Here is a 115,343-nt window from a genome sequence, read left to right as displayed (position 1 = left end):
CTAATATTTTTGCTACGCCACAGTCGATAGGCTCTGCTAGCAGAGATGCTATTCTTTTGTCAAGAAGAGATTTTCAAACGCAGTTTAATGGGATTGTGAATTATAACAAATCACTAAAACTGCATAATTTTGGGGCGATGGTTGGTGCGGAAACTTTCCAGATTAAAACACTAAACTCACAATTGTATGGTCAGAATGCACCTACAGATGAGATTCCTACGATCAATGCTTCTACAGTGTTCCCTGCAACGCTAAATGGTGCAAAAGCAAATTTTAGCGAAAAATCGGAATACCGTATCAATTCACTTTTCGGAAGATTTACTTATGATTTCGATCAAAAATATCTATTTACCGCAGTGTTTCGTGCTGATGGTGCTTCCAACTTACCAGACCAACATAAATGGGGTTATTTCCCGGGGGTATCTGCAGGATGGAATCTTCAAAAAGAGAATTTCTATGTGAACTCGGGTCTTAATAAATATGTTTCGACCATAAAACCTAGATTAAGCTATGGTGTTAATGGTAACATCGCAGGTTTGGGCAGATATGTAGTTCAAGGTGTATATTCATCTCCTGCAAATAATTACGATGGTGCTGGTGGTTTCTTCCATGATAAACTGGCAAATCAGGATTTAAGATGGGAACGTAGCAAAACTTTCGGTGCTGGTTTAGATTTAGGTTTATTACAAGACAGAATTACTTTGTTATTTGATTATTATGACCGCAGAACTTCTGATTTGTTAACAGATCTGCCCTTACCGGATTATATCGGATATCCTCCAATCACAACCAACTCAGGTACATTGCAGAATAAAGGATATGAGTTTGCAGTTAATGCAAAAGTATTGAGCACTGATGGTGGTTTTACTTTAAACCTGGGTGCAAATGCGAGTTTTGTGAAAAACAAAGTGTTGAAACTTCCTTTCAATGGTAATGAGAACAACAGACAAGGTGGAATACAGGTGTTTGATGCTGCATCTGGCCAGTTAAAATGGGTAGGTGGCTATCAGGAAGGCCAGACCATCGGTGATATTTATGGCTTCAAACAGGTGTCAATTTTTAAGGATGCTGCCGAAGTACTGAGAATTGCAGGCAATAGAAGAGATGCGATCGCCAATGTAACCGGACCAAATTTACCTAAAGGTACTGCACCGGGACCAGGAGCAGATGCTGGTAGAATCACCCCTGGTGATGTGAACTGGTTAGATGTAAATGGCGACGATATTATTGATTCAAGAGATCAGGTGTATCTGGGTAATATGGCTCCAAAATGGACTGGTGGTTTTAATGCCAATGCAAATTACAAGGGCTTCAATTTATATACCAGATTTGAGTTTGCTTTAGGTCATACGGTTTACAATGATTTATTGGCGCGTACCCTTGGAAACTATCAGGGAACGTTCAACTATACTGATTTGATGCTTAAATCCTGGACTCCGGGAAACACGGTTACTGATATTCCAAAAGTATATTTTGCGGATCAGGTACAAGGTTCTAAGCAAAATTATACCAGAGCGAATAATGCCGCAACTGTAGTGAATGGAAACAATTCAAATCTTTATGAAAAAGGGGATTACCTGGCCTTAAGAGAGGTAACACTTTCTTATACTTTGCCTAAATCATTAATGGCTAAAACCAAATTCTTATCTAACTCAAGAATCTACGCCACAGGAAGTAACCTGTTCTATATCACAAAGTTTAGCGGCTCTTCTCCGGAAGCACCTTTAGATGCTAACAACAGGCTTACCGGTGTGTATTTAGGTGCGTACCCTAGTGCAAGATCCTTTATTTTTGGTTTAGAAGTTTCCTTTTAATCACTTATAAGATTAAACATCATGAAAAATAATTATAAAAATATAATCGCAGCAGCCTTAATGGTATTGAGCCTTGGCGCCTGCAAAAAAAATCTGGAATTACAACCTATCAGTAACCTGAGTGATGATAATTTCTGGAAAACAAATGATCAATATGATGCTTTTGTCGCTGCAATTCATAATAAATTCCGTGGCCATAATAATAATTTTATGTTCCTTGGGGAGTTGAGATCTGATATTTACGGAAATGATCCCGGGACAACCGCTTCTTTTACAGGTGAAGCTTCTCAGGGATTGGAGCGTATGTGGTTGCAAACGATGACTTTAGATGCCGCAGGTGTAAATTCTTTTGGTACTTTTTATAGTAATATAAACCAGTTGAATTTATTAATCTATAAACTCAATACCGGGAATGTGGTTACTGAGGCTACTAAAAAGTATGAATTGGGGATAGCTTATGGAATGCGTGCATTTTATTACTACCAATTGTACCGCAGTTGGGGAAATGTAGTGATCATCACCGATTTTATCGATGCCGGTAACCTGGATCTGTTTAACCTTTCTAAAGCGGCTTCCCCAGCAGCAGATGTGCTGAAACTGGTTAGAGCGGATGTTGAATTGTCTCTGGAGAATTTTGGTACTGATTATTCCATTAAACGCAATAAAGGGTATTGGTCTAAATCTGCAACTTTAATGCTAAAAGCAGATACTTACTTGTGGACTGCCCATAGAACTGGTGGTCCGGCAGATGCGACAATAGCTAAAAATGCTTTAACAGATATTCAAACCAATGTTCCTGCATTGGGCTTATTAACAACCTCAGCTAATGCATTAAACACCCCTTTTGCGGATCTTTTCTCGACTACAAGCAGGGGAAATAAAGAGATCATTCTGGCAAGTAGAAACGGATTAAATGAAGCAGAAATGTCATTTATACCGGGCTCATTTACACCTCAAACAGGCTTAATCGCAAATTATTTCGACTCTTTGGCAAACAGACAATTTAATGTAACCACTGATAATTACGCTGGTTTGTTACGTGCTCCTGTGAAAATTGCTACCTACAGAAAGTTTGATGCAATGGATACCCGAAGAGAAGGCTCCATTCAGGCTGGTTATAGAAGGCCAACTCCCGGAACTTATGTAATTGCAGGTGCTTTCCTGAAAAAATATCAGGGACAACAAGATGCCGCAACAAGAAAATACACCAACGATTTTCCAATTTACCGTTATGCTGACCTCTTATTACTACTTGCAGAAGCTAAAGAAGTATTAGGAGAAAGTCCAGCTGCCGAAATTAACGCAGTAAGGGCAAGGGCATATGGTGTAAACTATAACCCTGCAGTTCAGGGTTTCCCAAATATGCCAGGTGACGGAGATATCAAGCAAGCAATTTTAAAGGAACGCTTGTTTGAGTTTGTCGGAGAAGGAAAGCGTTGGTATGATCTAAGACGCATGGGAGACAGTTACGTCTATGCCAATACGACTTTATCTGCTGCCGAAGGTTATAAATTATTCTGGCCAATTGACCGTACTTCTTTAACTAATAACAGAGCTCTGGTTCAAACCACAGGATATCCACAATTTTAAAATTTTGGTGTAGGAGTGGAGGCCTTTATGGCCGACACTCCTACCTTTTATTCGCACGTTTAAAAACATATATAAAATGACTATTCAACATTTACAAGGCCTGATTGCTGCGCCGTTTACACCAATGGATGAAAATGGAAAGCTAAATGTAGCCTTGATTCCAAGCTACTACCAGTTTTTAAAATCTAACAAAGTTACGGGCGCATTCATTTGCGGATCTACCGGAGAAGGAGTTTCCTTAACCAATGCCGAGAAAAAAGAAGTGGCACAAGCCTGGGCAGATTGCACACGCGGCGACCATGATTTTAAGGTAATGATGTTCCTTGGTGGAACGAGTATTGCCGATTGTAAAGACCTGGCTTTGTTCTCTAAACAAATCGGCCTTTATGCCATTTCATTTACAGCTCCCTTTTATTTTAAACCTGCAAACGTAGAGGTACTGGCCACAATATGTGCTGAAATTGCTGCCGTTGCACCAGATATGCCCTTCTATTATTACCATATTCCAGTGTTGACAGGGGTAGGTTTTGCGATGTATGACCTGTTACAGGCCATTGACGGCAAGATTCCTAATTTCGCAGGGGTAAAATATACGCATGAAGATTTCATGGATTTCCTATCTTGTATCCATTTCCAGAATGGTAAATATGATATGCTTTGGGGACGTGATGAAAATATGCTTTCGGCATTGGTTTTAGGAACTAAAGGCGCTGTAGGAAGTACTTTCAATTATGCCGCTCCTTTATACTATGATATGATTGCCGCTTTTGAAGCAAATGACTTGAAAAAAGCACAGCTTTTACAACAACAATCAATTGATATGATCAGATTATTAGGTAAATACGGTGGTATTGCTACTGGAAAGGCCTATTTAAAATTGGTTGGCGTAGATTGCGGTGAATTTAGATTGCCTGTGAAAAATATGAGTGCAGCACAATTCGAAAGTTTTAAACAAGATGTAGCGGCTGTTGGTTTCCATAATTTTAAATCAAAAGCAGCTCATTAGCCTTAATAATGAATGCGATGAGTAAGTACCTGTTTTATCTTTCAGTCCCCCTTATGTTGACAACAACAACGACAGCGGTTTTCGCACAGAAAACGCCTGCTGAACAGATCGAATGGTCTGTTGCAGCTCAATTACAAACGCCAGATGGGCAAACTTCGATTGGTTTTGCCGGTGCGATGAATGCGGTGCTTCAAAACCGACTTATCGTGGCTGGTGGCGCCAATTTCCCGGATAAAAAACCATGGGAAGGTGGTAAAAAACATTATTCAAATGCGATCCATATTTTAGAGAAAAAAGGAAATGGATTTTCCTGGAGTAAAGAAAAGGCCTTTCTGCCAGAGGCGATTGCCTATTGCGGAAATACCAGTACGAAATTCGGAATTGTGTATGCAGGCGGAGAAAATGAAAAGGGATTGTCAAATCAGGTTTTCCTGTTGACCTGGAACGAACTGAACCAGAATGTACAGGCGAAACCTTTGGCCAGCTTACCCATCGCATTGACAAATGTTGCCTTAACCAATATTGGGAACCTGGTATATGCCATTGGTGGCGATCAGGAAAAATCAACATCCAACGCTGTTTTTAGTCTGGATCTGAGTTTGCCTGCGGCCACATGGAAGGTATTGCCAGCACTCCCTGTTCCTTTAGCGAACTCGGTTGTAGTGGTACAAAGTCCGGCAAAGCAGCCTTTGATTTATGTAATCGGTGGCCGTACCAAAACGCCTGAAGGCATTAGCGATTTACATGCTACCGTATTCATTTATCATCCGGAAAAACAGGAATGGAAAGCTGGCGCTGCAATCAGCGATGGTAAAGCAGTGACAAATTTCTCTGCCGGAACAGGCCTTGCTATTGGTAAAAACGAGATTCTAATCTTTGGTGGCGACAATGGGAAGACTTTTCACCAGATAGAAACGTATATCTCCAGGATTGCTAAAACGGAAGATCCGGTGGAAAAAGCCAGATTAACAGCCGAGAAGAATCAATTGAGTATTCATCATAAAGGTTTTTATAAGGGCCTTTTGCGTTACGATGTTGGAACTAATACCTGGTCAAAAATAGGCGAATTGCCTTTCCTTACACAAGTTACGGCTATGGCTACAAAATGGAACAATGATATCATCATTTCCAGCGGTGAAGTGCAACCTGGCGTCAGGACACCAAACATTATGCTGGGAAAAATAAAAGACTAGAAATGAAAAACACAAACAGATATGCCTGGGTGGTGGTTGGATTATTGTGGGTGGTGGCACTATTAAATTATATGGACCGACAAATGTTGTCGACCATGAAGCCGGCAATGCAAATCGATATTCACGAATTGCAGTCGGCCACAAACTTCGGTTACCTGATGGCTATTTTCTTGTGGATCTATGGGTTTATGAGTCCGGTTTCCGGAATTATTGCCGATAAATTTAACCGGAAATGGCTGATCGTAGGCAGTTTGTTCGTTTGGTCTCTGGTGACTTATTTAATGGGATACGCAACCACTTTTAACCAGATTTACTGGCTGAGGGCATTGATGGGCGTAAGTGAAGCCCTATATATCCCTGCGGGATTGTCGCTGATTGCCGATTTTCACTCTTCAAAAACCAGATCACTGGCCATTGGAATCCACATGACCGGCCTTTATATGGGCCAGGCTTTAGGTGGTTTCGGTGCAACAATTGCCGATAAATTCTCCTGGCAGGCGACTTTCCATTCCTTTGGAATTGTAGGGGTCATCTATGCTCTGGTTTTGGTCTTCTTCCTTCGCGAGAAAAAACCTTCGGAAGGAGTAGAAATGGATGATGAGATTAAAATGAAAGTAAAACCTTCCATCTTTAAGGGCTTCGCCATTCTGTTTACCAATATTTCTTTCTGGATTATCCTGTTTTATTTTGCCATTCCAAGCTTACCAGGTTGGGCTGCAAAAAACTGGTTGCCAACATTATTTGCTCAGAACCTGAACATCCCAATGGCTACAGCTGGTCCTTTATCTACCATTACCATCGCTTTCTCTTCTTTTGTAGGGGTAATTTTTGGCGGTATTCTTTCGGATAGGTGGGTGCAGAAAAATATTAAAGGAAGGATTTATACCAGCGCTATCGGCCTGGCATTAACCATCCCTTCTTTACTGTTACTAGGTTTCGGGCATTCTCTGTTCCATGTGATGGGAGCCGCCTTATGCTTTGGCCTCGGATTCGGAATGTTTGACGCCAATAATATGCCGATACTTTGTCAGTTTGTTTCCTCAAAATACAGGGCAACAGCCTATGGTTTGATGAACATGACAGGGGTGTTTTTTGGTGCATTTATTACCGACTTACTGGGGAAATCTTCAGATGCCGGTCACCTGGGACAAGATTTTGCCATGCTGGCGGGAATTGTCTGCCTGGCGCTGTTCGTTCAGCTTTACTTCCTTAAACCAGTCGTAAACGATTTTGCTGATGCTTAATATCTAATACTAATTTTTAATTCTGATGCTAATTGTTCATTGCTGATTATTTCAATATTTACTTGCCGATACCTATTAATTCACGAAAAAACTAAACATGATGATTTCACAAAACTATAAATATGCCGCGCTCTCTCTCTTTTTGTTGGCCTCCGGATTTACCGCCAGTAGCCAAACCGTTCCATCTAATGCTGCTGGTTTAACCATCAGTGCTAAACAAACCGTAAATCCGATTCTGAAAAGAAAAGCGGTGAATCCGGTATGGAGATTAGAGATTGAAGTGCCGGCAGAAGGATTGGAGTTTAAAGCCCTATCAGGTACGCTAAATAAAGCGGGATTAAAAGACCTTAAATCTTTAGAAGCTTATTTGAGTACGGAGAATAGGGAGAAAGAACTAGAGCTGGATCCAAAGAAAAAGATCGGTGCTGTGGAGGTATCCGGAAAAAACTTCCTGATCCCTTTATCTGCTAAATTAAGTCCAGGTAAACACCTGATTTGGATCAGTGCTACGGTTAAACCGGAAGCGAATATCGACGACCGTATAGAATTGAAGGTTTCAGATTTAACGGATGCCGCTGCAAGAAAGCATAAAATCAATATTCAAGGACCAGTGGCCTCAACTAAATTGGGAATTGCCTTGAGAAATCCTAACGACGATGAGGTGAATTCTTACCGTATTCCAGGGATTGTAGACACAGATAAAGGGACGTTAATCTCCGTTTATGATGTCCGCTATAAGAATAGTGGTGATTTACCTGGTAATATTGATGTTGGTATGAACAGAAGTACCGACGGGGGTAAAACCTGGGAACCGATGAAAATCATCATGGATATGGGTGCTCCCCATGAAAATAATGGTGTTGGTGATCCTTCCATCTTATTCGATCCGGCTACAAAAACCATTTGGGTAGCGGCATTATGGAGCAAAGGAAACCGTTCTATTGCGGGTTCAGGTCCTGGGCTTTCTGAAGAAGAAACCGGACAGTTTGCATTAGTAAGTAGTACTGATGATGGCTTAACCTGGTCGAAACCTTACAGCATCACTGCTCAGGTTAAAAATCCAATATGGAGATTGTTTTTCCCTGGCCCTGGAAATGGAATCGCCATGGCTGATGGTAAAATTGTATTTCCTGCACAATATTGGGATGAGAAAAAAATGCCGCATTCTACCTTGATCTATAGTGATGATCATGGAAAGACCTGGAAAGCAGGAGTAGGGGCTAAATCTAATACCACAGAAAGTCAACTGGTAGAAACTACGCCAGGAAAACTGATGTTAAATATGCGTGATAACCGTGGGAAATTCAGAAGTGTAGCCACCACTACAGATATGGGGCAGAGCTGGGAAACACATCCTACTTCCTATAAAACACTAATCGACCCGGTTTGTATGGCCAGTTTGATTAAAGCCCGCGTTAAAGTGAAGGGAAAAATGAAAGATGTTTTGTTTTTCAGTAATCCTAACTCTTCAAAAGACAGAAAAGACCTGACCATTAAAGTAAGTCTTGATCTTGGAGAAACCTGGCAAGAGACAAATTTATTGGTAGATGAAAGAGATTCTTTTGGCTATTCTTCGCTTACAAAAATTGATGACCAAACTTTAGGTTTATTATATGAAGGCGTACGTGATTTATATTTTGTACGTATTCCGGTAAAAGACTTAATTAAATAATCATTTGAAAAGGAATCCTTGTGGCTGAAAACATCAGTTACAGGTTTTTTTTTTAGAATTTTACTGCCTTGGCTAAAGATTTAAAATACTAAACTATGCTGTTGAATCAGCTTAATAAAATCAACAAAACGGAATGAGAACCACAAAAAAAATCATCCTGATCGTTTGGTTGTTGTCGCTTTCTTTGCAGGTAAGCCTGTTTGCACAAAGTAAAAAGATCAAAGTAGCCTGCATCGGAAATTCCGTTACCGCAGGTTTTCTGCTTAAAGATCCGGCGCATGAATCCTATCCATCAGTACTCAAGGGGCTGTTGGGTGATCGTTATGAAGTAGGAAATTTTGGCCTGAGCGGTGCAACGCTATTGAAAAAAGGACACAGACCTTATTTTAAAACCAAAGAATTTACAAATGCACTGAACTTTCAGGCAGATATTGCGATTGTTCACCTGGGACTAAATGATACAGATCCAAGAAACTGGCCGGAACTTCGTGATGAATTTCAGCAGGATTATGCCTGGTTATTGGATACTTTAAAGAAGAACAACCCTAAAATCAAATTATACATTTGCCGCTTAACACCAATTTTTAGCGAACATCCCAGGTTTAAATCCGGGACCCGTGAATGGTACTGGCAGATTCAAAAAGAAATTCCTTTGATCGCTAAAGACAATCAGGCTACACTGATTGATTTAAATAGCGCTCTGAATAGTCGCACAGACTTGTTTGCGGATAACCTTCATCCTGATAAGGAAGGTGCAGCAATTATTGCGCGGACCATCTATGAAAACCTAACAGGTAATTTTGGCGGATTAAAACTGCCGGTGTTATTTACAGATCATATGGTTTTACAACGTGATCAGGCTATCCCTGTTTACGGAACTGCAAATGCTGGTCAGGAGGTTGCCGTGTCTTTTAACAATCAGAAGAAAATAGCAGTCACTGGAAAAGATGGTAAATGGAAAGTGATCTTTCCGGCTATGGCAGCTGGTGGCCCTTATCAACTGATCGTTAATGATGGAAAAGAAAAACTTATTTTAAATGACCTCTTAATGGGGGATGTCTGGCTTTGTTCCGGACAGTCGAATATGTATTTTCAATTGAAACAATCGGCTACAGGCGCGGCAGAGTTAAAGCAATTTCCTGTACAGCCCAAACTAAGGTTGATGAAGTTTAACCCACTTGCAGAAACTGACGCGGTATCCTGGGACAGTACCACTTTAGCCAAAATTAACCAACTGGATTATTTTTCTGGAAACTGGGCTCCGGCGACAGCTGCCACTGCCGCAGGTTTTTCCGCGATTGGGTATTATTTCGGTCAGCAGTTGGTACAGGAAGCAGGGGTGCCTATCGGATTGATCGAAATGGCCGTTGGTGGTTCTACACTGGAATCCTGGATCGACCGTTACACCATGGAACATGATCCTCAATTGGTAGATGTACTGAGCAATTGGCGCAAGTCGGATTTTGTACAGGAATGGGCCCGTGGACGTGCAAACTTAAACCTTAAAAATTCAGGCAATGCAAGACAACGCCATCCTTATGAGCCTGCTTATAATTATGAAGCGGGAATTACACAACTGATCGGATCTCCGATAAAAGGGGTAATCTGGTATCAGGGAGAAAGTAATACGCAGAATCCGGAACTTTATGCACATAGCTTTCCAGTGCTAATTAAAAGCTGGCGGGAGAAATGGGGCATTGATTTTCCATTTTACTATGTGCAACTTTCCGGAATTAATCGTCCGTCATGGCCTTATTTCAGGGATATGCAGCGTAAAGTACAATATGAAGTGCCCAAAACTTATATGGCTGTTAGCTCAGACCTTGGCGATTCACTGGATGTGCATCCAAATAGAAAGAAGGAAATTGGGCAGCGTTTGGCTTTACAGGCGCTAAAACACAGCTATCATAAAGCTGTTGTTGCCGATGGACCAGTCGCAAAAAGTGTATTGATCAAGGGCAATATCCTGGAGATTTCTTTTGTACAGGGGAATTCTCTGGCTGTAAAAGATGCCGGATCATTAAAAGGATTTGAATTGGTTTTAGAAAAAGGAATCATTTTACCCGTATCCGCTGCTGTGTTAAACAACAAGGTTCAGCTCCGGATTCCCTCCCAAATAAAGACAGAAAAAATTAGAACAGTAAGGTATAGTTATGCGCCTTTTAGTCGCGCAAACCTGGTTAATCAGCATGGATTGCCAGCCTCAACCTTCAGTTTACCCATAAATTAAAATATTAAAGACATGAATTACACGCAAGAAGACCTGAGCGGATTACAGCAATTTTATAATGATCAACTCTTAAATGATACAGTTCCTTTTTGGTTTCCAAGATCAGTAGATACCGAATTTGGTGGGTATCTTTTGATGAGAGACCAGGACGGTACACTAATAGATGATGATAAGGCGGTTTGGATACAGGGGAGGGCTGCATGGTTGCTTTCTACCTTATACAGTACGATTGAACCTAAAGAAGAATGGTTGTCAGCAGCAAAATCAGGGATAGATTTCCTGAATAAATATTGCTTTGACGATGATGGACAGATGTTTTTTCATGTGACACGAGACGGTCAGCCTATCAGAAAACGCAGGTATTATTTCTCAGAAACCTTTGCCGTAATTGCCAATGCGGCCTATGCAAAAGCAAGTGGTGATCCTGCAGCTGCAGAAATGGCCAGGTACCTGTTTGGGAAGTGTATCGAGTACTCCACCACGCCAGGTTTATTAGCGCCTAAATTTACCGGAACCAGACCTACAAAAGGAATCGGGGTGCCGATGATTATGATGAATACCGCACAGCAACTCCGGGAAACTATCGGTGATCCGCGTTGTGATGAATGGATTGATAAATGGATTCTGGAAATTGAGACCTATTTCGTGAAGGACGATATCAAATGTGTGATGGAACAAGTGGCCCCGGATGGTAGTATTGTGGATCATATTGATGGCAGAACTTTAAATCCAGGTCATGCCATAGAAGGTGCATGGTTTATTCTTCACGAAGCCAAATACAGAAATAATGATCCGAAACTGATTGCACTGGGTTGTAAAATGTTAGATTATATGTGGGAACGCGGATGGGATAAAGAACATGGCGGAATTATGTACTTCAAAGATGTATATAATAAACCTGTACAGGAATATTGGCAGGATATGAAGTTCTGGTGGCCGCATAATGAGGTGATTATAGCCACTTTATTGGCATATACAATCACTGGAGATGAAAAGTATGCAAAATGGCATAAAATGGTTCACGATTATGCTTATGGCCATTTTCATGATAAAAAGAATGGAGAATGGTTTGGATACTTACATAGAGACGGAACGTTGGCGCAAACCGCAAAAGGAAATATGTTTAAAGGACCATTTCATTTACCACGACAAGAATGGTACTGCGCAGCTTTGTTGACAGAACATCTAAAGAAATAAATTTTATTATTCCTGAATTATTACTATGTTTAACCGTAACCTTTTAATACTTATCATTTTGCTGCTCTCCATCGATATGTTATATGCTCAGGTCCCAACTCTGAAAGAGGACCAACGGGCAGTGCCTGCTTTAATGCCACTTCCTCAACGGTTAGAGAAGAGAACAGGTGTCTTTGATTTTAAACATTGCCAGTTAATTGTAGTAGACCATGATGACTTCATTCCTGAAGCCAAACTGCTGCAAAAAGCACTTAAAAATCAAGGTATAGAGGTTAAAATAGGAAAACTACCAGCAGAAGGAACTTCATACCTTATCCTGGCTAAGGATGAAATGCTGGATGCAGAGTTTAAACAGGAGGCTTATCGCCTTTCTGTAAGCCCGGGTAAAATATCAATTAAAGGCCTTCATAAGAAAGGAGTTTTTTATGGTATCCAAACCTTAAAGCAGTTGATTTCCTCTGATAAAAAGGTGGTTTCCTGCGATATTGTAGATTGGCCGGCGTTTTCATGGAGAGCATATATGGTAGATGTAGGGCGTAATTTTCAGTCTGTCGCGCTATTGAAACAACAAATAGACGTGATGGCTGCTTATAAGCTGAACATTTTTCATTTTCATGCCACAGAAGATATTGCCTGGAGATTGGAAAGTAAACTTTATCCGCAGTTAACCGCTCCGGAGACCATGTTGCGGAATAAAGGTGATTTCTATTCCGTAGCCCAAATGAAAGACCTGATTGCTTATTGTAAAGAACGTCACATTACTTTGGTGCCGGAAATTGATATGCCCGGACATAGCGATGCTTTCAAAAGGGCTATGAAAACGGAGATGCAAAGTGATACCGGCCTTAATATTGTTAAAAACCTCCTTAGAGAATTTATAAAGACTTACAACCTTCCTTATCTACATATTGGTGCCGATGAAGTTAAAATCACCAATGTAAACTTCCTTCCGGAAGTGACGCAACTGATCGAACAGCTCGGTAAAAAAGTAATCGGATGGGAGCCTGGAGGAAACTTTACAGAGAGTACCATCCGACAATTGTGGATGGAGGGTGCAACTAAAGTGAGTAAGAACAAAAACATACAATACATAGACTCCAGACACCTTTACCTGAACCATATGGACCCACTCGAAAGTGTGGTGACTATTTTTAACAGGAAGATCTCAAATCTGGATAAGGGAAATTCAAGTGCTTTAGGTGGTACAATTTGTAATTGGCCGGACCGTAACATCTCAAAGCCCGAAGATGCCTTGACCCAAAATCCGGTTTATCCTTCCATGCTTGCTTTCTCAGAACGCAGTTGGAGAGGGGGAGGAATACCTGGTTGGATGGCCAAAATTGGTAAACCTGAATCTGCGGAAGCCCTGGGTTTTGCAGCTTTTGAAAATCGCTTGATGCAACATAAACAACGCTACTTTTCCCGTTTGCCTTTTCCCTATGTGGCACAGTCGGACATAACCTGGAGGTTAATTGGTCCTTTTGCTAACGGAGGAGATTTGACCGCATCATTTGATCCCGAATCGGTTGCTGTAAATATAGACAGTCTGCCGGTAGCCATGAAAGTAGTCGGCGGCACAATTGTGCTCAGACATTGGTGGACGCCAGAGGTGACCGGTGTATTGGAAAAGCCACAGGAAAACACCACCTGGTATGCTTACCGAAAAATATGGAGTGACGACAATGAAACCAAAGATTTTTGGATTGGCTTTAATAATATATCCAGATCTTATGCTTCCAGCTCTCCGGAAAAAGGAACCTGGGATAACCGAAAAAGTAATGTTCATGTAAATGGAGTCCTGATTGATCCACCAGCATGGAAACAGGCCGGTTTGTCCGGGAACATGGAAATTCCTTTGATTGATGAAGGTTATGAGTTTAGAGCACCTACACAAATAACCTTAAAACAAGGTTGGAATGAGGTGTTGATCAAATTGCCTATTGCCAGCTTTAAAGGAGCAGACTGGAAAAATCCGCAGAAGTGGATGTTTACTTTCGTACCCGTAGATTAATCGTTATAAAATGGGTTTTAATTTCTCCCATACATTTTTTGCCAGGATCTTTTGTCCGGCAGCAGTAGGGTGAATCCCGTCTTTCTGATTCAGCTTTAGTACTCCACCAACGCCCTGAAGTAAGAAAGGAACCAATATCATATCGTTTTTCCTGGCTAGTTCCGGGAAAAGCGATTTGAATTCATTAGCATATTTTGCCCCCATACTCGGTGGAATCTGCATCCCCGCCAATACAATCTTTACCTCCGGATATTTCTTTCTTACTTTATCCGTGATCTGTTGTAGGTTGTTTCTTGTATCCGATAAGGGGATTCCTCTTAATCCATCGTTCGCGCCTAATTCCAGTACTAATATGTCGATAGGTTGCTTTAATAACCAGTCTATTCTAGTGTTGCCAGCAGCTGTGGTCTCGCCGCTTAACCCTGCATTGATCACTTTGTAGTGGAGTTTTGCTTCCTTTATCTTTTCTTGTATTAAAGCCGGATAGGCTTCATTTATCTGTAAGCCATAACCCGCAGTAAGGCTGGTGCCAAAGAACAATATGGTTTTCTCCTTCGTCTTGCTGTTTTCGGTGGTCCGGGCTTTTTCTTTTTCAGTGGGTTTGTTGGAGTCCTGTTTAGGGTTTTCTGTTGTAGCAACTGTTCCCTGTTTTCCGGTGCAGGAAGTCAATATGGCCATTGCAGAAAACATAAACATTAAAACAAAGGAACCTTTAAAATTGAGCTGTAACATAGTATAATTATCAAAATATTTGAAAGCCTGGGAAAACCAGTAGTATAATACAAATGTAGCTTTCCTGGCTAAAGTCTGCTAAGGTATTTAAATTGTGTTCTTGCTTTATGGAAGCAGGGTGTTTGTTAAGCACCTCTTTTGTCCATTAAATAGCGCTATAAAACACTTAAAACTCAGTATATTTAGCCTTACCATCTGGGAAATGCTATTTTACCTGAACGCAATATTGAATTTGCATTCATTATTTTAAAAGAAGACCCTAATCTCAAAGCTTTGGAAGATATCCTTAACATTCAAAATGTAAGTAAAATTTACGAAAATGCAGGTCATAAACTGACCGTACTCGACAAGATCAACTTCTCCGTTCAAACCGGCACTACGATAGCTATTACCGGCCCATCAGGCAGTGGAAAAACTACGTTACTGGGTTTATGTGCAGGACTGGATCGTTCAAGTTCAGGAACGGTTTCCCTAAATGGTATCGATTTGGATCATTTAACGGAAGATGAAAGGGCGGCAGTCAGGAACCGCTACGTAGGTTTTATTTTTCAGAATTTCCAACTGTTGCCTACGCTTACCGCATTGGAAAACGTAATGGTGCCCTTAGAACTGAGAGGGGAAAAGAATATAAAGAAACACGCGCTGGAATTGTTGGACAAGGTTGGACTTGCCGACCGGTCCGGGCATTATCCGGTACAGCTTTCCGGTGGGGAGCAGCAACGGGTATCCCTGGCCAGGGCATTTTCTAATCAGCCAGCGATATTGTTTGCGGATGAGCCAACAGGAAACCTGGATGCTGAAACCAGCGATAAAGTGATCAAGTTGATGTTCGACCTGAACAAAGAAGCAGGAACGACATTGGTTATTGTGACCCATGACCTGGATCTCGCTGCAAAAACCAATAGGATGATCAAATTAAAAGGAGGTGTGGTGATTGCTGATTTAGAATTGAACCATGCCTGATCCTAATTTCAACATTAAAAGAACCATTAATTACGCCTGGTTACTAAAAATGGCCTGGCGGGATTCCAGAAAGAACCGCTCCAGGCTCTTGCTATTTATGTCTTCCATTATTTTGGGAATTGCGGCGCTCGTGGCTGTTTATTCTTTCAAAGCCAATTTACGAAGAGATATTGATGAACAAGCAAAGACACTGACCGGGGCCGATTTGATTATTGAAAGCCGGAGGCCATTGAGCCCTGCCGTTACCGCCTTGCTGGATACCTTGGGAGCAGTCCGCGCTAAAGAAAGAAACTTTGTCTCCATGGTTTATTTCCTGAAAGGGGAAGGCTCCCGTCTGGTTCAAGTGAGAGCCTTAACAGGAGATTATCCATTTTATGGCAACATAGAAACACAGCCATCCCTGGCTGCGAAGACTTTTAAAAACGGAAGAAAAGCTTTAGTAGACCGAACCTTGATGCTACAGTATCAAGCAAAACCAGGCGATTCAATCAAAATCGGGAACCTGAGTTTCGCCATTGAAGGTAGCCTGGAAAGTGTGCCCGGACAAACGGGTATTGCAAGCACCGTGACTCCTGTGGTGTATATTCCTTTAGAATACCTGGAGCAAACCGGCTTAACTCAACTGGGTAGCAGGATTCAATCCCGTTATTTTTATCAATATAAAGATGTAGCTACGGTCAACAGAGATTTAAAGCGTCATCAGCAATTGCTGGATAAAGAACAGTTGGGCCATGAAACGGTTGCGACGAAAAAAGAAAGTACCGGCAGGGCATTTAAAAACCTGAATGAATTTCTGGCCTTATCCGGATTTATCGCTTTATTATTAGGGTGTATCGGGGTAGGAACGTCGATACAGGTTTACATCAAAGAAAAGCTGGGCGCCATTGCTACTTTAAGGTGTCTGGGACTAAATGCCAAAGAAGCTTTCCTGATTTACCTGATTCAGGTGGGGGCAATCGGTCTGTTGGGTGCCATTACCGGTGCTTTTCTGGGGACGGTCTTGCAGTTTATGCTTCCCTTAGTCCTGAAAGACTTTATACCTGTCGAATTGTCAATGGGAATCTCCTGGTCGGCAATTGGACAAGGACTCGCTACAGGGTTGATCATTTCTGTTTTATTTGCATTGCCATCCCTGATTTCTGTTAGGAGTATTTCGCCTTTAAATGCCATTAGAGCTTCTTTTGAGGAGGTAAAACAGGTAAGGGATCCATTAAAATGGTTGATTTATATGTTGATCATTGCTTTCGTTTATGGGTTTACCTATTTGCAGATGAGCGATTGGATAAAGGCGCTGGCTTTCGTCATAGGGATTTTACTGGCCTTTTTACTGCTGATTGGCCAGGCTAAACTTCTGATGTTAGTTCTCAGAAAAATGATTCCTGAACGCATGGCCTATGTTTGGCGTCAGGGCTTTGCAAATCTTTATCGTCCGAACAATCAAACCATGATTCTAAGTGTCGCCATAGGCTTATCTACGCTGTTTATTGTCACTCTATATTTAGTTCAGGGTGTGCTTTTAAACAAAGTGGCTGTGTCTGGTAGCGGTGCAAAATCTAATATGGTACTTTTTGATATTCAACCTGCACAAAAAGAACCGCTCGCACAGCTGTTGAAAGCAGCGCATTTGCCTGTTTTAGGGGAGGTACCTATCGTGACCATGAGGATTATAGAAATCAACGGCAAGACTGCGGAACAGTATGGAGATACAACCAGTAAAAAAGGTAAAAACGGAGTTGCCAGAGCTTTTAGTGGAGAAATCCGGGCAACCTATCAGTCGCAATTGAGATCTACAGAAGTACTTAATGAGGGTAAGTGGACTGGAATCACCGCAGAAGGTAGTACTGTTTTTATCTCCCTGGAAAAAGCTTATGCAGAAAGAATTAAAGTACGCATCGGTGATTCAATTGTTTTTGATGTTCAAGGCTTGCCGGTTAAAACCAAAGTAGGTAGTCTCAGAACTGTCGACTGGAATACAGTGCAGCCTAATTTCAGAGTGGTTTTTCCAACAGGCGTGTTGGAACAAGCACCTCAATTTTATGTGTTTATGACGCGTGTTGCTGCTGCTGAACGTTCCGCTGAGTTACAGGCAAAAGTCTTAAAAGCTTTCCCAAACGTCTCTATTGTTAATTTAGATATGATTCTTAAGACTATTGATAACCTGTTAGATAAGGTTAATTTTGTGATTCGTTTTATGGCTGGATTTAGCATGGCCACAGGATGGATTGTCTTGTTGTCCTCAGTAATGAGTAGTAAGGGGCAGCGGTTGAAAGAAAGTGTTTTGCTAAGAACTATGGGGGCAAGCAGGAAACAGATTCTGACGATTACCGGTCTGGAATATCTCTTCCTTGGGTTCATTGCAACCGCTGCCGGGATTATCCTGGCTATATTGGGAAGCTGGGCGCTCGCTGTATTTGCGCTTAAAAGTAATTATGCCCCTGAGATCTTACCCTTACTGGCATTTCTGGTGGCTATACCTTTATTGGTGATGATAACAGGCCTTTACAACAGCAGGAGTGTATTGAATCGTCCACCATTAGAAATTTTAAGAAAAGAATCTTAAATAATAGAAACCTATTAATGAGTTTAATTGCCCTTGACTACTTTTACACCCTGATCCATTTATTGATAATTGGATTTAACCTCTTTGGATGGGCATTTCCAGCCACGAGGCGACTACATCTCTACGGTGTAGCCCTTACCTTGGGCTGTTGGTTGATTTTAGGAATCTGGTACGGAATTGGATATTGCCCGGTCACAGATTGGCAATGGCAGGTTAAAGAGCAACTGGGAGAACAGAATCTGCCTGGTTCTTTTGTTAAATATTATGCGGATCGCTTAACTGGTTCAGATATCAATCCTGACCTTATTGATGGGCTAACACTTGGTTTATTCCTGATTTCCATCGCTATTTCTGTATATCTTAACTTTCTCAGAAAAAAAACAAGCTAAAAAGATACGTGTAAATGACTACTGTAACAGCTCTGTTACTCTGTGGTTTATACAGGTAATACTCTTCGGTTCAGTAGGTTGTTCCAGTATGCAGGCAGTATTATTCGATAATATTTAACCCTAAATCCATACTTTTAGGGAATTTAGAAGTAAAAATCACGTTTGATTATTTAGCTGTTAATGCAAGAATCTATGAATAAATACCTGATAGTCCCCCTGTTTTTTGCTGCCGCGACCTGGAGTTCCTGCTCCTCAGTATATATGCCTAACGTTCCAAATACGCCAATGTTAAGCCAAAAAGGGGAGTTGAGTGCGGGGGCGCATATCTCGCCAAAAGGAAATGCAAGTATCAACGGTGCTTATGCCGTATCAAATCATTTCGGGGTCTTATTTAGCGGGTCTTATATGAAGAATGAGAGAACCAGTAAAGATTTTCGTCATAAATTGGTGGAGTTCGGCGGAGGGTACATCGATACTTTCGGACCAGATAATAACCAGATCATTGAAATTTATGCCGGATATGGTGGAGGAAGAGCAGATCGTAATTTCAGAGAATACGACGATAAGCTATTGATCAGTAGTACTAAAGAGGAAGTTACCTTTACAAAAACATTCATCCAGGTCAATTACAGCTCTAAAAAGAATAAATACCTCAATCTATTCGGAAACCGCTATGCTTTAAATTATGGAACTGCGATCAGGATTAGTCATGTAGGCATGAATACCTTTTTAAGTAACAATATCGGACAGCCCAAAGAAGACAATATGTTTATTGAGCCTGTTTTCTTTACGCGTATGAGACTGAGTGACGCTGTACAGCTTCAATACACCTCCAGTGGCAACTTTGGCCTAAAAGACCGTAAATTCATGACCGCTGGAAATTCCATCTTCACTATTGGTGCTGTGTTTAATCTAGGAGGAAAGAAACCGATTGTAAAATAGATAGGGCCAGGGGAAGTAGCTTAAATAGACAGCATGGCTTTCAGGCTCCTCAGTTTGGTGGTTAAATTGCTTCCCTTTTTCAAGAAAGCCGGATAACCTTTTAAGGTTTTAATCGCTTTAACCGCCTCATATCCTAAGGCGATACTTCTGATTTTGTTCAACAGAAAAGTATCATCCTTAAATAAATCTGCTTCCTGTAAAAAGCCATTTTTCAGGAAATCCCGGATTAATACCGACATCTGCTCATTGGCATAGAGGTGAAGGGGAAGCTGGAATACTTCTTTCTTTAAACGTTCATAAAGTGTATTGATCCAATCTACCTGTTCCGCCTTAGTGACCACGATACGACCTTGTTGTATCCTAAGGTGCTCCAGGAACAATATGGCTGCCGGTCTGTTGATTAATCCGGCATGAAGAGAATCCCGAAGGGTATAATCCAGTCTGTCGGCACAAAGGTCTGGTAAAGGTTGCTCCAGAAGTGGGAAATCCCCATCTAATAACTGGTCCAGGTGATAACCATGCTTTCTGAGCAGCTCCGGAACATCTGAGTTCATCAGTACTTCCGCAAACATTTCCTCATGATAATTCTCCTCCTTGTTTTTAAATACATAATCGCCGACATGTGAAAAGGCGGTATGAGAAATGTCGTGAAGTAAACCGGCAATCTGTTCCAATTCTGTGCCCCCAAGCTTTCTGATCAGTAACATCACACCAATAGAATGTTCCAGGCGGGTATGGCTAATCTCCGGATTAACGAGGAATATCGCGCCACTTTGATGAACTCCACCCAACCTTTTTAAAGCCGGACTAGCCAGCAGATCCGCAAAAACTTCCGGAAGTTCTACGTTTCCATACAGCAAATCATTTACAATTACCATGTCTTTTTGATTTAGATTACAGTTAACAACCAATAGATAAGGATGCAATTATACTAAATATTTTAGTTATTGAGGTTGTTTTTGCTAATTAAAACAGAATCTCAGGATGTTTTTTTATAAGGGCTCTCTAAGGGCTTGCTTAGGGGAGATTTAGCTTAACGAACTACATTTACGATGCATTCTTCCGCATCAATTACAAACAAACAAAGCAGTAAAACAGTTTTTCTCCTATCTTTGGGCCTTCATTCATCCTTTTTCAATGCAAAATTCTTCCGGTTCTATTTATACCTTTCAATTTGGTCTGGTCTGCTTAAGCTCTTTTCTTTTTTCTGCCAGCTTCAATATGCTGATTCCGGAATTACCCGCCTATTTAACGGCTATGGGTGGCGCGGAATACAAAGGCTTCATCATAGCCTTGTTTACGCTTACCGCAGGGATTTCCAGACCATTTAGCGGTAAACTAACGGATACTATAGGAAGAGTTCCGGTAATGGCGGTAGGCTCCCTGGTATGCTTTCTGTGCGGATTCCTTTATCCGATGCTAACCACCGTTGCAGGTTTCCTTTTCCTGAGACTAATTCATGGCTTTTCTACCGGATTTAAACCTACAGCTACCGCAGCTTATGTTGCAGATTTGGTGCCGGTTAACCGATGGGGAGAAGCGATGGGGGTACACGGTGTTTGTTTTAGTACCGGACTAGCCATTGGCCCTGCAATTGGAAGTTTAATTACCGATCATTTCGATATCAATATCCTTTTTTACTGTTCTTCTCTTTTCGCGTTATTGTCTATTGTGATCCTGGCGAATATGAAAGAAACGCTGCCAAACAAAGAGAAATTCAAGTTTAGTCACTTAAAGATCAACAGGAAAGATATTATTGAATGGAGAGTAATACCTTCAGTAATTATCATTTTCATGACTTACATCAGTTATGGTGCTATCCTAACCGTAATTTCCGACTGGAGTAAGGCGTTGGGAACCAGCAATAAAGGAATGTTCTTTATGGTGTTTACTTTAACTTCTCTATTGATACGATTTGTGGCCGGTAAGGCCTCTGATAAATACGGCAGACCAGTGATCTTAAAGTTCTCGTTAGTACTCCTTGCGGCCTCTACCTTATGGATTGCTTTGGCAGATACCTCATTGATGCTTATGTCGGCTTCTGCATTATACGGTGTGGCCACAGGAATGTTATCTCCAACAGCCACGGCATGGACGGTAGACCTGAGTGATCCGCATCACCGCGGAAAGGCAATGGCCACCATGTATATCGCACTGGAAGCCGGAATTGGTTTGGGCGCGCTGTTAGCCGGATGGTTGTTTATTGATGACCTTGCCATGATTCCCGTTACTTTTTATGCCTGCACAGGAATTACACTAATCGCCCTGGTTTACCTGCAATTTATCTATAAACCAGCAGGTTTAAACATAGAGCCGCACATTAGTTAAGTGTTCCCGTAACTTTTCCTTTAATTAATTTACATTTTCTGAAAAGTTATGGGAAATAAATTTATATTTTAGCCAGCTAATCAACATTTAAACCACAATGAGCGGACTTCACAAATACGATTATATCGTATTTTTTATTTACTTCATTATCGTATCTTCTTACGGTTTCTGGATTTACTACAAAAAGAAAACTGCAGCAGCAGATTCCAAAGACTACTTCTTAGCAGAAGGCTCTTTAACCTGGTGGGCCATTGGAGCTTCACTGATCGCCTCAAATATCTCGGCAGAACAAATGATTGGAATGAGTGGTTCCGGGTTTAAACTCGGACTGGCTATTTCCGCATACGAATGGATGGCTTCTGCAACCTTAATCATTGTGGCAGTGTTCTTTATGCCAGTTTATCTAAAGAATAAGATCTTTACCATGCCCCAGTTTTTAAGTCAGCGTTACAATGAAAAAGTAGCGATGATTATGGCGGTATTCTGGTTGATGTTATATATTGTAGTCAACCTGATGTCCATTCTTTACCTTGGGGCCCTGGCCATCAGCGGTATATCCGGACTCGACCTGACGGCCTGTATCCTTGCCTTAGCAATCTTCGCGATTTTCATCACCCTTGGTGGTATGAAAGTAATCGGATATACTGATGTAATCCAGGTATTCTTCTTAATTCTAGGTGGTTTAGTAGCTACTTATCTTGCTTTAAACCTGATTTCAGGCGGTGAGGGGATTACGAAAGGCTTTGGTATTCTAAGAACAGGGGCCTCGGAACATTTCCACCTGATTTTCAAGAAAGACAACCCTAATTACATGGACCTTCCTGGTTTAAGTGTATTAATTGGCGGTATGTGGATTGCGAACTTAAGTTACTGGGGATGTAATCAATATATCACGCAAAGAGCGCTGGGTGCTTCTTTACCAGTTGCAAGAGCGGGACTTTTATTCGCAGCATTCCTTAAAATGCTAATGCCGGTGATCGTTGTGATTCCAGGTATCGCAGTATATTTTATTGTTAAAGAAAACATGGGTGGCATCAAAGCAGCAGATTTATTGACTGCTTCGGGTGTAGAAGACCCAAATAAGGCTTATCCTGCTTTATTAGGACTGTTGCCTGTTGGTTTAAAAGGATTGTCTTTTGCAGCTTTAACCGCAGCAATTGTAGCTTCCCTTGCCGGAAAAGCCAACAGTATTGCAACCATCTTTACCCTTGATATCTATAAGAAAGCATTTAAACCGGACGCAAGTGAGCGTAACATGGTTAACATAGGTAAAATCACGGTTGTGGTTTCTATGTTAATGGCTGTAGTACTTTCGCTGATTGTAGGTGACGCCCTAATGGGAGAAGGAAAACAAGGTTTCCAATACATTCAGGAGTATACCGGATTCGTATCTCCAGGTATCTTTGCGATGTTTATCCTTGGATTCTTCTGGAAGAAAACAACTTCAAATGCGGCAATGTTCGCTACTGTAGGTGGTTTTGTCGTTTCAGTGCTCCTTAAATTCTTACCAGGATGGGTAGACCTTTCTCCTTTACATGAATACGGATGGGCAATTGCCAATTCAAGTGGTGTATTTGAGATTCCATTCATGGACAGAATGTTGATCGTTTTCGCGATTTGTATTTTGGGAATGTATCTGATTAGTATTTATGAAGGTAAAAAAGGCGTTGTAACCAATGGATTGGAGATTGATGCTAAAATGTTTAAAGTTTCTACCTCATTTGCTATAGGTGCTTTAATCATCTTCGCGATGTTAGTCGCTTTGTATTCTGCCTTTTGGTAGTACCTATTAAATATCTATACGAAAAGCGGCTTATTTATATAAATAAGCCGCTTTTTTGTTTAATTACCCCATTACGGATTACTCTTCAATAATCTATTTAACTCCTGTAACGTTTATCTATACGACACCTATTATCTCTTATTGTAATTTATTTGATGATTACGTCAGATATGTACAATTATGTAATTGATACTTATTTAAGTTGAAAATATTTGTTTATTAGAAATTTGTTTAACTAATGATTACTGTTTAGCTTAGTGATACGTCTTTATGCAATGGACGTCTGAAACCATAATAGGATTCCATGAGCAAATGGCTTTTTTTAGTAGGAGTGTTGCTGAGTTTCACTTTGCTGTGCCATGCGCAGCAAAGACCTCAGTACACACAATATGTATTTAATAACTACATTTTAAATCCTGCAATTTCAGGGATTGAGAATTATACGGATGTTAAGTTTGGGTATAGAAATCAGTGGACTGGGGTTGATCAGGCGCCGGTGACGGCTTATTTTTCGGTCCACTTTCCTCTGGGGAAGAACTACCTCTATGGCAATTCAAATTCTTTCTCCGAAAACGGGGATAACCCGATGAAACGCAACATTATGCACACCTATATGGCTTCAGAGCCACACCATGGTGCTGGTGTTTATGGAGTGGTAGACAAAATAGGCCCCATTACCAGTTCTGATTTTAAATTCACCTATGCCTATCACCTTGGACTCAGTCCCAAAATCAACCTCAGTCTCGGTGTTGCCGCTGGAATATCCAGACTCATGCTGGATGTTTCAAAAATCTCTTTAGAGAACATCTTGGATCCGGCCATTGCCGACAATGCCAACAACCGGATACAACCAGATTTAGGGTTGGGATTATGGTTGTATGGTGCTGATTTCTTTGCCGGAGTCTCCGCACAACAACTCCTCAACAGACCCGTTACATTTACCAATGAAGCGGGCTATAACCAGGGGAAACAGGTGCCCCATCTGTTTATCACCGGAGGCTACAAGTACTTTCTTAGTGATGATATTGCGGCCATTCCTTCTGTGATGTTTAAATACGTTTCGCCCGCACCGCTTTCTACCGACATCAATTTAAAAGTATCATTTAAAGACAAGTTCTGGTTGGGAGGAAGTTATCGTTCCAATGACGCAGCAGCGATCATTGCCGGATTTAACATTAATGCGCTGTTTGTATTGGGGTATTCTTATGACTTCACCACTTCCCAATTGGGAACGGTGAGTAAAGGGAGCCATGAAGTAGTGCTCGGCATTTTGCTGAACAACAGGTATAAAGTGACCTGCCCACAAAAAAACTGGTAAGCGCACAGTAGAAGCAAAGACAAAATCAAAAGAACAAGCAAGTACAAAAACAATAAAGAGAAAAAGGGTGCCTGAATTAAACACTCAGACACCCTCCGTTATAAATTGTATTTTGGTTCCCAGCGTTCAATTTGCTGGCCATATAATGCTTTATTGGCCAGATGCACACAGAATGCAGTGGTTGCACCAGTAATGACATTAGAGTCTGGTTGTTTCTTTTCCAGTATAGATTTATGAAAATCTTTCAGGGAGTAATAAGTGCCGTCTTTTGCAGGTAAATCCGTTTTAATCGGAATTCCACCGTTTTTATCCCAGACGATTTTGGTGGCACCGGTTACGCCATCAACAGTTTCCAGCTCTTTCTTATGACTCTTTTCCGGATAAAAGATCGCTTCGTTGACTAATAAAGAAATGGTTCCTTTGGTACCTTTCAGTTTAAATAGATAACCATCTCTTTCATTACCCAAAGTAGTACCGAAATTACCAATCATATCCTGATAGCGAAACATCACCTGAACATTATCATAGGTTTCCCTGCCATCTTTATAGGTGTCAATACCGCCTGTGGCCATGATTTCCTGAGGATGCGTATTAAAAGCCCAGTTGATAAAATCCATCTGGTGAGAAAGTAATTCGGCCATTAAACCACCGGAATATTCTTTATACATCCGCCAATTCACTTTCCTTTCCAATCCTGGGTTTGCAATAGGGCGTCTCCAGTTGTTATTTCTGTCCCAGCGACTCTCAATCTGAGTTACTTTTCCCAGATAGCCATTATCGATCATTTCCTTAACCTTATAATAGATAGGCGCGTAGCGATATTGATGACCTACCTGTAAGGTTTGCCCCGGATGCTTTTTCACCAGCTCTACCAATGCAAAAGCCTCTGGAATATCATAAGTCATGGTTTTTTCGAGATAAACATGTTTCCCCGCCTTTAAAGCTGCCGAAGCAATGGGAAAGTGCATATTCAAAGGAGTAGAAATGAAAACTGCGGTAATCTTCGGATCATTCAGTAAATCCCGGTAATCCGAATAAGATTTTACCCCTGCAGCACCTGGCTGTTTTAAAGTTTCAGTGATTCTAAAATCCAGCACATCCGCAATAGCCACCAGTTCAAACTCTTCTGGCAACTGACTGGTAATGTGTATTAAACCCTTTCCACGGTCGCCACAACCAATTACACCAACTTTCATCCTGTTTTCAGGATCGAAACGGTCAAAAGCACCAGCAGCAAGCAGGTCTCCTGGTAATAATAACCCGGCACCTAAAATGCCGCTATTTTGTATAAATTTCCTTCTGAACATCATTAATATTTAAAAGGCTTACCATCCACCATTACTTCTTGTTTAGCTTCATCAAACACGGCTTTTTTACCGGTTCTGGCGGCAGCATTCGTCATAATATTTGCAATAGAGTGGTAGTAACCAGCCTCTACCGGTGCATTTGTTTGTTGTCTGCTACGAATACATTCCATCCAGTTTCGCATATGTGCCGAAGTCAGTTTATCACCACCGGTGTTTGCGGATACCGCTACTTTTTCTGCCATATCCGACAACTTTAATTCCGGCAACAGGTTAGGCTGCATATTCATCGCACTAGCCGGACCAGCTTTTAATCCACCTTTTGGAGAAACCGTATTGGTGTTTAGGTTTAATTCACCACCATTCGCATAATAGATTTCTGCCGGATTCTCATCCCCATTGTGCATTCTGGAAGTAAAGACCACCTGAAAACCTTTCTCCGCATTATTATCCGGTCCGTAATCAAACACCGCGGTAGTGGTATCCCAGTTTCTACGTCCGTCTTTCCATTGATAAATACCGCCATTGGCTACTACACTCCGGGGGTGTTTTAAACCCGTAAACCAGTGTACCGTATCAATCTGGTGCGACATCCATTGCCCCGGCATTCCCGAAGAATATGGCCAGAATAAACGGTACTCCAGGTATTTCCTTGGATCCCATTCTTCAAAAGGACGGTTGATCAGGAAGCGTTTCCAATCGGTATCTTCGGGTTTCAATTTTGCTACCAACTCTGGCCTGCGCCATCTTCCAGGCTGATTTACATTCCAGCTGAGTTCAACCATCGTGATATCCCCAAACTTGCCGTCCTGAATAAATCTGGAAGCTGCTTTATAATTTGCGCCACTTCTCCTTTGAGAACCAATCTGAACAATTTGCTGAGAAGCTTTAACCGCTTTTAAAGCGGCTCTGGCATCCTCCATGGTTTCTGCGAAAGGTTTCTCACAATACACATCACATTTGGCTTTAATGGCCTCTATGGTGTGCACAGCATGTTGGAAATCGGCTGTGCTAACAATTACTGCATCAATATCTTTTAAATTGTATAATTCTTCATTATTACGACAAGCGGTGATGTCATGCCCTAATTTAGATTGGAGCAAATCCTGACCTAAACCACGACGGTAATTCCATAAATCAGACACCGCTACGATGTCGAAATTGAGTTCTTTATGATGATTCAGGAAACTTGGCAGGAGGGAGCCGGCAAAGCGATCAGAAAAGCCAACTACGCCAACTCTTACCCGATCATTGGCCCCAATGATATTTCCATAACTTTTCGCAGTTAAACCCATCGTTCCCATATAAGTTCCAACGGTTGCAATTGCAGACTGTTTAATGAATTTTCTTCTAGACGATAACATAAATAGGGGGATTAAAGTTGTTTCAATTTGATACTTCTGAAAGATACCTGATCACCATGGTCCTGTAGCAGGATATGCCCTTTAGGAGCCATTCCAAAATTCTTCCAGTCTTTATACTTGCTATCGGCTACTAAAGCCAGGAATTCCGAAGATCCACGGGTATATTCCAGAATTTTGTACCCATTTAACCAATATTCTATCTTGTTATCAGGATAAACACGGATCAGACCTCTATTCCATTCTCCGATTTTACGTTGCGCATTGGGCACTTTTTTACTGGTCATCAGGTCATACAAAGAACCCAAGGTACGGTTGCCATTTTTTCCAAGTTTCGCATCAGGATGTCTTGCATCGTCAAGAATCTGATATTCCGGACCGATAGCAGAGCCTTTATTTCCTTCGGTTAAGGTCACAAAATACTTCACGCCACTATTTGCACCCTCAGAAAGTTTAAAGTCGAATTTCATTTCAAATGCGCCATACTGTTTTTCGGTTACGATATCACCACCATTCGTAGATTCTGCGCCATTAGATTTTTGCACGCTCAATTCACCGTCATTCATCGACCATCCACTTTGTGGGAAGCCTGATTTATAAGCGCCTTTCCATCCTTTACTCGTTTTGCCGTCCCATAACAACGAATATCCTGTTGATTTTTCCTGAGCAGAAAGATCATTAGGGACCAGGTTAACTACAAATATCTGATCAGCTTTAGATGGTTTTAGATTTTCCGTCTGAATACGGATATTTCTCCAGCGGATTTGTTTTCCCGGAGTATCATTTTTACCTATACCATGCACCTGTAAAGCAATGAAGCCGGTAGGGGTCATCGCATCCACCACATTGGCAGCAGGAATACCATTTACCCAGGTACGAATAGAATTTCCAATACATTCTACGCGATATTTGTTCCATTGTTGGTTTTTAAAAGCTTCTTTTCCTTTTGGATTGATGTCCATTGGGTATAACCATCCTCGTCTGGATTCATCGTAAATTCCGCCGCTGAATTTCCTGTCGGATGGATCAATCTCCACCTGATAGCCATGAACACGACCGTTTTGATAATCCGCTTTGCTTTCGCTTCGGATCTGGACGCCAGAATTCATAGAATCATCTACAAAAAGCTCCAGTTCCATGATAAAATCCCCGTAATTCTTGTCCGTAGTTAAGAAAGAATTTGGCTGATTAGACACTGTGGTGCCTACAATTTCGCCATTTACAACATCATATTTTGCTTGTCCGTTGAGCTGTTTCCAACCCTGTAAGTCTTTTCCGTTGAATAAGTTTTGCCATTTCTGAGATTGTGCCTGTAAGCCGGTTGGGCTTCCTGCCCATAGCAAGGCAGCTAAAAGTAGTACTGGTTTAGTTTTCATTTGTGTGGTTTAGGTTTTACCCGGCATTAAGTATACCGGAGGTAAAGGGTTATTTTTAAATAGATATTGTTTGAAAAAGATTTACTAAAGAGCCAATAAATAGCTGGTTTTATCCGGCCTATAAAGCGGTTTTGCTAAATTGTAAGGCCTGTTGGTCTAACACCGCTGCCTGTGGTTTTTCTCCGGAACGGATCAACACCCGATAGCGAAAAGTAATGGACTCACCAGGAGCAAGGCTAAGGTTTAAATTCTCCTTACCATTACTAAATACCTGTTGTCCTAAAGGATTGGCGGCAAATAAACCGTAATCTCTGGCATGCCAATAAGTGGGGTAACCGGGGTTTTTCGGGTGATCAATAATTGCGATAGACACATCCTGCTGGTCTTTTACGCCCGCAAGTACACACCAGTTTGCTCTGGTTCCCCAGGCATCATTTCCTTTTTTTCCTGCGCTGGTCAGGTAATTTCCATTTGCACCATTGCCAGAGGCCGAAACTTTTGTCCGGTTGCCCTGACTATCGGTAAACTCAGCTGTTTGATTCGAAGGCATTTCCAATTCTTTAGTCACACGGAGTCCAATCATCCCATCTTTAACATCTTTGAATTTTACCGTGTCCTTTTGGGCGGTAAGCGTGGTTACACGATCTATGGTACGGGTATTTTCATCGCCAGAAAACGTAAAAGTGGTCTGTTCTTTCAGTAATACCTGGCGATCCTGTCTTTCCCAGTTTGCCGTATAGCTCAGTTCGCCTTTTTTACTACCGGATTTATAGCCTGTCAGAAAAACACCTCTAATCCAGCCATATTTGCTCTTTTTCGACGCTGGAATATTATAGGAGTTATTCCAGAAATCCAGACCGTTTACGCTTTCATAATTGAGCCATAATCCCACATGATGTGGATGATCTGTGCGTTCCTGATCTCTGGTATTTAAAGGGAATCCTCTGGTTAAGGTAAGGCCACTTGCAGTTTGAAGCGGATATAAGATTGGTTTTTCCAGACTATCCGGATACATAAAGCTGGTGAAAAACTTACCGCCAACACTTACGTCCACCTGTTTGCCCTTTTTTTGAGGCTGGAAACTTACTTGTTTGGTTTGCGCATTTAATTGCAGGCTAAACCCACAGAGGGTAAGGATCAGATATTTATTCATACTTGGTTAGGTTTTTTCTGACTAAACCTGTTAAAACAGGCCTAAGCTTTAAGCTAATATACTTTTCTTCCTGCAAAACCTCTTTAATTAAGAACTTAATGATATATAAAATTTACGAAAACGATGGAGTAGCTGCCCGGTATTTCCTGAAATAGCCTTATCATTGCAATACGCAATTCAACAAGTCTTTCTGTAATAAGACAATCACAGCCAATACGCGATATGAAAAGGAAACATTTTCTCTCTTTTATGCTGACAGCAGGATTAACCATACCTGCTACTGCTTCCTTTGGATCAAAAGCCAGTTCTTTTGATGAACTCCCGATCAAACAACCCCCATATTTAAAAGCAGGAGATACGATCGGAATCACCAGTCCGGCGGGATTTATTACGACCGCAGAAATTCTACCGGCAATTGCCATGATGGAAAGCTGGGGCTTTAAGATTAAAATTGGCAAGACCATCGATAAAAGAGATTTCACTATGGGTGGAACAGATCAGGAGCGGGCAGCTGATCTTCAGGAAATGATGGATGATCAGCAGATTAAGGCTATTATGTGTGCAAGGGGAGGTTATGGGATGGTCAGAATCATAGACCTGTTGAACTTCAATACTTTTGTACAATCGCCCAAATGGATCATTGGCTTCAGCGATGTAACCGTTTTACACTGTCATTTAAACCGTCAGTACGGCATTGCCTCCATACATTCCAAGATGTGCAATTCTTTCCCTACGGATCCCGCCTTGGCAGATGCCGTACAGTTGGAAACCATCCTGTCGATCAATAAAATCCTAAAAGGAGAACACCTGCAATACCTGGGACCCGCAGTTGCGATCAATAAGCCCGGCATTGCTTCAGGAATATTGGTTGGAGGGAATTTAAGCATCATTGAAACCATGGCCGGTACAAAATCCGACCTCAATACCGATGGCAAAATCCTGTTTGTAGAAGATACCGGAGAATACCTTTACCGGCTCGACCGCATGTTCTGGAACCTCAAAAGAACCGGAAAACTCGACCGTTTAGCCGGCTTAATTATTGGTGGGTTTAAAACAAAACCTGACGATCCCGGTGAAGAGTTCGGCAAAACAATCTATGATATTGTGCAGGAGAAAGTTCGCAATTACGGTTATCCGGTGGCCTATGACTTCCCTGTCGGACATCAAAAGAACAATTTCGCCTTAAAATGTGGGATACAGCACCGTTTAGAGATCAGCCAAAATGGAAGTCGCTTAATTGCACTCAGCTAAAGTTCTCCCTTGCCAGGCAAAGCCTTTTGCTTCCTGCTAAACCAGGAGCTTACTTTATGAAACAAAGAAACCACCTTTTCTTTTGGTTTCCTCGTATACTTCTGCGCAATATAACCCGGACTAAACTGATGGATAAAGGTTTTAACATCCTTTTTAAGTTTTTCCTGAGCGAACTCCTGATCCAGCAACAATTCTGCTTGTCTTTTCTTTAAAGATTCAAGGTCATTAATATCCTTATACATGCTCTACATGATCATTGAAATCATCCTTCTCAAAAGTATTCATCAAGCGATCTTTAATATCTTCCAGCTGTTGTAATTGTTGCTTCGTCTGTCCCTGACTCTGCGAACCCGTATTTGCCAAAGCAGCATGACCATTCAAATGACCGCTTTTCTTTTCAGGGCCTAGTAATAAACCTAATGCAGCACCAGCTGCCAAACCCGCAAAAATGCCCAGTATTATTCTCGTATTCTCGTTCATATCCTTATTTATAGCTTCGTTGCTGCATTATAAACTATCAAAGAGTTGATTTGTTTTTAGATTTCCTAACTTTAGACCATAATCACAGATACATATAACCATTGAGCACCATCCCCTCTATAAAACTGTCCGAATTAACCCGCCAGATTCAACAAGCAATTGATGGTGTTTTTGGACAGCAAACCTTTTGGATCATCGCCGATATTACCAACTATACCTATAAACCACAAAGCAACTATCACTATTTTGAACTGGTAGAGAAAGATAAATCTGCGGCAAGAATCCTCGCAAAAGTAGCAGGAAGGGCCTGGGGAAATGCTTCTGTAAACATCAGTAACTTTGAAAAAGCAACAGGCCAGAAGTTTAAAAACGATATCAATGTACTCGTACAGGTATCCGTTCAATACAATCCCGCTTTTGGATTACAACTGAACCTACTCGATATAGACACCAATTTCACCTTAGGATTATTTGAGCAGCAGCGAAAAGAAACCCTGGAAAGATTACTTCGTGATAACCCGACATTCATTCAAAAAGAAGGAGACCGCTACCTCACCAGGAACAACAGCTTAACATTAGGCCCCGTAATCCAGCGAATTGCAGTGATTTCTTCGGATACCTCCGCAGGGTTTCAGGATTTCAGACACAGTCTGGAACACAATCCTTTTGGCTACCAGTTCGAAATTGACGATTACTTTGCCTTGGTGCAGGGCGATGGTAATGCAAAGCAGTTTCTGGCACAGGTCATAGCCGTATATGAATCTAAAAAACCTTATGATGCCTTAATCATCATCAGGGGTGGAGGTTCACAAACCGATTTCCTGCTTTACGACAATTACGAATTAAACCGCGCAATTGCCAAATTTCCCATTCCCGTGATCACCGGAATCGGACACCAGAAAAACGAAACCATTGCAGATTTAATGGCACATACCTCCACAAAGACGCCTACTAAAGCGGCAGAGTTTATCATCACCCATAACCGCAACTTTGAAGATAAGCTAACAGGTATTCAGAAAATGATCCTGATCAAAACTTATCAAATGATCAATCATCATAAAGACCGACTGGTGCAACTGAACCAATCTACAATTAATACCAGTCGCAATTTGCTACATGGCCACCATAACCGCATTTTGCAACTCTCAGGGCTCATCCTAACGAACCCCAGGATACTCATTTCCAATAAAAGAAAAGACCTGAGCAACCTCGCGCAGAACATGCAATCCTACAGCAGAATGTATTTTCTGAATAAAGCAGGAAACATTGCCCATTTCCAATCTGTTATGAGAATCATGAGTCCGCAAAATATTCTGAACAAAGGATTTGCGATCTTAAAGGTAAACGGGAAAATCGTCAGTAATGCCGATCAGATAGCTATAGGGGAGGAATTAACCGTCAGACTGGCCAATTCAGAAATCAAAACAACAGTAAAATCAAAATCAGCATACGATGAAAACGAATTTAACTTATGAGTTAGCTTATAAAGAACTGGCCGAAATTGCTCAGGAAATAGAGACAGAGTCTGTTTCTGTGGATGTTTTAGCAGAAAAGGTGAAGCGTGCCTCAGAACTCATCGAATTCTGTCAGAACAAGTTGCGCGCAACAGAGACCGAAGTAAATAAAATCATTAAACAAATGGAACAGCAAAAGTAGTATATTAGTCACATTCGTAAACCATTTAAGTATAAACAATATGTCTACACAAGGGAATTTTAACGCCGAACAAGAGGAAGAGTTTTTCAATAAGATTGACCAGGTTTATGATTTAACGGAGGCTTCAAACTTTGATGCCGCGGAACAATTGTTAATGGAGATCAATAGTTCCATCACTGGACCTAAGGAAAACAGTAGTGTAGGAGGAGTAGTGCTCGACAGCATTTATTCTTTTTATGAGCAGACCGGAGCTTTAGAAAAAGCCTTGCCTTTCTTCCTGGAAGAAACCGGGTATCTGAAAGAAAAAATGGCTCATGAAAAGATTCATTCTACGCGTCATTTCCTCACTACCGGAGCAATTTATTATGCTTTGAAAGATCTGGACAATGCAAGAGCGAACTTTCTGATTGCTTATGAGAAAGAAGGCAGCAAGATTTTCATCGATGAAAATTCTGACTACCTGAGAATCGCCTTAATGGATGATCCTGAATTTATTCTTTTCAAAGAAACATTTGTGCCTAATGAAGACGAGGAGCAACTGGAGCTTACCGAAGAAGAGCATGAGCTTTTAGACAAGTACTGTGAAGAAGGAAATGCTGAGATGGACAAGGAAAACTATGCCGGAGCAATTGCCGCTTTCACGAAAGCTTTAGCGGTATTACCAGCGCCACAAGATGATTGGGAAGCTACTGCATGGATTTCAGCTTCTATTGGTGATGCATACTTTGCAGAGAAAAAGTACAAAGAAGCTTTGGATCATTTGCACCGTGCTTACCAGATTTATGGGGAAGAAGAACCTAATGCATTCGTATTATTGCGTATGGGACAATGTTACCTGGAGCTAGGTGAAGAAAAGCATGCTACAGATTACCTGCACCATGCTTATAAGTTAGAAGGTAAAGAACTGTTTGAAGATGATCAAAAGTACCTTACATTTTTAGCATCTAAAGTGGCGCTTTAATCAAGCACCAAATTACAAGACTATAACCAGTTATTATCTTTATACCAGCTGACAGTTTCTATTAAGCCTTTTTCAAGGTTATAGACAGGTTCAAAACCTAAATCAGCTTTTAAATGGCCGATATTACATGCCCAGTTAATGGCAGTAAGTTCGGCCATTTTTTCTTTATTCAAAGTTGGGGTGTTTTTGCTCTTTGCGTAGAAAACATCCATCATCGTAGCCATAAAACTCACTACCGAAACCGGCAAATGAAACTTAATGGTCCTCTTATTCAGCGCCTTTTTAATCACATCTGCCAAGGCATAGCGACTATAAATATGGCCGTCAGACACATTATAGCTTTTCCCAACAAGGGGAGAAGCAAGTGCTTTCACAATTACCGAAGCCAGATCCTTCACATAAATGAAACTCAGCTGTTGCTGGAAGCTACCGATATGAGGTTCTAATCCTTTGTTAATCGTGTTAAATAAGATGAATAAATCCTTTTCCCTTGGCCCGTACACCGCTGTTGGGCGGATTACCATTAAAGGAAGGTTAGGAATAGCCGCTAAATACTGCTCTGCCAATAATTTGCTGGCGCCGTAATTGGTAACCGGATGACCCGGAGAGTCGTCCTGAATTTCAGCAGATAAATCCGTTAAAGGACCGATAGCCGCCAAACTACTCACAAAAACAAACTTATGCAGGTCAATATTAGCTGTACTCGCAGCTAGCGCCAGATTTTTGGAAAACTCCGCATTGACCTTATTGTAAGCATCTTTGGTCTTTGCTTTGGTAATCCCTGCGGCATGGATGATGTAATGATATTGTCCAGCTTCCAGTGCGCTTTTAAGGCGCTCTACGGAAGTATAATCCAATGAAGTATATTGGATGTCAAAATCTTTCAAATGAGACTTATCAGTACCCGGACGGACTGCTGCATGCACTTCCAGTCCGGCTCCTAATGCTTTTTCGATCAAATGATAACCAACAAATCCTGTTGCACCGGTAATTAATACCTTTTTTATCATATTGACTTCTCGAAAATTCTATATTTTCTGTAAAGTTTACCATTGATTTGCTCAATAGCGCTGTTTACCATCGTGTTGTGTTCTAAAGTCCAGGAAGCTTCTGCATAATCAAACTTCTTTTCCTGGAAAGTCTTAATCGTTAAGCCATACAGACAAGCTTCAATGCCCATTTTACGGTAACCGTCTAATACGCCTAAAGCCATGATCCGTAAACCTTTGATTTTACGTTTGTACCACAACAATTTGAAAATACCGAAAGGTAATAAACGACCTCTTTTGATCTTAATCAAAGCCTGGTTGATATCCGGAATAGATAAAGAAATACCTACCATTTTACCATCCTGCTCTGCTACATAGACAAAATCAGGGTCTACAATCATTTTCAAATCCTTTGCCAGATAATGAAACTCCTTATCTGTTGCCGGAACGAAACCTGTATTGTGGTCCCATGCGCCATTATATACCTCGCGAACTTTCACCACCTCATTCCAGAAATCATTCATATTGATCTTTCTGATGATGATGTTATTGCGTTTCAAGCGTTCACGAATCGCTTCTGTTAGCTTTAAAGAACGGTCATTGTAATCACCGGCAATAAACTTATAAGCCCTTAAATCTACCTTTTTAGCTAAACCTGTATTTTCCAGCAATTGCTGATAATAAGGCGCATTATAAGGCATCATCGCTACCGGTGGCCCATCAAAACCTTCAATTAACAAGGCACAAATGTCATTGGTAGAGAAATTAACCGGACCAATCATGCTGGTCATGTTTCTTTCTTTTAACCATTTTGCCGCAGCATCAACCAATAGTTGAGCGGTTTCCTGATCATTGATGCAATCGAAAAAGCCAAAATGACCTTCCGTTGTTCCATTGATTTTGTTGTGGTTATTATTTTGAATAGCGGCGATCCTTCCAACGATTTTATCCCCTTCATAAGCTAGAAAAAGCTGTAAAGTAGAGTGCTCATGAAAAGGATGCTTACCAGGGGTAAGCATATCCTGTTGCGCGATAAAAAGTTCAGGAACATAGTTCGAGTCGTTTTTATACAAATCGTGCGGGAAATCAATAAAAGATGCCAGCTGTTTCTTCTCGTTTACAGCAACGATGTTTTTCATATGGCGATCTGAGATGGAGTTAATTCCACTTCTTTAGCTGCACGGGAGATTTTGTCTACCGCTTCTTCAATCTGCGCGAAAGTGTGTGTTGCCATCAATGAGAACCTGATTAAGGAAGCATCAGAAGGTACAGCAGGAGAAACTACTGGATTCACGAAAATACCGTTATTACTTAAAATATTGGTGATCATGAAAGTTTTGTCGTTGTCTCTGATATATACCGGAATGATTGGGCTATCGGTATGACCGATATCGAATCCAGCTTCTAATAATAGTTTTTTAGCATAATTAGTATTTGCCCATAATTGGTCAATACGTTCTGGTTCTGCTTCAATAATGTCTAAAGCTGCGATTACACTGGCAACAGCCGAAGGAGGCATACTTGCACTGAACATCAATGAACGTGCTCTGTGTTTCACATATTCAATAGTTTCTTCTGTACCGGCGATGAAACCACCAAGAGAAGCTAACGATTTACTGAAAGTACCCATGATTAAATCAACTTGATCAGTTAAACCGAAATGCGAAGCAGTACCTGCACCATTCACACCGATTACACCTAAACTGTGCGCATCATCCATCATGATGTTAGCACCGAATTCTTCTGCAATTTTAACGATTTCCGGTAATTTCACTAAATCACCTTCCATACTGAAAATACCGTCTGCAACAATAAGTTTAGCGGCATCTTCCGGTAAGCGACTTAATTTCTTACGAAGATCGTCCATGTCATTATGGGCGTATTTAATAGATCTTGAAAATGAAAGACGGCTACCATCAATGATAGAAGCGTGGTCATATTCATCCAGGATCAGGTAATCATTTCTATCTAAAAGACAAGAGATCACACCAAGGTTTACCTGAAAACCAGTACTAAAAAGTACCGCAGCTTCCTTGCCTACATAAGCAGCAAGTCTTCTTTCCAGTTCGATGTGTATGTCTAATGTGCCATTTAAGAATCTTGAACCAGCACAACCCGTTCCATATTTATCAATAGCAGCTTACGATGCTTCTTTAATTTTCGGGTGATTAGTTAGTCCCAGATAGGAATTGGAGCCAAACATCAACACCTTCTTCCCATCAATAACCACTTCTGTATCCTGTCCTGATTCAATGGCCCGGAAATATGGGTATAAGCCTCTTTCCTTGATTGCTGTAGCGTCTTTAAAAGCGGCTATCCTATCTTGTAATTTTTTGCGCATGCTAGTACTGTATGTTTAGATCACGGAGCTATTTTGTTGATGTTTGTCGGTTTGATCGAAAAATCATTAGCTCTGTATTGAATAATTTCTCCCGTTAAATCGTTTTTCTTTTTGACAATTTTGTCAAAATAGTCAAAAACTTCCCAAAGCTAAGATCATAAACACAGAAAACAAAACTTAGGGTCCTACAAGTTTGAATATATTACTTTTTAAAACAAAAATTACAATTTTGTTATAAATTCTTTGATTTAAGACCCTAAATCAACCGTCAACTGCTTTATGATTTACAAGCAAGGATACAATTTTGATACCAAAAAACAAAACTTAATCTGGTTATGTATCATAAAATCCAGTTTTAAGCGTTGGGAGCAAATAATATCCCGGATAAATTAACGGCTTTCTGTCTGATCAAAAGATTTTATGTATTTTTGAAGAAAAAAGAATACATGAGCACTATCAATATCATACCAACGTTCGAAACTTTCACTGACTTTTATACACAAGCTGTTGAACCTTTAAAGAAAGCCAATGTGGCGCACATCAGATTAGATGGAAAACTAAAAGGAAAAACAAGGAACGTTTTTGCCTATTTCATGTATCAGGATAAAAAGTGGAGAGTAGATGCCGATACTTATATCGACAGATTGAAACTGGCTTATGAAGCTGCACAGGCATCAGATGAACCTTTCATCATCAAAGCAACAAGAAACAACAAAGGTGAAGGATTGCACATCAAAGGACAAGCCGTTAGAAACGATAAATTCAACGTTTACCGCGTAGGTTAATCTGATTTACCGCATAGATTCATTTAAAACGATCTTACAAAACATAGAAAAGGCGACAGGATTTTTTCCTGTCGCCTTTATATTTTTTAGCCTGTTACGAATTATCCTTCTCTTTTCACATAAGTCTTATTGCCATTTTTGTTGATATAGTATTTACCACCTCTTGGGCCGGTTAGAATTTCTTCCCCGTTTGGTCCTTTAATACTTCTATCTACGGTAGGTTTGTAATCTTTAACTGCTGCTGCTGCTGCTCCTTTAGTGGTGGCTGCTTTGGTAGTCGTTGTCGCCGCAGCTGGTGCTGTTGTTGCTGCCGCTTTATAACGTTTGTCTGGCGTACCATCTTTTTTAAGACCCGGCGTATTTGCCGTTACTGTTTTTACTGCGGCCTCTTTTTTAGTGACTGCTGCCGCTTTAGTTTCTGTTGCAGTTGTTTTGGCTGCTGCCGAGTAACGTTTATCCGGTGTGCCATCCTTTTTTAATTTAGCACCCGATGCTGCTGCTGTTGCCGCTTCGGCCTTTGCTGCTTTCTTAGCTGCAGCCGCCTCCTTTTTAGCCGCTGCTGCTTCTTTCTTTTGCGCTGCTGCGTCGGTAGCCGTTTTACTTACTTCTTTTTTCGCTTTTTGTTTAGTAGCTGTAGCAGTTGCTGCAGTTTGAGCCATGCTTAAACTTACAAAGAAGCTCAACATGGTGAATAATGCAAGTACTTTTTTCATGGTTTTCATTTTTGATACGCGGTTAATAATTAGAGTTGATCCTCAGTAGGATACAAACATTAATCCAATTTAATCTTTATGCGGTAAAATATAGCTAAAGCGAGACCTATTTTTCTTAGGATCAGCGTACTATGACCTTCTTTAGCCCTGAAAAACCCCTTTTAACTCACAAAAATTCTTATATTGGAATCAGTTTAACGGTTTAAAATTTTATCATTATGGATCAAAGAATCATCAATCTTTACGATCAGTATACCCATAGCAACATCAACAGGAAAGATTTCCTCAGAAAACTGGCGCTTTTAACAGGCAGTACCGCTATGGCACTCACTGTATTGCCTTTGCTGGAAAACAACTATGCCAGTGCTGCAGAAGTAAATGAAGAGAACATTAGTACAGAAAATATTACTTATAAAGGTGTTAAGGGGGAGATGAAGGGCTTTTTGGCTAAACCAAAAGGGAAAAAGAACTTAGGAGCCGTACTGGTTATTCATGAAAACCGCGGACTCAACCCGCACACCATAGCGGTTACAAAAAGGGTCGCTGCTGAAGGTTTTTTAGCACTCGGAGTAGACGGATTGTCTCCTTTTGGGGGCACTCCCGCGGATGAAGACAAAGCAAGAGAGCTGATCGGACAGTTAAATCCGGAAGAAACGTTGCAAAATTACCTCCTCGGACTGGATTACTTAAGAAAACATCCCGATGGTAATGGAAAAGTAGGTTGTGTAGGTTTCTGTTGGGGAGGAGGAATGGCCAATAAACTAGCTGTAAACGATCCTACCTTACAAGCTGCTGTTGCTTATTACGGTGCGCAGCCAAAAACCGCAGACGTGCCCATGATCAAAGCAGACCTGATGCTTCATTACGCAGGCCTCGACGAAAGAATTAATGCCGGCATACCAGAATTCGAAGCCGCACTAAAAGAAAATCACATCCCTTACCAACTCTTTATTTACGAAGGCGTAAACCATGCTTTTAACAACGATACTTCTCCAACAAGGTACAATGAAGCCGCTGCAAAACTTGCCTGGGAGAGAACAATAGGACTATTTAAGAAAGACTTAGGGTAAAGGAATCCGGATCACCACGATCGTACCGTGTTCAGATTTTCTTTTGATCTCCATCTGACCATGGAAATGCGCGATTTTCCCGAGGATATTCTCCAAACCGATACCGGAAGAGCGCATAGACAAACTATCGTCTATTCCTTTTCCGTTATCTTCCACAATGATACTAATATGATCCTCATGCTCTATCAGTTCCAGATAAGCATGGCGCGCTCCGGCATGTTTTAGAATATTGTTAACCAACTCCTGAATGATCCGGTACACCTCATTGAGGAAGGAAAGCGGGTAATGCCCGCAGGATTCAAATCCGAAAATCGCATACTCCAGGGCCAATTGCTCAGAAACATTAATTTGATAAGCGAGGTCGGTTACCGCCTTATTCAATCCGTATTTCTGGATCGCCCATGGACTCAGGTTATGTCCTAATCTCCTGATCTTGGCGGATACCATTTGTAAAGCTTCCGCAGCCTTTTCCAGATTCATCTTTGCCTTCTCTGTTAAGGCCTCTTCGTCGCTCAGTACCGCATTAACCTGCCAATTGGCGATAGAAAGCGTGGTTCCGATATCATCGTGCAACTGATCGGAGATTTTTCGACGCTCTGTTTCCTGACTTTCCAATATCCGGCTGGTCATTTCCTGCTGTTCCCTGTTTACAGCCAGTAACAATTGTTCCCGATCCAGCCGATAACTGTTAAAGCGATAGGCAAGGCCGAAGGTTAGGATGATCGTTTGAATGATCAGTGCCGTTTGAATTCCAAAACCTGCAAGAAAGGCCATGGGCATTTTTGAAACACCAGCATGCACCAATACTTCCAATATTCCGAAAAACAGCAATGGGAAAATAGAAGCGAGGTAAAACCAGGCTTGTTTATAACCAGCTTTGATGCGCTCAGAAACACTCCATAGCATCAAGAAGGTGCTCATTACATTTAAAAACAACAGTAACAACAAAAGGAAGTAGACCGATTTTCCGTAAACCAGCGTACTTAATGGAAGTAAAAACAACAAGGCCAGCGAGAGAAAAGTCCATTTTAAGGCTTTAATTATTTTAAATACTCGTTTTTCAGTGTTTTGTTCAATAAAGACCTGCATAAAATGTAAGGCGGTAATGTTCATCAGGCAATTGAACACCGGTCTGGAGCGACTGGCAAAATAAGGGAAATCCGGCCATAGATATTGATAACCATAGCCCTGATCTGCCAGCAACCATAAGCAGGTGGCCAGCAAATACCCTACATAAAAGAGGTATAAAGGGTCTTTAACCGTCAGGAACAGAAAAGAACCATAAATGACTAATAGTAAGACCATCCCGGATAAAACACCATTAATGAGGTTCTTTTTCGCTAGCTGGGTGTAAAATTCAGGAATCGTCATCAAGTCGACACGGAGTTGCAAAGACTCATTGTGTTTATCAATCCGGATGAGGTATTGCGTTACAACCCCTGGCTCCGGAGCAGGAGCAAGGGGAAAAATAAAAAATGGATCTGGGACAGGTCGTTTACTAAATTGATAATGATCCCCGGTCTGGTATTTCAAAACAGGTTTTTCCGCTACAATTTCATAAAAACGAATATCATTCAAATGCGCATTTCCCAAAACCAGCAGCAGGCTATCCGGGTAAGCAGGCTGCTCCAACAACAACCAATAAGCGGCAGTAGTGAAGCCGATATTGTAATTTCCGGTCTTTAAAGTCGCAAATTTTCCGGATAAAGCATATTGATAAGCCTGATCGGGACTATGCGTTAAATCTGAATCTTTCCACATGGAAATCTTCCCTTTTTGGGCAGAAATCTGAGCATAAGTAGGGGAGTAAGCGAAGAAAACGCTTAAAATTAAGCAAAAACCAGCGAGCGCCATCGCACAAAATCTCATATCATTGAAAAGAAATTGGCTATAATTTACAGCGTAAGATTACTTAAAGTATTTAACAATCAAAAATTCTTTAGTTTTTTTATGCAGTCAGAAAAGCACTGTTCTTTGCACATAATGAGCGGGTTGACTTTTATTAACCTTCATTTAAACGTCAGGAAAGCGATAAAAACCAATTTTATTTAAAATACTTCCTTGCATTAAAAACAAAAAATAACTGCGGACTGTTTGAAAGGACATTAGATAATTATACTTATAACTGACACTAGCATTGGAATTTAAGCTAAAAATGCTTAACTTTGTGCAAATTTTTAAACATTAATGAAGATATTTATTACAGGCCTTCCGTTAGAAGTAGGGGAAGATGAATTAACAGCCGTTTTTGGTGATTTCGGTCAAGTAAAATCACTTAGAATTATCAAAGATCGCGAAACTGGTCAGAGTCGTGGGTTTGGTTTTGTGGAAATGCCGGTAGAAGAAGAGGCAAAAGAAGCAATCAAACGCATGAACGGTGGCGATTACAACGGTAATAGAATTAAAGTTGCTGAAGCTCAAGAGAAACCAGGTACTGGTGGCGCTGGAGGCGGTGGTGGCTTTAAACGCAATAACCGTACAGAGAAAAGCTATTAATAGCTTTTTTCTTTTTACAGTCTATAAACTCTGTTTTTAGAGTAGATCCATATAGGGCAGGGAATATAATGCGAATTATACTCCCTGCTTTTTTATGTCTAACAAGCCGGTAACCAGGCTTTTCCACTGTGGATAAGAGAATCCTATCTTAGCCATCCAACCCACAAGCACATTTCTAACATTATTGATTAATACGGCACTTTCTGAATTTGGCACCTCATTTCTGCCATGTACTTCCGCATGAACTTCCATTCCTTTTCTATAGACCTTAAAAGTAGAAGTAGCTTTATCTTTGAAGAAATGAGCAGTTTCTGTGTCTGGATGTAAAGGATTCGCCGCAGGTCTAACCCGGATCGCAATCATTTGTCCTGCCGGCGATTGCTCTTCGCGGATCCATTCTACCACAACCCAGTCAAATCCATCGCCCTTTGTGGTTCCCGGCCCGGGGATATTGATTTTTAAATAATCACCTTCCATCACCTGCCTCCTGATTTCTTTTCCAAAAGGATCGGTCAGGGTAAACGTAGCCGTAGGAAACCCACACCATTTATCCCAGTTATAAACCTCCAGTAACCGTTCCCGGACTACCGGATAAAACGCCTTAGCGCTGGCTTCATCTTTGAAGGTTACTTTCTCAAAAACGTCCATTTCGGAGCCTTCTTCCTGTTTTGGTACTTCATTTTTCATGGAAATATTATTAAGTTAAGCACACTTTAAGTATTTTAATGAACACATATAGCGATAATGAACCACCTGAATAACGCCTCAGTTTATAATTTGTTTCTCACTTAATACTTTAACGGTAAAGATTTTATCGTGTATTTTATTAAATTAGTTCTATGAAAGTTGATTATATCGCATTGTCTATCCCTGTGTTTTTCATCCTTATTGGAATTGAGCTGGCCTGGTCGTTCTATAAAAAGCTCGGTTACTACCGCCTCAATGATTCTATTTCCAATCTGAGTCAGGGAATAGGGCAGCAGGTAACCGGGATCTTTATGAAGACAGCAGTGTTTTTCGGCTATCTGTATATCTTCGAACACTGGCGCTTATTTGATCTGCCTCAGAACATCTGGGTCTGGCTGTTACTATTCCTCGGTGTCGATTTCTTTTACTATTGGTTTCACCGCATGAGCCATCAGGTTAACGCCTTATGGGCGGCACATATTGTACACCATCAATCCGAGGAGTACAACCTCACTGTAGCGCTCAGACAATCCTGGTTTCAGGGCGCGTTCTCCTGGGTGTTCTATTTGCCACTCGCATTTCTAGGATTCGATCCGCTGATGTTTCTAACCCTGAGCACTTTCAATACTTTATATCAATTCTGGATTCACACGAGACTCATCAAAAGCATGGGCCCCTTAGAGTATATCCTGAACACGCCATCTCATCATCGGGTGCACCATGGTTCCAATCCTAAATACATTGATAAGAACCATGCAGGAACGCTGATCATCTGGGACCGCTTATTTGGTACTTTTCAAAAGGAAGAAGAAGATGTGTACTACGGTATTACCACGCCTTTAGCCAGTTGGAACCCTTTATGGGCCAATGTGCATTATTGGGACGAACTTTGGCATACCGCCAAACAAAGTCCGCGCTGGGCTGATAAGATTAATGTATTCATCAAACCTCCGGGCTGGTTCCCGACACATCTTGGGGGCTTTAAAAGTGCTCCGGAAATAGACGTTGTGAACTATCAGAAATACAATCCTACCTACCATCAAAAGCTAGTGCCTTATGTGCTATTTCAGTTTGTATTGGGCCTTGCAGCAGCCATAGCCATTCTGTTTTTATCCGCCAAACTGCCTCCAATAGCCCTGGGGACAGGCGTAGTTTACGTGATTTTAACCTTAGTGACCTGTACCGCTTTGCTCGAAGAAAAGAAATGGCAGGTAAAACTCGAATATGCTCGTCTGGTATTGGGGATTTTAATAGTTTTGTCACAGGATTTTCCGATAGGATATCAGGTCATATTTTCCGGCCTCAACGTCTGCTCGGTAGTCTGGTTTTATAACCTTCAAAAAAAGAACAACAATGCTGAAGAAATACCTGAAGTTTAACCTCTTATTTGCCCTGATCTTCGTTTTACAGATCGTCGCAGAATTCCAACAAAATACGACCCTTACGTATTTCATCAAACCTTGTATTGTCATTTCCCTGATGGTGATGTTCTGTGTAAGCACCAATTTAAGCGGCCGTTTCCATAAACGCCTTTTTGCCGGATTGTTTTTTGCACTCCTGGGAGATGTGTTCCTGATGTTTGTATGGCAAAACCCAGCCTTCTTTATGTATGGTTTAGTGGCCTTTTTAATCGGTCATGTCCTTTACATCAGTGCCTTTTATCTGGATTTCCGCTCGGCACAAGAGCTGGATAAGAAAGGAGCGAGGCTGGCCATTATCCTGTGTGCCGCCTTTAGTATCGGCTTCTATTTCTATTTAAGACCACACCTTGGCGATATGAAGCTTCCGGTAATGGTCTATACTTTTGTGATCAGTTTAATGATGATGATGGCAGCTTTTAGAAACCAAAGGGTAAATGTTTTGAGCTTTAACCTCATCCTTTTTGGAGCCCTGTTTTTCCTGGTATCCGATGCTACACTTGCTTACAACAAGTTTGTTAAAGGATTCGACTTTGCAGGCGTCCTGATTATGGCCACCTATATGATCGCTCAATACCTGATTACGATGGGCGGTATCGAAAGAAAACTGCTTAAAAACGACTAATCTTTCTCCTTACTGAGGATGGTGAAATACTGAACCAGTCTTTCGCCATCTTCATCCACTAAAGTAAGGGTATGCTTGCCTGGTGCCGGACTAAATGCCAGCTGGTGAAAGTTCTTCGTAGTTGCGATATATTCTTCGTCAATATGCCAGTAAATCTTCGCGTTATTATTGCGGTGCGATACATTGAAAATCACCTTTCCTCTGGCACCACCTAATTCCAGGGGGATATAAATCTGGGCATTCGCCTTCGGATAAATCATTTCCATGACGAAGTTATTACCTGCATCGCCACAACCCGGCATAAATGGAGGCAACAGCTTATAATCACTATTTTTGATCTTATAATAGTATTCCATGGCAGGAGGCAGCACAAACCAGGGCTGATGAACCATCATTCCCGTAGGCTCGCAGGCATCTGTAGCGCGGTAAGTAGCCGTTCTATTCAGGTGAATCAGCTTGTGATAAGGACAGATACTGGTTTTTTCGGCCGCTGGTGGCACCAGTTCTTCAACCGTTTGCTTACAATATTCGCCAGCCTTATAACCGCTTTGTTTACAGACCCGCATTTTGATCAGCTGATGTTTAGGCGTAGTAAACCATTTGGCATTCGGGAGTTCCCTGAAAATATCAAACAATACCGGTGCGGCAACATCTACACCGGTTAAGCCCGGTCTACCTTCGCCATCGGCATTGCCCACCCAAACGCAGACTACAAATTCCGGTGTTAATCCAACAGCCCAGGCATCTCTGGAACCAACACTGGTTCCTGTTTTCCAGGCCACCCTTTGTGAGGAAGAGAACTGCTCCCAAAGGCCTTCTTCGCCAGGACGCATCAGCTCTTCCATGGCGTTAAACGTGTTCCAGATCGAAGCATAATCCAATACCCCGGTTAGCTGGGCATCATCCTGCGCCAAACGTGGTTTAGGCGCTTGCTGCACATATACCGGTGCATCATAGTCATGCGGATTATAACGTCCCTGGTACTCGTTAAAATGGTTTAAAGACCTCGCCATGCCCATATAGGTTTTCGCCAGATCCCACATCGTAACTTCGCTACCACCCAAAATAATAGACAGGCCATAATGATCAGCCGGTTTGTTTAAAGTATGAATACCAAGCTTTTTCAGCTGATCATAAAAGCGCTGATACTTATAGTTTTGCAGCATCTTAACTGCAGGGATGTTTAAGGAACGACTCAAGGCACGATCTGCCGGAATAGCCCCGTCATAACCCAGGTCATAATTTTGTGGCGAGTACCCGTTAATCTGCGTTGGGATATCCGGAATCAGTGTGCGGGGCAGGATAAAACCATCATTTAACATACTGGCATAGAGCAAAGGTTTGAGCGTACTCCCCGGACTTCTGGCCGCCTTAATCATGTCTACATGACTTTGCAATTCCTTGTTTTCCGGTTGATAAATATTGCCCACATAACTTTGTACCGTACCCGTTTTTACGTTCAATACCAATGCCGCAATGTTATTGATATCGTTCGCACGATAGCGGTTCTGATAGCGCTTCAAAAGATTACTCACCTTCAATTGTAAATTGTAATCGAGGGTAGAAGTGATTCTGGTTTGTGGAATCTCCAGTTCCAGCCTTTCGGCTTTAAAACGCTGTAATAAATGGGGTGCATTTTGTGGTAAAGCCATTGGTTTCCCCGGAATCGGTTCTAACTTAGAAAGATTAGCCGTTTCCTGATCAATGATTTTTAAAGCCGCCATTTTATCCAGCAGGTCATTTCTCTTTTTGATCAGCTTCACAGAATTCTTGCCTGGGTGGACTAAAGAAGGGCTATTTGGCAATACTGCCAGGGTAGCCATTTCGCCCCAGGATAAACTTTCCGGTCCACGTGCAAAGTAGCGCCAGGAAGCCGCATCCAGTCCAACCACATTACTCCCGAAGGGGGCATTGGCTGAATATAACTTTAAAATATCTTCCTTAGAATTGCTGAATTCCAATCGGATAGCCATCGCTACCTCAATCAGTTTTTGCCATACCGTTCTGCTTTCCTTTCTGGATAAGCGGATCACCTGCATGGTTAGCGTACTACCGCCACTTACTACTGCTTTGGCTTTAAAATTCTGCTGCATCGCTCTGGCCATCGCCAGAATATCTATCCCCGGATGCTGGTAAAAGCGCTGGTCTTCAAAAGCTACAATACACTGCTGAAACTTAACCGGAATAGCATCCGTAACCGGAAATCGCCACTGGCCATCCTTTGCAATAGCCGCACTCAATAAACCTCCGTTTGAAGCCTCTACCACATAGGAAGTAGGGCTTAAAAATAACTTTGATGGTAAGCAAAACCAAAACCACAGCAGCAAAAGCAAACAAAGCAAATCACTGATCAGTAGTTTTGGTTCTCCATATATTTTTTTAAACATTCTATTTAATTACCTGTACCCATTTACCTGCTGTAGTGGCGCTAATATTATTATTATACATCGCTTCACACTGTACCGCTGACAAATAGTAACGACCAATATAAGCCGCATTTAACAACACTTTGTAAGTCACCGTTTCATTCTCCCTCAGGTTAAAATAAGTAAAGACACGGTCGTCTCTGATGTCCCTGTAAATGTATGGGGACGAAGCAATCGCACTTTCGGTATCACTGATTCGGGTATTGATAATTTCCCATCCGGAAGGGAAAATCTGCGTTAAAGCCATTTGCTCATAATAGCCCATTTTACCCGGATTCTTAATCGTCACCTCTGCATAGAAATCTGTACTTTGCTTTAACAGCGAGGGATCAATTGCTTTGCCATTTAAGGTTTTATAGCTGATGCTCATATCCAGAGCTTCCGGATTATCCGGAAGGAAAGTATTCTGACCGGCAGCAGGTTGTCCCTGCAAGATCAAACGGGCAAATATCACTCGGTTACCCGTATTAGTAACGGAAAGATAAGGGGCTTTAAAGCTTAAAGGGATACTATTCAGGAAATCTTTAGAATCCTTGCTTCCTTTTTTGCCGTCAACAATATAACTGTATTTCAAATTGTTAGCAGCCGTGTTTGCGCCACAGAACTTCGCAATCGCCAACAGACTGTAAGCCGTAGTTTGCGTGCTATACCATTCGTTGGTGCCTAATTTAGAAGCTACCGGTTGCAATAACTTCGCACCTTCAGATTTACGACCCAATAAAGTCAGGGTTTCTAAAATCATAGCTTCATCTCTTAAATCTGAGCCATAAGTGCCGCCCAATTGCTGATAAGGCTGAACCTCGATAGCCAATCCTTTGGTTAAGCCGTTTGCCGCTGCCGATTGTCCGGCAAGCTGATAAGCCGCTGCCAGGCGCCATTTTGAGGGTACCGACAAGTATTGGAATGCCTTTAGTCTATTCATTGCCGCCATTTCAGGCTTTTTAGCCAATGCAAGCGTATATAACCTGTAAGCCTGAGTAAGATCAGCTCCGTAGAAATTGCTGCTGTTAGGCGCCCAATTTGAAGCTTTACCTTTTAGGTAGCGTAAAAGTTCGTCTAAAATACCCACAGGCAAGCTATACCCGGCGTTTTGTGCTTCGATCAGGAAGTGTGCGCCATAAATACTGCCCCATTCGTCGGCACTGGTTGCACCAGGCCAGTAACCCAGTCCACCGTCTCCGGTTTGGAAAGCACGTAATTTATTGATGCCGGCCTTGATATTTCGTTCTGTAGTCGTCTTTTGTTGCTCCGTAAGCGGTGTTAATTTGTTGAGGAACAACTGTGGGAACACTCCTGAAGTGGTTTGCTCCACACAACCATGCGGATATTGCATCAGGTAACCCAGGCGTTTTTTAAGGTCAATGGGAGGGATGGCCGACAATTCCAGACTTCCGGAGTTACTTCCTGCCATGCCAATTGGCGCATAAGGTTGTGACCAGCTATTGCCAGGCTCAATCACTGCCGATACCACATTGCTGATAAAAGGATTCGGATTACGGATATCCAGTTCCACATCGTAGGCAATTTTCTCTTTGCCACTCTGTGCGATCAGTTTTACTTCCGCAATACCCGTGATCTCAGGAACTTTAATCTCGAAATACGCCATTTGTTCACCTGGTTGTTTAAATACCAGTTGTTGCGTTTTACTACCCACCACTTCCAGATTGCTGGCTTGCAATTGCAGGGTTACATTTTTAAGGTTTTTCTCTGTCGCGAATACCGTTGCTGGCAAGGTAAAGCTTTCTCCGGGGCCAATCACCCTTGGAAGCGTTGCCAGTAACATCAATGGTTTTTTCACCTGTACACTTTTTTCAGTGGAACCGTAAGCACCATCCTGACCAGCGACTACCATTGCCCTAACCGCACCAATATATTGAGGCAGTTTAAACTTATGCGTAGTGCTGCCACCTTTTGACAAACTAAAAGGCCCCATGTATTTCACTACCGGTACAAAGCGATTTGCTTTAGCAGGGTTCAGGTTTCTGTTGACACTACCATCACCACCGATGCTTAAAATTCTTTCCAGATTACCGCCCCAGGCGCCCAAAACATAGTCAAAAAGATCCCATGTTTTAACTCCTAACCCCTCTCTGGCGTAGAAAACCGCATGAGGATCTGGTGTTTTAAACCTTGTTAAATCCAGCAAACCTTCATCTACGATAGCAATGGTATAAGTCATTGCTTTACCATTCTGCTCGCTAACGGTGATGGTGCTTTCCGTTTCCGGCTTCAACTTATCCGCCATTTTGATGACCGGTTTTAAGATCGTTTCCGGGTCTTCAATCAGCAATGGAATCACGCCATACATGCGGATTGGCAAATCATTGACCGTTTGAGCATGTGGCTGTAACAGGGTAATATTGGCAAAAACATTAGGCGTCATGCCTTTCTCTGCCTTAAATTTAAACTGCGTTTGTCCGGCTTTAGTGTCCGTCCAGAAGGTGTTGATCACCCTGCTGCCGTTCTCTATCGAGATCAACGCTTTACCATCTTTGCCGGAAGGAATCGTTAACACGATCTCCTCACCAACTTTAAATTTGGTTTTATTGGCCGTAAAAGACAACATCGAAGCTTCTGTAGGATTCTGTCCTTGCTCGCGTTCTGCCCATCCCGGCCAGTCGATATACACCGATTTACCGGTTACATGACCACTTTTACGGTCTCTAACCAGAATCAGGTAACGACCCCATTCCGGTTCGTCGATCCTTAAATTCCAACTGCCTTTACCGTTTTGCAGGGAAACACTTTCCCTTGTAATCAGTTTATTGTAAGAGTTCTGTGTGAAATTTGCATAAGCATCTTCCTGTTCACGTTCCCACCACCAGCGCCATTGCACTTTATACAATTCTACATCTACGTCTTTACTACCCGCAAGCAGTTGTCCGTCTCTGTTTAGATTGACAATGTCTATTTTATGGTCTTTACCAGTAAGCAACATTCCGGTTAAACGGTCGCCTTCCGGAGTCTTAATTCCGTAGTAATCCGAATATACATGGTAGGGGATACTAAAGTTATCGATACTAAAATTACCACCGGCTTCGAATACCTTGATAGCGAAATTGGCTTTTAACATCCCTGGAGCCAGGTTGTTTTCATTGATGTTCGTGTTAACCACTGCTGTACCATTTTCATTCAGCGTTCCTTCAAAAATGGTTTTCAGCTGCGATTCGAAAACTACTGTTGGATTGTCGAAGCTATACGCCTCATATCCTTTAAAAGTAGTTTTCATGGTATTCAGACTCACATCTACTTTTGCTTTGAGGTGTTTACCCGGAGCTCCGAATAACCAGTTGGCCGATAAAATAGCCGTAGAAGAGGCACCAGAACCCAGATACGGACGATTCCCATAATTGAAATTGATTTTCAACCTGTTCGGCATTACCGTTTCAATTTTAAGGGTTTTGGAGAATACCGCACCACCTGCTTTCACCTTCGCCATCCAGTTACCTGTTGGCGCAGTGCTTTCTGTAGCCGTTCTGAACGCGTAAAATCCATTTAAAGGCTTACCGTTTATTTGTCTTTTAACCAACTGCCCTTTAGGATTGTATAGCTCAAAAGTAACCGGATAAGCACCCGGTAGTTTCTTCAGTTTATCTTCCAGAATGAAGGATAAGAACAGGGAATCTCCGGGACGCCAAACGCCACGTTCTCCGTAGATAAAGCCTTTTAAGCCATGTTGCACCACATCACCAGCCACATCAAACCTGCTCAATGGTAAGGCGTTTTCATCATTTACTTTCAGATAACCACGTTCGTCGCCCATTTTGGCCACCAATAAAAATGGCTTCCTTTTTAAGTTGAGGATGATCATACCATCGCCATCGGTTTTCACCGTTTCAATAACCTGGCGTTGGTAATCCTGTAATTCTATAGACACACCACTCAATGGTTTTGCCGTTAGCAGGTCTGTAGCCACGATCAGCATACTGCCGTCATTGCCACTTTTCGCAATCAGACCGATGTTAGAGGCGATTAGATTGCGACTGGCAAACCTTTCGCTTCTGTAATAAGACTCGGTACAAGGGTTATCCCGATCTTCCCATCTGTAACCACTTGGGTAATAATTATCATATCTCAACCAGAAATCGTCGAATTCGTCCAGGTTATTCCTGCCGTATTCTCCAAATTCATCTTCATTTGTTTCTTTTCCAGTATCTTCCGTTGCTGCACATTTGAAAAGATTATAAGCACTTCTAAAACCAATCGTTACCCGGTACATGGCACCCGGTTCTGTACGGATAATCTTATCCAGATCAAGCGTAAAGCGGTTTTTCTTATGGAGGTTCAAGGATTTATCCTCATCCAGGCGAACGGTCTTCTGCACAATCGGTCTACCAACGCGACGCAATTCCTGATTTCCATCAAATCCATTGGTCTGGAAAAACTGAGGGATGTTGTTTTCGTAAATCTTGATGATCGTTACATCAACGGCCTTTAAATTGACCGCATCAAAAGGTAGTACCAGTTTACCTGAATTTGGAAGAATAGTCCCTTTTCCGGAAATTTCTACAGAAGGAAGTTTGTTCTCGAAAACAATATTGGCAGCTTTGCCGGAAGTCAGCGTTTTATTATTGATGTTTTCTACACCTTCATTAACGGTAAACTCGTAATTACCTTCCAGTTTATCCGGACTATACACTTTAACCTGACTGGCATCAATCGTAAACCTTAGGTTTTGCAATTGCGATAAGGTGATCAGTCCATTCAAATCCTGACCAACATTAACCGGCTCAGAGAACTGAACCAATGCAAAGTCTTCCATGTCCTGAATCGCTTTCATGTTCAGTATTTTGAAAACGCCTTTGGCAGGTACTAACAGTTCTTCCTGGCCCATTCTACCCGCATTAATCGGGTCGCCATTCCAGTCTAAACTTAAACGGACTTCTGATTTACCTTTTGGAATACTGTCTATCGTAAAGCTGGAGGTGTTTTTCGCTGGAAAATGTTGCCATTTTACTTTTAAAGCCCCAGGGAAGTCTACAGTTAAACATTTCTCAATTAGCTTTGGATCTTCCTGATCTGCTGTGTTGATTTCTCCTTTGAGTTTCATGTAATCCAGGGAAGTATTGTTCTGAGAAACCAGTCCTTCCTGGGTCAGATCCAATCCCGGATTAATGACTTTAAAATCGAAATCAAAGTCTTCCAAACCTTTTTCTGTTTGCGTAACTTCATCAAGATGAAAGGTTACGTCGTAAGTTTCTCCGGATTTCAGTGGTTCGTCTGGTCGGAATTCTAAAGTTTGGGAGTCAATCCAATAGGTTTTTCCTTTGATGGAAGGGGAGCTGCTAAACAGATCCCGGGCATCGGCTAAACCAATATCGCCCATGGTTTTCACCTGACTGGCTAATTTGATGGTAATGTTGCTTTTTTTGGAGATAGTTCCTGAGGTATAGGCATCTATGTATTTGGCATAGGCCTGATTATCTTCGTTTCCGGGTTTCTTCCGGAGAAAAAAGAAGGTGGCAAGGCCAATAATGAGGAGCGCAGCTCCGCCAATAAAAAATCCTTTTCGCGTAATTTTCATGTATCTGTTCTTATAGGTAAAGATGGACACGAAAATTACCAAAAAGGATTGGCATCGGAAAGTAAACCGAAATTATTTTATCATTACTCCCGGTTTGTCTACCAGGGGAATATGGATTAGGTTTTCATCAACGATGCTTTCCGGTAGAAAAATGAATTTCTTATCGTACATCACATTGTTCTGGTAATAACTTAACCAATATTCGTTGGTTAGCCCAAGTACTTCCGGAGCAATGGCTTCTACACCCGCAAAGGATTGTGGAAGCACATTTCCCAGAGAATGGCGTAATACAGAGGTTTGCACTTTTCTGCCGTCTTTTTCACCGTAACCTTTAGAACTGATCATTACATTTTCTAAAACGTCATTTTTCAGGTTCACCAGATATACCGTCCAGTTTTTAAACTCAGGACTTTCGCTGATCAATACTACAGCAATGGCAACATCTTCTACTACATTCTCCGGGAGATCTTTTTTCATAATTATGCTCCGTAGGGCTACCTACATTCTATTTCTTTGCTACTGTTTTCTTTTTTGCAGGTGCTTTAGCCGCTTTAGTAGTGGTTTTTGCTGCTGCTTTTTTCTTCGTTACTTTAGGTTCAAACGCATTTGGCACCTGCTCAACGATTAATTTTTTAACCTCTTCCAGAGAAACGGAAGCCAGATCTTCAGGTGTATATTTTTCACCTGTAGCCGGGTTTTTACCAAGTTTCAGCATGTCTTTACCGAAACGGATGAAAGGTCCCCATCTGCCGTTTTCAAGGGCAATTTTTTCGTCATTCCATTGCTGGATGAATCTGTTTGCCTCTTTCTCTACTTTTTTACCAATCAGCTCATTGATGTCTGCGGTAGAAAGCTCTTCGAAGTTATAAGCTTTTGGTACGTTGATGAACAAGTCGTTCCATTTGATGAAAGGACCGAAACGGCCTTTACCTTTAGTGACCGGTAAGCCATCATAATGTGCAACAGGGGCATCAGCAGTAATTTTCTCCTGAATAATCTCGATTGCGCGATCTCTGGTTATCGATAAAGGCTCTTCATTTTTAGGAATAGAGATGTAAGCATCTCCCCATTTCACGTATGGACCAAAACGGCCTACACCTACAGAAACTTCTTTCCCTTCGTAATCTTCCAGTTGGAAAGGAAGTTTGAATTGCTCTAAAGCGTCTTCAAGCGTCACTGTACCTACCGATTGAGATTTAGCTAAACTCGCATAACGCGGTTTCTCTTCATCGTCATTCTGACCGATTTGCACCAATGGGCCAAATTTACCCACTTTAGCATATACGTTCTTTCCCGAAACAGGATCAACACCTAGTAAACGTTCTCCGTTTGCACGTTCTGCGTTTTCTAAAGTAGTTTCTACCTCCTTGTGGAAAGGGGTATAGAAGGAGTGGAGCATTTTTGTCCATTCCTGTAAACCTTGTGCAATCTCATCAAATTCCTTTTCTACATTCGCAGTAAAGTTAAAATCGACAATACCCTTAAAGTGTTCTACCAGGAAGTCGTTTACCACTTCACCTATATCTGTTGGGAAGAGTTTTGATTTCTCTGCACCGGTAATTTCTGTTTTAATCTGCTTGCTCACTTCGCCATTGGCCAATACAATTGACGTAAAAGAACGCTGACGACCATCACGATCTTCTTTCACCACATAACCACGGTTTTGAATCGTAGAAATTGTTGGGGCGTAAGTAGAGGGACGACCGATACCCAGTTCTTCCAGTTTCTTGATCATGCTGGCCTCTGTATATCTTGCCGGCGGACGGGAGAAACGCTCTGTTGCATTCATTTCTCTTAACGTTAATTCCTGACCTTTAGCCAGTGGAGGCAACATTTTGCTGTCTTCCGAATCTTCGATATCATCGTCGTCGCTGGATTCCAGGTATACTTTCAGGAAACCATCAAATTTCAATACTTCACCTTCTGCAACTAAATGCTCTTTGCGGGTACTGATAGCAATCTGTGCGGTCGTTTTTTCAAACTGCGCCTCAGACATTTGTGAAGCAATAGCACGCTTCCAGATCAATTCATACAAACGTTGTTCTGAACTGTCGCCGGTTACGCTATGGTGGTTAAAATAAGTAGGGCGGATGGCCTCGTGAGCTTCCTGTGCGCCTGCTGATTTTGTTTTATAAGTTCTTTGGTGATGGTATTTCTCGCCCCATGCAGAATTAATTTCCGCTGCTGCTGCCAGTAATGCAGTTTCCGATAAATTCACGGAATCGGTACGCATATAGGTGATGTGTCCACTTTCATACAGTCTCTGTGCGATTTGCATCGTTCTCGATACAGAATATCCCAGTTTACGGGAAGCTTCCTGTTGCAAGGTAGAGGTAGTAAATGGAGGCGCAGGGTTTCTTTTTGCTGGTCTGGTTTCTAAACTAGCGACGCTGAATCCAGCTTTGATACAGTCGTTCACGAATTTCTCCGCATCGGCTTCCTGCTCAAAACGCTGTGGCAATTCTGCTTTAACCACTTCTTTACCGGTTCCGGTGCCGAATTGTGCAGATACCTTAAACGCTGCTGTTGCATTAAATTTATTGACTTCTCTTTCTCTGTCTACAATTAAACGTACAGCCACCGACTGCACTCTACCTGCGGATAAAGATGGTTTGATTTTTTTCCATAATACCGGAGAAAGTTCAAAACCTACCAATCTATCTAATACACGGCGTGCCTGTTGGGCATTTACCAGGTTATAATCAATTGTACGTGGATTTTCTATCGCCTTTAATATCGCAGGCTTAGTGATCTCGTGAAATACAATACGTTTGGTTTTATTTTCTTTTAGTCCTAATGTCTCAAATAAGTGCCAGGAAATTGCTTCCCCCTCACGGTCCTCATCGGACGCTAGCCATACCATTTCGGCTTCCTTGGCTAACTTCTTAAGTTCGGCTACTACATGCTTTTTATCGGCAGGGACCTCGTAGGTCTGTGCGAAATTATTATCCACATCGATGCCCATATCCCCCTTAACCAAATCCCGGATGTGTCCGTAACTTGATTTAACAAGGAAATCTTTTCCTAAATACCCTTCGATGGTTTTAGCTTTTGCAGGTGACTCAACTATTAATAAATTCTTCGCCATTCAGAACGTTTTTCTGCAAATAAAGCTATAAATAAGGCTAATTTCAAAATCCGATACGATTTTTATAGTAAATAAATTTGAAAAAGCCACATTTTAAGGGGTATAAAGTGGTGATATCTAGCTTATTTATGGGCTTTACCGGTTGTAATGTGTTTTTTTTCATTTATTGAATACCTTCTGGTTACTTTCGTTTTTTAACTGATTTCAACGTTAGGAAGGGCTTTCTATTACTTTTGACGTTATTATTATATACAAGCAATCTTTTTCTGCTTAACTTCGTTTATACATTTAAAAATATCAAACTATGAATACATTATTAATATTACTGAGCCTGATCTTTACCCCTCCGGCAAAAAGTATTTATGATTTCAGCTTCAAAACCATCGATGGGAAAGAGGTGAAGTTGTCGAAATTCAAAGGGAAGAAAATCCTTATTGTAAACACCGCTTCTAAATGTGGGTTTACACCTCAATACGAGGAACTAGAAAAATTGAGCAAGCAATATGGTAAGGACGTCGTGTTAATCGGATTTCCAGCAGGAAATTTCGGCGGACAAGAACTAGCAACTAATGCTGAAATTCAGGATTTCTGTAAAAAGAATTTTGGAGTTACCTTTTTATTAAGTGAAAAAGTGAGTGTTAAAGGCGAGGATATTAATCCATTGTTCAAATACCTAACCAGCGCGCCAAATCCTGATTTTACTGGTGATATTAACTGGAACTTCGAGAAGTTCTTAATCAATGAAAAAGGAGAATTGGTACACCGTTTCCGTTCTAAAGTGAAACCTTTGAGCGAAGAGATCACTAAAAACTTTTAGTTTCTCAACAAGAATGTTATTTAAACCTGTTTCTTTCGAGACAGGTTTTTTTATGGCCTGATAGTTATAAAAAGTAATTCCTCCATTTCGCAATACCACCTTTTAGGCTGTAAAGCTGTTTTTCCGAGCCGTATTTTTCGTGTAGGGCTTCTGCCGCTGCAACGCTACGTATCCCATGCTGACAAATGAATACGATGTTCTTCTCCGGGATATCTGCTGCTAAAAAGTCGGCAAACTCAGACATAGGTGCTTTTTTGAATATCTCCCCATCTAGTATAGGCACTTCATGATGTTCGCGTACATCTATGATTAATGTAGATGCTTCTTGTTGAAGCGCAGCTAATTGTGTAGTATCAATTTCCGTATATGCAGGTCTCAATGCTGAAGATTTTTGGTGTTCCATTTCCATGCGGCAAATTTACCGTTAAAAACTGGTTTTGCGCAGTGGTTTTTTAAATCGTATGGTAGTGGGTGGGTAGTTGAGCTACGATTACGGTGGTTTCATCTGGTATGATGAAGGACTTGTACATATGTTCATTAGTTCCTTCTGTTCACGTTACGTGAACAGAAGGAACTAATGAACAACAAAGAGATCATATTTAATTTTACAGGATTAGATAACTAATTTGGTTTGTCGGGAATTTGGAGCTTAGGATGAGGCTGGAGCAGGGATTTTAATTTTGCGTTAAGTCTGTTATTCGCTATCTTTTTAGGCATAGCTTTACTTTTGACTACCGGAATATGCTTAGTAACAAGTTGTTTTTTAATAGTTGCATCATCTTTTGCGTTGAAATCAGCGATTTCTGTTTCAGGTATAGATTTCGGTTCTTGCCTTGCTATACTTCCCGCATAAACACTGTCTGAAATTTCAGTTGCATCATCATTAACAAAAGAAATATAGGCCACTACGCGTTCATTTGTTAGATTGGCATCAATCTGTACCCTTTGTTTTCCATCCTTTCTGTGGGAACCACTGAGGATATGCGTGTGCTGATTCTGATCCGGCCAGTAGAGTAATACCATGGCCCGGTCTTTTTGATTTTTCCAGGGTAGATCGGTAGGAACTTCCCAGCTGAATTCAATTTCTGCTCCTACATGCTGTATGGACGGTTTTTCTGCTTTCAAAAGTATGCCCATACTCAACATGGCCTTAGGATAATCAAGTTCAGCATCAGGATATACACCAGTTACCGCATACTTCTTATTATAGGAAACGGCTTCGTTATAGAAGTTTCTGTCGGTATCTACCACTTTTAGCCGGAAACCGACTTTAATAAAGGCACTGATGGGACTTAAGAATTTGTTCACGATGGTCATGCGGTCACAATTGATCTTTCTGGCAGGGCTGAGGCGCTTAGTACTATGACCAATCGTTCTGACAACGTTTTTACCGTTCAGCATATAACCGACTAAATTGCCTACCCGGCCGTTAAATCCACCAAACAGTCCATTTTGTAAACTTCCCATATCGTTGTTGTTTATTGATAAGCAGCTTGTTACCGGTGGTTAATGTAGTCATTCTTTCGGCTTCTGCTCTAGTTGATTTTGATAAAAGTTCAAGACATATTAAATCTAAATACAAGCTCTGGTCATCCTCAATTCATGGTTGAAAGGTCATTTAAACCTATGAAGGATTAATCAACCATTAAGTAACCATGGTTGGATGATGAAGATAATCTAAGCGCATTTGGAGTGCATCCTCAGTGGAGTACGAAGGTAGTATAGGGTGAAAGGCTTTCAAGTAGCCTTTGAGTCACTTATTTCTCTGTTAGTTCGTTAATTAATTATTGATTTATTTTTAATTACGTTTTTACTTAAAATAATCTTAATTAATTTGTTGTTATCGATTTTATTAATAATATTAGTCTTGTAATTAAGTATTAGTAAGAGTCTTATCGTAGTAAAATCTGACACCACAAGATAGGACAGCAGAAAATATCCATATATGTACCTAACCGTGCTTATATTTACACGTCCACGAAAAATGGATGTGAGGGCTGCTGTAATTCCATTTTGTGTAAGGTGTCAGATACTTTAAAATGCTACAATGGTTTGCAGTCCTCACATTTATTTGTGATTACTCCTCCGATAGACTCATTTAAAATCAATGAGTCATGAATCAAAGTAAGAGACCTTTATCAGCTTCAAATTTTATCCTGCTTTCGGCATGGTACAAACAAACTGGAACAAAAGCTCCGGCTCCGGTTTAGCGTACAGAAATCTTTCCGGTTAATAATTCCAGAATATTTCATTCCTTAAAACCTTACCGAGATGGTCAGAATAGAAAACAATAAAATAATTATAGAAGTAGACAAGTTCGAAGACTATGATCATGATTTTATCCATGATTGGCATTTTGACTTAATTCAATTGATGAATTGTGTGCATGTTCTAAAGAATGAACACGATCCTGATCTGTTTTTGCCAAGTTCTTTTTTAAGCATCATACAATTGCAAAAGGCTTTAGTTCCTTCTGTAGATCAAATGAAATTATTATATCCTATATCACCACTAACCTAGACTGGAGGCCATAAATGCGACCTAATTTATATAAAATATCAGAAATACAATTACAATACAAGCCTAAAATAAAAGCAAGTGAGCGGCCTGTTCTAAAATGCACTGAGGATGTTTACCAGATGTTTAAGCAATACTGGAACATGGATCTGATTGAACTGGTGGAAGAATTTAAAGTGATTCTTTTAAACAGGAGCAATGCGGTATTGGGGATTTTAAATGTTTCTACAGGTGGATTGACAGGGGTAATTGCCGATCCCAGGATCATATTTGGTGCCGCACTAAAGAGTGGAGCAAATGGCTTGCTGCTCTGTCATAATCACCCTACCATGACTCTAAAGCCTAGTGAGCAGGATATTGCTTTAACTGAAAAAATAAAGCGGGCAGGGGTGTTTTTAGACATCAATATTCTAGATCATTTGATTATAAATGAGGATAATTATTTCAGTTTCAAGGGTGCAGGATTATTGTAGGCAGTAATACCATTATTAAGGCAGTAGCATGATTTAAGCGCATTGTGCTATTGACCTTTAAAAAAGGATTTGCCCCAAGCAGAACAATGGCCTTCATGTTGGTGTTTAACTTACTATTATCTGTAAATTAAAGAAATGTATGATCAATAATCTTGCTGAACACCAGAAATTTGAATGGATCGACCTGACCGACCCAACTACTGAAGAGCTTTCTGGTATCGCTGAAAAATACAATTTACATCCTGCTTTGGTAAGCGACTGTCTCCAACCGGATCACTTGCCAAAATATGAAAGAATGAAAGATTACGCTTTCATCATTTTCAGAATTCACACCAACAATAACGTTGCAGAGGCTGATACTATTCAGGAACTTACTCATAAAATAGCCTTTTTTTATTCAGCTAATTTTCTGATCACGGTTCACCGCAGGTCACATGAATTGTTAAATCCCATTACGGAACTTGTCAAAACTCAAAAATGTGAAAGCAGTCTTGAGCTCTTGAATCTATTGATCAGTGCCTGTTTGAATACTTATACAGACCCTTTAAATAAATTAGCTAAATCTGTTGATTATTATGAAGAAATCGTTTTTTTAAGACCAAAAAAGGCTCCCTTGCTAAAAGGTCTTTACTACTTAAAGCGTAAAATTGACCTGCTGAAAAGAATGCTGATTTTGTCTTTTGATATTATCGATGCCCTGGATGCCGAAGAAGGAAATGTGAACACCAGAGACACCCGTGATCTGTATGTGAAACACCAGAGCATGCTGGATTCACTTGCTGAGAATATCCACCAATTGCTTGCCATATACTTTTCTGCTTCTTCTCAGAAAACCAACGAGATTATGCGGGTTTTGACCATCTTTTCGGTGTTCTTTATGCCGCTAACCTTTATTGTCGGAATCTACGGGATGAATTTCGAATTTATGCCGGAATTGCGCTGGAAGATGGGGTATCCTGGAGTGATGAGCTTGATGGTGGTGGTTACGGTAGGAATTTACTTCTGGTTTAAAAGAAAAGGATGGTTGTAGAATCCAGCTTATCTAGTTTGTAAATGAATGGGTTACGATTACTCATGAGTAGGTATTTTGCATGATTTTTAAATAAAAATTCATACATTTACTTATCTTTGTAAATAAAGGAAAGGTTATGTCGAAATTAATGGAATTGAAGAAACATTTGAAGAGAGGGCAGGTTTATCGCCGCATAGATTTGACAAAGTGGTCTAAGTCTGTGGATAGGCATCTTGATGAACTATTGGAAGATGGCACTTTGCAGAAACTTTCGCATGGATTATATTATTATCCGAAGGTTACCGTATTCGGAGTTGCTCCCCCTGATGAGGATCAGCTGGTTCGCTCTTTTCTAAATGATGACAGATTCCTGTTGACTTCCCCAAATGCTTACAACAGCCTGGGGGTTGGTACAACGCAACTATATAATACGCGTATAGTTTATAACCATAAGCGACATGGAGAGTTTAAACTGGGCAATAGAGTATTCAATTTCAAGATGAAACCTCATTTCCCTAAACAACTAACAACTGAATTTTTATTGGTTGATTTGGTCAATAATCTGGATACCCTTGCAGAAGATAAACATTTAATAATGGATAATGTCTTGGCTAAAGCGAAGGTGATGGACGTTGAAAAACTAAGCAAGTCTGTATCACAATATGGTACTATAAAAGCGAAAAAGGTCTTTGCATCTGTTTCAAGTACCTAAAAAATAAGTTATGCCTCCAGACTATCTTCATAACCATAAAGAATTCCCGACATTACTTGCTATTCTTGAATCTGAAACGGGAATATTAGCTGGGCTAATTGAAAAGGATTACTGGATAATGCATGTGCTTTATGGGCTAAAGTCATTTGGCTTCGATTTCGAACTCAAGGGTGGTACTTCATTATCTAAGGGGTATCAAATCATTAATCGTTTTTCTGAAGATATTGATATTCATATCAAGCCACCAGCAGCGTTTGGAATTAATGAAAATCCGAAGAATTCTAAACCTAAAAATGTCAATGCAAGAAGGTTGTTTTATGACTGGTTAGCTGTAACCATAAAAATAGATGGCGTTGTTTCGGCTACAAGAGATGTTACTTTTGATGATTCGGTATATTACCGTAGCGGAGGAATCAGGCTACATTACAATAGTGAAATTGAACAAATAGCAGGAGTGAAGCAAGGAATTCTTCTAGAAGCAGGTTTTGATACGGTTACTCCAAATAAGAAGATCACCATAAGTTCCTGGGCATACGAAAGAGCAAAACAAAACTCAATTGACATAATAGACAACAGAGCATTAGATGTCTTTTGTTATCACCCCGGTTATACGTTTGTTGAGAAACTTCAAACTATTGCCACCAGGTTCCGGCAGGAACAAACGGATGAAAAGGAACGTCCTAACTTCATGAGGCAGTACTATGATGTTTATTGTCTTTTAGGAGATACTGATGTTCAAAGTTTTATTGGTACTCAAGAATATGAAGCACATAAGGTAGAAAGATTTCCTAAGCAAGACTTAATCGTTCCGCTATTAGAAAACATGGCATTTTTGCTTGATGATAAAATAATCAGAACTGAATATAGACGCAGATATGAAACTACAAAGGCCTTGTACTATAACGGACAACCTGATTTTGATGAAATAATGAATAGGATAAGAGATAATCTGGCGAAATTGTAGCTTCATTACCATCGCAAAAGGCTATTTGTTACCCGTTGAGCTTTGATCATTTCATTATTCTGGTGCATCATGCGTGTGTTTTGATTGATTTGAAACTGCTGGTTTTTTAATTGCTGAAATTTAAACAGCTCATCTTCATAAAGATTAAAGCCTTCTTTTAGTGTATCTATTCTTTTATTTACAAAATAATTGCCAATAGCACCTACCGCTTGCAGGGTTCTGTATTTCTCTGGCAACACCGTAAAACTATCCAACTCTGCGACCAGATTATTCATTTTTTCAGATAACCTTAATAGTTCTGGCTGGATATCACGCTTTAGCCTTTTCCTTTTAAAATAATCTAAGACATCGCCAATTAGGAACCTAATGACTACAAAGCTAAGTGGTGCAACAACGGTTATAGCAGTCCATTCTGTTTTAGGGCCAGAACCAGTGGTTAAAATCCACATCATAAAAAGCGTAACAGCCACTGCTAACAGGTTAAAAACGCCCTTTCTGTTGTAATTTTGAATCTCAAACTGATGTTGCCATCTTTTATTATCGAGAGTTACATAATCTGAAATTAAAGCTCTAGAGCTTTTCAAATTACTAAATATATGTGCTGGTTCCATCTCTGTTAATTTCTTATTATGATTTTACTAAGATACGATTGGAAATGTTTATTTACAACTATACCTAATGCCTAAGAATTTGTTATACCCGAGACGTCGCAATTTCAGGAAACAGGAAACCAGTACTTGGCAGGAGCGCGCAGAACCATTCTTTTAATCAGAATTAACACTATATTTAGTTTTGGCTAATATGAATCTAATAGTTTTGTACAGCAATGTTGAGCTATATCCATAATTTAAAATCGGGCAATCATGAGTCTTTTGAAATAGTATTTAAACTATCTCACAAAAAGGTTTATGGCTATTTTTTTAAGAAGACAAACGATGAAGATATGGCTCAGGAGCTTACTCAGCTAGCTTTTATCAAATTATGGAACTTCAGGCATACGCTATCCGAAGAACATGAGCTGGATGTACAGTTGTTCCGGATTGCGAGAACCACCTTGCTTGACTACTTCAAAAAGCTGAGTAACGATGAGCGGAATCTTAAGCTTTACTATAACAGTATTCCCGAAGCTTCTGCTGAACAAAATCAAAAGTTCGAGATCAACCAGCAACTGGAAGTCGCATTAAGTGTGCTTCCTCCAACCCGAAAAAAGGTGTTTATTTTAAGTCGCTTACAAGGGTACTCGTATAAGGAAATCTCTGAGCAACTCGCTATTTCGCCGAGAACGGTAGAAAAACACATTTCACTGGCCATAAAACAGCTCGATGGTTGTGCTTATGTTCCGGTATTTATCCTACTGGCTAAATTTCTTTAGGTTCAGCCTTCTTATCTGTGCGGCTTTTAAATATATTTTCATGGCGTTACGGGTTTCCCCCTAATTGAATCGTATTGGTAGTATGAGTGTGTCTGAACAGTTGTTAACTAAATATTTTAAAGGACAGTGCAGCCCCGAAGAAAAGCTTCAGGTGTTGAACTATTTAAATGATTTGGAGGACCTGCCGGATCATTTATTGAGCAAAGCAGAATGGGACGAAACCAGCGATGCAGCAATCGATGAGCAGAAAACGGAAGAAATCTTTAGCGCAATAAAAAAGCAAACGCTTGCTAAAGTTTACCGGTTAAAATGGCTGAAAATCATTTCCGTTGCTGCAATTGTGTTGGTTGTACTTACCGTTGGGCTTTTAAATATAAACCAGGATAGCCCGGGGTTACCAAAAAAGATCAATCAGGTGGTAAAGGTGGAAAATAAGAGCGCTATCCAGTGGAAGTCGGTTGTAAATTACACCGATCATCAACAATTAATTCATTTACCCGATGGCTCTACTGTTAACCTATTTCCGGGAGCAGAGCTGAGGTATGCTTCGCCATTTGTGAAAAACAAAAGAGAAGTTTATTTGAATGGGAAGAGCTTTTTTGAGGTTGCAAAAGATAAGAATAGTCCTTTTGTGGTGTATGCAAAGGGGATTTCGACAACCGCACTGGGCACTTCATTTACCATTACCGCTTTAAACAATAGCAAACTCATAAAAGTAGTGCTGCATACGGGGAAGGTTTTGGTGAAAAGCCTGGACTCCATCACTACGATTTCGCCATTTACAGCCGTTTTATTGCCGGGCAAGGAGTTGGTTTACAACAGTGGAGCTAACAAAATGAGTGTTTCTGATACAAAAACCTTCCTTGTTAAAAAGGGAGCTGCCATAAAAGAGTTGAATTTCCAGCAAGCTTCATTGATTGATGTCTTTGATCAACTGGAAAAACATTATAAAGTTAACATCGTTTACGACCGCGCTGATTTGGCCGAAATGTCCTTTACCGGAACTTTAAAACTTACACAGTCTATAGATACGATACTTGAAGAAATTGCCGAATTAAACAAACTAAACCAACTAAAAACAACCAACGGTTATCTGATTAAAAAGTAAATCCAACCCTATTATTTTAAACCTGATGACTCGCTGAAAACAGCGGGAATGGGAACCCTTTTGCCTAAAAACCAATCAAATAAATAAACTATGCTTAAAAAATTTACTACACACTTGTTCTTTTGCCTGCTGATGTTATCAGTATCGACAAAGGCCTGGGCTCAAACTTCTGAGATTACCGGGATTGTAAAAGATGAAGCGGGGCAGCCCTTACTCGGGGCCTCCGTACTTTTACTGAACACAAAAACCAATGAAAAGAAAGGGGCGATGGTGAATTCGTCCGGACAATTCTCGATAAAAGGCCTTTCGGCCAATGTGCCTTACAATATCAGCGCTTCTTACATTGGCTACGAGACGAAAACGATCAGCAATTATATCCTTAAACCTGGCGAACAGGCCACTTTGCTGATTCAGTTGAATCCCAATGCCAACAATCTTTCAGATGTGGTGGTGGTGGGTTACGGAAGTCAGAAGAAGAAGGATGTAACCACTGCGATTTCCAGTATCAAAGCTTCGGATATTGAAAACCAGCCGATCAGTAATGCGGCAGAAGCAATGGTTGGAAAGATGGCTGGTGTACAGGTTTCTCAGGGTTCTGGCGCTCCTGGTGGTGCGCTTAACATCAAAGTGAGGGGCGTAGGGACAATTACTGCCGGCTCTAATCCACTGTATGTAATTGATGGTGTACCAATATCAAATGACAATATTAACACTTTAAATACCAATGATATCGCTTCTATTGAGGTGTTAAAAGATGCTTCTTCGGCTGCAATTTATGGCTCCAGAGGTTCTAACGGGGTCGTGTTGATCACCACAAAACAAGGGAAAAATGGTGCAACTACCATTAATGTTAATAGCTATACAGGTTGGCAGACTTTGGCGCACAAAATCAAAATGATGGATGCTTATCAGTATGCACAAATGGTTTTAGAATCCAGGAACAACTCCTATGTAGATGTGATGCAGGCGAACAATAGAAAGTATGCTGATAAGGGCCAGCCTTTGGTTAATTTCAGTGTAAATGATAACAATGCGACTCGTTTAGTGAACACTGGCAACAATACCAATACGGTGATGCCCCTGGAGATTTTACCTTATTTAAACGGTCAGCCGGGCTTAACGAATACCGATTGGCAGGATCAGATCTTTAGAACAGCGCCAATTCAAGACCATTCGATTTCGGCTGCCGGTGGCTCTGAGTTGATGAGGTATTATGGTTCCCTGGAATATTTTGATCAGGATGGGATCATTTTAAACAGTGGTTTTAAGCGTTATAGTGGTCGGATTAACCTGGAGGGTAAAAAAGGAGCGGTTAAGTTTGGCGTTAATTTTAGTCCTTCGGTGATCAATGAAAAGAGAGTAAATGCGAATGGTGCTTACAACTCTAATGGTGGCGGTATTGTAGCCTCAGCCTTGCATTACGCACCGATTTTCCCGGTATACAATCCAGATGGAAGCTATAATTTTGACCAGAACGCCTGGAGTGCGGGTACGAAAACTCTTTTGCCAGGTGATAAAAGTGCCGACGGAAATGGTGGTACGCAAGCCTGGAATCCGGTTGCATTGGCCATGCTTCAAAAAGATGATGTGGCAGCGACAAGGATGACCGGAAGTGCTTTTCTGGAAGCCGAATTGTACAAAGATTTGAAATATAAGATTCAGTTGGGGGTTGATTTGTTCAACAGCACGGAAGATATGTTCAGGCCTTCTACATTTCCACAATCTAATACCGCAGGAAATCCGCTTTCTGAGGCAACAGGCTCTTCACGCACCATTAAAGAAACCAATTGGCTGATTGAACAAACGTTAAATTATGCGAAAACTTTTGGAGATCATAGTCTAAATGCTTTGATCGGTTTCTCTACACAGAAAGATGATTTGGCTGGTAATTATGCTTTTGCTTCCAAAGGATTTATCAGTGATCAGGTAGAATTTATTAAGGCTGGTTTGGTTACAAATGGTACAGGAACCAGAACACAATGGGCCCTGGCTTCCGGTATTGCCAGATTGCAGTATAGTTACAAAGGGAAATATTTGTTTACAGGTTCGATGAGAGCTGATGGTTCTTCTAAATTCGGGAAGAACAACAAATGGGGATATTTTCCTTCGGCATCGCTGGGTTGGAGGTTGTCAGAAGAGGACTTCCTGAAAAATTCGGAAACTATCTCTGACCTGAAGTTAAGGGCTAGTTATGGTTTAACGGGTAATTTTAACATTCCGAATTATGCCGCTCAGGGGGCGATGAATAATTATGGTTATGTGTTTGGTGGTACGCCTCCGGGCGTAATTAATGGTGCGGCGCCAATTGCCAAACCAAATGATGACTTACAATGGGAAAAAACGGCACAGCTAAATGTAGGTTTTGATGCTGCTTTTTTCAAGAATCAATTGACTTTATCCGTAGATGTTTACAATAGTAACACCAATAACCTGTTGCTGGATGTACCAGTGCCTATTTCTACAGGTTTTGCTACAGAATTGAAAAACATTGGAAAGGTGAATAATAAAGGGATCGACATCAATTTAGGTACGCAACAGCAGTTTGGTGCGCTGAAGTGGTCGGCTAACGGAAACTTCTCAAAAAACATCAATAAGGTGGTAGAGCTGGGGCCGGGTAATGCTGATATTGTTAAAACAGGTTCGGTATCCAACGCTTATTTTATCACTCGGGTGGGAGAGGCTATTGGTTCTTACTATTTGCCGGTAGTTTTAGGTGTATTTAAAAACCAGGCGGAAGTGGATGCTTATCCTCATTATACCGATACCCAGGGTAATTATGATGTGAATACTTCGAAGCCTGGAGATTTCAGGTTTAAAGATGTAGATGGAGACGGGGTGATTGATCTAACAAAAGACAGGGAGATTGTAGGGAACTACCTGCCTAAATTTACCTATGGTTTTGCAACTTCTTTTGAATATAAAGGGATTGATTTAAATGTGGCCATGCAAGGGGTTTATGGGAATCAGATTTTAAACCTTTCCCGCAGGTATTTTGCTAATAAAGAGGGTAATATGAACAATATGATTAGTTCCCTGGACAGGTGGAAGTCTCCGGAAGATCCAGGTAGTGGTCAGGATGTAAGGGCTAACCGTGCGGCCAAAGGTAGCAACGGAACGACCTCAACCTGGCATGTTGAAAACGGTTCTTATCTACGTATCCGTAACATTGCTATGGGCTATACTTTACCTGAAAACCTGGTTAAAAAGCTGGCTTTGACGAAAGTTAGGGTTTATGTAGCGATGCAAAATCCTTTCACTTTTACCAAATATACCGGCTATAATCCAGAGGTAACCAATCGTAGCGATGCGATTACAAACGGTGAGGATTATGGAGTTTATCCAACCGCAAAAACAACATCAATAGGCATCAACATCACTTTATAATATTAGAAAGATGAAAAAATATATCATATTTATTTGTGGTTTAATGATCACAGCGAGTTCCTGCAAGAAGTTTTTAGATTTAAAACCACTCGATTCATATACGGAAGAGACTTTTTATGTGGATGAAAAAGGGCTGCAAGGCGGACTTGTTGCTTGCTATGACGCTTTGCAAAGTGATAGTCTTTATGGGAACAATATGCTGACTTTAGGTGAGCTTCGTGGCGACAATCTGGTTGATAATGATCCGGGATCGGGTGCTGGTGTTCGGAATCAGATTGAGGTTTTTGCCGAAACTTCGGCCAATAGTATCCTTTCTGCCACTTGGATGGGCAATTACAAAGCGATTTACCGCAGTAATATCATTTTAGACCGCGCGCCGGTGATTACCATGAGTGAGAATATAAAGAACCAGATCATTGGTCAGGCGAAATTTATCAGGGCCTTAAGTTATTTCAATTTAACGCGGATCTGGGGTCAGGTTCCCCTGGTGTTAAAGGTACAGAAAACGGAGGAAGCCAGAGCAAATACACGGGCTACTACGGCACAGATTTATCAGCAGATGATCGATGATTTGAAGGACGCGGCAACTAAACTTCCGCCAACCTGGACTGATGCGCAACGCGGAAAAGCGACGAGTTATGCAGCTACAAGTTTGCTGGGTAAGGTTTATCTGTACCAGAAGAAGTTTGATCTGGTTGCGGCTACTTTACAACCTGTTGTAGCCGCCATTTATAGTGGTACAACCTTAGCTACGGTGCCGCAAAACGTCACTTTTCCAAATAGTCTGAAAACGAGCAAGGATGTGATTTTCGCGGTGCAGTACCTGATGGGTGGAGTAAAAGAGTTTGTAAACCAGGATAACCGCTATAGAAATAACAACAATACAAATATCATTAGTATCCCGCAATCGCTGTTTGAAACCGGTGATAACCGTCAGGCTTTAGTGGCTGGCACAGGAACGGGCGCCAGACCTGGGAAGTTCAATTCTCCTCAGTTAAACAACGAAACCAGTGGTGATTTTCCGGTGTTACGGACAACCGATGTGTTGCTGATGTATGCGGAAGCTTTAAACGAGACTGCTTACGGCAATACGGAGGCGTTTAAAGCGCTGAACGCGGTTCGGACAAATGCAAATGCATCTGTTAAGACTGCTGCCTTGTTGACTAATCAGGGGCAATTTAGAACCGCAGTTTATTTAGAAAGAAGGCTGGAACTGGCTTTGGAAGCTGATCGCTGGTTTGATATTGTAAGAACGAACCAGATGGCGGCTATTTTTCCGGGAATTCCTGCTTTCAGGAGTTTGTTTCCGGTGCCACAGGTTGAAATTGATAACATTAATAATAAAAGTGGCTATCAGAATGATGGCTATTAATTAGGTAAGAATTTTCATTTGATCACCGGTATCTTTTTGGAGTAATGGTTTTTGTTAGCCATAACTTCAAAAGGATACCGGTTTTTTGGTTTAAAAAGGAATTGTATTTAAGCGGGTTGTTTCTTTTGACTATATCGTTTCTGGATATAAGTGCTGTGGCTGGTTTTGTTTATCTTTATAATCACTTATGTTAATTGTTGTAATTCACAATTAACAACAGCGTCTGATATTGGTTATTTTTGTGCTAACTAAATCAATATCACTTATGCGGGTTACAATTAATTTTGATGATATATATGAAGTATATCCAATGATTGGCGAGCAGGATAACAAGAGGTTCTATGCCCCACAAAAAGATGGCAGTATCAGGGAACTTTTGGTCATCATAACGGAATATCCAGATCCGGATTTACCCAATGTATTTAACCTGGGTTTTGGTCCTCCGAATGACGATGGAGGTTTCATAGATAATGTTCGGTTATGGCATAAAAACCTTAATAAGGTGTTTTCTACGATATTATTCATTTCCCTTTCCTTTTTGAAACAACACCCTTACATGGCTATTGGTCTGGATGGTTCTGATGATTTGAGGACTAGATTCTATCATTGCGTCCTTAAACAGAATAGTGTTTACCTTAAAAGTTATTTTATGCCTTTTGGTATAGATTGGTATGTTAGAATATTTCGGAATGGGAGCTATGAACAAAACCCTGATGGTAGTTATATTGACAGGCCACTACTTATGGATTTCGATTCCAATCGTGAAAATAGAGATCTATATAGATATTACGTATTTATATTAAGGTAAAATATTTTGTTTTATAGATATAAACAAATATATTCACAATATGAAAAAACAGACAGAAGAAAAACCAGATCAATTAGCCAATACACCAGTTCCTAATAAGGTTTTTGTTGCAAGACCTCCAAGAGCCAGACCCTTAAATAATCCACGGAAGCTTGTCCGCACAAAGGAAGAGGGAGCATATTTTATGGCCCAATTGGATATGCTTCGTAAACTGCATCAAAACACTTAAACCGTATGCAGATAACTAACTTTGACCCCTTCAATCTTTTCAATTTTCCCTAAGACCTGGTTAAGTTGTGCTTTTCTGACTTCAAACGTAATCGTGCAGGAGTTATCGAACTCCTGAGAAAGGATGTGGAGTTGTTCTTCCTTGAATAAACGCATCACATCGTTCATGTTTAAGTAATCGAAGGTAAGCTCATAAACATCGTTCACGGTTTTTTCAACGATCTCAGCGGCTTGTATGGCTTCAATAGCTGCTGATTTATAGGCATTGATTAAACCTGGTACACCTAATAGTGTTCCTCCGAAATAACGGACTACAACGATCAGGATATTGGTGATGTCGGCAGAGAGCAGGGCGTTTAAAATTGGGCGTCCGGCAGTTCCGGAAGGTTCTCCATCGTCCTGGATTCTGAAAATGGAACGGTCAGGACTTAAACGTAAGGCCCAGCAAAAATGTCTGGCTTTTCCATGTTCCGAACGCAATTGGGCAAGTATGGGTTTTACCTCGGCTTCCGAACGGATAGGATAAGCAAATGCAATAAATTTACTGCCACGGTCTTTAAATAAACCTTCGGAAGGGGCAGTTATGGTTTTATAGGTATCGTCAAATAGCATGAAACTGAGATAAGGTAATGAAAATGATGGCGATTAAGGCCAGGGCAAGTCCGATGTAGTTGAGCTTATTCAGCTTTTCTTTAAATAGGAGTATGCCTACAAAACTGCCCAGAATAATCACGCCAATATTCATTGCAGCGAACACGGTAGATGGATTTTCGGCCATTGCCCGGTGTGCTTTCAGGTAAAAAAGGATGTTTCCAAAGTTGAAAAGACCGAGTACTGCGCCACAGGCCAGATTAACCAGTTCCAGTTTTTGCTTTTTAATAAGCGCCAGATACAGGATAGCCAGGAGCGACAGGATAAATGAAATGGCAAAGGTCAGGATTAAAGAACTGGTATATGGAAGGTCTTTAATTTGTGCGATTTGCTTAAATAAAATGTCGATAAAGCCAAAGCCGAAGAAAACGAGTAATGGATAAATCCAGTTACCTCCGGATGAAGGACTGTTCGATTTGGCAAGGTTACCTGGTTTGCGATAAAGCGTGAATATGATGGCAGTAAAGCCGAAGCATAATCCGAGGATTTTTAAAGTGTTAAACTGATCTCCAAATAGGAAATAAGCTGCCAGAATGGAAATAAACAAGGACAATCGCTGTGCGATATCCGTCTTCGCGATACCTATACTTCTGATAGAAGCGCCAAGGAACCAAAAGACAAGGGGCAATAAAACGCCTAGTCCGAGGTAAATTGGTGATATTTTGGCAGCGGTCAGTTCAGAGATGCCGGGTTTGAAAAAGAAGAAACTCAGGGCAATTGCGAACAGGTAGTTCCAGGTGATGGCTTGTAAGATATTGATTTTATACCTGCGTGCCAACTTTAGAAGTGCGGCTACGGTAACACTGCAAAAAATGCTGATGATTAAATAGATCATGCTTCGCGGTTATTTTGGTAGATATACAATTGGTCATTGCCGATTTGATGTTGGGCGGTAATGGTTTGACTGATTTTAGGTGCAGGAATACCATCCGACCAAGAATGTTTTGAAGTAAACACACGGGCTTCGTCCCATAATCCGGCTTCAATAAACGGGTTGAGCAATTGCGCTCCGCCATCTATAATCACCGATTGTATGTCCATTAAGTACAGTTGAAAAGCCATCTTTTGAGGAAGGTAAAAAGACATATCTTCCATTTGAATGAAGTGTATGTTACCGACTACATCGGTTTTAACTTCATTAAAGATGATGGTTTTTGCAGCGTCGTTGTAAATATGATGGGTGTTTGGGACTTCCAGATTACGATCTATTACGATACGGATTGGATTTTTCCCCGGCCATTCACGGGCGTTCAGCTGTGGATTGTCGACCATTGCAGTTCTTTTACCTACAATAACGGCATCTTCTTCGGTTCTCCATTTATGAACCAGGCGTTTAGCCAGTGGCCCGCTGATCCATTTTTGCTCATTATCGACCGGTGCAAAATAGCCATTGGCTGTGCTGGCCCATTTTAATATGATATATGGTCTTTGCTGACGGATTCTTGTAAAAAAACGACGATTTAAATGAGCACATTCTTCATCGAGTACACCGGAAACTACGGAGATTCCTGCATTTTTCAATTTAGTAATGCCTTTGCCGTCTACCGCATCAAAGGGGTCTTTGTTGCCGATTACGACTCTTTTTACCTGATGTTTGATGAGCAAATCTGCACATGGTGGCGTTTTCCCGAAATGGGCGCATGGTTCCAGACTCACATAGGCAGTTGCTTTTTTGAGCAACAATGCCGCTTCTGTTTCCCCATATTTCGCAAATACTGCTTTTATGGCGTTTACTTCGGCATGTGCTTCACCGATTTTCTCATGGTATCCTTCTCCAATAATGATTCCATCTGCTACAATCACACAACCCACCATTGGATTCGGACTAACGTTTCCGGAGCCAAGAATAGCGAGCTCCAAACATCTTTTAATATATAATTCGTCGGCCATTGCCGTAAAAGTAAGGTATATTGTTCGATTTACTTACTTTTGCAGGGCATGAATTTAAGCCAGTTATTAGCGCATTTTAAGACAGAATTAAACGATGTTTATGAGGAAGAGGAAGTTAAGTCGATTTTCTCTGTTACGGTAGAACACCTGTTAAAGCTCAACAGGAGTAGTTTAATGATGAATTGGGACAAAGAACTGAATCCGGAAGAGGAAGCCCGTTTTTTGTCGGTTGCAGCTGGATTAAAAGTGCAGAAACCGATTCAGTACTTACTGGGAGAGGCTTATTTCTATGGTTCGTTTTTTAAAGTGAATGAAGCGGTATTGATTCCGAGACCGGAAACCGAAGAACTTGTGGACTGGATTTTAGAAGAAAACATCACCAATAAAAAGGTGATTGACTTTGGAACGGGAAGTGGTTGTATTGCCATCAGCTTAAAAAAACAAGGTAAAGCAGTAGCGGTTACTGCGGTAGATATTTCTGAGGCGGCATTGGCTTTGGCTAAGGAAAACGCTTTAAAACTCGAAGCTGAAGTTAATTTTATTCATGCCGACATTTTGAATCTGAATATTGAGGGGGAGTTTGATATTATTGTGAGCAATCCGCCTTATATTACCGGCACAGAAATGGCCGAAATGCACCAAAATGTTTTGGCGCATGAGCCTCACCTGGCGCTATTTGTTCCGGACGAAAGACCTTTGCTTTTTTATGAAGCTATCGCTGATTTTGCTGTAACACATTTGAAGGTCAATGGTCGGTTATTCTTTGAAATCAATGAGTATTTATCCGAAGAAACGATTCAGATGTTAAAAGATAAGGGCTTTACTGATATCACGCTAAGGAAGGATATGCAAGGGAAACCGAGAATGATTCTTGCAACAAGGGATTAGGTTTATATAGATTTACAATCATCAATTGTGCCATTAATCATTAGACCTGCTTAACTTCTGGGATGAAATCCGTTAATGATATCTTTCAGATAATTTCTGTCCAGGTGTGTGTAAATTTCGGTGGTCGTGATGCTCGAATGTCCCAACATTTCCTGCACCGCACGCAGGTCTGCACCGCCTTCAATCAAATGAGTAGCAAAGGAATGTCGAAAAGTATGCGGACTAATACTCTTCTTTAGCCCTGATACCAGCGCAAGGTCTTTGATGATAGTAAACACCGATATTCTGGACAAACCAGTACCTCTGCGATTTAAAAAAACATAATCTTCATAGCCTTTTTTGATGGGAACATGAACGCGACTGAGTTCCAGGTAGATCTTGATATACTTTAATGCCGTTGCTCCAATAGGGACAATACGCTCTTTGTTTCCCTTTCCAATGATTTTAATAAACTCACTGTCCACGAAAATGTTGGAGATTTTTAGGTTCGTTAACTCTGATACGCGCAATCCGCAACCATATAGCAATTCAATAATGGCCTTGTTTCTCATGCCTTCTGGTTTTGAGGCATCAATAGCTTCAAGCAGGTTGTTGATCTCTTCAATGTTTAACACATCCGGTAATTTCCGACCTAATCTTGGGCTTTCCAGCAAAGCTGAAGGATCTGTGACAATGATTTGCTCTAGCATCAGAAAACTGAAAAAGGATTTCAATCCGGAGATTACCCTTGCTTGTGTGCTGGGTAGCATGCCAAGTTCATTGATCCAGCTGATGAATTTCTTTAAATCTGAACTGCTGATTTCTTTTACCGAAGGGTTTTTCTCAACCGATTCAAAATATTGAAATAGTTTCTGAACATCATTGATATAGGCCGCAACGGAGTTCCCGGAAAGTGAACGCTCCAGTTTCAAATAGGCTTTAAAAGAGGGTATATAAGGGTTATTAATCACACAAAAATTTTCTACTGTAAGTTTTTAGCTTTAAGTTTGAGCTAATGAAGATACAAATTATTAACGGCCCAAATTTAAACCTTTTAGGCGTTCGCGAACCAGGAATCTATGGAAATTTAGGTTTTGATGAATATATAGCACAATTGAGAACCATGTACAGCATCCTTCAAATCGATTACTATCAAAGTAATGTGGAAGGGGAGTTGATCAATAAATTACATGAAGTTGGTTTTGAATATGATGGTATTGTGATCAATGCAGGAGGTTATACCCATACTTCTGTGGCATTGGCTGATGCGATTGCCGCAATTAATACCCCTGTAATAGAGGTTCATGTATCCAATATCTATGCAAGAGAAGAATACAGACACGTGTCATTAACCGGAAAAAACTGTAAAGGTGTGTTAACGGGTTTCGGTCTGGATGGTTATCGTTTAGCAATTGAAAGTCTTTTGAAAAGCTAAACAACCGTATGAAAAAGATTCTTCTATCTGCGGTATGCCTGGCAATCAGCGCATCTGCATTCGCGCAGGCGGATATTACTGAAAAGGAAATTAAGGAACACATCTGGACATTGGCAGCTCCGCAAATGAAAGGTCGTTTTCCGGGAACCAAAGAGAATAAAAAGACCGTTAATTATTTAGTAAAACATTTCAGGAAATCTGGAATTAAGGCTTATAATGGCAGTTATATCCGTGAGTTTACCGCTAAAATGAGGGTAAAAAAAGGTGTACAGGATACCCCTTATGTGCAAACTCAAAATGTAGTTGGGTACATTGAAGGCTCAGATCCGGTTTTAAAACATGAGTTTATTGTGATTGGTGCGCATTACGACCATCTTGGGATGGGAGGGGCCTCCTCCAAAAAACCAGATACAGTAGCCATTCATTTAGGTGCAGATGACAATGCCAGCGGAACTGCTGCGCTTTTAGAAATAGGAGAAAAGCTAGCCGCAAATAAAGCGTTGTTGAAACGTAGTGTAATTGTGATTGCTTTTGGTGCAGAAGAACAGGGTTTATTAGGCTCTAAGTATTTTACAGAACACCCTATAGTACCTTTATCTATGATTAAACTGATGATTAATATGGATATGGTCGGTAGGATGAATGCAGAAAAACACCTGTATATGGGTGGCGCGGCCACATTTGATGGTGGCGTGGAACTATTAACCAGTCTGGGACCTGAAATTGGTGTTCATCCATTTGTAAATCATTATGATGTTGGTGGTTCTGACCATGTTTCGTTCTATAAGAAAGGTATTCCAGTATTGGGATTCCATACAGGTGGCCACCCGCAATACCATACTCCGGAAGACGACAGAAGGTTGATCAATGTACCGGGAGAAAAACTGGTATGTGACTATATCTACAAAGCTTTAACAACTGTAGCGAACAGACCAGGACCGATTATTTTTGTCCCTGAAAAGAAGTAATTTTATACCTGAGAAAATTATACGTACACCTGGATAAAGGTAGAACTACACCTGAGCAGGTTAAGAAAGTATAAAGATTCCCTTAGCAATCAATTGACAACTTGTGTAAATTGATTGCTAAGGGAATTCGTGTTTTAAGGCTGTTGAGTTTGTATTGTAGTGCTGGTTGGCGGAGTGTTAATGAAGGGCTGGCGAGGTGTTGCTAAGGGATAGGCCCTTATCAAGCGTCATCAACCCTTAATGTACTCCTCGTCAACTCCAGGGCAACTACAATTGGTATAGCAGGACCATAGAACTGATGTCGGATTACAATAGAAACTGCTTAGATACCTAAACCACTAAAATACTTGATTTTCTTGATGAAGTAAGCATAAACAATACTGGATGAATAAACACCGGTATGTTTTTGATAGGCAAGCTGTTTTTTCGTTCTCTTTTTTCCATTGACAAATATGTATTTGAAAAAGTGGAAATGAGCCTTACTCACTGACATCGCAAAATCTGTTTTTCCTTGTAATAAGAAGTGAATTAAAGCCACAAAATCAATGAAGAAACGAATGAAAATACGGAAATAAGCATCTGACATCGGCAGGTTTTTCTGCATGATGATCAGGTTATTTCTAAAGTTCAAATAGTTTTTATATGGATTATTGGCATTCAGTGTTCCTCCACCAACGTGGTATACTTCAGCATCCGGGCAGTACATGATTTTGTAGCCCATGTTCTTTAAGCGCCAGCAAAGGTCGATTTCTTCCATGTGTGCGAAGAAATCCGGGTCTAAACCACCAGATTCTTTCCAGCATTTACTTTTAATAAATAAGGCTGCACCACTTGCCCAGAAAATTTCTCTGGCATCATTGTATTGACCATGATCTTCTTCCACGGTATCAAATAAACGACCTCTACAGAAGGGGAAGCAATGTAAGTCCAGATATCCACCGGCAGCACCGGCATATTCAAATTTAGTCTTGTCTTTTTGCCAGATGATTTTTGGTTGTGCAGCAGCGATTTTATCGTCCTTTTCCATCAGGTCGATCACTGGCTGAATCCAGTTCTCAGGCACTTCAACATCAGAATTAAGCAGTACATAATATTCTGCTTCTACTTGTTCCAGTATTTTGCGGTAACCTTCAGCAAAGCCGTAATTCTTATCGTTTTCTATGATGCGAATCTGTGGGTAGTTTTTACGCACAAACGCGACAGAATCGTCCGTTGAGGCATTGTCGCCCACTATAAGTTGCAAATTCGGGTAGATAGATCGTACCACACCCGGTAAAAAGTTCTCCAGAAGTGTTTTTCCGTTCCAATTTAATATTACTACTGCTACACTTGCTGATTTCATGATGCGTATTCTCGTTTTGTTTTCCATCGCCTGTGGCTCCACAGCCAGTAAGACGGTTCTTCGTTAATAATTTGTTCCAGTAGGTTGAAATGCATATCGGTAATTTCGTGTTCCTTTGTCTCTTTTGGTACCGGACAAATGGGTACACAATCTACCTCGTAATAACCTCTTTTGATATATTTCAATTTGAAATAAAAGATAGGCCTATTGGTTTGCATGGCGATTTTTTCGAGCCCTAATAAGGCTGCTGTATCCTGATTTAAGAAGTTTAGCCAGTAATGTGCTTCTCCGCGAACCGGACTCTGATCACTTGCAAAACAGAACATGCTGGCTTCATTTTTAGTACTGGCCAACATTCTTAAAGTCTGTCGCATGGGCACACATACATTACCGTATTTGCTCCTCATTTTTAAGAACCAGTCGCCAAAATAACCGTTATTAAGAGGTTTGTAGATGACATAAGCCGTTTTCGAAAGGCGAATACCCAGGGCCAGCATTCCCCATTCCCAATTTCCATAATGACCGGTACAGGCCAATACGCTTTCTCCTTTGTTGAAATGGGCTTCTACCAGATGTAGGTTCGTGAATTTTACGCGCTTCAATACTTCTTTCTCAGAGATGGAATGCATTTTGATGATTTCAACCACTAAATCGGCAAAGTATCGGAAAAATCTCTTTTCTATCCTGATGATCTCTTCCATGCTTTTTTCCGGAAAGGAATTAACCAGATTTTCACGCACAACCTTTTTTCTGTATCCCACCATATAGTATAGGACGTAGTAACAGATTGTAGCTATTAAATACAAAAACCAGAGGGGTAAGATGGAGAAAAAGTTTAAAAAAACTATTCCTATATGAGAAAAGCTTTTTTTTATCATTATTTTGGCGGATTAAGAGTGCAAACATAAAATAACAGATGCAAAGTTCAGCTATATTCCCTCTTTTTTATCTTCCACCGGTTAGTTATTTCAGAGAATTGAAACGTTTTGGAAACGAGTTTTTACTAGAAAGAGAGGAACATTTCCCAAAACAAACCTTTAGAAACAGGGCTAAAATTTACTCACCTAATGGGAGTTTAGACCTGATCGTTCCGGTAATTCGTGGCAAGAAGCTGCACACCAAAATGAAGGAGGTGAAAATTAGCAATGATTTTAACTGGCAACGCTTACATTGGAAGAGTTTAGAAAGCTGCTACAGAAATTCCGCTTATTTTGAATATTATGAGGATGAGTTCGCCAGATTTTATCACCAGAAGTTCGATTCTCTTTTTGAGTATAACCAGGAGATCATGGATTGGTTGTTTAAGCAATTGAAAATAACCCCAAAATTTGAACTGACAGAAGAATACCATAGTGATGTGCCTGCAGAGCTTGATTTTCGTACCGGTCCGGTATTTAAAAAGCCTGAAGGTGATTTTAAACCTTATTTCCAGGTCTTTGACGACAGAGAAGGTTTTAAGCCAAACTTAAGTATTGTGGACTTGTTGTTTAACCAGGGGCCACAGTCGAAATCCTATTTTTAAATATGGCTAAATCAGCAAAGCACAAAAAGAAACGTCAGCATATCGCGCTACCTCATGCCGGATCTAGTCCGGGAATGATTTATATTGATCCGAAAGCATTAAAACCTGTCATCAAGCTTTATCGTTACAATGCGGAAAGTTATGAGGTCAGGGAATTGAATGATATCGGTAATCTGAAATTCCTTTTACAGGATAAAACGCATACGTTTTGGGTAGAAATTAAAGGTTTTAACTCTTTGGCTTTGTTTGAAACTTTAAGCAGAGATTTTGATGTCAATAAGCTGATTCTCGAAGATATTACCCGGACTTACCAGCGTCCAAAACAGGAAGAATATGAAAACCATGTTTTTGCGGTGAGTAGAATGCTACAACTGGACGAAAACCAGAATCTGGAGAATCAGCAGTATTCTTTTCTTTTGACTGATAATGCCTTGTTTACTTTTCAGGAAAACTATGAGGATTGCCTTGATCCTGTACGTTCCCGATTGAAAATAGGGAAGGGCAATATCCGCATTGGCGGCAGTAGTTACCTGATGTACGCGCTGATGGACATCATTATCGATACTTATTTCGAGATTCTGGGTGTTTGGGGTGATGAACTGGACAATATTGAAGACCGTTTGTTTGATAAACCGGATAAATCAGTCATGTTTGATACGCAACTGATTAAAAGAAACCTGATCAATATCAGAAGGGTAGCCTGGCCGGAACGTGATAAACTGAATGATATTCTTCGCAGTGATAGTCATTTGATTTCTGAACAAACGAAGATGTATATCCGCGATGCTTACGACCATTGTATTCAGATTATTGACATTGTAGAATCCCTCAAAGAGATCTCTGCTAGTAATATAGATATGTATTTATCGATCATCAGCAACCGGATGAATGAGATTATGAAGGTATTGACCATCATTTCTTCGATTTTTATTCCCTTAACTTTCATTGCCGGAATCTATGGTATGAACTTCGCAAATGTAGACCCGATTACCGGTAAACTGCTGCCACAGAACATGCCGGAACTTTACCAGGCCAATGGCTATATGTATACGATGCTGGTAATGGGAGCCATTGCTGTGCTGCAAATCATATATTTCTGGCGCAAAGGATGGTTTAAATAACCCTGATTATTGTAACTTTGGCAATAGATGCAATCCTTCGACCTGGACAAAACAGACGTTTCTAAACTAAAAAACGCCTTAAATAGTGACGATGAACAACTTAAAGTTATTCTATCGCAATATCATGCCTCAGAAATAGCAATACTTTTCGAAAGTATCAATAAGGAAGATCAGGAACGGATCATCAATTTATTACCTGTAGAGATCGCTTCGGAAGTTATTTCCGAGATGCATGAAGAATCTCACCCTGAGGAATTACTGCTGCAATTACACCCGGACAAGAGAACGGAGATCGTAGAAGAGCTGGATTATGATGACGCTACAGACATTATTTCTCAGCTGGAAGAGCATGAGCAAAAGGAAATCCTCAAAGATTTAAGTGAGGATGATGCTTCCAGTATCCGGAATTTATTGAGTTACGATGAAAAAACGGCCGGTGGTTTAATGAACACCGAGTTTATTCGCGTAAATCTTAACCTCACTAAAAAGGATGCGATTGACGAGATAATCCGTCAGAGTGAAGAGATCGAAGAATTCTATACCATTTTTGTGATTGATGATGATAATGTTTTTCAGGGAATCGTTTCGCTGAAAGACATCATTAAAGCAAAAGGGAACGTACATATCACCGAATTGGTGAAAGCTGAAGTGGCCTGGGTAACACCCGACACAGATCAGGAGGAGGTTGCCAGGTTAATTTCTCAATATAACATTACCAGTATTCCGGTTGTAGACAATGACATGAAGTTATTGGGTAGGGTTACTTTCGATGACGTTATCGACGTTTTAGAAGATGAGAACACGGAAGATATCTTAAAGATTTCAGGGGTTTCGGAAGATGAGGAACTAAGTGGCAACTGGGTAGAAGCGGTGAAATCGCGTTTACCATGGTTGATTTTAAACTTAGGAACGGCATTTTTAGCTTCGGCAGTAGTACGGCATTTTGGTTCTACGATTGAGAAGATTGCGGTGCTTTCTGCTTACATGACGATCATTGCCGGTATGGGTGGAAATGCGGCAACGCAGGCCCTGGCTGTTACCGTAAGAAGGATTTCCTTATACGACCTAACCGATAATCAGGCTTACCGTACGGTATTAAAAGAGTTTACAGTTGGTCTGATCAATGGTGCGGTTACTGGTTTAATCGTGTTTATGTTCGCTATATTTTTCGACAGCAATCCTTTGTTGGGTGTGGTGATCTTTTTAGCGATGACAGGTAATTTACTGATTGCCGGAGTTACTGGCGCTGGCATTCCTTTAATACTAAAAAGAGTAGGTATTGACCCAGCTATCGCATCTTCCATTATCATTACCACATTTACAGATGTTTTTGGATTTTTGCTATTATTAGGATTAGCCAGCAAATTGTTACTATAAGCTGGTTTCTTAGCACATAAAAAAGCCCTGTTAATTCTCTTTTGAAATTAACAGGGCTTTTCATTTATAGGGCTCGTTATGCTGATTTAGCAAGCAGTCTGGTTTTATTCTGGAACCTAAAAAACAGCAATACAGAGGCGGTTAATAAACCGAAAGTTAAGCCGTACCAGATTCCATTTACGCCTAAATCTAATTGAATCCCCAGGTAATATCCCAATGGAATACCAATTACCCAATAGGCAAGAAAGGTGATGAAGGTGGGGATATTGACATCGCCAATACCTCTTAATATACCTAACCCGACTACCTGAGTGCCGTCGAAAAGCTGGAAGAAACCGGCAATAACCAGCAATTGAGCTGCGATATTGATCACTGCTGTGTCTTCTGTATAGATATATGGCAATAAATTATTGGCCGCAATAAACAGAATCGCAGTAATGCTCATGAATAAAATAATGACATGGTAACTCGCAATTGCGGATTGTCTGAGGTCGAGGAAGTTTTTCTTCCCAAAGTTATTTCCTGTTTTAATGGTTGCCGCAGAAGCAATCCCGCTACCCATCATATAGGTTACGGCGGCAAGGTTCATGGCTACCTGATGAGCTGCTTGTTCTACCGCGCCAATGGTACCAATCAAGATGGCTGCACCACTAAAAGCACTGATCTCAAATGAATATTGTAAAGCTACCGGGGCGCCAATCTTGATAATCTTCTTTGCCCGTACTTTATCAAAAAAGCTGACTTTAAAGCTTTTGATATATTCTTTGAAATATTTAGATTTTAACACGTAAATAGACATCACAATGGCCATCAAGGTACGGTCTACCAAAGTACTGATACCAACACCCTTTACACCCATAGGGGCGATTCCGAACATTCCTTTAACCAGGATAATTCCTAAAACAATGTTGAGCAGGTTTCCCCAGATAGACACAAACATGGCTTGTTTAGTGAATCCAAGTCCTTCTGCAAATTGCTTAAAGGTTTGGAAGATCATCAGCGGAATGATGGAAATGGCCAGGTAGCCTAAATAAGGTTTTGCATAGGCAACTACTTCCGGCGATTGTCCGAGGTGATCGATAACGAGTAAAGTTCCCAGGTGGACAAAACCATAGAGTAAAATAGAGGTAAAGATGTTAATGATTAAACTGTTGGACAATAATTTACCGCATTCATCGTAGTTCTTGCGTCCGTTTTCCTGCGCCATTAAAGGGGTTAATCCGTACGAAATCCCCATTCCTATCACGAGGATCAGCATAAAAAGACTGTTGACCAGAGAAACTGCTGCCAACTGAATGGTGCCGGCAAAATGCCCTACAATTACACTGTCGGCTAAATGAACAAGGGTATGTCCCAGTTGAGATACCACAATCGGCATCGCCAACCGAAGGTTATCGGAGTAATATGGTTTATATTTTGAATATAGTGTTTGTAGCATTGCTACAAAAGTCGGTATTTCTTCCCTCATTTCTTGAGGTTGGAATTATTTTACCTAATGTTGTTGTGGAATTGATGTAAAATATTCTTCCTTTTCGGAACTGTGGGGATGGATAGCCCCACTTAGAATTTGTTCAACGAGTATCTTTTGGGCCTTTTTATAGGAAGTCTTCAGGATTTTACTGTATTGCTTTAAAGTAATTCGCCCTTCCTGTGTTAAGTATTCGAATAACATTTTTTCTTCTTTTCCATGGGGTACCTGTGGTGGCGGACTTTCAGTACTTTTTTTAATGACCTCTACCAGGATTTTACTGGCCAGCAGACTTTTGTCCTGAATCCGGAAATACACCCACCATTTCTTGTTTTCATCCAGGGCGTAATGGGGCTTAGTATCACTTTTTTCAATATTGACGATGAGGACAAGTTTATCCTCCACATAAACCTCTTCAAAGCTCAGGTCGATTGCCGGTCTACAAAATTGCTGTGCAGATTTGAGAAGCATATATCTTTCTTCATCCTCAGATTTCACACCTTTAATCGTCCCGTCATCGGCCACGCCAATGAGTAATTGTCCGCCTTTATGGTTGGCAAAAGCGACAATACTGCGGGCAATTTTCTCGGAATTGTTAATGGTTTTTTTGAAATCAAGGGTGGTCCCTTCGCCTTGGAGGATGAGTTTCTTGAGGTTCATAGTGCTAATAGGCAATGCGTGGTTTTTCTCCCAAATGTAAATTTCGTACATAAATTTCATTCATCACGGTGGCGCATAATTCTCCTGCGGCATTGGTGATTTCCATCGGGTATGCTTTGACGAATTTGCCGCTGGTATTCATCGCCTCTATGGCTTCATTAAGCATCTCGTCGCTTACGGTGATGGTGAAAAACAGGTCTCCATGTCCAGGTTTAAGATATTGTATGGAAGCACTTTTTAGCCATACCCGTACTTTATAGCCTTCTCTTTTCAGGAGCTGATCAAATAATAAGGCATAGAAGGGGTCTGTTGCCGCGTAAATCGTTCCACCGAATATAGAACCGTTGTAATTCTTATTGAAAAGGCTTCTGTTGATTTTTACATCGACACCCCGAAAACCCTTATGGAATTTTTTCACCCATATACGCTGGAATAATAGTGGTGGATACAAACAAAGTCCCCATTTTAGCGTTTTTTCTGATACTACCATGATGCTTAAATATCTGAAAGTTTATTGAACTATGAAACTTAAAAAGGTCCACACTACAATTAATTTTTATTAAATTAGAGCTATGTATATTTATGACACCCTCACCGATGCTGTTGCTGACCTCGAGAAGAGAGGTTATGAGCATGATTTTATCCTGGCACCAGATTGTATAGAATGTAAGGCAATTGATTTACAATTGATGCCTGAAGAGTTCGAAATCGATGAATTTTACCGTTTTGAAGGGATGAATGATCCCGGAGACAGTGCGGTAATTTATGCGATTTCGTCCCCGGTGGGAAACCTTAAAGGCGTATTAATTGATGCTTATGGAGTATATGCTGAAAATGTATCACCAGATCTTTTAGATAAGTTGAAAATGCACCACGATTAGTGATTTTGGTGGCTTTACCGGCATTATGTCAAAAAAATGTACTATCTCAACTTTAGCAGCAAAGGGGCTTTTTTAAAAGTTAACTTTGAGGATAAGTTTTAGAGAAATGGTATTTAAAGATAAAGTAGTCGCAGCTTTCCAGAAAATTCAGGACTCCATTTGCCAGGGTTTGGAACAAACTGATGGTAAAGGAAAATTTGAAGAAGAATTATGGAGCCGTGAAGGTGGCGGTGGTGGCAGAACACGAATTCTGCAAAATGGAAATGTAATCGAAAAAGGTGGCGTAAACTTCTCCGCAGTCTACGGTAAATTACCGGATGCAATCAAGAAGTCTTTTAAGCTGGAGAACGATGATTTCTTTGCAACTGGTGTTTCTATTGTGATGCACCCTAATAATCCCTTCGTGCCTATTATACACATGAATATCCGTTATTTTGAGATGGATGATCAGACCCGTTGGTTTGGCGGTGGGATAGACCTGACGCCGCATTATGTAATTGATACGGATGCGCGTTATTTTCATCATTTGCTGAAACAGACTTGTGATGAATTTGATGCTTCTTTTTACCCTAAATTTAAAGCGCATGCTGATGATTATTTCTTCATCAAACACCGGGAAGAAACCCGTGGAGTAGGTGGTATTTTTTATGATAAACTGAAACCTGAAAACACAGGATTGGATTTTGACCGTTTATTAGATTTCTCCACCGCAGTTGGAAATACTTTTCTTCCGGCCTATACAGAGCTGATCGACAGGAACCGTGATGCTGATTTTAGTGCCGAAGAACAGGAATGGCAATACCTGAGGAGATCCCGTTATGCGGAGTTTAATTTAGTGTATGATGCAGGGACAAAATTTGGTCTGGAAACCAATGGGAGGATCGAATCTATCCTAATGAGCTTACCTCCAATGGCCAAATGGGTCTATAATTATCAGGCAATACCGGATAGCCCGGAAGCGGATACCTTGAGTAAGCTAAAAAAAGGCATTGAGTGGGCTTAATCCCACTATTTGGTCCTAAAATATATACGATAAATTTTTTCCACAATGCGCCTTTATGGCGCATTTTTTATTAAATTCGCAAGGTTATAAGAATACCACGTTTAAATCGTTCTTAGGGAACATTACTATTTATGGCAGAAGATTTAGAAAATCAAGAAAACGACAAAATAATAAAAATCAATATTGACGAGCAGATGAAATCCGCTTACATCGATTATTCGATGTCGGTTATTGTATCAAGGGCTTTACCTGATGTTCGTGATGGATTAAAACCAGTTCACCGCCGTGTTTTATACGGTATGTTGGACCTGGGACTTGCAAATAACAAACCTTATAAAAAATCTGCCCGTATTGTTGGGGAGGTATTAGGTAAGTATCACCCGCATGGTGATGCTTCTGTTTATAACACCATGGTTAGGATGGCTCAGGAATGGAGCTTAAGGTACCTAATGGTGGAAGGTCAGGGTAACTTTGGATCTATTGATGGTGACTCTCCGGCAGCAATGCGTTATACGGAAGCTCGTTTCCAGAAGATTGCAGAAGATATGCTTGCTGATATCAACAAAGATACGGTGGATTTCCAGCTTAACTTTGATGATTCCCTACAGGAACCAACTGTTCTTCCAGCTAAAGTTCCAAACTTACTGATCAATGGTTCTTCCGGTATTGCGGTTGGTATGGCTACGAATATGCCACCACACAATATTACGGAGGTAATCAATGGAACGATTGCTTATATCGAGAATAACGAAATCACTATACCTGAATTAATGAAGCACATAAAGGCCCCTGATTTTCCTACAGGAGCAATTATTTATGGCTACACAGGTGTTCAGGAAGCTTTCGAAACAGGTAGAGGTCGTATCGTAATGCGCGCTAAAGCGGAGATCGAAACGAATAAAGACCGCGAAACAATTATCGTTACTGAAATCCCTTATCAGGTAAATAAAGCGATGATGATTGAGCGTACCGCTGAACTGGTAGGTGAGAAAAAAATCGACGGTATTTCCAATATTAAAGATGAATCTAACAAGGATGGTATCCGTATCGTTTATGAAATTAAACGTGATGCGAATGCTGCAATTGTTTTAAATAACCTGTTTAAACAGACTGCTTTACAGACTTCATTTAGTGTAAATAACATTGCACTTGTGAATGGCAGACCGCAGATGTTGAACGTGAAAGATCTGATTCGTCATTTCGTTGACCACAGACATAATGTAGTGGTTAGAAGAACGAAATTTGAACTGGCAGAAGCTAAGAAAAGAGCGCATATTCTGGAAGGTTTATTAATTGCCTTAGATCATATTGAAGAAGTAATTAAATTAATTCGTGCATCTAACACTCCTGAAGAAGCGAGAGTTGGGTTAATGGAGAAATTTGGTTTGAGTGATATTCAAGCCAGAGCCATTCTTGACATGACCTTACGTAGGTTAACAGGTCTGGAACGCGATAAAATCAAAGAGGAATTTGATGAATTAATGAAAACTATTGACTACTTACAATCTATTCTGGATTCAGAAGATTTACGTATGCAAATCATTAAGGATGAATTGGCTGAAATGATGGAAAAATACGGTGATGAGCGTAGAACTCAAATCGTACATTCTGCGGAAGACATGAGCATGGAAGACTTTATCGAAGATGAAGACGTAGTGATCACGATTTCTCATGAAGGTTATATCAAACGTACACCTGCAACTGAATACCGTACTCAAGGTAGAGGCGGTAAAGGTTCTAAAGGTAGTGATTCAAGAAATGAAGACTTTATTGAGCATTTATTGGTGGCTTCAAACCACAACTATATGTTGTTCTTTACAGAATCAGGTCGTTGTTTCTGGTTGAGAGTATATGAAATTCCTGAAGGATCAAGACTAAGTAAAGGTAGAGCAATTCAGAATATCATCAATATCCCGAAAGAGGAAAAAATTAAAGCATACATCAAGGTAAAGAATTTGAAGGACCAGGAATATCTGGAAAACAATTACATTATCATGTGTACTAAAAAAGGAACGATTAAGAAAACCTCTTTAGAAGCTTATTCAAGACCACGTGTAAATGGTATCAATGCGATTAACATTAACGAAGGTGATCAACTTTTAGAAGCAAGTTTAACTACAGGAAAAAGCGAAATTGTAATGGCTTTACGTTCTGGAAGAGCAATTCGTTTCAATGAGGAGAAAGTTAGACCAATGGGTAGAACTGCAACCGGAGTAAGAGGTGTAACGCTTGCACATGACCAGGATGAAGTTGTTGGCATGATTGCTGTTGATGATCCAGGTGTAACTATTTTAGTAGTTTCAGAAAAAGGTTACGGTAAACGTACTGATATCGAAGATTACCGCGTTACTAATAGAGGTGGTAAAGGTGTTAAAACCATTAGTGTAACGGAAAAAACCGGTGCATTGGTAGCCATCAAAAACGTAACTGATGCGGATGATTTAATGATCATTAACAAATCTGGTATCGTGATTAGAATTGTTGTCAGCGAACTTAGGGTAATGGGTAGAGCAACGCAAGGTGTTCGTCTGATCAACCTTAAAGGTAATGATGAAATTGCTTCAGTTGCTAAAATTGAGCACGAAGACGAGGAAATCGAATTGGAAGAAGGCGAAGAAGGCGCGGTTGTTGTAAATGACGCTATTGCTACTGAAGACTCAGATTTAGCATCAGAAGAAATCATCGACGAGGAAATCGAAGAAGATGATGAAGAGGCTGAGGATGACACTGAAGAAGAAGAAGAAAATTAAATTTTTGACCCATAAATAAACAAGATGAAAAAAGTACTTTTTAGTATGCTACTTGTAGGTGCTGCCACCTGTGCAAATGCACAAAAAAGTGAAGTAAATGAAGCTAAGAAAATCTGGGGAATGCTGATGATCCCTAAGACGGAAACTCTAGCTGAAAGCTTGAAAACTCTGGATGGAGGTTTAGCCCATACGGATAATGCGATTGTTCATGAGAAATCTAAAACAATGCCTGAAGCATGGTCTTACAGAGCTTTATTTGCTTCTAGAATTGCATTAGTGGATTCATTGGATCTTAATAATGCTAAAGCAAAACAAAAGATTGCTGAAGAAGCAATTGTACAAGCAAAAGCCTTAGATACTAAAGGTGCAGAGAAAGAGAATATCCAGCAAGCAGAAATCAATGTAGATAATGCCATGAGAAATCGTGCGATCTTTGCCTACAACAAAAAAGATTTTGCTGCTGCTTTAGCCGCTTTCAATGAAGTAACTACTAAAACTCCAACGGATACTTCTATGTATGTTAACGCAGGTGTTACTGCGAAAGCAATAGAAAACTATCCTGAAGTAGTTAGAAATTTCAAAAAAGCGATTGATTTAGGTTATAAAGATTCAAAAGTGCTTTACTCTGAAATTATCAATGTTACTTTCGATAAGTTAAAAGATACAGTAGCTGGTTTGGCTATTCTAAAAGAAGCTGGTAGCAAATTCCCTGATGATTCTTATTTCATCGGTCTGGAAACTGATCTTTATATCAAATCTGGTGATATTGCAAAATCTCAGGAGATGTTGAATAAATTAATTGCGAAAGATCCTAAAAATGCGATCTACCATTATTTATTAGGAGATACATACTACAAACAAGCTTTAGCCTTACAGACGGAAAGAAATAAAATCGATCCGAAGAAAACTAAAGAATTTAATGCAGTTAGTGCTAAAATGATTGGCTTTATTGACCAATCAACTCCTCACTACAAAACTGCGTTGGAATTAGATCCTAAAAATGAAAATGCTTTAGAAAACCTGAAAATCATTTATTTATTTAAAGATGACAAAGTGAACTATGAAGCAACCAAGAAAAAACTGGACGCTTTAAAAGCAACACAACCTTAATCGGTACGTAATAATTCTATTAAAAAGGAGGGGTAATTTTTATCCCTCCTTTTTTTTTATAAGTTTGTAGCTCGAACACACTCTGGTATGAAAAAAATCTATTTATTTAATGCTGCTATCCTTGTTTTATTGAGTGCTAACCATGCTTTTTCGCAAAAAAGTCAATTACAAATTGCGAGAAATAGTGTAGGAAAACTTCAAATGGCCATTGCCGGTAAACAAGATGAGAAAAAACAGCTGAGTATACTAGGAGAGGGGCTCAAAGCCGCTGAAGCCGCTCAGAATGACAAAAAGACAAAAAAATGGCCGGAAACCTGGGCAATTAAAGCTTATCTAAGTGCTTATGTTTCTATTATTGATACGGATGTCAGTAATTCTGACCGCTACTACAATCTAGCAATTGAAGCTATTGATTCTGCGAAAAGACTGGATAAATTTCAGGCAAATTCTCAGTTAATTTCCGCTGCTGTCTACAATGTCAATATAAAAAAACAGGATAAAGGAAATACTGCTTTTGCAAGCAATGATTTTAATACTGCTTTTGAACTGTTGAAAGAAGTGAGTGATTTTTTTCCAAAAGACACAACGCTGGCAATAAATACGGCTCTAGCTGCGCAAAATTTACAATCCTTAGATAAGGCATTGGTGTATTATAAGCGAGCTAAAGACAATGGAATTAAAAATCCTGTCGTGTATCAAAAGCTCAGTGGAATTTATTCTTCTAAATTTGAACATGAACTGGCTTTGAAAGCTTTAGAGGATGGATTGAAAATGAATCCTTATAATGTATACCTGACTAATGATTACATCAATTTGTTGCTGGATACAGAAAAGTATGAAGACGCGATCCGTGTGATAGAATCTACTTTAAAAACGGAAAGTAAAAACAAATTATTGTATTTTCTTTACGGATATCTGCAGCAGCATAAAGCAAACAACAGTACTGCGATTTTAGCTTATAATAAGGCATTGAGCATTGATGAGAATTATTTTGATGCGCTTCATCAATTAGGAATTGCTTATATAAATGCAGCGAATGAATCGCTTAAAACAAAAAAAGCTGGCGACAGTCCGTCATTTGCATCTTATATCAACCGTGCAGAAATTGCATTATTGCAAGCTCACGAAATCAATCAGAACGACAAGTCTACAGTTCAAATGCTGATTGATATTTATACCAGAAAAAACAGACTGGACAAAGTTCAGGAGCTGAAAGGGAAGCTGGAAGAGTTTTAATTAGAACCCAAAATATTACGAATAATCATATAAATAGCTTACTGAGTAGGCTATTGCATAACACTACTTAACATAATATTAATTATAAGACAATTATTGTGCTGGATTTTGGATTTGCTTTTTAAAGCAAGATTTTCAGTGTAAATCACTGTATTTGATTCTACATCAAGTCGGATGAATTTCATAAGCCAGAATTGGCTGCATTATTGAAATTTCCGGAACAACTATGCGAATCTTCATTTAGTTGATTTAAAGCATCTTAAGGCATATTCAACCTATACTACATACCTGGAATTCGCCTCGATTCTGGCTCATATTCAATAAACGTTCGATTTTTAGTCCCGTCAGCTGTTTATTGACCTTTTTTGAGTCTTTAAATTCTTTTCTTAATCTAAAATAGAGAAAAACGTTCACATTTCTTGCAGTATGATTATCAGAAATAAAATTATTTTTAGATATGAGGCAATAAATCTTAATACTGTGGTATGATTTTGTTATTTTGCATAAAGCAGTTGTTAATGGCACAATTGATGATTGTAAATCTATTTTTACGCTATGTTCAATCGTCCAGTCAGAAGTATCCAGGATTTTTTATTAAGCACCTATTTCGCTGATGGCCTCCGGATTACTATCGGGGTGCTCTGCCCCTCTCTTATTCTTGCTCAATTTGGTCTGCTTCAATACGGAATGACCTTATCCTTAGGTGCTTTGTGCGTAAGTGTTGTAGATTCTCCCGGCCCAATTGTTCACCGTAGAAATGCAATGTTGATTACTACCGGTTTGATTACAATTATTTCAATTGTGGTGGGTTTAACCAATAGTAATGTTTATTTCATTGGTACACTGCTATTTATCTGTAGTTTCGGGTTTTCTATGCTTTTTCTTTATGGCCTAAGGTCTGCTGCTATAGGTACTGCTGCCCTACTTATTATGGTCTTAAGTATTGATGATGTTAGGCCCTGGAAAGAGGTACTGGTATTTGCGCTACTCATATTTATAGGTAGTATTTGGTACACGTTATTGAGCTATTTTGTCTACAGAATCAGGCCATTTCGATTAGTTCAACAAACATTAAGTGATTCTATTCATGAAATTTCTGAGTTTTTAAGGGCTAAAGCCAGATTTTATCATCAAAATACTGATTATGATGAGAACTATGCGAAGCTATTACAGCTACAGGTTCTTGTACACGAAAAACAAGATGCAGTCCGTGAAGTTCTATTTAAAACGAGAGAAATTATCAGGGAATCTACCCCTGAAGGACGTTTTCTTTTGTTGGTATTTGTTGATATGGTGGACCTTTTTGAGCAAGTCATGTCTACTTATTATAATTACGAACAACTTCATGATCAATTTGATGAATCTGGTATTTTAGCGCATTATGAGTCTGTTATTATAAAGATTGCGGATGAATTGGATGAGATTGCATTTGCTTTAAAAAGTGGTGGTGTTCCTAAGGTACCAACCTCCTTAATTGAAGATGTAGAGACACTTAGGAATGAAATCACCACACTCGAAAAGAACAATACGGACGGTAAATACAATACTTTAGGCATTATTGCACTTAAGAATATTGAAGTAAACATTGAAAACATCCTCTCCAGGGTAAAAACAATCAACGGTTACTTTAATAAAAAAGAAAAGAAGAATCTCAAGCCAAGAGAAATTGATGTCGAGCGTTTTATCACCAGACAATCCATTGATTTAAAATTATTATTTGAAAATTTAACCTTTACCTCCTCTACTTTTAGACACTCTTTGAGAGTTGCTATTGTGATGTTGATTGGATTTGTGGTCGCAAGACTATTAAATTTCTCCCATAGCTACTGGATTTTATTGACCATCCTGGTAATTTCCAAACCAGGTTTCAGCCTTACAAAAAAGCGAAATTATGAGCGCTTAATCGGGACCGTAATCGGGGCATTTATTGGTATGGGGATATTGGTGTATGTGCAGGATAAACATACTTTATTTGTCATTCTCCTTTTCTGCATGATTGGTTGTTATAGCTTTCAGCGTAAAAATTATGTGGTGAGCGTTTTGTTTATGACGCCTTATATTCTGGTACTTTTTGATTTCCTAGGTATGGGTGGACTGTCTGTGGCACGTGAACGCATTTATGACACCTTGATTGGTTCTGGAATCGCCTTATTGGCAAGCTATTCTTTATTTCCAAATTGGGAACATCAAAAGCTAAAGGAAGCCATGTTGGCCACCTTAAAGGCAAATATGAATTACTTTGAACAGGTTACTTTTTTATACACTGACGATACCCACAATATGACAAATTATAAGGTGGCACGGAAAGAAGTATATGTAACGACGGCAAATCTTGCTTCCCTGTTTCAACGCATGTTTTCTGAGCCAAAAAGTAAGCAATTGCGTATGAAGGAGCTTCACCAGTTTACGGCCTTAAATCATCTTTTATCATCTTATGTAGCTACATTGTCCTTATACAATAAAGAGCATTCTTTTAAAATTTCAAATTTCGATGACCTGAAACCTGTCGTAAATAACACCACTTACCTGATGAATTTATCTATTGAGGTGTTGAATAGTCACAGTACTTCATTGAGCAATGTACCATTGATTAGACAGCCGTTAAAAACCGAAAAAACGAGCCAGGACAATCATGACGATATTATCCATGAACAGTTTGACATGATTCAAAAAGTAGCTTATGATATTTTCAAGCTGTGTGAAAAAATTAAAATATAAAACTTTCGCTGGTCTGGAACTGTTGTAAGGGTATTAAAAGTTAAATCAAATTATGGAAAAAATATATACAGCATCCGTTACGGCAAAAGGTGGCAGAGACGGACATATCAAATCAAGCGATGGAACAATAGAATTTGACTTAAGAAAGCCAAGGGAAATGGGTGGACAAGGTGGAGCGACTAATCCGGAACAATTGTTTGCAGCAGCCTGGGGGCCTTGTTATTTAGGAGCTTTAGGTGCGGTAGCAATTCATGACGGTGTAGATGTCTCTGAAGCTACTGTAGAAGTTCATGTCTCTTTTAATAAAGATGATAACTCGTTTGTACTATCAGCAGATTTGGATGTACACATTCCTGGCATCACCACAGAAGAAGCGCAAAAATTAGCAGACAAAGCACATCGTGCCTGTCCATATTCAAAAGCAACACGAGGAAATATCGAAACACGTGTAACTGCGATTTAAGATCAAATTCAAAAAAAAATGGCTCTGGAACTAGTTTTTAGGGCCATTTTTTTTTTTTATAATTTTTAGAATTGCCTCCCCCTTTTAATTCAATACGCAGAATACCTCTTCCCTATTTCGGATTGTTCGTCCTCATTTACAATTCTCATCCTGCTCTAGTTCCCCTATTATAATCCTCCTTTTCAGGAGCGATCTACTGAGTGCCAAAGTCAAAATATCAAAATCTTATCTAAATAATTTTGTAGAGTCAGAAAGTTACCTTACTATTACCTACTAAATCGATAGACTTTATTTAGCGCCGGATACTAATGAATTTACAAGATCAAGAAATTGCCCTTCCCCTTAAACAGGGTACTTCGCAGGAAAAAAAATGGAAGCGTATAGCCTACCTATGTCTTTTGATTTTAGCCGCCCTTTTTATTGGGTATGCAATCGCCTCGTACCTTAGTTATGAATCTGTTGTTGCTTATGGGAAAGAGATTTACTTTCAGATGGATGAGAAGTTCTTATGGATGTTAGCTGTTGGTTTCCTGGCACAAATGGTAGATGGAGCTTTGGGAATGGGCTATGGTGTTGTTTCTACTACGTTATTATTATCAGGAGGCATGAGCCCTGCTGTTATTTCCGGGAGCATTCATACTGCTGAAATGTTTTCCAGTGGGGCCTCTGGATTTAGTCACTACCGCTTCGGCAATGTAAATAAGAAACTCTTTAAAACCCTGCTCATTCCCGGCGTATTAGGCGCAATTGGAGGTGCACTTTTATTGGGTTATGCCGGAGAAGCTTTTTCAGGATATATCCGGCCAATCATTTCTGTTTATACTTTAATATTGGGAATAAAGATATTAACCAATGCATTTAAGGAAAAAGCAAAACCTCAAAAGGTAAAACGTGCAGGTTGGCTTGCAGGTGCCGGAGGATTTCTGGATTCTTTCGGTGGCGGTGGTTGGGGCCCTTTAGTGACCTCTACCCTAATCTCAAAAGGACGCACCCCGAAGTATGTGATTGGCTCTGTTAGCTTAACTGAATTCTTTGTCACAATGGCTAGTGCAGTCACTTTTTTCTTTATTCTTGGGGTAAGTCACTGGCAATCTATCATCGGATTACTGATTGGTGGTGTAGTTGCAGCGCCAATTGCAGCACGATTAGTAGGAAAGCTCCCAATTAAAAAGATGTTTATTGGAGTTGCGGTAATTGTCATACTTTCCAGTCTGAGAATAATATGGATGGCTATCGTTAAAGTCGTTTAAACCAACTCATTAAAAGAAATCGCGTTTAATCCTTATAATTTAACGTAATTTCTTTTAATCACAAACCAGATTATGTATAGCATAATCTGGAATAAAAGCATCATGAGTGCTTCATTTTCAAAAGATTAGCTATTTATGAAATAAAAGAATAGATTTGTTTTATTATCAAAATGGCAAATGCTCTCCATCTATTTCTTAGGTACTTCAAAAGACCTGCTCTGGACAAAATGATCATGGAGGATGAAGTTAGTTCTACTAACCTCGTCAGGTGTATCACTATTACCGGTTTATTTGTTCCAATCACATTAATTATTCACCTGTATTTTAGATATGGGAACTTTAAAGTCGATCCGGAAGAAACAACCTGGTTAAACGATCTTTTCTTTATAAACATGCTAATGGGCCCTGCATGTCTCTTTTTAAGCTTAACCGGAATATTGTTGAGATTTACAAGAAGAGAATATTCTTTCTTGAGTAAACTATTGCCTCACCTGGTTTTCTTTGTTTTTGCAATCTGTGGTGCCTTGTGTTCTATCTTCGGACAATCTTTAGACAATGCGATTATTACTTTTATGCTGGCCTGTGTGCTCAATGCGGCTACTATATTAATCAGACCGCTATACGCTGCCATTTACTTTTTATTGATTTATTGTTTTTTCTGTTATGGGGTAACCTTAACTCAGCCCAATCAAAATACCATATTATTCAACGTAATCGATGGACTTTGTGTGATAGCCGTCTCTTTTGTAATCTCCTGGGTGCTGTGGAATAATAATATGACCCGTTTTAAACAGGATCGGCTAATACAATCACAAAAGCAAATATTAGAGTATCAATATGAAAAACTGAGCATTGCTAATGAGGAACTAGAAGATACAAATGCGAGCAAAGATCAGTTTTTCTCCATATTGGCACATGATCTTCGTGGGCCACTTAATTCGGCACTTGCTTTAACCACATTCCTGGAAGAAGGTGCATTTGAAGATGATACTGAAGAGCGTAAAAAAACCTATAACCTTTTACAAAACAGCCTGAGTAATAGCGCCAAGTTATTAGAAAATGTGTTGTTATGGTCTACAAATCAGGCTGGAATTCTAAACTTTAAGCCCCGCACCCTTGATGTGTTTGAAACATTAAAGTCAAGCATAGACGTCTTAAAGATTGTTGCTGCTCAGAAAAATATTGAAATTATTAACAGGGTGCCGGGTAAAATCATGATCTCGGCTGATGTTGATATGATCCATACGGTTTTTAGAAACCTATTGTCAAATGCGATTAAATTTACACCCAATTTTGGCAGTGTGGAGATACACGCGGAAATACTGGACAATGCTGTACGGATTTCTGTAATTGATTATGGGGTTGGTATGAGCAGTAAAACACTCAGCAATCTGTTTCGTATTGAAAAGAAAATGCCCGGCAGAGGCACCAATAATGAGACAGGAACCGGTTTGGGATTAGTATTATGTAAAGATTTTATTGAGAAACACGAAGGAAGTATCATTGTGGAAAGTAAGGAGAATGAAGGTAGCAAATTTATTATAACTTTACCTGGCCGAACCTAACCCTTTAATTGATGACTCCTGCTTTTAAGCAACAGTATTCCCAAATCTTTGCTAATTACCGATGGCTAATACATGTTCTGTTTTGGACAGTTTTTATCACCTTTATTTACCTCATAACAAGTCGTAACGGATTTTTCAACAATCCGAAATTTCCAAACCCCTTTCCAATCTTGTCCCTTAGTATATTTTCTTTGGTGATTTTTTTACAATCGTATACTTTTCTATTTGTTGTGATTCCGTTACATAAAAAAGAAAAGAAATACCTCTTTTGGCTGAGTTTTTCAATGATGTTTGTGTGCTGGTTTTTGATCAATATATTGCTCATGAAGTTGTTGATCAGCACGATTCCCATCATGAGTACGAGACCGGAGTTCAACTGGAGTACCATGTTCGGCAACCGTATGCTGCTCTATCTATTCATGTCCTCTACATTCATCGCGTTTTATTATTTCATTGACATTTACGATAGGCAAAAAGAAATCCAGCGTCTTGAAGGATTCAAATCCGAGAAGATTGAGCTGGAAAGTCGTTTTTTAAAGTCTCAGGTTAACCCCCATTTCCTTTTCAATACGCTAAATAATATTTATGCGCTCAGTTTGAAAAAATCGGAAAGAACCCCTGTTGTTATTGAAAAACTGGAATCTTTACTTCATTACATGTTATACGAATGTAAGGAGGACCTGGTGGAGCTGGATGATGAATTCACATTCACCAACAGTTACATTGCACTGGAAAAGTTAAGGCATAACGAAGATCTGTGTACCATTACGACTACCATCAAAGGACCGACTACAGGTCGTAAGATTGCACCACTACTCCTGATTAACTTCCTTGAAAATGCATTTAAGCATGGTACTAAAACCAGCTTTGGAAAATCATGGATCAATATGGAAATTGAGGTTTTAAAAAAAGAACTTCATTTCAAATTGCAAAATAGCAAACCGGAATCAACTACTCATCAGGCATTTTCCGAATATCAGGGCGGTATAGGCTTAACGAACGTAAAAAGGCGGTTGGAGATTCTCTATCCAAAACGTCATAAATTAACAATACACAATGCTCCTGATCACTTTGAAATTTACCTAATCCTTAATTTTTAATCATGAGTAGTTTCGTACAACAAGAAATTAATGAACGTAATCGCTGGGTTTATTTTAATAAATATAGGTGGGTTGCCCATGCGGTTTACTGGATATGGGTACTGGTTGGCGCTACTATTATGCAGGCCAAAGGACCGATTACATTTTCATTAATTTATCATCATTTCTTTCTAACGAATTTAATGATCGCCACTTTTTTCTATCTCTATTGCTTATACTTTATCCCTTATTTTTTTAAAAGGAATAAAAATCTGCAATTCTGGGTGTTGGTCATCGTCGCCTATCTTGGAATATCGGCTATTGATGTTGTTTTTGGTAAGGCTGTTATCCACCTCACTGATCCAGTTGAAACAGATAAAGACCTTAGCTTCTCCCATATCTATTCCACTAAACTACTCAGTTATCTTTTAAATTTCTTATTCTTTTCTATCATGCTGTTTTTTATGGAGAAAAATGAAGAAAACAATATCCTTTTGGAATTAGAAAAGGAAAAGCGGGAAATTGAACAAGTAAAACTTGATCTGCTAAAAAACAACATTAATCCAGATTTTTTAATGAGGTGTTTACATCAGTTAAAGGAATCTGCTAAAATACCGGAAGAAACGACACCTGAAGCCATTCTCACCTTTTCAGATTTATTGAGATATCGGCTATACAGAGGCCGGCAGTTGTACAGTCCGCTTAAAGAAGAACTTGCTGCACTTCAGTCTTTTGTGCATTTCATTAGTTTGGATCATCTGCATCATCAGCTCCACATTAAATTAGCTATTCAAGGAGAAGATAATCTTAAATACATTGCACCCCTTTCTATCGTTAATCTTTTAGAGCCTTTTTGTAAAACAATCAACCTTCAAACTGTTTCACTGGACATTATTGTATTGATTGAATCAGATGAACTTCATCTGGAAATGGAATACGGAACGGGTTTAACACCTCCGCTTTTAGCAGATCTCGAAGAATACCAAAGTAATTATAGTCAACTTTATGGAGATGCGATAAAACTAAATTATGAAGATGGAGAAACTAAAGATATTTTTCTTGTGCATTTAACACTACCATTGCTTGAACAGCAGGTGTTCGCGCAGCAGGTACTGCAAAATGCCTGATAAATGGCCTACAAAATAGTCCGCCTATATGATAACCTTAAAAGCCTTGCAGAATTAGTTTCCTGCAAGGCTTTTAAGGTTATTAACTCCAGCAAATATCCTCCTTCGGGAAGATCAGCTGACCAGAATTAGCGGGATTCCCAGGCTTGATTTAAAGCGCCTAGAAATGTTTCCGGTGGTTGTGCGCCTGAAACGGCCAGTTTATCATTGAATACGAAGAACGGAACACCGCGAACACCAATTGTTTCTGCAGTCTTCTCATCGTATCTTACTTCGTCAGTAAAACGATCACTGTTTAGCATTTCCTTGATCTCTAAGGCATCTAAACCAATAGAAACTCCAATTTCCTGCAATGCTTCCTGATCATCGATGTTCTTACCGTCCGTAAAATGCGCTTTAAACATGGCTTCCTCTATCTCGTCGCCAAGACCTTTTGTTTTTGCCAGTTGAATTAACCGGTGTGCATCAAAAGAATTTGCCACAATTGCCTGATCAAAATTGAAGGTAAGCCCTACTGCAGCAGCTGCATCAGCAACATTTTTATGCGTTTCTGCAGCCCATTCTTTTGACTTCCCATAACGTTCAGCCAGGTATTCTTCAGAAGTTTTATCGAGTACTGTCGCCGCATTCGGATCCAGCTCGAAGCTATGCCATTCCACTTCTATTTCTCCCTTGTGTTCAAAATCTGCCAATGCAGTTTCAAACTTTCTCTTTCCTATGTAGCAAAACGGACATCTTACGTCCGACCAGATATCGACTTTCATATTAATTATGTTCTATTTTATAAACTGTAGTTTGTGTGTAGGTTTCTCCGGGTCTCAAAATTGTAGTCGGAAAAGAAGGGATATTGATTCCATTTGGATGGTGTTGCGTTTCCACACAGAAAGCTTCGTAAGGATGGTAAGTTGCTCCACCTTTACCTCCTTGTACTGATAAGTATTTTGCGGTATATAGATGTGCGCAAGGTTCTGTAGTATAGACCGATAACTTTAAGCCGCTTTTCTCTTCAGAAGTTTCAGAAGCTAAAGTAAATTCACCATAAGGTTTATCCAAAACATAGGTTTGATCATAGCCCTCTTCCGGATCCCAGTCATGACCAAAGGTTTTTCCGCCAAGGAAGTCGTGATTCGTGCCCTCTACAGGGATTAACTTGCCGGTTACGACATAGTTATCATCCTGCTCCAGGTAATTGCTTGCAGGCATCCTATGGAAGTGTTGATCAATCAGCCCCAGATCCGGAGAAAGATTGAAATAACTATGATGTGTTAAATTAATGGCAGTTGCTTCATCTGTGATTGCCTTATAATCTAATCTCAATTCGTTGTCATCTGTAAGCTTAAAAGTCAGTTGAATGGTCAGGTTACCTGGAAAATTCTCTTCTCCGGCAGGACTAATATATTGTAGAGTCAGACTGGGATCAATGGTTGGTAAAATGGTCCATACTTTTCTGTCAAAACCGATATCTCCACCATGAAGACAATCGCCTCCTTTGGCTTGCGAAAGCTGATGAACCGTTCCGTCTATCGTGAATCTTCCGTTTTTAATACGGTTGGCATAACGCCCGATTACCGCCCCCAGGTAAGGATAATTGGCCAGGTAATCTTCAGTGATATATCCTTCAAAATCATCAAAACCAAGCACGATATCCTGCTTTTCACCCTGTTTATTGGTCACTATGAACTTATTGATGATTGCACCATAGTTGTATATTTTTACATAAGTACCTTGCGTATTTGTTAACTCAATTCCAAAGACTTCTTTATCGTCAATAAATTTCCCGGTCTTGATTAGCTTTGTTTCCATAAATTGTATATTAGGGCGGTTGTTATTTATAACAATACTATCAATACTTTACTTAAAACAAAAACATTAATTTAAAAAATTACAATGAAAGCGGAATTGACCGAAAAATTCTCAGCGCTATATGGACAAGAACCAAAGGCGAACTACTTTACCCCTGGACGCGTGAATCTGATTGGCGAGCATATTGATTATAACGGTGGATTAGTGATGCCATGTGCGATTACACTAGGAACCTGGTTGAGTATTGCCCCTAACAATGACCAGGTGATTCGCTTTAAAAGCCTCAATTTCCCTGAAGAACAAGAGATTCCGTTACAAGACGCTTACACTAAAACCGGTTCTGAATGGTACAATTATCCATTGGGTGTATTCCACGAAATTCTTAAAAAACATAAAATCCCTACTGGCCTTGACCTGTTATTTTACGGTAATATTCCTATCGGATCCGGACTGTCTTCTTCCGCTTCTATAGAAGTAGCGATGGCTTATGCATTGAATGATTTCTTCGGTTTAGGCTATGAGAAAATCGAAATTCCATTGCTGGCACAGAAAGTAGAAAACGAATTTATTGGTGTTAATTGCGGCATAATGGACCAATTTGCCGTTGCATTTGGAGAAGAACATAAAGCTTTAGTGCTGAATTGTGACTCTTTAAAATACAAATCAGTAGATTGTAACCTTGGAAATTACCGTTTGGCAATCATCAATACGAATAAACCAAGGAAACTTGCGGAATCGAAATACAATGAAAGAGTTGCCGAATGTCAAACCGCGTTGGCAGACCTTAACAAAGAAATTAAACTGAATAATTTATGTGAATTGAATGCAGAGAAATTTGCTTTACATAGCCAATTGATCAGCGATGAAATCGTATTAAAACGAGCTACACATGTGATCAGGGAAAACGACCGCGTGAACCTTGCCGCAAAAGCATTAAATGAGGGAAATTTGCAAGAATTTGGTCGTTTAATGTATGCTTCGCATCAGTCATTAAAAGATTTTTATGAGGTTACCGGTGAAGAATTAGATACTGTTGTTGAGTTTTGCAGTGATTACGAACACGTAATTGGCGCAAGAATGACCGGTGCTGGTTTTGGTGGATGTGCCATCGCTTTGCTTAAAAAAGGTCAGGAAGATGATTTCGCAAAACAGTTAACCGACTTTTATGTAGCACGCATTGGATATCCGGCTTCTATATATATCAGTGAAATTGGCAATGGTGCTTCGGCAATTTAATCTTATTTTTGCCGCATAGAATAGAATAATAGTCCTTAATGAAGAAATTAAAAACAGACGAGCTAAACCGCGTAGGTGTAGAAGAGTTTAAAGAACAGGAAAAATTACCGGTTATTGTAGTGTTGGATAATGTGCGAAGTATGCATAATATCGGCTCTGTATTTAGAACAGCAGATGGTTTTGCAATAGAGAAATTATACCTCTGCGGCATTACGGCTCAACCCCCACACCGTGAAATAGAAAAGACAGCATTAGGTGCTACACAGTCTGTAGCCTGGGAACATTTTGAAACCACTCTGGATGCGGTGGCTAGTTTACGTCAGGATGGATATGAAATCATTGCCATCGAGCAGGCTTCTGGAAGCACCATGTTGAACACTTTTCAGCCGGATACTCAGAAAAAATATGCCTTGATCTTTGGAAACGAAGTCAATGGTGTGAGTGATGAGGTAATGACACAAATTGACGAATGCATAGAAATCCCCCAATTTGGAACTAAGCATTCTTTCAATATTGTAATCTCCGCCGGTATTGTACTCTGGGATTTCTTTGCCAAATTAAGATTGTAAATAACGTTTTTAAGCACGCTCTTTTATGGAAAACAAATTACTTAAAAAACTACATATAAAACCCGGATATAAAGTTCTGATTGAGAATGCACCGGAGAATTTAGTAGAAATATTGGGTGATTTTGATGCAATTCAGCTTAGCTTTAATCGGGAAAAGGAGTTCGATGCAGTCCTGTTGTTTGTGACTAATGGCTATGAACTAGAAGAACATCTGGATGAATTACATAAAAAGCTGCAACAAAATACATTATTCTGGATTGCTTATCCTAAAAAAAGCTCAGGGATCTCCACTGATTTAAACATGATGGGGCCTTGGAACGAGCTGAAGAATTATCAATTGACACCATGTGCCTCTGCATCCATTTCTGAAATTTGGACTGGCATCCGTTTGAAACCGATTGCATTGGTAAAAGCATCAGCGATTAGAAATGAGAACATTCAAAAGAATGATTTCTCTAACTATATTGATGTGCTGAATAAGCAGGTGAAAATGCCTGAAGATCTTGAATTCGCCATAAAACAATATCCCAAAGCGCTGGAATATTTCTTGTCGCTGGCTTACTCTCATAAAAAAGAATATGTATTGTGGATATTGACGGCAAAACAAGATAAAACGAGGATTAGCAGAATAGAGAAAACAATCGAAATGTTACTCGCCGGGAAGAAAAATCCCAATGCTAAATAAGCTTATTTTATTGAGAATCACTAAAAAGGAAAAGGCCCGGCAAATTTGCCGGGCCTTTTCCTTTTATGCTTTCCTTTATGCGTAAGGAATACCGTCTTTTGAAGCGAGTCTACTGTGCCCCATCAAGTATTCGTCTACCTTACGGGCAGCCTCCCTACCTTCAGAAATAGCCCAAACAACCAACGATTGTCCACGACGCATATCCCCTGCTGCAAAGATTTTTGCAATATTGGTTTGATACTTACCTTCTTCGGCTTTCACATTACCTCTGTTGTCCAGCTCTACCCCTAATTTTTCAATTAAGCCTTCTTTCTGCGGATGCAGGAAACCCATCGCCAATAAAACCAGCTGACAAGGTAAATCTCTTTCCGTACCTGGTTTCTCTTTGAAATTCAAAGGTCTGCCTGTAGGATCAATCTCCCATTCTACATCTACCACTTTTAAAGCTTTAAGGTTGCCGTTTTCATCTTTGATAAACTCCTTGGTGTTTACACCCCATGCTCTTTCGCAACCCTCTTCATGTGAAGAAGTCACTTTAAGTAACATCGGGAATGTTGGCCATGGCATATTAGAAGTACGCTGAGACGAAGGCATTGGCATAATTTCAAACTGCATCACGGATTTAGCTCCCTGACGGTTAGAAGTTCCGATACAATCAGAACCTGTATCACCACCACCAATCACGATCACATCTTTACCTGTAGCCAGAATCGCCTCTTCTTCAAAACTAATATTCTTAACACGCTTGTTTTGTTGCTTTAAGAAATCCATTGCATAATGTACTCCTTTTGCCTCTCGGCCAGTGATATTCAAATCTCTTGGGATGGTAGATCCACCTGCCAAAACGATACTTTGGAACTCTCTTAGTAAAGTATTCAACTCTACATTTACCCCAACATTGGAGTTGCACTTGAAAACAATACCTTCTTTTTCCATCAGATTGATACGTCTGGTTACGATATCTTTCTGAAGTTTAAAATCAGGAATACCATAATTCAACAAACCACCTGGTGCATCATCGCGTTCGTAAACCACCACTTCATGACCGGCTCTGTTCAGTTGTGCTGCTGCCGCAAGTCCGGCAGGACCTGAGCCAATAACTGCAACCTTCTTGCCAGTACGGATCAATGGCTCTTCCGCTTTGATGTATCCTTTATTGAAAGCAATCTCAATAATATGTTTCTCAATCTCTTCAATTGATACCGGCGATTTGTTAATCCCAAGCACACATGCAGACTCGCATGGCGCTGGACAAATCCTTCCGGTGAACTCAGGAAAGTTATTGGTGCTCAATAATATAGTTGAAGCTAACTGCCAATCTCCTTTATATACCGCGTCATTAAATTCCGGAATCACATTGCCCAGCGGGCAACCCGACTGGCAAAATGGAACGCCGCAATCCATACACCTCGCGGCTTCACGGTTTACCTGCTCTAGTTCAAAATTCTCTACAAATTCGTTATAATGCTTTAAACGTTCTTTAGCATCTTCTTTTATAGGAGCAGTTCTCTCATACTCTAAAAATCCGGTTACTTTTCCCATAGTTAAGCTATATTTAGTTTAGTGGTTCTCGTCATTTTGTGTTTCAATTTAAGTGGTGGCTTTTGTTTTGTGCTGGAAATACTTAAACACTTACTGCAGCTCTTTTCATCATTACTGCTTTGTATTCTTTAGGGAATACCTTGATAAAGTGTGCAGATTGAGTCGCCCAATCACTTAAGATAAACTTAGCTAAACTACTATCTGTAAGCTGAATGTGTTTTTTCAACAACACATTGATGCGTAGCTCATCCTGTTCATCCAATGGATCAAGGTCTACCATTTCCTTATTACATTTATTGGTAAATTCTTGTTTCACATCATAGATCCAGGCAACACCACCGCTCATACCAGCAGCGAAATTGCTACCTGTATCACCGATTACCAATACTTCACCACCAGTCATATATTCACAACCATGATCACCTAAACCTTCTACTACAGCTGTAGCACCAGAGTTTCTTACGGCAAACCTTTCGCCGGCCTGACCTCTTACAAATAGCTCACCGGAAGTTGCGCCATATAAGGCTACGTTACCGATGATGATATTTTGTTCAGGGACATAGCTGATCGTGCTAAAAGGATAGATTGATAATCTGGCACCAGAAAGACCTTTACCTACGTAATCATTTGCTTCACCTTCCAGTTGTAACGAAATCCCTTTTGCTCCGAAGGCACCGAAACTTTGTCCGGCAGAACCTTTGAATTTAAAGTTGATCGTATCTGCAGGTAAGCCTTGTGATTTATAAATTTTAGAAACCTCATTTGAAAGCATCGTACCTAAAGCACGATTGGTGTTTTTCACCTCAAACTCTCTGTAAATCGGCTCTTTATTTAACAATGCAGGAGCAGCAGCTTTGATCAGTTGATGATCTAAGATATCCGTTAATCCATGATCTTGTGTTTCTGTCTGGAATAAACTTAAACCATTGTCTGGTGCTTTATACAAGATTGCAGAAAGATCCAGATCCTTTAATTTCCAGTCCTCTGGATCAATAGCACGTACGCTTAATGCATCTGCCTGACCAACCATTTCTTCTACTGTTCTGAAACCAAGTTCTGCCATTGTTTCTCTCAACTCTTCCGCTAAGAAGTGGAACAAGTTAACTACGTGATCTGCTTCACCGGTAAACAACTTTCTCAGGTTAGGATCTTGAGTAGCCACACCAACCGGACAAGTATTCAAATGACACTTTCTCATCATGATACAACCAGCAGTTACCAAAGCAGCTGTTGCTACACCCCATTCTTCAGCACCTAGAAGGGCTGCGATGGCGATGTCTCTACCAGTTTTCAATTGACCATCCGTTTGTAATACCACCCTGCTGCGCAAGCGGTTTTTTACCAGCGTCTGGTGTGCTTCTGCTAAACCTAATTCCCATGGCAATCCAGCATGCTGAATAGAAGTCAAAGGAGAAGCGCCAGTACCACCGTCAAATCCTGAAACCAGGATCACATCAGCATGTGCTTTCGCAACACCGGCAGCAATCGTACCTACACCAGCTTTAGAAACCAGTTTCACATTGATTCTAGCCTCACGGTTTGCATTTTTTAAGTCAAAGATCAGCTGTGCTAAATCTTCAATAGAATAAATATCATGGTGTGGAGGCGGCGAGATCAGACCAACACCAGGTGTGGCATGACGAACTTTTGCAATCCATTCGTCTACTTTATCACCAGGTAATTGTCCACCTTCACCAGGTTTTGCACCTTGTGCCATTTTAATTTGCAACTCATCAGCGTTACTCAAATAATAACTCGTTACGCCGAAACGTGCAGAGGCAATCTGTTTAATCGCAGAGCGCATAGAATCCCCGTTAGGTAAAGTCTCGTAGCGAGATTCATCTTCACCACCTTCTCCGGTATTACTTTTTCCGCCGATGCGGTTCATTGCAATAGCTAAAGTAGAGTGTGCTTCATGTGAGATCGAACCGAAAGACATGGCGCCCGTTGCAAAACGTTTGAAAATCTTTTCAATTGGTTCTACCTCCGACAAAGGCACAGAAGGACGGTTATAATTAAATTCGAATAAGCCACGGATGGTAAACGCCTGATGCGCCTGGTCATTTACGAGCTTAGAATATTGTTTGTATACGTTGTAATCATTCTTTCTGGTCGCATTTTGTAACAAGTGAATCGTTTGAGGATTGAACAAATGTTGCTCACCTTTACGTTTCCATTTGTAATTACCACCTGTAGGTAAGATCATATCCGGACGGGTAGCCGAACCGAAAATCCGGTTGTGTTTGATCAAAGTTTCTCTGGCAATCTCATCCAATCCTAAACCACCGATTCTGGAAACCGCACCGGTAAAGTAATTGTCGACCACCTGTTTGTTCAAACCAAGAATCTCAAAGATCTGTGCACCATGATAAGATTGTAATGTAGAAATCCCCATTTTAGAGAAAATCTTCAACAATCCGTTATTTACAGCATATATATAGTTCTGTATAAGTTTCGCAGGTTTAACCTCCAATTCTGTTTCAAAACCAGTAATCGTTTCTTCTGCTAAGTAAGGATTTACCGCCGTTGCACCGAAGCCGATTAAACAAGCAAAATGGTGAACTTCCCATACATCGCCAGCCTCAACTACCAATCCAACATCACCTCTATAACCCTTGCGGATCAAATGGTGGTGAACTGTAGAAACGGCGAGTAAAGAAGGAATTGCAGCATGTTCAGAGTCTAAAGCACGATCCGACAGGATAATTACCTGGAAACCATCTTCCACAGCATCCACGGCATAGCGACATAATCTGTCTAATGCTTTTGCCATCGCGCCAGGTTTACCTGTAGCTCTGAAATAAGTTTGTAAAGTTTTAGACTGGAATACACCGGTATCTATACTTCTAAGTTTTTCTAACTCTAAATTCGTTAATATCGGATGTTTGATACCCACACAGTGACACTGCAAGGCATTTTCTTCCAGGATATTTCCGTTGTTCCCCATGAATCCCGCAAGACTCATCACCACTTTTTCCCTGATCGGGTCGATTGGCGGATTGGTTACCTGGGCGAATAACTGTTTGAAATAAGAAGAAAGGTGCTGTGGTTTTTGAGATAAAATAGCCAAAGGAATATCAGTCCCCATAGAACCGATTGGTTCTTTAGCATCCTTAGCCATAGGTTTCAGGATTAAATCGATGTCCTCGCGGCTATATCCAAACACCTGTTGGTATTTAAAAATAGACTCCTGAGAAAGACCGCTAAACACCACTCTTGGGTCAGAGAGCTCTTCTAATCTGATTTGATACTGATTTAACCAGTCAGCATATGGTCTGCGACTACACACCTGATGTTTAATCTCCGTATCAGAAATGATCCTACCTTGCTCCATATCTACCACAAACATCTTTCCAGGGGTCAACCTACCCTTTTCAATAATTTTGCTTTGATCTAAGGCCAATGCACCAGCTTCGGACGCCATAATCACATGGTCATCTTCCGTAATGGCATATCTTTGCGGACGTAATCCGTTTCTATCCAACGTTGCTCCAATCAGGTTACCATCTGTAAAGGAAACGGCCGCTGGTCCGTCCCAAGGCTCCATTAAAGTAGCATGGAACTTATAAAACGCTTGTTTTAGCTCGTCCATATCATCATTACCGTCCCATGCTTCAGGAATTAACATCATCAAAACATGTGGCAGAGAACGACCTGCATGAACTAAAAGCTCTACTATATTATCTAAACAACCTGAATCGGAATTGGATTCATCAATTACAGGAAGTAAAATATTCAATTCTTCAGGTGTAAAGTGCGAAGAAGCCAAAGACTTCACGCTTGCTCTAAACCAGTTCAGGTTACCCTGAAGGGTATTAATTTCTCCATTATGGGCGATATACCTAAAAGGTTGCGCTAATTTCCAGGAAGGGAATGTATTGGTTGCAAAACGGCTATGAATCAGGCCAAAAGCGGAAACAACGCGCTTATCACTCAGTTCAGTAAAATAAGATCTTACTTGCAATGAAGTCAGCTGTCCCTTATATACTATAGTTCTGGAAGAAAAAGAGGCGATATAAAACTCCCCGTTAATCCCCTTTACCGTATTGTTAATCGTCTTGGATAGATAGTTCTTGAAAACGTAAAGTTTACGTTCAAAGTCTGCACCAGCAGCGATTGCATAAGGACGGGCGATAAATACCTGTTCCATCTCTGGTTCTACAGACAGGGCCATGTCTCCAATGCCATCTGTATTGGTTAATACTTTTCTAAAGCCCAGAACTTCTAGTCCCAGCTTCTCTCCTGCACGATAAATGATTTCTCTACACTCTTCTCTCGCCTTAACGTCTTTCGGTAAAAACAACATCCCTACCCCATAGTCCCCGGATTCATTCAGGCTGAATCCTATTTTAAGACATTCGTCATATAGAAATTCGTGAGGGATCTGTATCATGATACCTGCACCATCTCCGGTGTTAATTTCAGCGCCGCAAGCTCCGCGGTGATCAAGATTTTCAAGAATGGTTATGGCGTCGGAAATGATTTGTTGCGATTTTCTCCCCTTGATATGAGCAACGAAACCAATGCCACATGCGTCATGTTCAAAACGCTGGTCGTATAACCCTTGCTGATCTTGTGTTTGTTCCATAAGTTTAATTTATTGTTGGTTGGTATAGTGTGATTCGAACACTAAGTTACGGAAATAAATCAAGTAATTGTAATATCGGCAGCGTTTTTAAGAAAAATGCAGTACATTTCAAAAATAAAGTCTTTATATTACTATATTGATACTTGCAATCGATGTAAAATACAATATTGGCAATGAAGAGCCCCCTATATAACAGACTTAGCTTTAAATGAAGCATTCTAAAGCCTCTACTCCTTTCGACCTCTTAAAAAAAGTTTAAAATTATTTTCATCTTCAAGCGCTTTAATTTCAATGAATTAACTAAAAACCGCTCTAAAGATTGAAATAAAAGCACTTTATACTTTGGTAGATTCAAATCTTTTCCTACTTTTGTGACGGGCAAGTATTACACGATCAGCTCCTTTTGAACTCCCCCAGGGCGGGAACGAAGCAAGGGTAGAAAGTTGTAGCGATGCGATGTAAAGTGCTTGCCCATTTTTATTTTTTCTAGATTGATATGCTTCTAATGCATCCTCTTCTTTCTAAAGACCAACACGAGTTAAATAAAACCATATATTTTCTTAAACTATATATCTTATGAAATTTTTCATAGACACAGCTAATCTTGACCAAATCAGAGAAGCTCAAGACCTTGGTGTTCTAGACGGCGTAACTACCAACCCTAGCTTAATGGCTAAAGAAGGTATCACTGGCGAACAAAATGTAATTAACCACTACAAAGCGATTTGTGACATCGTTGACGCGAATGTAAGTGCAGAAGTAATTTCGACTGATTATGAGACCATGATCAAAGAAGGTGAAGCATTAGCTAAACTAGATCCGAAAATCGTTGTTAAAATCCCTATGATCAAAGATGGTATCAAAGCCATTAAATACCTTTCATCTAAAGGAATCAGAACAAACTGTACTTTAATCTTCTCTGCCGGACAAGCTTTAATCGCTGCTAAAGCAGGTGCATCATATGTATCTCCATTCTTAGGTCGTTTAGACGACATTTCTACAGATGGTTTTCAATTGATCGAAGACATCAGATTGATTTTTGATAACTACCAATACGAAACTGAAATTCTTGCAGCTTCAGTAAGAGGTCCAATGCACATTGTTAACTGCGCTAAATTAGGTGCTGACGTGATGACTGGCCCACTTTCTGCAATCCTTGCATTAATGAAACACCCATTAACCGACAGCGGTCTTGCTCAGTTCTTAGCTGATCATGCTAAAGCTGCTGGTAAATAGGCATCTCATCATCTTATAGAAAAGTCCTGTTGATTAATTCGACAGGACTTTTTTTATGCTTTCATAAGTAATTTGTTCGTCAGGCTCGATCAGGATACCCTTCACTCCTGCTCCATTCGCGGCTTCTACGTCTCTTGGTTTATCACCAATCATCACAGATAAGGAAGGATCAATATTGTAAGTCGCAATCGCCTCTAACAGCATTCCAGATAAAGGTTTTCTGCAATTACATGGCTCAGATACCGTTGGGTGATGTGGACAATAGTACGCATGCGTGATTTTAGCGCCTTGTGCTTCAAATTTTTCTCCTAAGATACGGTGCATCTCTGCTAGTGTTTCTTCGGTATAACGTTTCAAAGCAATTCCACCCTGATTGGTAATGATAATTAGCAGATAACCTTCGTCATATAACTTCTTTAATGGTGGAATCTGGTATTCCAGGACTTCAAAATCGGCTACCCTACAGATATAATCATGGATTTCATGATTTAACACGCCATCGCGATCCAGAAATATTGCTTTATTCATTTGATTGTTCTTTTTTGTGCAAAGATATTGTTTATTCTCCCTTCATGTCGTTTTTGTTAAACATAATCACGATATATGATGTTATTAACCGTTGAACCTTTAAAATTTATATTATGCCCTATATCAAAAGAAATCCCGAGAACAGTAAATCTGTTAATATATTCTACGAAGATCTTGGTTCAGGAAAACCTGTAATTTTAATTCATGGCTGGCCGGTATCACACGAAATGTGGGAATATCAGGTCGCATCTATTGTATATAGTGGGTATCGTTGCATTGCTTACGACAGACGTGGTTTTGGCCAGTCGGATAAGCCCTGGAGCGGATACGACTACGACACCCTTGCTTCTGATTTAAATGAATTGATTCTTGCCTTAGATTTATCTGAAGTAACCCTGGTTGGTTTTTCTATGGGTGGCGGAGAAGTGGTCCGTTATTTAGGTAAATATGGCAGCTCTAAAGTAGAAAAAGCGGTATTGATTAGCTCTGTAGTCCCATTAATGTTGAAAACAGAAGATCATGAAGAAGGCGTGCCAAAAGAAGTTTTCGAAGAAATGATTGCCAATATCCAACAAGATCGTCCGGCATTTTTAACTGGTTTTGGAAAGGGATTTTTCGGCGAAGGTCTGTTGAATAAACCTGTAAGTCAGGAAATTCAGAACTGGATGCATCAGCTAGCTATGGCAGCTAGTCCGAAGGCTACTGTAGATTGCGTAAGATCTTTCTCAGAGACTGATTTTAGAACTGACCTAAGCACAATCAGCATTCCTATGTTGATTATCCATGGGGATGATGATAAGATTGTGCCTATCGAAGCAACCAGTGCAATTACAACCATGACGCTGGCTAACGCTGATTATTATGTAATAGAAGGCGGATCACATGGGTTATTTATTACACATAAAGATGAAGTAAACCAGTTGCTGGTTAATTTTCTAAAAAGATAGCCCAATTGCAGTGTAATTTGCTGTTTCTATAAAGTTACCACACAATCAAAACAAAACCGCCCGTTAGTCAAATGACTAACGGGCGGTTTTGTTTTAAACTAAAAAACTACGGGTTCCGCTGGTTATTTATACAACTCCAGCCTTTGGGGAAAGCAGTCTCTTATAGTACTCGATAAATTTAATTGATCAACTTAGCCGCTTTAGCCGCAATATATTTTGCGATATATGTTTTTACCTCCGCTTTTTTTACGCTATCATCAATAAAATTATCAAGAGATATCAAACCATTATCTTCAATACCAATAAATCTGGCTCTCTCTTCTGTTCTCGTAGCGCCCCAATTTGTAAGATTCAAGATCAGCCTATTCTTTATGGTTTCGGTTTTCAATTGACTAACATCACCGCCAACACTGCTAAAATAGATCTGGGCTGAAGAATTTGCATTTAAGTGCTTTAAGTTAACCTCATCCAATTGGCCACTCATTAAACCAAATGTATGTTTTAGTGCATAGCGTAATCCTTCCATACTAGTTTGTTCCCTGTTATCCACAGGAACCTCCGCCTGATAAACAACATCAAATTTTGAACCTAGTTTTATCCTTGATAGCACGTTATAGGTCTTAAATCTAATGCAATTCTACAACATAATTTAAATTTTGCATCAACTTTATTAAGCAAAAACTAAGACTATTATTCAATACGCTTTTACTTTTTAGACACAAAAAAAGAAAGCTATAACTGTAGCGCTAGATTGAACAACGTTTGCATTCAATCCATACTTGAAAAACGTAAAAATGAGGGTAATCAGACGTTTTCAGGAGCACTATACTTTTCAGATCAGATGGGTCGACCGTCTTAATTCTTTAATATCATGGAGAGAAAATACAACCATGCGGTATTGCCAATTGCAAATACCCAGAAATTGAAAGCCAATATCCTGACAGGATATTCGACTTATAGAAGTTTTGGTTTATAAAATAGATAGTTTGATAGCTATAATGTCGAACTCATTTTGAATATGATTTCTGATATTCTGCTGGCGTTAGGCCAGTTACTTTTTTAAATGCAGTGAAGAAGGTCGATTTTGAACTAAAACCACTATCATAGCCCAAACTTTCGATAGTATAGTTTTTTTCAGTTTCTAATAGCTTCTTTGCTTTTCCAACTCTATATGTGCTAATTAGATTTGAGAAAGAGATACCAAGTATTTCATTTAGATACTGAGATAATACATGTTTTGTTACTTTCAGTTCTTTTGCGGCTTCTTCAAGTGTGAAATTCGGATTGAGAAATAGTTCTTTTTCAATGATTATGGCTAGTCTTTGACCAATGAGATCCAGCGTTTTTTGGTCAATCTCTTTATTTTTATACTTCTCCTTTTCTTGAAAGAAAGTGATTCCATTGCTATTTCTGAAAATTAAAAGTAACAAATTTACATATAAAATAAATGTAAAGGACAGCGCACCGGCTATATAGGAGGTGTAAGCAGAAGTCGTATAGGCCAACCAAATCAAGGTAACGCCTAAAAAGATACTCAATACCCATACATCTATTTTACGCAAACTTTCTTTGTCTTTAATTTTTCGAATAACCGGCTGGAGGCTTTTGAAGGACAAAATAATGTAAACAAACCATTGGACAGATATTGCCTTTATAATCCATGTACTCCAGATTGCACGATGTTCAACATAAGGATAAAAGAAACCTAAAGTTGTGATTATTGCCAAATAAGGGAGCACATGTTTGGTCCAATTTGGTTTTTCGTCTTCTGCATATGTTTTGAGGTATAAAAAAAGAAACGGCCCAATCAGAACGCAGGCAGAAAGTCCAATTTGAATAAAAATATTGGATAAGTGGGGATTGAAATAGAAGAATACTGATTTAATAATTCTGATGCTTAAAACTAGCAGTAACAAGGACAAAAAGTAGTTTGAGAAAACTTTCTTTTTAGCACTTAGGGCAAAATAAATGGACAGTAAGAGTCCATTAAAAGCACCCAGGGCACTAAAAAAGAAAAGAAACTGACTTGATTCTGTCATTATTTGATTGAATTGTTGTTTAAGTATTCATCATCAATGCAAAACTCCTGATGAGCTAATTTTACAAAGAATAATTATTGTTGAAGATAGTTATTTTTCACAATACTAATAGGTCGCGTTTGGGATAGTTCTTTGCTTGTATGATAAGTGATCACCTGAGATTAAGCGGAATTCAGGGGGAAGAATAACGTTCTTTTGTTTCTCAAATGACTCACCGAATAGCTCAGTTTTCCAGGAGAATTAC

97 protein-coding genes and 1 other RNA gene (1 of these 98 running past the window's edge) are annotated in these 115,343 nt (G+C 40.2%); 60 read left to right on the top strand and 38 right to left on the bottom strand.

Features of this window, described 5'->3' with window-relative positions:
* The 9 genes from R2Q66_RS09920 to R2Q66_RS09880 all read left to right on the top strand — a co-directional run.
* Nucleotides 1-1,814, top strand: the 3' portion of a protein-coding gene (locus tag R2Q66_RS09920; protein WP_316748380.1) for a TonB-dependent receptor. Its footprint begins 1,513 nt before the window's first position; 1,814 of the gene's 3,327 nt are visible here — the last part of the coding sequence; its start codon lies beyond the left edge, outside the window; the stop codon is at nucleotides 1,812-1,814.
* A 21-nt stretch (nucleotides 1,815-1,835) separates the two neighbouring features.
* On the top strand, nucleotides 1,836-3,404 hold the full coding sequence (nanU, locus tag R2Q66_RS09915) for a SusD family outer membrane lipoprotein NanU (protein WP_316748377.1): 1,569 nt from the start codon (nucleotides 1,836-1,838) through the stop codon (nucleotides 3,402-3,404).
* A 76-nt stretch (nucleotides 3,405-3,480) separates the two neighbouring features.
* On the top strand, nucleotides 3,481-4,410 hold the full coding sequence (locus R2Q66_RS09910) for a dihydrodipicolinate synthase family protein (RefSeq protein ID WP_316748375.1): 930 nt from the start codon (nucleotides 3,481-3,483) through the stop codon (nucleotides 4,408-4,410).
* Between the two features lie 53 nt (nucleotides 4,411-4,463).
* Nucleotides 4,464-5,603, top strand: a complete 1,140-nt coding sequence (locus R2Q66_RS09905) for a galactose oxidase (protein WP_316748373.1) — start codon at nucleotides 4,464-4,466, stop codon at nucleotides 5,601-5,603.
* Between the two features lie 2 nt (nucleotides 5,604-5,605).
* Entirely contained in the window at nucleotides 5,606-6,847 is a 1,242-nt protein-coding gene (locus R2Q66_RS09900; protein WP_316748371.1) for an MFS transporter, read from the top strand.
* 97 nt (nucleotides 6,848-6,944) lie between these two features.
* Nucleotides 6,945-8,519: an exo-alpha-sialidase gene (locus tag R2Q66_RS09895; RefSeq protein ID WP_316748370.1), complete on the top strand. Its 1,575-nt coding sequence runs from the start codon at nucleotides 6,945-6,947 to the stop codon at nucleotides 8,517-8,519.
* 133 nt (nucleotides 8,520-8,652) lie between these two features.
* Nucleotides 8,653-10,749 (top strand): GDSL-type esterase/lipase family protein, encoded by a 2,097-nt coding sequence (locus R2Q66_RS09890; RefSeq protein WP_316748367.1) that lies wholly within the window; start codon nucleotides 8,653-8,655, stop codon nucleotides 10,747-10,749.
* 12 nt (nucleotides 10,750-10,761) lie between these two features.
* The gene (locus R2Q66_RS09885) at nucleotides 10,762-11,946 is read left to right on the top strand and encodes an AGE family epimerase/isomerase (RefSeq protein ID WP_316748366.1); all 1,185 of its coding nucleotides are present in this window, start codon (nucleotides 10,762-10,764) and stop codon (nucleotides 11,944-11,946) included.
* 25 nt (nucleotides 11,947-11,971) lie between these two features.
* Nucleotides 11,972-13,957, top strand: a complete 1,986-nt coding sequence (locus tag R2Q66_RS09880; protein WP_316748365.1) for a beta-N-acetylhexosaminidase — start codon at nucleotides 11,972-11,974, stop codon at nucleotides 13,955-13,957.
* Nucleotides 13,958-13,960: 3 nt separating this feature from the next.
* On the opposite strand, the gene R2Q66_RS09875 is transcribed toward R2Q66_RS09880, so the two are convergent.
* A complete protein-coding gene (locus R2Q66_RS09875) occupies nucleotides 13,961-14,689 on the bottom strand; it encodes an arylesterase (protein WP_316748364.1) in 729 nt (242 codons plus the stop codon).
* Between the two features lie 273 nt (nucleotides 14,690-14,962).
* Between R2Q66_RS09875 and R2Q66_RS09870 the strand changes: the two genes are divergently transcribed.
* The 4 genes from R2Q66_RS09870 to R2Q66_RS09855 all read left to right on the top strand — a co-directional run bounded on the left by R2Q66_RS09870 (nucleotide 14,963) and on the right by R2Q66_RS09855 (nucleotide 19,543).
* Entirely contained in the window at nucleotides 14,963-15,652 is a 690-nt protein-coding gene (locus R2Q66_RS09870) for an ABC transporter ATP-binding protein (RefSeq protein ID WP_316748363.1), read from the top strand.
* Nucleotides 15,645-18,212, top strand: a complete 2,568-nt coding sequence (locus tag R2Q66_RS09865; protein WP_316748361.1) for an ABC transporter permease — start codon at nucleotides 15,645-15,647, stop codon at nucleotides 18,210-18,212. The genes R2Q66_RS09870 and R2Q66_RS09865 overlap by 8 nt, the downstream gene beginning before the upstream one ends.
* Before the next feature lie 17 nt (nucleotides 18,213-18,229).
* A complete protein-coding gene (locus R2Q66_RS09860) occupies nucleotides 18,230-18,601 on the top strand; it encodes a DUF2784 domain-containing protein (protein ID WP_316748360.1) in 372 nt (123 codons plus the stop codon).
* Between the two features lie 192 nt (nucleotides 18,602-18,793).
* On the top strand, nucleotides 18,794-19,543 hold the full coding sequence (locus R2Q66_RS09855) for a hypothetical protein (protein WP_316748359.1): 750 nt from the start codon (nucleotides 18,794-18,796) through the stop codon (nucleotides 19,541-19,543).
* 20 nt (nucleotides 19,544-19,563) lie between these two features.
* Here the strand turns inward: R2Q66_RS09855 and R2Q66_RS09850 are convergent, their stop codons facing one another.
* Complete coding sequence (locus R2Q66_RS09850; RefSeq protein ID WP_316748357.1) at nucleotides 19,564-20,421, bottom strand: HD domain-containing protein; 858 nt, start codon at nucleotides 20,419-20,421, stop codon at nucleotides 19,564-19,566.
* Nucleotides 20,422-20,680: 259 nt separating this feature from the next.
* Here R2Q66_RS09850 and R2Q66_RS09845 point away from each other — a divergent pair, with 259 nt between their 5' ends.
* From R2Q66_RS09845 to R2Q66_RS09835, 3 genes are all read left to right on the top strand, one after another.
* Nucleotides 20,681-21,871, top strand: a complete 1,191-nt coding sequence (locus R2Q66_RS09845; RefSeq protein WP_316748356.1) for an MFS transporter — start codon at nucleotides 20,681-20,683, stop codon at nucleotides 21,869-21,871.
* A gap of 97 nt (nucleotides 21,872-21,968) precedes the next feature.
* Nucleotides 21,969-23,654, top strand: a complete 1,686-nt coding sequence (locus tag R2Q66_RS09840; RefSeq protein ID WP_316748354.1) for a sodium/sugar symporter — start codon at nucleotides 21,969-21,971, stop codon at nucleotides 23,652-23,654.
* A gap of 304 nt (nucleotides 23,655-23,958) precedes the next feature.
* On the top strand, nucleotides 23,959-24,972 hold the full coding sequence (locus R2Q66_RS09835; protein ID WP_316748352.1) for a type IX secretion system membrane protein PorP/SprF: 1,014 nt from the start codon (nucleotides 23,959-23,961) through the stop codon (nucleotides 24,970-24,972).
* Nucleotides 24,973-25,070: 98 nt separating this feature from the next.
* On the opposite strand, the gene R2Q66_RS09830 is transcribed toward R2Q66_RS09835, so the two are convergent.
* The 4 genes from R2Q66_RS09830 to R2Q66_RS09815 form a co-directional block, all read right to left on the bottom strand.
* A complete protein-coding gene (locus R2Q66_RS09830) occupies nucleotides 25,071-26,282 on the bottom strand; it encodes a Gfo/Idh/MocA family oxidoreductase (protein WP_316748350.1) in 1,212 nt (403 codons plus the stop codon).
* Nucleotides 26,282-27,640 (bottom strand): Gfo/Idh/MocA family oxidoreductase, encoded by a 1,359-nt coding sequence (locus R2Q66_RS09825; protein ID WP_316748348.1) that lies wholly within the window; start codon nucleotides 27,638-27,640, stop codon nucleotides 26,282-26,284. The genes R2Q66_RS09830 and R2Q66_RS09825 overlap by 1 nt, the downstream gene beginning before the upstream one ends.
* 11 nt (nucleotides 27,641-27,651) lie before the next feature.
* On the bottom strand, nucleotides 27,652-29,013 hold the full coding sequence (locus tag R2Q66_RS09820) for a DUF1080 domain-containing protein (protein ID WP_316748346.1): 1,362 nt from the start codon (nucleotides 29,011-29,013) through the stop codon (nucleotides 27,652-27,654).
* A gap of 118 nt (nucleotides 29,014-29,131) precedes the next feature.
* A complete protein-coding gene (locus R2Q66_RS09815; RefSeq protein WP_316748344.1) occupies nucleotides 29,132-30,166 on the bottom strand; it encodes a PmoA family protein in 1,035 nt (344 codons plus the stop codon).
* A gap of 222 nt (nucleotides 30,167-30,388) precedes the next feature.
* Here R2Q66_RS09815 and R2Q66_RS09810 point away from each other — a divergent pair, with 222 nt between their 5' ends.
* Nucleotides 30,389-31,417 carry an LD-carboxypeptidase gene (locus R2Q66_RS09810; protein ID WP_316748342.1) on the top strand — a complete coding sequence of 343 codons (1,029 nt, stop codon included), beginning with the start codon at nucleotides 30,389-30,391 and terminating at the stop codon, nucleotides 31,415-31,417.
* On the opposite strand, the gene R2Q66_RS09805 is transcribed toward R2Q66_RS09810, so the two are convergent.
* Together R2Q66_RS09805 and R2Q66_RS09800 are read right to left on the bottom strand one after the other, a co-directional pair.
* Nucleotides 31,414-31,659, bottom strand: coding sequence for a hypothetical protein (locus R2Q66_RS09805; protein ID WP_316748340.1), 246 nt, complete (start codon nucleotides 31,657-31,659; stop codon nucleotides 31,414-31,416). The two genes, R2Q66_RS09810 and R2Q66_RS09805, sit on opposite strands and share 4 nt — an antisense overlap.
* Entirely contained in the window at nucleotides 31,652-31,897 is a 246-nt protein-coding gene (locus R2Q66_RS09800; RefSeq protein WP_316748338.1) for a YtxH domain-containing protein, read from the bottom strand. The genes R2Q66_RS09805 and R2Q66_RS09800 overlap by 8 nt, the downstream gene beginning before the upstream one ends.
* A gap of 101 nt (nucleotides 31,898-31,998) precedes the next feature.
* Between R2Q66_RS09800 and xseA the strand changes: the two genes are divergently transcribed.
* Genes xseA through R2Q66_RS09785 form a run of 3 tightly spaced genes read left to right on the top strand, consistent with a single transcriptional unit; the run spans nucleotide 31,999 to nucleotide 34,514 of the window.
* Nucleotides 31,999-33,372, top strand: coding sequence for an exodeoxyribonuclease VII large subunit (gene xseA, locus R2Q66_RS09795; RefSeq protein WP_316748336.1), 1,374 nt, complete (start codon nucleotides 31,999-32,001; stop codon nucleotides 33,370-33,372).
* Entirely contained in the window at nucleotides 33,350-33,553 is a 204-nt protein-coding gene (xseB, locus tag R2Q66_RS09790) for an exodeoxyribonuclease VII small subunit (RefSeq protein ID WP_062548805.1), read from the top strand. The genes xseA and xseB overlap by 23 nt, the downstream gene beginning before the upstream one ends.
* 40 nt (nucleotides 33,554-33,593) lie before the next feature.
* Nucleotides 33,594-34,514: a tetratricopeptide repeat protein gene (locus R2Q66_RS09785; protein WP_316748333.1), complete on the top strand. Its 921-nt coding sequence runs from the start codon at nucleotides 33,594-33,596 to the stop codon at nucleotides 34,512-34,514.
* Between the two features lie 20 nt (nucleotides 34,515-34,534).
* On the opposite strand, the gene R2Q66_RS09780 is transcribed toward R2Q66_RS09785, so the two are convergent.
* Genes R2Q66_RS09780 through R2Q66_RS09765 form a run of 4 tightly spaced genes read right to left on the bottom strand, consistent with a single transcriptional unit; the run spans nucleotide 34,535 to nucleotide 37,844 of the window.
* The gene (locus tag R2Q66_RS09780; RefSeq protein WP_316748331.1) at nucleotides 34,535-35,524 is read right to left on the bottom strand and encodes an NAD-dependent epimerase/dehydratase family protein; all 990 of its coding nucleotides are present in this window, start codon (nucleotides 35,522-35,524) and stop codon (nucleotides 34,535-34,537) included.
* Nucleotides 35,521-36,642, bottom strand: coding sequence for a hypothetical protein (locus R2Q66_RS09775; protein WP_316748329.1), 1,122 nt, complete (start codon nucleotides 36,640-36,642; stop codon nucleotides 35,521-35,523). Before R2Q66_RS09775 ends, R2Q66_RS09780 begins: the two co-directional genes overlap by 4 nt.
* Nucleotides 36,639-37,637, bottom strand: coding sequence for an aminotransferase class I/II-fold pyridoxal phosphate-dependent enzyme (locus tag R2Q66_RS09770; RefSeq protein ID WP_316748784.1), 999 nt, complete (start codon nucleotides 37,635-37,637; stop codon nucleotides 36,639-36,641). The genes R2Q66_RS09775 and R2Q66_RS09770 overlap by 4 nt, the downstream gene beginning before the upstream one ends.
* Before the next feature lie 6 nt (nucleotides 37,638-37,643).
* On the bottom strand, nucleotides 37,644-37,844 hold the full coding sequence (locus R2Q66_RS09765; protein ID WP_316748326.1) for a hypothetical protein: 201 nt from the start codon (nucleotides 37,842-37,844) through the stop codon (nucleotides 37,644-37,646).
* Nucleotides 37,845-38,290: 446 nt separating this feature from the next.
* Here R2Q66_RS09765 and R2Q66_RS09760 point away from each other — a divergent pair, with 446 nt between their 5' ends.
* Complete coding sequence (locus tag R2Q66_RS09760; protein WP_316748324.1) at nucleotides 38,291-38,629, top strand: hypothetical protein; 339 nt, start codon at nucleotides 38,291-38,293, stop codon at nucleotides 38,627-38,629.
* A 101-nt stretch (nucleotides 38,630-38,730) separates the two neighbouring features.
* Here the strand turns inward: R2Q66_RS09760 and R2Q66_RS09755 are convergent, their stop codons facing one another.
* Entirely contained in the window at nucleotides 38,731-39,342 is a 612-nt protein-coding gene (locus R2Q66_RS09755) for a hypothetical protein (protein ID WP_316748322.1), read from the bottom strand.
* A gap of 218 nt (nucleotides 39,343-39,560) precedes the next feature.
* Here R2Q66_RS09755 and R2Q66_RS09750 point away from each other — a divergent pair, with 218 nt between their 5' ends.
* Nucleotides 39,561-40,412 carry a dienelactone hydrolase family protein gene (locus R2Q66_RS09750; protein WP_316748320.1) on the top strand — a complete coding sequence of 284 codons (852 nt, stop codon included), beginning with the start codon at nucleotides 39,561-39,563 and terminating at the stop codon, nucleotides 40,410-40,412.
* Here R2Q66_RS09750 and R2Q66_RS09745 read toward each other — a convergent pair.
* Nucleotides 40,404-42,281, bottom strand: coding sequence for a 7TM diverse intracellular signaling domain-containing protein (locus R2Q66_RS09745; RefSeq protein ID WP_316748318.1), 1,878 nt, complete (start codon nucleotides 42,279-42,281; stop codon nucleotides 40,404-40,406). The two genes, R2Q66_RS09750 and R2Q66_RS09745, sit on opposite strands and share 9 nt — an antisense overlap.
* A 318-nt stretch (nucleotides 42,282-42,599) precedes the next feature.
* Between R2Q66_RS09745 and R2Q66_RS09740 the strand changes: the two genes are divergently transcribed.
* Complete coding sequence (locus R2Q66_RS09740; RefSeq protein WP_062548794.1) at nucleotides 42,600-42,908, top strand: RNA recognition motif domain-containing protein; 309 nt, start codon at nucleotides 42,600-42,602, stop codon at nucleotides 42,906-42,908.
* 75 nt (nucleotides 42,909-42,983) lie between these two features.
* Here R2Q66_RS09740 and R2Q66_RS09735 read toward each other — a convergent pair whose 3' ends face one another.
* Nucleotides 42,984-43,595: a hypothetical protein gene (locus tag R2Q66_RS09735; RefSeq protein ID WP_316748312.1), complete on the bottom strand. Its 612-nt coding sequence runs from the start codon at nucleotides 43,593-43,595 to the stop codon at nucleotides 42,984-42,986.
* Between the two features lie 152 nt (nucleotides 43,596-43,747).
* On the opposite strand from R2Q66_RS09735, the gene R2Q66_RS09730 reads away from it, so the two are divergent.
* The gene (locus R2Q66_RS09730) at nucleotides 43,748-44,974 is read left to right on the top strand and encodes a sterol desaturase family protein (RefSeq protein WP_316748310.1); all 1,227 of its coding nucleotides are present in this window, start codon (nucleotides 43,748-43,750) and stop codon (nucleotides 44,972-44,974) included.
* A complete protein-coding gene (locus R2Q66_RS09725; RefSeq protein WP_316748308.1) occupies nucleotides 44,949-45,638 on the top strand; it encodes a lysoplasmalogenase in 690 nt (229 codons plus the stop codon). Before R2Q66_RS09730 ends, R2Q66_RS09725 begins: the two co-directional genes overlap by 26 nt.
* Here R2Q66_RS09725 and pbpC read toward each other — a convergent pair.
* The 4 genes from pbpC to topA form a co-directional block, all read right to left on the bottom strand.
* Complete coding sequence (gene pbpC, locus R2Q66_RS09720) at nucleotides 45,635-48,025, bottom strand: penicillin-binding protein 1C (protein WP_316748305.1); 2,391 nt, start codon at nucleotides 48,023-48,025, stop codon at nucleotides 45,635-45,637. The two genes, R2Q66_RS09725 and pbpC, sit on opposite strands and share 4 nt — an antisense overlap.
* Nucleotide 48,026: 1 nt before the next feature.
* Nucleotides 48,027-53,588 carry an MG2 domain-containing protein gene (locus R2Q66_RS09715; protein WP_316748303.1) on the bottom strand — a complete coding sequence of 1,854 codons (5,562 nt, stop codon included), beginning with the start codon at nucleotides 53,586-53,588 and terminating at the stop codon, nucleotides 48,027-48,029.
* 72 nt (nucleotides 53,589-53,660) lie between these two features.
* Nucleotides 53,661-54,065 (bottom strand): hypothetical protein, encoded by a 405-nt coding sequence (locus R2Q66_RS09710; protein WP_316748301.1) that lies wholly within the window; start codon nucleotides 54,063-54,065, stop codon nucleotides 53,661-53,663.
* 28 nt (nucleotides 54,066-54,093) lie between these two features.
* A complete protein-coding gene (gene topA, locus R2Q66_RS09705) occupies nucleotides 54,094-56,676 on the bottom strand; it encodes a type I DNA topoisomerase (RefSeq protein ID WP_316748299.1) in 2,583 nt (860 codons plus the stop codon).
* A 304-nt stretch (nucleotides 56,677-56,980) separates the two neighbouring features.
* Between topA and R2Q66_RS09700 the strand changes: the two genes are divergently transcribed.
* Nucleotides 56,981-57,493, top strand: a complete 513-nt coding sequence (locus R2Q66_RS09700; protein WP_316748297.1) for a glutathione peroxidase — start codon at nucleotides 56,981-56,983, stop codon at nucleotides 57,491-57,493.
* 64 nt (nucleotides 57,494-57,557) lie between these two features.
* Here R2Q66_RS09700 and R2Q66_RS09695 read toward each other — a convergent pair whose 3' ends face one another.
* Together R2Q66_RS09695 and R2Q66_RS09690 are read right to left on the bottom strand one after the other, a co-directional pair.
* The gene (locus tag R2Q66_RS09695; protein WP_316748294.1) at nucleotides 57,558-57,902 is read right to left on the bottom strand and encodes a rhodanese-like domain-containing protein; all 345 of its coding nucleotides are present in this window, start codon (nucleotides 57,900-57,902) and stop codon (nucleotides 57,558-57,560) included.
* A gap of 212 nt (nucleotides 57,903-58,114) precedes the next feature.
* Nucleotides 58,115-58,960, bottom strand: coding sequence for a DUF6266 family protein (locus R2Q66_RS09690; protein ID WP_316748292.1), 846 nt, complete (start codon nucleotides 58,958-58,960; stop codon nucleotides 58,115-58,117).
* A gap of 804 nt (nucleotides 58,961-59,764) precedes the next feature.
* Here R2Q66_RS09690 and R2Q66_RS09685 point away from each other — a divergent pair.
* From R2Q66_RS09685 to R2Q66_RS09665, 5 genes are all read left to right on the top strand, one after another.
* Nucleotides 59,765-60,013, top strand: coding sequence for a hypothetical protein (locus R2Q66_RS09685; RefSeq protein WP_316748290.1), 249 nt, complete (start codon nucleotides 59,765-59,767; stop codon nucleotides 60,011-60,013).
* Nucleotides 60,014-60,027: 14 nt separating this feature from the next.
* Nucleotides 60,028-60,483, top strand: coding sequence for a JAB domain-containing protein (locus R2Q66_RS09680; protein WP_316748288.1), 456 nt, complete (start codon nucleotides 60,028-60,030; stop codon nucleotides 60,481-60,483).
* A gap of 139 nt (nucleotides 60,484-60,622) precedes the next feature.
* Nucleotides 60,623-61,513, top strand: a complete 891-nt coding sequence (gene corA, locus R2Q66_RS09675) for a magnesium/cobalt transporter CorA (RefSeq protein WP_316748286.1) — start codon at nucleotides 60,623-60,625, stop codon at nucleotides 61,511-61,513.
* Nucleotides 61,514-61,631: 118 nt separating this feature from the next.
* On the top strand, nucleotides 61,632-62,207 hold the full coding sequence (locus R2Q66_RS09670; RefSeq protein WP_316748284.1) for a DUF6088 family protein: 576 nt from the start codon (nucleotides 61,632-61,634) through the stop codon (nucleotides 62,205-62,207).
* Nucleotides 62,208-62,217: 10 nt separating this feature from the next.
* Nucleotides 62,218-63,171 carry a nucleotidyl transferase AbiEii/AbiGii toxin family protein gene (locus R2Q66_RS09665; RefSeq protein WP_316748283.1) on the top strand — a complete coding sequence of 318 codons (954 nt, stop codon included), beginning with the start codon at nucleotides 62,218-62,220 and terminating at the stop codon, nucleotides 63,169-63,171.
* 5 nt (nucleotides 63,172-63,176) lie between these two features.
* Here the strand turns inward: R2Q66_RS09665 and R2Q66_RS09660 are convergent, their stop codons facing one another.
* On the bottom strand, nucleotides 63,177-63,782 hold the full coding sequence (locus R2Q66_RS09660; protein WP_316748280.1) for a hypothetical protein: 606 nt from the start codon (nucleotides 63,780-63,782) through the stop codon (nucleotides 63,177-63,179).
* Between the two features lie 215 nt (nucleotides 63,783-63,997).
* Here R2Q66_RS09660 and R2Q66_RS09655 point away from each other — a divergent pair, with 215 nt between their 5' ends.
* From R2Q66_RS09655 to R2Q66_RS09630, 6 genes are all read left to right on the top strand, one after another.
* Nucleotides 63,998-64,543 (top strand): RNA polymerase sigma factor, encoded by a 546-nt coding sequence (locus tag R2Q66_RS09655; protein WP_316748279.1) that lies wholly within the window; start codon nucleotides 63,998-64,000, stop codon nucleotides 64,541-64,543.
* Between the two features lie 82 nt (nucleotides 64,544-64,625).
* Entirely contained in the window at nucleotides 64,626-65,651 is a 1,026-nt protein-coding gene (locus R2Q66_RS09650; protein ID WP_316748277.1) for a FecR family protein, read from the top strand.
* Between the two features lie 90 nt (nucleotides 65,652-65,741).
* Nucleotides 65,742-69,035: a TonB-dependent receptor gene (locus R2Q66_RS09645; protein ID WP_316748275.1), complete on the top strand. Its 3,294-nt coding sequence runs from the start codon at nucleotides 65,742-65,744 to the stop codon at nucleotides 69,033-69,035.
* 10 nt (nucleotides 69,036-69,045) lie between these two features.
* Nucleotides 69,046-70,407: a RagB/SusD family nutrient uptake outer membrane protein gene (locus R2Q66_RS09640; protein ID WP_316748273.1), complete on the top strand. Its 1,362-nt coding sequence runs from the start codon at nucleotides 69,046-69,048 to the stop codon at nucleotides 70,405-70,407.
* A 265-nt stretch (nucleotides 70,408-70,672) separates the two neighbouring features.
* Nucleotides 70,673-71,215, top strand: a complete 543-nt coding sequence (locus tag R2Q66_RS09635) for a DUF6934 family protein (RefSeq protein ID WP_316748271.1) — start codon at nucleotides 70,673-70,675, stop codon at nucleotides 71,213-71,215.
* 40 nt (nucleotides 71,216-71,255) lie between these two features.
* Complete coding sequence (locus tag R2Q66_RS09630; protein ID WP_316748269.1) at nucleotides 71,256-71,444, top strand: hypothetical protein; 189 nt, start codon at nucleotides 71,256-71,258, stop codon at nucleotides 71,442-71,444.
* Here the strand turns inward: R2Q66_RS09630 and R2Q66_RS09625 are convergent.
* Genes R2Q66_RS09625 through ribD form a run of 3 tightly spaced genes read right to left on the bottom strand, consistent with a single transcriptional unit; the run spans nucleotide 71,441 to nucleotide 73,984 of the window.
* Entirely contained in the window at nucleotides 71,441-72,055 is a 615-nt protein-coding gene (locus tag R2Q66_RS09625; protein ID WP_316748267.1) for a YigZ family protein, read from the bottom strand. The two genes, R2Q66_RS09630 and R2Q66_RS09625, sit on opposite strands and share 4 nt — an antisense overlap.
* Nucleotides 72,045-72,929: an EamA/RhaT family transporter gene (locus R2Q66_RS09620; protein WP_316748265.1), complete on the bottom strand. Its 885-nt coding sequence runs from the start codon at nucleotides 72,927-72,929 to the stop codon at nucleotides 72,045-72,047. Before R2Q66_RS09620 ends, R2Q66_RS09625 begins: the two co-directional genes overlap by 11 nt.
* Nucleotides 72,926-73,984, bottom strand: a complete 1,059-nt coding sequence (gene ribD, locus R2Q66_RS09615; RefSeq protein ID WP_316748263.1) for a bifunctional diaminohydroxyphosphoribosylaminopyrimidine deaminase/5-amino-6-(5-phosphoribosylamino)uracil reductase RibD — start codon at nucleotides 73,982-73,984, stop codon at nucleotides 72,926-72,928. The genes R2Q66_RS09620 and ribD overlap by 4 nt, the downstream gene beginning before the upstream one ends.
* Nucleotides 73,985-74,032: 48 nt before the next feature.
* Here ribD and prmC point away from each other — a divergent pair, with 48 nt between their 5' ends.
* Entirely contained in the window at nucleotides 74,033-74,872 is an 840-nt protein-coding gene (gene prmC, locus R2Q66_RS09610; protein ID WP_316748261.1) for a peptide chain release factor N(5)-glutamine methyltransferase, read from the top strand.
* Between the two features lie 50 nt (nucleotides 74,873-74,922).
* Here the strand turns inward: prmC and xerD are convergent, their stop codons facing one another.
* Nucleotides 74,923-75,822, bottom strand: coding sequence for a site-specific tyrosine recombinase XerD (gene xerD, locus R2Q66_RS09605; RefSeq protein ID WP_316748259.1), 900 nt, complete (start codon nucleotides 75,820-75,822; stop codon nucleotides 74,923-74,925).
* A gap of 44 nt (nucleotides 75,823-75,866) precedes the next feature.
* Here xerD and aroQ point away from each other — a divergent pair, with 44 nt between their 5' ends.
* The gene (gene aroQ / locus R2Q66_RS09600; protein WP_062548767.1) at nucleotides 75,867-76,286 is read left to right on the top strand and encodes a type II 3-dehydroquinate dehydratase; all 420 of its coding nucleotides are present in this window, start codon (nucleotides 75,867-75,869) and stop codon (nucleotides 76,284-76,286) included.
* 8 nt (nucleotides 76,287-76,294) lie between these two features.
* A complete protein-coding gene (locus R2Q66_RS09595; protein ID WP_316748255.1) occupies nucleotides 76,295-77,254 on the top strand; it encodes a M20/M25/M40 family metallo-hydrolase in 960 nt (319 codons plus the stop codon).
* Nucleotides 77,255-77,576: 322 nt separating this feature from the next.
* Here R2Q66_RS09595 and R2Q66_RS09590 read toward each other — a convergent pair whose 3' ends face one another.
* Nucleotides 77,577-78,596 (bottom strand): glycosyltransferase family 2 protein, encoded by a 1,020-nt coding sequence (locus R2Q66_RS09590; protein WP_316748253.1) that lies wholly within the window; start codon nucleotides 78,594-78,596, stop codon nucleotides 77,577-77,579.
* Entirely contained in the window at nucleotides 78,593-79,474 is an 882-nt protein-coding gene (locus R2Q66_RS09585) for a lysophospholipid acyltransferase family protein (RefSeq protein WP_316748252.1), read from the bottom strand. The genes R2Q66_RS09590 and R2Q66_RS09585 overlap by 4 nt, the downstream gene beginning before the upstream one ends.
* Before the next feature lie 38 nt (nucleotides 79,475-79,512).
* Here R2Q66_RS09585 and R2Q66_RS09580 point away from each other — a divergent pair, with 38 nt between their 5' ends.
* The 3 genes from R2Q66_RS09580 to mgtE are packed head-to-tail and all read left to right on the top strand — an operon-like array spanning nucleotide 79,513 to nucleotide 82,616.
* On the top strand, nucleotides 79,513-80,118 hold the full coding sequence (locus tag R2Q66_RS09580; protein WP_316748250.1) for a WbqC family protein: 606 nt from the start codon (nucleotides 79,513-79,515) through the stop codon (nucleotides 80,116-80,118).
* A 2-nt stretch (nucleotides 80,119-80,120) separates the two neighbouring features.
* Nucleotides 80,121-81,239 (top strand): magnesium/cobalt transporter CorA, encoded by a 1,119-nt coding sequence (gene corA / locus R2Q66_RS09575; RefSeq protein ID WP_316748248.1) that lies wholly within the window; start codon nucleotides 80,121-80,123, stop codon nucleotides 81,237-81,239.
* Nucleotides 81,240-81,266: 27 nt separating this feature from the next.
* Nucleotides 81,267-82,616 carry a magnesium transporter gene (mgtE, locus tag R2Q66_RS09570; RefSeq protein ID WP_316748246.1) on the top strand — a complete coding sequence of 450 codons (1,350 nt, stop codon included), beginning with the start codon at nucleotides 81,267-81,269 and terminating at the stop codon, nucleotides 82,614-82,616.
* 76 nt (nucleotides 82,617-82,692) lie between these two features.
* Here the strand turns inward: mgtE and R2Q66_RS09565 are convergent, their stop codons facing one another.
* From R2Q66_RS09565 to R2Q66_RS09555, 3 genes are read right to left on the bottom strand one after another with little or no spacing between them, the layout of a single operon-like run.
* A complete protein-coding gene (locus R2Q66_RS09565) occupies nucleotides 82,693-84,084 on the bottom strand; it encodes an MATE family efflux transporter (protein WP_410479400.1) in 1,392 nt (463 codons plus the stop codon).
* A gap of 24 nt (nucleotides 84,085-84,108) precedes the next feature.
* Nucleotides 84,109-84,744, bottom strand: a complete 636-nt coding sequence (locus tag R2Q66_RS09560) for an ATP-binding protein (RefSeq protein ID WP_316748244.1) — start codon at nucleotides 84,742-84,744, stop codon at nucleotides 84,109-84,111.
* Between the two features lie 4 nt (nucleotides 84,745-84,748).
* Nucleotides 84,749-85,234, bottom strand: coding sequence for a DUF4442 domain-containing protein (locus R2Q66_RS09555; RefSeq protein WP_316748242.1), 486 nt, complete (start codon nucleotides 85,232-85,234; stop codon nucleotides 84,749-84,751).
* A gap of 82 nt (nucleotides 85,235-85,316) precedes the next feature.
* Between R2Q66_RS09555 and R2Q66_RS09550 the strand changes: the two genes are divergently transcribed.
* The 11 genes from R2Q66_RS09550 to R2Q66_RS09500 all read left to right on the top strand — a co-directional run bounded on the left by R2Q66_RS09550 (nucleotide 85,317) and on the right by R2Q66_RS09500 (nucleotide 99,926).
* Nucleotides 85,317-85,625: a phosphoribosylpyrophosphate synthetase gene (locus R2Q66_RS09550; protein ID WP_316748240.1), complete on the top strand. Its 309-nt coding sequence runs from the start codon at nucleotides 85,317-85,319 to the stop codon at nucleotides 85,623-85,625.
* Between the two features lie 106 nt (nucleotides 85,626-85,731).
* Entirely contained in the window at nucleotides 85,732-86,628 is an 897-nt protein-coding gene (gene hemF / locus R2Q66_RS09545; RefSeq protein ID WP_316748238.1) for an oxygen-dependent coproporphyrinogen oxidase, read from the top strand.
* Between the two features lie 131 nt (nucleotides 86,629-86,759).
* Nucleotides 86,760-89,378, top strand: coding sequence for a DNA gyrase subunit A (gene gyrA, locus R2Q66_RS09540; protein ID WP_316748235.1), 2,619 nt, complete (start codon nucleotides 86,760-86,762; stop codon nucleotides 89,376-89,378).
* A 24-nt stretch (nucleotides 89,379-89,402) separates the two neighbouring features.
* Nucleotides 89,403-90,488 (top strand): tetratricopeptide repeat protein, encoded by a 1,086-nt coding sequence (locus R2Q66_RS09535; protein ID WP_316748233.1) that lies wholly within the window; start codon nucleotides 89,403-89,405, stop codon nucleotides 90,486-90,488.
* Between the two features lie 87 nt (nucleotides 90,489-90,575).
* Nucleotides 90,576-91,724 carry a hypothetical protein gene (locus R2Q66_RS09530; RefSeq protein WP_316748232.1) on the top strand — a complete coding sequence of 383 codons (1,149 nt, stop codon included), beginning with the start codon at nucleotides 90,576-90,578 and terminating at the stop codon, nucleotides 91,722-91,724.
* A 555-nt stretch (nucleotides 91,725-92,279) separates the two neighbouring features.
* Nucleotides 92,280-94,442 (top strand): FUSC family protein, encoded by a 2,163-nt coding sequence (locus R2Q66_RS09525; RefSeq protein ID WP_316748230.1) that lies wholly within the window; start codon nucleotides 92,280-92,282, stop codon nucleotides 94,440-94,442.
* Between the two features lie 52 nt (nucleotides 94,443-94,494).
* Complete coding sequence (locus R2Q66_RS09520) at nucleotides 94,495-94,905, top strand: organic hydroperoxide resistance protein (protein WP_316748228.1); 411 nt, start codon at nucleotides 94,495-94,497, stop codon at nucleotides 94,903-94,905.
* A gap of 308 nt (nucleotides 94,906-95,213) precedes the next feature.
* On the top strand, nucleotides 95,214-96,155 hold the full coding sequence (locus R2Q66_RS09515; RefSeq protein ID WP_316748226.1) for a sulfite exporter TauE/SafE family protein: 942 nt from the start codon (nucleotides 95,214-95,216) through the stop codon (nucleotides 96,153-96,155).
* A gap of 170 nt (nucleotides 96,156-96,325) precedes the next feature.
* On the top strand, nucleotides 96,326-97,720 hold the full coding sequence (locus tag R2Q66_RS09510; RefSeq protein ID WP_316748223.1) for a HAMP domain-containing sensor histidine kinase: 1,395 nt from the start codon (nucleotides 96,326-96,328) through the stop codon (nucleotides 97,718-97,720).
* 323 nt (nucleotides 97,721-98,043) lie between these two features.
* The gene (locus R2Q66_RS09505; RefSeq protein ID WP_316748221.1) at nucleotides 98,044-98,820 is read left to right on the top strand and encodes a sensor histidine kinase; all 777 of its coding nucleotides are present in this window, start codon (nucleotides 98,044-98,046) and stop codon (nucleotides 98,818-98,820) included.
* 2 nt (nucleotides 98,821-98,822) lie between these two features.
* Nucleotides 98,823-99,926, top strand: coding sequence for a histidine kinase (locus R2Q66_RS09500; RefSeq protein WP_316748219.1), 1,104 nt, complete (start codon nucleotides 98,823-98,825; stop codon nucleotides 99,924-99,926).
* 128 nt (nucleotides 99,927-100,054) lie between these two features.
* On the opposite strand, the gene R2Q66_RS09495 is transcribed toward R2Q66_RS09500, so the two are convergent.
* On the bottom strand, nucleotides 100,055-100,690 hold the full coding sequence (locus R2Q66_RS09495) for a DsbA family oxidoreductase (protein WP_316748217.1): 636 nt from the start codon (nucleotides 100,688-100,690) through the stop codon (nucleotides 100,055-100,057).
* A 1-nt stretch (nucleotide 100,691) separates the two neighbouring features.
* Nucleotides 100,692-101,729: an aldose epimerase family protein gene (locus R2Q66_RS09490; RefSeq protein ID WP_316748215.1), complete on the bottom strand. Its 1,038-nt coding sequence runs from the start codon at nucleotides 101,727-101,729 to the stop codon at nucleotides 100,692-100,694.
* Between the two features lie 84 nt (nucleotides 101,730-101,813).
* On the opposite strand from R2Q66_RS09490, the gene R2Q66_RS09485 reads away from it, so the two are divergent.
* From R2Q66_RS09485 to R2Q66_RS09475, 3 genes are read left to right on the top strand one after another with little or no spacing between them, the layout of a single operon-like run.
* Complete coding sequence (locus tag R2Q66_RS09485; RefSeq protein WP_316748213.1) at nucleotides 101,814-102,965, top strand: galactokinase; 1,152 nt, start codon at nucleotides 101,814-101,816, stop codon at nucleotides 102,963-102,965.
* 38 nt (nucleotides 102,966-103,003) lie between these two features.
* The gene (locus R2Q66_RS09480) at nucleotides 103,004-103,534 is read left to right on the top strand and encodes an RNA methyltransferase (protein WP_316748210.1); all 531 of its coding nucleotides are present in this window, start codon (nucleotides 103,004-103,006) and stop codon (nucleotides 103,532-103,534) included.
* Between the two features lie 25 nt (nucleotides 103,535-103,559).
* Nucleotides 103,560-104,219 (top strand): YdeI/OmpD-associated family protein, encoded by a 660-nt coding sequence (locus R2Q66_RS09475; protein ID WP_316748208.1) that lies wholly within the window; start codon nucleotides 103,560-103,562, stop codon nucleotides 104,217-104,219.
* A 75-nt stretch (nucleotides 104,220-104,294) separates the two neighbouring features.
* On the opposite strand, the gene R2Q66_RS09470 is transcribed toward R2Q66_RS09475, so the two are convergent.
* Both R2Q66_RS09470 and gltB read right to left on the bottom strand, forming a co-directional pair.
* Nucleotides 104,295-105,761 carry a glutamate synthase subunit beta gene (locus R2Q66_RS09470; RefSeq protein ID WP_265843709.1) on the bottom strand — a complete coding sequence of 489 codons (1,467 nt, stop codon included), beginning with the start codon at nucleotides 105,759-105,761 and terminating at the stop codon, nucleotides 104,295-104,297.
* A gap of 82 nt (nucleotides 105,762-105,843) precedes the next feature.
* Nucleotides 105,844-110,349: a glutamate synthase large subunit gene (gene gltB / locus R2Q66_RS09465; RefSeq protein ID WP_316748203.1), complete on the bottom strand. Its 4,506-nt coding sequence runs from the start codon at nucleotides 110,347-110,349 to the stop codon at nucleotides 105,844-105,846.
* Between the two features lie 376 nt (nucleotides 110,350-110,725).
* Here gltB and ffs point away from each other — a divergent pair.
* An RNA gene (gene ffs, locus R2Q66_RS09460) (signal recognition particle sRNA small type) lies at nucleotides 110,726-110,825 on the top strand.
* Between the two features lie 100 nt (nucleotides 110,826-110,925).
* Nucleotides 110,926-111,585 carry a fructose-6-phosphate aldolase gene (gene fsa, locus R2Q66_RS09455; protein WP_316748201.1) on the top strand — a complete coding sequence of 220 codons (660 nt, stop codon included), beginning with the start codon at nucleotides 110,926-110,928 and terminating at the stop codon, nucleotides 111,583-111,585.
* A 33-nt stretch (nucleotides 111,586-111,618) separates the two neighbouring features.
* Here fsa and R2Q66_RS09450 read toward each other — a convergent pair whose 3' ends face one another.
* Nucleotides 111,619-112,113, bottom strand: a complete 495-nt coding sequence (locus tag R2Q66_RS09450) for an HAD family hydrolase (RefSeq protein WP_316748198.1) — start codon at nucleotides 112,111-112,113, stop codon at nucleotides 111,619-111,621.
* Nucleotides 112,114-112,226: 113 nt separating this feature from the next.
* On the opposite strand from R2Q66_RS09450, the gene R2Q66_RS09445 reads away from it, so the two are divergent.
* Nucleotides 112,227-113,060, top strand: coding sequence for an alpha/beta hydrolase (locus R2Q66_RS09445; protein WP_316748196.1), 834 nt, complete (start codon nucleotides 112,227-112,229; stop codon nucleotides 113,058-113,060).
* Between the two features lie 178 nt (nucleotides 113,061-113,238).
* Here the strand turns inward: R2Q66_RS09445 and R2Q66_RS09440 are convergent, their stop codons facing one another.
* Both R2Q66_RS09440 and R2Q66_RS09435 read right to left on the bottom strand, forming a co-directional pair.
* Nucleotides 113,239-113,670, bottom strand: coding sequence for a hypothetical protein (locus tag R2Q66_RS09440; protein WP_316748194.1), 432 nt, complete (start codon nucleotides 113,668-113,670; stop codon nucleotides 113,239-113,241).
* A 397-nt stretch (nucleotides 113,671-114,067) separates the two neighbouring features.
* Complete coding sequence (locus R2Q66_RS09435) at nucleotides 114,068-115,099, bottom strand: helix-turn-helix domain-containing protein (protein ID WP_316748192.1); 1,032 nt, start codon at nucleotides 115,097-115,099, stop codon at nucleotides 114,068-114,070.
* Nucleotides 115,100-115,343: the final 244 nt, after the last annotated feature.

The sequence above is a fragment of the Pedobacter gandavensis genome (assembly GCF_032677645.1).
Lineage (GTDB): Bacteria > Bacteroidota > Bacteroidia > Sphingobacteriales > Sphingobacteriaceae > Pedobacter > Pedobacter gandavensis_A.
This window is presented reverse-complemented; position numbering and strand designations above follow the sequence as displayed.

What these genes read in the sequence shown, in the direction of transcription:
- nanU (WP_316748377.1), top strand. Translation starts at nt 1,836, where the DNA reads ATGAAAAATAATTATAAAAATATAATCGCAGCAGCCTTAATGGTATTG.
- R2Q66_RS09910 (WP_316748375.1), top strand. Translation starts at nt 3,481, where the DNA reads ATGACTATTCAACATTTACAAGGCCTGATTGCTGCGCCGTTTACACCA.
- R2Q66_RS09905 (WP_316748373.1), top strand. Translation starts at nt 4,464, where the DNA reads ATGTTGACAACAACAACGACAGCGGTTTTCGCACAGAAAACGCCTGCT.
- R2Q66_RS09900 (WP_316748371.1), top strand. Translation starts at nt 5,606, where the DNA reads ATGAAAAACACAAACAGATATGCCTGGGTGGTGGTTGGATTATTGTGG.
- R2Q66_RS09895 (WP_316748370.1), top strand. Translation starts at nt 6,945, where the DNA reads ATGATGATTTCACAAAACTATAAATATGCCGCGCTCTCTCTCTTTTTG.
- R2Q66_RS09890 (WP_316748367.1), top strand. Translation starts at nt 8,653, where the DNA reads ATGAGAACCACAAAAAAAATCATCCTGATCGTTTGGTTGTTGTCGCTT.
- R2Q66_RS09885 (WP_316748366.1), top strand. Translation starts at nt 10,762, where the DNA reads ATGAATTACACGCAAGAAGACCTGAGCGGATTACAGCAATTTTATAAT.
- R2Q66_RS09880 (WP_316748365.1), top strand. Translation starts at nt 11,972, where the DNA reads ATGTTTAACCGTAACCTTTTAATACTTATCATTTTGCTGCTCTCCATC.
- R2Q66_RS09875 (WP_316748364.1), bottom strand. Translation starts at nt 14,689, where the DNA reads ATGTTACAGCTCAATTTTAAAGGTTCCTTTGTTTTAATGTTTATGTTT.
- R2Q66_RS09865 (WP_316748361.1), top strand. Translation starts at nt 15,645, where the DNA reads ATGCCTGATCCTAATTTCAACATTAAAAGAACCATTAATTACGCCTGG.
- R2Q66_RS09860 (WP_316748360.1), top strand. Translation starts at nt 18,230, where the DNA reads ATGAGTTTAATTGCCCTTGACTACTTTTACACCCTGATCCATTTATTG.
- R2Q66_RS09855 (WP_316748359.1), top strand. Translation starts at nt 18,794, where the DNA reads ATGAATAAATACCTGATAGTCCCCCTGTTTTTTGCTGCCGCGACCTGG.
- R2Q66_RS09850 (WP_316748357.1), bottom strand. Translation starts at nt 20,421, where the DNA reads ATGGTAATTGTAAATGATTTGCTGTATGGAAACGTAGAACTTCCGGAA.
- R2Q66_RS09845 (WP_316748356.1), top strand. Translation starts at nt 20,681, where the DNA reads ATGCAAAATTCTTCCGGTTCTATTTATACCTTTCAATTTGGTCTGGTC.
- R2Q66_RS09840 (WP_316748354.1), top strand. Translation starts at nt 21,969, where the DNA reads ATGAGCGGACTTCACAAATACGATTATATCGTATTTTTTATTTACTTC.
- R2Q66_RS09835 (WP_316748352.1), top strand. Translation starts at nt 23,959, where the DNA reads ATGAGCAAATGGCTTTTTTTAGTAGGAGTGTTGCTGAGTTTCACTTTG.
- R2Q66_RS09830 (WP_316748350.1), bottom strand. Translation starts at nt 26,282, where the DNA reads ATGATGTTCAGAAGGAAATTTATACAAAATAGCGGCATTTTAGGTGCC.
- R2Q66_RS09825 (WP_316748348.1), bottom strand. Translation starts at nt 27,640, where the DNA reads ATGTTATCGTCTAGAAGAAAATTCATTAAACAGTCTGCAATTGCAACC.
- R2Q66_RS09820 (WP_316748346.1), bottom strand. Translation starts at nt 29,013, where the DNA reads ATGAAAACTAAACCAGTACTACTTTTAGCTGCCTTGCTATGGGCAGGA.
- R2Q66_RS09815 (WP_316748344.1), bottom strand. Translation starts at nt 30,166, where the DNA reads ATGAATAAATATCTGATCCTTACCCTCTGTGGGTTTAGCCTGCAATTA.
- R2Q66_RS09810 (WP_316748342.1), top strand. Translation starts at nt 30,389, where the DNA reads ATGAAAAGGAAACATTTTCTCTCTTTTATGCTGACAGCAGGATTAACC.
- R2Q66_RS09805 (WP_316748340.1), bottom strand. Translation starts at nt 31,659, where the DNA reads ATGTATAAGGATATTAATGACCTTGAATCTTTAAAGAAAAGACAAGCA.
- R2Q66_RS09800 (WP_316748338.1), bottom strand. Translation starts at nt 31,897, where the DNA reads ATGAACGAGAATACGAGAATAATACTGGGCATTTTTGCGGGTTTGGCA.
- xseB (WP_062548805.1), top strand. Translation starts at nt 33,350, where the DNA reads ATGAAAACGAATTTAACTTATGAGTTAGCTTATAAAGAACTGGCCGAA.
- R2Q66_RS09785 (WP_316748333.1), top strand. Translation starts at nt 33,594, where the DNA reads ATGTCTACACAAGGGAATTTTAACGCCGAACAAGAGGAAGAGTTTTTC.
- R2Q66_RS09780 (WP_316748331.1), bottom strand. Translation starts at nt 35,524, where the DNA reads ATGATAAAAAAGGTATTAATTACCGGTGCAACAGGATTTGTTGGTTAT.
- R2Q66_RS09775 (WP_316748329.1), bottom strand. Translation starts at nt 36,642, where the DNA reads ATGAAAAACATCGTTGCTGTAAACGAGAAGAAACAGCTGGCATCTTTT.
- R2Q66_RS09765 (WP_316748326.1), bottom strand. Translation starts at nt 37,844, where the DNA reads ATGCGCAAAAAATTACAAGATAGGATAGCCGCTTTTAAAGACGCTACA.
- R2Q66_RS09760 (WP_316748324.1), top strand. Translation starts at nt 38,291, where the DNA reads ATGAGCACTATCAATATCATACCAACGTTCGAAACTTTCACTGACTTT.
- R2Q66_RS09755 (WP_316748322.1), bottom strand. Translation starts at nt 39,342, where the DNA reads ATGAAAAAAGTACTTGCATTATTCACCATGTTGAGCTTCTTTGTAAGT.
- R2Q66_RS09750 (WP_316748320.1), top strand. Translation starts at nt 39,561, where the DNA reads ATGGATCAAAGAATCATCAATCTTTACGATCAGTATACCCATAGCAAC.
- R2Q66_RS09745 (WP_316748318.1), bottom strand. Translation starts at nt 42,281, where the DNA reads ATGAGATTTTGTGCGATGGCGCTCGCTGGTTTTTGCTTAATTTTAAGC.
- R2Q66_RS09740 (WP_062548794.1), top strand. Translation starts at nt 42,600, where the DNA reads ATGAAGATATTTATTACAGGCCTTCCGTTAGAAGTAGGGGAAGATGAA.
- R2Q66_RS09735 (WP_316748312.1), bottom strand. Translation starts at nt 43,595, where the DNA reads ATGAAAAATGAAGTACCAAAACAGGAAGAAGGCTCCGAAATGGACGTT.
- R2Q66_RS09730 (WP_316748310.1), top strand. Translation starts at nt 43,748, where the DNA reads ATGAAAGTTGATTATATCGCATTGTCTATCCCTGTGTTTTTCATCCTT.
- R2Q66_RS09725 (WP_316748308.1), top strand. Translation starts at nt 44,949, where the DNA reads ATGCTGAAGAAATACCTGAAGTTTAACCTCTTATTTGCCCTGATCTTC.
- pbpC (WP_316748305.1), bottom strand. Translation starts at nt 48,025, where the DNA reads ATGTTTAAAAAAATATATGGAGAACCAAAACTACTGATCAGTGATTTG.
- R2Q66_RS09715 (WP_316748303.1), bottom strand. Translation starts at nt 53,588, where the DNA reads ATGAAAATTACGCGAAAAGGATTTTTTATTGGCGGAGCTGCGCTCCTC.
- R2Q66_RS09710 (WP_316748301.1), bottom strand. Translation starts at nt 54,065, where the DNA reads ATGAAAAAAGATCTCCCGGAGAATGTAGTAGAAGATGTTGCCATTGCT.
- topA (WP_316748299.1), bottom strand. Translation starts at nt 56,676, where the DNA reads ATGGCGAAGAATTTATTAATAGTTGAGTCACCTGCAAAAGCTAAAACC.
- R2Q66_RS09700 (WP_316748297.1), top strand. Translation starts at nt 56,981, where the DNA reads ATGAATACATTATTAATATTACTGAGCCTGATCTTTACCCCTCCGGCA.
- R2Q66_RS09695 (WP_316748294.1), bottom strand. Translation starts at nt 57,902, where the DNA reads ATGGAAATGGAACACCAAAAATCTTCAGCATTGAGACCTGCATATACG.
- R2Q66_RS09690 (WP_316748292.1), bottom strand. Translation starts at nt 58,960, where the DNA reads ATGGGAAGTTTACAAAATGGACTGTTTGGTGGATTTAACGGCCGGGTA.
- R2Q66_RS09685 (WP_316748290.1), top strand. Translation starts at nt 59,765, where the DNA reads ATGGTCAGAATAGAAAACAATAAAATAATTATAGAAGTAGACAAGTTC.
- R2Q66_RS09680 (WP_316748288.1), top strand. Translation starts at nt 60,028, where the DNA reads ATGCGACCTAATTTATATAAAATATCAGAAATACAATTACAATACAAG.
- corA (WP_316748286.1), top strand. Translation starts at nt 60,623, where the DNA reads ATGATCAATAATCTTGCTGAACACCAGAAATTTGAATGGATCGACCTG.
- R2Q66_RS09670 (WP_316748284.1), top strand. Translation starts at nt 61,632, where the DNA reads ATGTCGAAATTAATGGAATTGAAGAAACATTTGAAGAGAGGGCAGGTT.
- R2Q66_RS09665 (WP_316748283.1), top strand. Translation starts at nt 62,218, where the DNA reads ATGCCTCCAGACTATCTTCATAACCATAAAGAATTCCCGACATTACTT.
- R2Q66_RS09660 (WP_316748280.1), bottom strand. Translation starts at nt 63,782, where the DNA reads ATGGAACCAGCACATATATTTAGTAATTTGAAAAGCTCTAGAGCTTTA.
- R2Q66_RS09655 (WP_316748279.1), top strand. Translation starts at nt 63,998, where the DNA reads ATGTTGAGCTATATCCATAATTTAAAATCGGGCAATCATGAGTCTTTT.
- R2Q66_RS09650 (WP_316748277.1), top strand. Translation starts at nt 64,626, where the DNA reads ATGAGTGTGTCTGAACAGTTGTTAACTAAATATTTTAAAGGACAGTGC.
- R2Q66_RS09645 (WP_316748275.1), top strand. Translation starts at nt 65,742, where the DNA reads ATGCTTAAAAAATTTACTACACACTTGTTCTTTTGCCTGCTGATGTTA.
- R2Q66_RS09640 (WP_316748273.1), top strand. Translation starts at nt 69,046, where the DNA reads ATGAAAAAATATATCATATTTATTTGTGGTTTAATGATCACAGCGAGT.
- R2Q66_RS09635 (WP_316748271.1), top strand. Translation starts at nt 70,673, where the DNA reads ATGCGGGTTACAATTAATTTTGATGATATATATGAAGTATATCCAATG.
- R2Q66_RS09630 (WP_316748269.1), top strand. Translation starts at nt 71,256, where the DNA reads ATGAAAAAACAGACAGAAGAAAAACCAGATCAATTAGCCAATACACCA.
- R2Q66_RS09625 (WP_316748267.1), bottom strand. Translation starts at nt 72,055, where the DNA reads ATGCTATTTGACGATACCTATAAAACCATAACTGCCCCTTCCGAAGGT.
- R2Q66_RS09620 (WP_316748265.1), bottom strand. Translation starts at nt 72,929, where the DNA reads ATGATCTATTTAATCATCAGCATTTTTTGCAGTGTTACCGTAGCCGCA.
- ribD (WP_316748263.1), bottom strand. Translation starts at nt 73,984, where the DNA reads ATGGCCGACGAATTATATATTAAAAGATGTTTGGAGCTCGCTATTCTT.
- prmC (WP_316748261.1), top strand. Translation starts at nt 74,033, where the DNA reads ATGAATTTAAGCCAGTTATTAGCGCATTTTAAGACAGAATTAAACGAT.
- aroQ (WP_062548767.1), top strand. Translation starts at nt 75,867, where the DNA reads ATGAAGATACAAATTATTAACGGCCCAAATTTAAACCTTTTAGGCGTT.
- R2Q66_RS09595 (WP_316748255.1), top strand. Translation starts at nt 76,295, where the DNA reads ATGAAAAAGATTCTTCTATCTGCGGTATGCCTGGCAATCAGCGCATCT.
- R2Q66_RS09590 (WP_316748253.1), bottom strand. Translation starts at nt 78,596, where the DNA reads ATGAAATCAGCAAGTGTAGCAGTAGTAATATTAAATTGGAACGGAAAA.
- R2Q66_RS09585 (WP_316748252.1), bottom strand. Translation starts at nt 79,474, where the DNA reads ATGATAAAAAAAAGCTTTTCTCATATAGGAATAGTTTTTTTAAACTTT.
- R2Q66_RS09580 (WP_316748250.1), top strand. Translation starts at nt 79,513, where the DNA reads ATGCAAAGTTCAGCTATATTCCCTCTTTTTTATCTTCCACCGGTTAGT.
- corA (WP_316748248.1), top strand. Translation starts at nt 80,121, where the DNA reads ATGGCTAAATCAGCAAAGCACAAAAAGAAACGTCAGCATATCGCGCTA.
- mgtE (WP_316748246.1), top strand. Translation starts at nt 81,267, where the DNA reads ATGCAATCCTTCGACCTGGACAAAACAGACGTTTCTAAACTAAAAAAC.
- R2Q66_RS09565 (WP_410479400.1), bottom strand. Translation starts at nt 84,084, where the DNA reads ATGAGGGAAGAAATACCGACTTTTGTAGCAATGCTACAAACACTATAT.
- R2Q66_RS09560 (WP_316748244.1), bottom strand. Translation starts at nt 84,744, where the DNA reads ATGAACCTCAAGAAACTCATCCTCCAAGGCGAAGGGACCACCCTTGAT.
- R2Q66_RS09555 (WP_316748242.1), bottom strand. Translation starts at nt 85,234, where the DNA reads ATGGTAGTATCAGAAAAAACGCTAAAATGGGGACTTTGTTTGTATCCA.
- R2Q66_RS09550 (WP_316748240.1), top strand. Translation starts at nt 85,317, where the DNA reads ATGTATATTTATGACACCCTCACCGATGCTGTTGCTGACCTCGAGAAG.
- hemF (WP_316748238.1), top strand. Translation starts at nt 85,732, where the DNA reads ATGGTATTTAAAGATAAAGTAGTCGCAGCTTTCCAGAAAATTCAGGAC.
- gyrA (WP_316748235.1), top strand. Translation starts at nt 86,760, where the DNA reads ATGGCAGAAGATTTAGAAAATCAAGAAAACGACAAAATAATAAAAATC.
- R2Q66_RS09535 (WP_316748233.1), top strand. Translation starts at nt 89,403, where the DNA reads ATGAAAAAAGTACTTTTTAGTATGCTACTTGTAGGTGCTGCCACCTGT.
- R2Q66_RS09530 (WP_316748232.1), top strand. Translation starts at nt 90,576, where the DNA reads ATGAAAAAAATCTATTTATTTAATGCTGCTATCCTTGTTTTATTGAGT.
- R2Q66_RS09525 (WP_316748230.1), top strand. Translation starts at nt 92,280, where the DNA reads ATGTTCAATCGTCCAGTCAGAAGTATCCAGGATTTTTTATTAAGCACC.
- R2Q66_RS09520 (WP_316748228.1), top strand. Translation starts at nt 94,495, where the DNA reads ATGGAAAAAATATATACAGCATCCGTTACGGCAAAAGGTGGCAGAGAC.
- R2Q66_RS09515 (WP_316748226.1), top strand. Translation starts at nt 95,214, where the DNA reads ATGAATTTACAAGATCAAGAAATTGCCCTTCCCCTTAAACAGGGTACT.
- R2Q66_RS09510 (WP_316748223.1), top strand. Translation starts at nt 96,326, where the DNA reads ATGGCAAATGCTCTCCATCTATTTCTTAGGTACTTCAAAAGACCTGCT.
- R2Q66_RS09505 (WP_316748221.1), top strand. Translation starts at nt 98,044, where the DNA reads ATGAAGTTGTTGATCAGCACGATTCCCATCATGAGTACGAGACCGGAG.
- R2Q66_RS09500 (WP_316748219.1), top strand. Translation starts at nt 98,823, where the DNA reads ATGAGTAGTTTCGTACAACAAGAAATTAATGAACGTAATCGCTGGGTT.
- R2Q66_RS09495 (WP_316748217.1), bottom strand. Translation starts at nt 100,690, where the DNA reads ATGAAAGTCGATATCTGGTCGGACGTAAGATGTCCGTTTTGCTACATA.
- R2Q66_RS09490 (WP_316748215.1), bottom strand. Translation starts at nt 101,729, where the DNA reads ATGGAAACAAAGCTAATCAAGACCGGGAAATTTATTGACGATAAAGAA.
- R2Q66_RS09485 (WP_316748213.1), top strand. Translation starts at nt 101,814, where the DNA reads ATGAAAGCGGAATTGACCGAAAAATTCTCAGCGCTATATGGACAAGAA.
- R2Q66_RS09480 (WP_316748210.1), top strand. Translation starts at nt 103,004, where the DNA reads ATGAAGAAATTAAAAACAGACGAGCTAAACCGCGTAGGTGTAGAAGAG.
- R2Q66_RS09475 (WP_316748208.1), top strand. Translation starts at nt 103,560, where the DNA reads ATGGAAAACAAATTACTTAAAAAACTACATATAAAACCCGGATATAAA.
- R2Q66_RS09470 (WP_265843709.1), bottom strand. Translation starts at nt 105,761, where the DNA reads ATGGGAAAAGTAACCGGATTTTTAGAGTATGAGAGAACTGCTCCTATA.
- gltB (WP_316748203.1), bottom strand. Translation starts at nt 110,349, where the DNA reads ATGGAACAAACACAAGATCAGCAAGGGTTATACGACCAGCGTTTTGAA.
- fsa (WP_316748201.1), top strand. Translation starts at nt 110,926, where the DNA reads ATGAAATTTTTCATAGACACAGCTAATCTTGACCAAATCAGAGAAGCT.
- R2Q66_RS09450 (WP_316748198.1), bottom strand. Translation starts at nt 112,113, where the DNA reads ATGAATAAAGCAATATTTCTGGATCGCGATGGCGTGTTAAATCATGAA.
- R2Q66_RS09445 (WP_316748196.1), top strand. Translation starts at nt 112,227, where the DNA reads ATGCCCTATATCAAAAGAAATCCCGAGAACAGTAAATCTGTTAATATA.
- R2Q66_RS09435 (WP_316748192.1), bottom strand. Translation starts at nt 115,099, where the DNA reads ATGACAGAATCAAGTCAGTTTCTTTTCTTTTTTAGTGCCCTGGGTGCT.